The 113,704-nt window shown below is 65.4% G+C and carries 104 protein-coding genes (1 of these 104 cut by a window edge); 65 read left to right on the forward strand and 39 right to left on the reverse strand.

The genetic code is table 11. The annotated features are described in order from the left end of the window. Positions 1-122: 122 nt before the first annotated feature. Positions 123-665 carry a gamma carbonic anhydrase family protein gene (locus IE168_RS10925; RefSeq protein ID WP_189498212.1) on the reverse strand — a complete coding sequence of 181 codons (543 nt, stop codon included), beginning with the start codon at positions 663-665 and terminating at the stop codon, positions 123-125. A gap of 332 nt (positions 666-997) precedes the next feature. Between IE168_RS10925 and IE168_RS10930 the strand changes: the two genes are divergently transcribed. Beyond that, complete coding sequence (locus IE168_RS10930; RefSeq protein WP_189498214.1) at positions 998-2,188, forward strand: tyrosine-type recombinase/integrase; 1,191 nt, start codon at positions 998-1,000, stop codon at positions 2,186-2,188. A 268-nt stretch (positions 2,189-2,456) separates the two neighbouring features. On the opposite strand, the gene IE168_RS10935 is transcribed toward IE168_RS10930, so the two are convergent. The 4 genes from IE168_RS10935 to IE168_RS10950 all read right to left on the reverse strand — a co-directional run bounded on the left by IE168_RS10935 (position 2,457) and on the right by IE168_RS10950 (position 6,344). Further along, positions 2,457-3,587 (reverse strand): beta family protein, encoded by a 1,131-nt coding sequence (locus IE168_RS10935; protein WP_189498216.1) that lies wholly within the window; start codon positions 3,585-3,587, stop codon positions 2,457-2,459. Between the two features lies 1 nt (position 3,588). Beyond that, on the reverse strand, positions 3,589-4,803 hold the full coding sequence (locus IE168_RS10940; protein ID WP_189498218.1) for an ImmA/IrrE family metallo-endopeptidase: 1,215 nt from the start codon (positions 4,801-4,803) through the stop codon (positions 3,589-3,591). Then, positions 4,793-5,062, reverse strand: a complete 270-nt coding sequence (locus IE168_RS10945; RefSeq protein WP_189498220.1) for a type II toxin-antitoxin system HigB family toxin — start codon at positions 5,060-5,062, stop codon at positions 4,793-4,795. The genes IE168_RS10940 and IE168_RS10945 overlap by 11 nt, the downstream gene beginning before the upstream one ends. A gap of 439 nt (positions 5,063-5,501) precedes the next feature. Continuing rightward, entirely contained in the window at positions 5,502-6,344 is an 843-nt protein-coding gene (locus IE168_RS10950) for a hypothetical protein (RefSeq protein WP_189498222.1), read from the reverse strand. A gap of 121 nt (positions 6,345-6,465) precedes the next feature. On the opposite strand from IE168_RS10950, the gene IE168_RS10955 reads away from it, so the two are divergent. Continuing rightward, on the forward strand, positions 6,466-6,747 hold the full coding sequence (locus tag IE168_RS10955; protein WP_189498224.1) for a helix-turn-helix domain-containing protein: 282 nt from the start codon (positions 6,466-6,468) through the stop codon (positions 6,745-6,747). A gap of 80 nt (positions 6,748-6,827) precedes the next feature. Here IE168_RS10955 and IE168_RS10960 read toward each other — a convergent pair whose 3' ends face one another. The 10 genes from IE168_RS10960 to IE168_RS14850 form a co-directional block, all read right to left on the reverse strand. After that, complete coding sequence (locus IE168_RS10960; RefSeq protein ID WP_189498226.1) at positions 6,828-8,222, reverse strand: hypothetical protein; 1,395 nt, start codon at positions 8,220-8,222, stop codon at positions 6,828-6,830. 102 nt (positions 8,223-8,324) lie between these two features. After that, a complete protein-coding gene (locus IE168_RS10965) occupies positions 8,325-8,840 on the reverse strand; it encodes a hypothetical protein (RefSeq protein WP_189498228.1) in 516 nt (171 codons plus the stop codon). Between the two features lie 511 nt (positions 8,841-9,351). After that, positions 9,352-12,696: a DEAD/DEAH box helicase family protein gene (locus tag IE168_RS10970; RefSeq protein WP_189498230.1), complete on the reverse strand. Its 3,345-nt coding sequence runs from the start codon at positions 12,694-12,696 to the stop codon at positions 9,352-9,354. Between the two features lies 1 nt (position 12,697). Continuing rightward, positions 12,698-16,018 (reverse strand): site-specific DNA-methyltransferase, encoded by a 3,321-nt coding sequence (locus IE168_RS10975; RefSeq protein ID WP_189498234.1) that lies wholly within the window; start codon positions 16,016-16,018, stop codon positions 12,698-12,700. Positions 16,019-16,069: 51 nt separating this feature from the next. After that, on the reverse strand, positions 16,070-16,951 hold the full coding sequence (locus IE168_RS10980) for a hypothetical protein (protein WP_189498236.1): 882 nt from the start codon (positions 16,949-16,951) through the stop codon (positions 16,070-16,072). Then, a complete protein-coding gene (locus tag IE168_RS10985; protein WP_189498238.1) occupies positions 16,948-17,919 on the reverse strand; it encodes a hypothetical protein in 972 nt (323 codons plus the stop codon). Before IE168_RS10985 ends, IE168_RS10980 begins: the two co-directional genes overlap by 4 nt. A 93-nt stretch (positions 17,920-18,012) precedes the next feature. Then, entirely contained in the window at positions 18,013-20,889 is a 2,877-nt protein-coding gene (locus IE168_RS10990; protein WP_189498240.1) for an SNF2-related protein, read from the reverse strand. Beyond that, the gene (locus tag IE168_RS10995; protein WP_189498242.1) at positions 20,886-21,128 is read right to left on the reverse strand and encodes a helix-turn-helix domain-containing protein; all 243 of its coding nucleotides are present in this window, start codon (positions 21,126-21,128) and stop codon (positions 20,886-20,888) included. The genes IE168_RS10990 and IE168_RS10995 overlap by 4 nt, the downstream gene beginning before the upstream one ends. A gap of 460 nt (positions 21,129-21,588) precedes the next feature. After that, entirely contained in the window at positions 21,589-22,401 is an 813-nt protein-coding gene (locus IE168_RS11000) for a helix-turn-helix domain-containing protein (RefSeq protein ID WP_189498245.1), read from the reverse strand. A gap of 4 nt (positions 22,402-22,405) precedes the next feature. Then, positions 22,406-22,867: a helix-turn-helix transcriptional regulator gene (locus tag IE168_RS14850; RefSeq protein ID WP_425490154.1), complete on the reverse strand. Its 462-nt coding sequence runs from the start codon at positions 22,865-22,867 to the stop codon at positions 22,406-22,408. A 51-nt stretch (positions 22,868-22,918) separates the two neighbouring features. On the opposite strand from IE168_RS14850, the gene xth reads away from it, so the two are divergent. Then, positions 22,919-23,689, forward strand: coding sequence for an exodeoxyribonuclease III (xth, locus tag IE168_RS11010; protein WP_189498249.1), 771 nt, complete (start codon positions 22,919-22,921; stop codon positions 23,687-23,689). A 63-nt stretch (positions 23,690-23,752) separates the two neighbouring features. On the opposite strand, the gene IE168_RS11015 is transcribed toward xth, so the two are convergent. Together IE168_RS11015 and IE168_RS11020 are read right to left on the reverse strand one after the other, a co-directional pair. Further along, a complete protein-coding gene (locus IE168_RS11015) occupies positions 23,753-24,019 on the reverse strand; it encodes a GlsB/YeaQ/YmgE family stress response membrane protein (RefSeq protein ID WP_189498252.1) in 267 nt (88 codons plus the stop codon). A gap of 86 nt (positions 24,020-24,105) precedes the next feature. Further along, positions 24,106-25,485 (reverse strand): AMP-binding protein, encoded by a 1,380-nt coding sequence (locus tag IE168_RS11020; protein WP_189498255.1) that lies wholly within the window; start codon positions 25,483-25,485, stop codon positions 24,106-24,108. Between the two features lie 115 nt (positions 25,486-25,600). Between IE168_RS11020 and IE168_RS11025 the strand changes: the two genes are divergently transcribed. From IE168_RS11025 to IE168_RS11055, 7 genes are all read left to right on the forward strand, one after another. Continuing rightward, the gene (locus tag IE168_RS11025; RefSeq protein WP_189498257.1) at positions 25,601-26,194 is read left to right on the forward strand and encodes a 4'-phosphopantetheinyl transferase family protein; all 594 of its coding nucleotides are present in this window, start codon (positions 25,601-25,603) and stop codon (positions 26,192-26,194) included. A 39-nt stretch (positions 26,195-26,233) separates the two neighbouring features. Beyond that, entirely contained in the window at positions 26,234-26,875 is a 642-nt protein-coding gene (rsmG, locus tag IE168_RS11030; protein WP_189498260.1) for a 16S rRNA (guanine(527)-N(7))-methyltransferase RsmG, read from the forward strand. 68 nt (positions 26,876-26,943) lie between these two features. Next, positions 26,944-27,732 carry a ParA family protein gene (locus IE168_RS11035; RefSeq protein WP_189498262.1) on the forward strand — a complete coding sequence of 263 codons (789 nt, stop codon included), beginning with the start codon at positions 26,944-26,946 and terminating at the stop codon, positions 27,730-27,732. After that, positions 27,729-28,661, forward strand: coding sequence for a ParB/RepB/Spo0J family partition protein (locus tag IE168_RS11040; protein WP_189498264.1), 933 nt, complete (start codon positions 27,729-27,731; stop codon positions 28,659-28,661). The genes IE168_RS11035 and IE168_RS11040 overlap by 4 nt, the downstream gene beginning before the upstream one ends. A 333-nt stretch (positions 28,662-28,994) precedes the next feature. After that, positions 28,995-29,231, forward strand: coding sequence for a 50S ribosomal protein L28 (gene rpmB / locus IE168_RS11045; RefSeq protein ID WP_189498266.1), 237 nt, complete (start codon positions 28,995-28,997; stop codon positions 29,229-29,231). 10 nt (positions 29,232-29,241) lie between these two features. After that, positions 29,242-29,406 (forward strand): 50S ribosomal protein L33, encoded by a 165-nt coding sequence (gene rpmG, locus IE168_RS11050; RefSeq protein WP_133322566.1) that lies wholly within the window; start codon positions 29,242-29,244, stop codon positions 29,404-29,406. Between the two features lie 286 nt (positions 29,407-29,692). After that, positions 29,693-33,157: a PAS domain-containing hybrid sensor histidine kinase/response regulator gene (locus IE168_RS11055; RefSeq protein WP_189498268.1), complete on the forward strand. Its 3,465-nt coding sequence runs from the start codon at positions 29,693-29,695 to the stop codon at positions 33,155-33,157. 346 nt (positions 33,158-33,503) lie between these two features. Here the strand turns inward: IE168_RS11055 and IE168_RS11060 are convergent, their stop codons facing one another. Further along, positions 33,504-34,172, reverse strand: coding sequence for a response regulator transcription factor (locus IE168_RS11060; RefSeq protein ID WP_189498270.1), 669 nt, complete (start codon positions 34,170-34,172; stop codon positions 33,504-33,506). A 6-nt stretch (positions 34,173-34,178) separates the two neighbouring features. Next, positions 34,179-36,122, reverse strand: coding sequence for an acetate--CoA ligase (gene acs, locus IE168_RS11065; protein WP_189498272.1), 1,944 nt, complete (start codon positions 36,120-36,122; stop codon positions 34,179-34,181). Positions 36,123-36,291: 169 nt separating this feature from the next. Here acs and IE168_RS11070 point away from each other — a divergent pair, with 169 nt between their 5' ends. The 10 genes from IE168_RS11070 to IE168_RS11115 all read left to right on the forward strand — a co-directional run bounded on the left by IE168_RS11070 (position 36,292) and on the right by IE168_RS11115 (position 46,841). Further along, positions 36,292-37,107, forward strand: coding sequence for a HEAT repeat domain-containing protein (locus IE168_RS11070; RefSeq protein ID WP_189498274.1), 816 nt, complete (start codon positions 36,292-36,294; stop codon positions 37,105-37,107). Then, the gene (locus IE168_RS11075) at positions 37,107-38,003 is read left to right on the forward strand and encodes a hypothetical protein (RefSeq protein WP_189498276.1); all 897 of its coding nucleotides are present in this window, start codon (positions 37,107-37,109) and stop codon (positions 38,001-38,003) included. Before IE168_RS11070 ends, IE168_RS11075 begins: the two co-directional genes overlap by 1 nt. A gap of 223 nt (positions 38,004-38,226) precedes the next feature. Further along, on the forward strand, positions 38,227-39,339 hold the full coding sequence (locus IE168_RS11080; RefSeq protein WP_189498278.1) for a hypothetical protein: 1,113 nt from the start codon (positions 38,227-38,229) through the stop codon (positions 39,337-39,339). Continuing rightward, positions 39,336-40,103 carry an ATP-binding cassette domain-containing protein gene (locus tag IE168_RS11085; RefSeq protein ID WP_189498280.1) on the forward strand — a complete coding sequence of 256 codons (768 nt, stop codon included), beginning with the start codon at positions 39,336-39,338 and terminating at the stop codon, positions 40,101-40,103. The genes IE168_RS11080 and IE168_RS11085 overlap by 4 nt, the downstream gene beginning before the upstream one ends. A gap of 46 nt (positions 40,104-40,149) precedes the next feature. Then, positions 40,150-41,967 carry a putative nucleotidyltransferase substrate binding domain-containing protein gene (locus IE168_RS11090; RefSeq protein ID WP_189498282.1) on the forward strand — a complete coding sequence of 606 codons (1,818 nt, stop codon included), beginning with the start codon at positions 40,150-40,152 and terminating at the stop codon, positions 41,965-41,967. A 1-nt stretch (position 41,968) separates the two neighbouring features. Beyond that, positions 41,969-42,598, forward strand: a complete 630-nt coding sequence (locus tag IE168_RS11095) for an exonuclease domain-containing protein (protein ID WP_229823475.1) — start codon at positions 41,969-41,971, stop codon at positions 42,596-42,598. A gap of 115 nt (positions 42,599-42,713) precedes the next feature. Next, positions 42,714-44,108: a DcaP family trimeric outer membrane transporter gene (locus IE168_RS11100; RefSeq protein ID WP_189498286.1), complete on the forward strand. Its 1,395-nt coding sequence runs from the start codon at positions 42,714-42,716 to the stop codon at positions 44,106-44,108. Positions 44,109-44,138: 30 nt separating this feature from the next. Next, positions 44,139-44,396 carry a DUF4212 domain-containing protein gene (locus IE168_RS11105; RefSeq protein WP_133000214.1) on the forward strand — a complete coding sequence of 86 codons (258 nt, stop codon included), beginning with the start codon at positions 44,139-44,141 and terminating at the stop codon, positions 44,394-44,396. 10 nt (positions 44,397-44,406) lie between these two features. Further along, positions 44,407-46,182, forward strand: coding sequence for a sodium:solute symporter family protein (locus IE168_RS11110; protein ID WP_189498288.1), 1,776 nt, complete (start codon positions 44,407-44,409; stop codon positions 46,180-46,182). A 140-nt stretch (positions 46,183-46,322) separates the two neighbouring features. Next, the gene (locus tag IE168_RS11115) at positions 46,323-46,841 is read left to right on the forward strand and encodes a hypothetical protein (RefSeq protein WP_189498290.1); all 519 of its coding nucleotides are present in this window, start codon (positions 46,323-46,325) and stop codon (positions 46,839-46,841) included. A gap of 28 nt (positions 46,842-46,869) precedes the next feature. On the opposite strand, the gene IE168_RS11120 is transcribed toward IE168_RS11115, so the two are convergent. From IE168_RS11120 to IE168_RS11130, 3 genes are all read right to left on the reverse strand, one after another. Beyond that, positions 46,870-48,129, reverse strand: coding sequence for a putative Na+/H+ antiporter (locus tag IE168_RS11120; protein ID WP_189498292.1), 1,260 nt, complete (start codon positions 48,127-48,129; stop codon positions 46,870-46,872). A 97-nt stretch (positions 48,130-48,226) separates the two neighbouring features. Then, entirely contained in the window at positions 48,227-48,565 is a 339-nt protein-coding gene (locus IE168_RS11125) for an EF-hand domain-containing protein (protein WP_386659453.1), read from the reverse strand. A gap of 5 nt (positions 48,566-48,570) precedes the next feature. Then, a complete protein-coding gene (locus tag IE168_RS11130) occupies positions 48,571-49,779 on the reverse strand; it encodes a DesA family fatty acid desaturase (protein ID WP_189498294.1) in 1,209 nt (402 codons plus the stop codon). 151 nt (positions 49,780-49,930) lie between these two features. Here IE168_RS11130 and mutM point away from each other — a divergent pair, with 151 nt between their 5' ends. The 3 genes from mutM to IE168_RS11145 are packed head-to-tail and all read left to right on the forward strand — an operon-like array spanning position 49,931 to position 54,281. Beyond that, the gene (gene mutM, locus IE168_RS11135; protein WP_189498296.1) at positions 49,931-50,755 is read left to right on the forward strand and encodes a bifunctional DNA-formamidopyrimidine glycosylase/DNA-(apurinic or apyrimidinic site) lyase; all 825 of its coding nucleotides are present in this window, start codon (positions 49,931-49,933) and stop codon (positions 50,753-50,755) included. 37 nt (positions 50,756-50,792) lie between these two features. Then, the gene (locus IE168_RS11140) at positions 50,793-51,356 is read left to right on the forward strand and encodes an ECF-type sigma factor (RefSeq protein WP_189498298.1); all 564 of its coding nucleotides are present in this window, start codon (positions 50,793-50,795) and stop codon (positions 51,354-51,356) included. Positions 51,357-51,380: 24 nt separating this feature from the next. Continuing rightward, positions 51,381-54,281 carry a serine/threonine-protein kinase gene (locus IE168_RS11145; RefSeq protein ID WP_189498300.1) on the forward strand — a complete coding sequence of 967 codons (2,901 nt, stop codon included), beginning with the start codon at positions 51,381-51,383 and terminating at the stop codon, positions 54,279-54,281. Between the two features lie 66 nt (positions 54,282-54,347). Here the strand turns inward: IE168_RS11145 and IE168_RS11150 are convergent, their stop codons facing one another. After that, a complete protein-coding gene (locus tag IE168_RS11150) occupies positions 54,348-54,971 on the reverse strand; it encodes a thymidine kinase (protein ID WP_189498302.1) in 624 nt (207 codons plus the stop codon). A 139-nt stretch (positions 54,972-55,110) separates the two neighbouring features. Between IE168_RS11150 and IE168_RS11155 the strand changes: the two genes are divergently transcribed. From IE168_RS11155 to IE168_RS11215, 13 genes are all read left to right on the forward strand, one after another. Further along, positions 55,111-57,087: a UvrD-helicase domain-containing protein gene (locus tag IE168_RS11155; protein ID WP_189498304.1), complete on the forward strand. Its 1,977-nt coding sequence runs from the start codon at positions 55,111-55,113 to the stop codon at positions 57,085-57,087. Positions 57,088-57,246: 159 nt separating this feature from the next. Next, positions 57,247-58,164 carry a 5'-nucleotidase, lipoprotein e(P4) family gene (locus IE168_RS11160; protein ID WP_189498306.1) on the forward strand — a complete coding sequence of 306 codons (918 nt, stop codon included), beginning with the start codon at positions 57,247-57,249 and terminating at the stop codon, positions 58,162-58,164. Between the two features lie 306 nt (positions 58,165-58,470). Beyond that, the gene (locus IE168_RS11165; protein ID WP_003462997.1) at positions 58,471-59,670 is read left to right on the forward strand and encodes a tyrosine-type recombinase/integrase; all 1,200 of its coding nucleotides are present in this window, start codon (positions 58,471-58,473) and stop codon (positions 59,668-59,670) included. A gap of 137 nt (positions 59,671-59,807) precedes the next feature. Next, on the forward strand, positions 59,808-60,191 hold the full coding sequence (locus IE168_RS11170; RefSeq protein WP_003462995.1) for a type II toxin-antitoxin system RelE/ParE family toxin: 384 nt from the start codon (positions 59,808-59,810) through the stop codon (positions 60,189-60,191). Continuing rightward, positions 60,175-60,477, forward strand: coding sequence for a helix-turn-helix domain-containing protein (locus IE168_RS11175; protein ID WP_027016815.1), 303 nt, complete (start codon positions 60,175-60,177; stop codon positions 60,475-60,477). The genes IE168_RS11170 and IE168_RS11175 overlap by 17 nt, the downstream gene beginning before the upstream one ends. Before the next feature lie 143 nt (positions 60,478-60,620). Beyond that, the gene (locus IE168_RS11180) at positions 60,621-62,036 is read left to right on the forward strand and encodes a class I SAM-dependent DNA methyltransferase (protein WP_003462990.1); all 1,416 of its coding nucleotides are present in this window, start codon (positions 60,621-60,623) and stop codon (positions 62,034-62,036) included. A 93-nt stretch (positions 62,037-62,129) separates the two neighbouring features. Then, entirely contained in the window at positions 62,130-63,758 is a 1,629-nt protein-coding gene (locus IE168_RS11185) for a restriction endonuclease subunit S (RefSeq protein ID WP_182266205.1), read from the forward strand. 2 nt (positions 63,759-63,760) lie between these two features. Next, on the forward strand, positions 63,761-65,482 hold the full coding sequence (locus tag IE168_RS11190) for an ATP-binding protein (RefSeq protein WP_023049540.1): 1,722 nt from the start codon (positions 63,761-63,763) through the stop codon (positions 65,480-65,482). Next, positions 65,479-66,291, forward strand: a complete 813-nt coding sequence (locus tag IE168_RS11195; protein WP_124207739.1) for an HNH endonuclease — start codon at positions 65,479-65,481, stop codon at positions 66,289-66,291. The genes IE168_RS11190 and IE168_RS11195 overlap by 4 nt, the downstream gene beginning before the upstream one ends. A 1,095-nt stretch (positions 66,292-67,386) precedes the next feature. Then, positions 67,387-68,214, forward strand: a complete 828-nt coding sequence (locus IE168_RS11200) for a DUF932 domain-containing protein (RefSeq protein WP_022960621.1) — start codon at positions 67,387-67,389, stop codon at positions 68,212-68,214. Positions 68,215-68,295: 81 nt separating this feature from the next. Next, positions 68,296-70,380: a ParB/RepB/Spo0J family partition protein gene (locus IE168_RS11205; protein WP_182266204.1), complete on the forward strand. Its 2,085-nt coding sequence runs from the start codon at positions 68,296-68,298 to the stop codon at positions 70,378-70,380. 61 nt (positions 70,381-70,441) lie between these two features. Then, positions 70,442-70,651 (forward strand): hypothetical protein, encoded by a 210-nt coding sequence (locus IE168_RS11210; RefSeq protein ID WP_182266203.1) that lies wholly within the window; start codon positions 70,442-70,444, stop codon positions 70,649-70,651. A gap of 759 nt (positions 70,652-71,410) precedes the next feature. Then, complete coding sequence (locus IE168_RS11215) at positions 71,411-71,725, forward strand: DUF736 domain-containing protein (RefSeq protein ID WP_182266202.1); 315 nt, start codon at positions 71,411-71,413, stop codon at positions 71,723-71,725. Positions 71,726-71,767: 42 nt separating this feature from the next. On the opposite strand, the gene IE168_RS11220 is transcribed toward IE168_RS11215, so the two are convergent. Genes IE168_RS11220 through IE168_RS11230 form a run of 3 tightly spaced genes read right to left on the reverse strand, consistent with a single transcriptional unit; the run spans position 71,768 to position 73,258 of the window. Then, a complete protein-coding gene (locus IE168_RS11220; RefSeq protein ID WP_182266201.1) occupies positions 71,768-72,664 on the reverse strand; it encodes a TIR domain-containing protein in 897 nt (298 codons plus the stop codon). Beyond that, complete coding sequence (locus IE168_RS11225; protein WP_175223967.1) at positions 72,664-72,951, reverse strand: hypothetical protein; 288 nt, start codon at positions 72,949-72,951, stop codon at positions 72,664-72,666. The genes IE168_RS11220 and IE168_RS11225 overlap by 1 nt, the downstream gene beginning before the upstream one ends. Positions 72,952-72,964: 13 nt before the next feature. Beyond that, positions 72,965-73,258, reverse strand: coding sequence for a helix-turn-helix domain-containing protein (locus tag IE168_RS11230; RefSeq protein WP_175223965.1), 294 nt, complete (start codon positions 73,256-73,258; stop codon positions 72,965-72,967). 271 nt (positions 73,259-73,529) lie between these two features. Between IE168_RS11230 and IE168_RS11235 the strand changes: the two genes are divergently transcribed. From IE168_RS11235 to IE168_RS11275, 9 genes are all read left to right on the forward strand, one after another. Next, positions 73,530-73,877 carry a DUF2958 domain-containing protein gene (locus IE168_RS11235; protein WP_182266200.1) on the forward strand — a complete coding sequence of 116 codons (348 nt, stop codon included), beginning with the start codon at positions 73,530-73,532 and terminating at the stop codon, positions 73,875-73,877. 321 nt (positions 73,878-74,198) lie between these two features. Next, complete coding sequence (locus tag IE168_RS11240) at positions 74,199-74,969, forward strand: DUF2285 domain-containing protein (protein WP_182266199.1); 771 nt, start codon at positions 74,199-74,201, stop codon at positions 74,967-74,969. A 112-nt stretch (positions 74,970-75,081) separates the two neighbouring features. Then, the gene (locus tag IE168_RS11245) at positions 75,082-75,366 is read left to right on the forward strand and encodes a helix-turn-helix transcriptional regulator (protein WP_014859391.1); all 285 of its coding nucleotides are present in this window, start codon (positions 75,082-75,084) and stop codon (positions 75,364-75,366) included. 14 nt (positions 75,367-75,380) lie between these two features. After that, the gene (locus IE168_RS11250; protein ID WP_425490156.1) at positions 75,381-76,238 is read left to right on the forward strand and encodes a replication initiator protein A; all 858 of its coding nucleotides are present in this window, start codon (positions 75,381-75,383) and stop codon (positions 76,236-76,238) included. Positions 76,239-76,491: 253 nt separating this feature from the next. Beyond that, complete coding sequence (gene parA, locus IE168_RS11255; protein WP_189498308.1) at positions 76,492-77,103, forward strand: ParA family partition ATPase; 612 nt, start codon at positions 76,492-76,494, stop codon at positions 77,101-77,103. Next, positions 77,100-77,372: a chromosome partitioning protein ParB gene (locus IE168_RS11260; RefSeq protein WP_182266196.1), complete on the forward strand. Its 273-nt coding sequence runs from the start codon at positions 77,100-77,102 to the stop codon at positions 77,370-77,372. Before parA ends, IE168_RS11260 begins: the two co-directional genes overlap by 4 nt. Further along, the gene (locus tag IE168_RS11265) at positions 77,369-77,902 is read left to right on the forward strand and encodes a DUF2840 domain-containing protein (RefSeq protein ID WP_182266195.1); all 534 of its coding nucleotides are present in this window, start codon (positions 77,369-77,371) and stop codon (positions 77,900-77,902) included. Before IE168_RS11260 ends, IE168_RS11265 begins: the two co-directional genes overlap by 4 nt. Then, positions 77,899-78,498 carry a S26 family signal peptidase gene (locus IE168_RS11270; protein WP_182266194.1) on the forward strand — a complete coding sequence of 200 codons (600 nt, stop codon included), beginning with the start codon at positions 77,899-77,901 and terminating at the stop codon, positions 78,496-78,498. The genes IE168_RS11265 and IE168_RS11270 overlap by 4 nt, the downstream gene beginning before the upstream one ends. Before the next feature lie 460 nt (positions 78,499-78,958). After that, complete coding sequence (locus IE168_RS11275) at positions 78,959-80,953, forward strand: relaxase/mobilization nuclease domain-containing protein (protein WP_022960609.1); 1,995 nt, start codon at positions 78,959-78,961, stop codon at positions 80,951-80,953. A gap of 83 nt (positions 80,954-81,036) precedes the next feature. Here the strand turns inward: IE168_RS11275 and IE168_RS11280 are convergent, their stop codons facing one another. The 6 genes from IE168_RS11280 to IE168_RS11305 all read right to left on the reverse strand — a co-directional run bounded on the left by IE168_RS11280 (position 81,037) and on the right by IE168_RS11305 (position 86,213). Further along, positions 81,037-81,555 carry a flavin reductase family protein gene (locus IE168_RS11280; protein WP_004350836.1) on the reverse strand — a complete coding sequence of 173 codons (519 nt, stop codon included), beginning with the start codon at positions 81,553-81,555 and terminating at the stop codon, positions 81,037-81,039. 3 nt (positions 81,556-81,558) lie between these two features. Continuing rightward, a complete protein-coding gene (locus tag IE168_RS11285; protein ID WP_004350834.1) occupies positions 81,559-82,446 on the reverse strand; it encodes a sugar phosphate isomerase/epimerase family protein in 888 nt (295 codons plus the stop codon). After that, positions 82,430-83,170, reverse strand: coding sequence for an LLM class flavin-dependent oxidoreductase (locus IE168_RS11290; protein ID WP_021204041.1), 741 nt, complete (start codon positions 83,168-83,170; stop codon positions 82,430-82,432). The genes IE168_RS11285 and IE168_RS11290 overlap by 17 nt, the downstream gene beginning before the upstream one ends. A gap of 13 nt (positions 83,171-83,183) precedes the next feature. Beyond that, on the reverse strand, positions 83,184-84,497 hold the full coding sequence (locus IE168_RS11295) for an ISL3 family transposase (RefSeq protein WP_229823437.1): 1,314 nt from the start codon (positions 84,495-84,497) through the stop codon (positions 83,184-83,186). A gap of 12 nt (positions 84,498-84,509) precedes the next feature. After that, on the reverse strand, positions 84,510-85,544 hold the full coding sequence (locus tag IE168_RS11300) for a permease (RefSeq protein WP_009586987.1): 1,035 nt from the start codon (positions 85,542-85,544) through the stop codon (positions 84,510-84,512). Positions 85,545-85,607: 63 nt separating this feature from the next. Further along, on the reverse strand, positions 85,608-86,213 hold the full coding sequence (locus IE168_RS11305) for a TetR/AcrR family transcriptional regulator (protein ID WP_023047514.1): 606 nt from the start codon (positions 86,211-86,213) through the stop codon (positions 85,608-85,610). 141 nt (positions 86,214-86,354) lie between these two features. On the opposite strand from IE168_RS11305, the gene IE168_RS11310 reads away from it, so the two are divergent. The 17 genes from IE168_RS11310 to IE168_RS11390 all read left to right on the forward strand — a co-directional run bounded on the left by IE168_RS11310 (position 86,355) and on the right by IE168_RS11390 (position 105,802). Next, positions 86,355-87,557: an efflux RND transporter periplasmic adaptor subunit gene (locus IE168_RS11310; protein ID WP_008294933.1), complete on the forward strand. Its 1,203-nt coding sequence runs from the start codon at positions 86,355-86,357 to the stop codon at positions 87,555-87,557. A 19-nt stretch (positions 87,558-87,576) separates the two neighbouring features. Next, on the forward strand, positions 87,577-90,744 hold the full coding sequence (locus tag IE168_RS11315; protein ID WP_022960604.1) for an efflux RND transporter permease subunit: 3,168 nt from the start codon (positions 87,577-87,579) through the stop codon (positions 90,742-90,744). Positions 90,745-90,808: 64 nt separating this feature from the next. Beyond that, positions 90,809-92,338: an efflux transporter outer membrane subunit gene (locus tag IE168_RS11320; RefSeq protein ID WP_022960603.1), complete on the forward strand. Its 1,530-nt coding sequence runs from the start codon at positions 90,809-90,811 to the stop codon at positions 92,336-92,338. A gap of 14 nt (positions 92,339-92,352) precedes the next feature. Further along, positions 92,353-93,297 carry a LysR family transcriptional regulator gene (locus IE168_RS11325; protein ID WP_004350822.1) on the forward strand — a complete coding sequence of 315 codons (945 nt, stop codon included), beginning with the start codon at positions 92,353-92,355 and terminating at the stop codon, positions 93,295-93,297. 2 nt (positions 93,298-93,299) lie between these two features. Further along, positions 93,300-93,554, forward strand: coding sequence for an EexN family lipoprotein (locus IE168_RS11330; protein ID WP_024718240.1), 255 nt, complete (start codon positions 93,300-93,302; stop codon positions 93,552-93,554). A gap of 236 nt (positions 93,555-93,790) precedes the next feature. Then, positions 93,791-95,788, forward strand: a complete 1,998-nt coding sequence (locus IE168_RS11335; RefSeq protein WP_189498310.1) for a conjugal transfer protein TraG — start codon at positions 93,791-93,793, stop codon at positions 95,786-95,788. Beyond that, on the forward strand, positions 95,785-96,273 hold the full coding sequence (locus tag IE168_RS11340) for a ribbon-helix-helix protein, CopG family (protein WP_008294937.1): 489 nt from the start codon (positions 95,785-95,787) through the stop codon (positions 96,271-96,273). The genes IE168_RS11335 and IE168_RS11340 overlap by 4 nt, the downstream gene beginning before the upstream one ends. A 68-nt stretch (positions 96,274-96,341) precedes the next feature. Beyond that, positions 96,342-97,340 carry a P-type conjugative transfer ATPase TrbB gene (trbB, locus tag IE168_RS11345; protein ID WP_425490158.1) on the forward strand — a complete coding sequence of 333 codons (999 nt, stop codon included), beginning with the start codon at positions 96,342-96,344 and terminating at the stop codon, positions 97,338-97,340. Then, positions 97,337-97,723 carry a TrbC/VirB2 family type IV secretion system protein gene (locus tag IE168_RS11350; RefSeq protein WP_022960600.1) on the forward strand — a complete coding sequence of 129 codons (387 nt, stop codon included), beginning with the start codon at positions 97,337-97,339 and terminating at the stop codon, positions 97,721-97,723. The genes trbB and IE168_RS11350 overlap by 4 nt, the downstream gene beginning before the upstream one ends. Then, positions 97,720-97,989 carry a VirB3 family type IV secretion system protein gene (locus IE168_RS11355; RefSeq protein ID WP_003462917.1) on the forward strand — a complete coding sequence of 90 codons (270 nt, stop codon included), beginning with the start codon at positions 97,720-97,722 and terminating at the stop codon, positions 97,987-97,989. The genes IE168_RS11350 and IE168_RS11355 overlap by 4 nt, the downstream gene beginning before the upstream one ends. A gap of 12 nt (positions 97,990-98,001) precedes the next feature. Continuing rightward, a complete protein-coding gene (gene trbE / locus IE168_RS11360; protein WP_189498314.1) occupies positions 98,002-100,449 on the forward strand; it encodes a conjugal transfer protein TrbE in 2,448 nt (815 codons plus the stop codon). Then, the gene (gene trbJ, locus IE168_RS11365) at positions 100,446-101,189 is read left to right on the forward strand and encodes a P-type conjugative transfer protein TrbJ (protein ID WP_004350802.1); all 744 of its coding nucleotides are present in this window, start codon (positions 100,446-100,448) and stop codon (positions 101,187-101,189) included. The genes trbE and trbJ overlap by 4 nt, the downstream gene beginning before the upstream one ends. A gap of 12 nt (positions 101,190-101,201) precedes the next feature. Next, on the forward strand, positions 101,202-102,596 hold the full coding sequence (trbL, locus tag IE168_RS11370; protein ID WP_189498316.1) for a P-type conjugative transfer protein TrbL: 1,395 nt from the start codon (positions 101,202-101,204) through the stop codon (positions 102,594-102,596). A 17-nt stretch (positions 102,597-102,613) separates the two neighbouring features. Then, entirely contained in the window at positions 102,614-103,318 is a 705-nt protein-coding gene (trbF, locus tag IE168_RS11375; protein ID WP_022960598.1) for a conjugal transfer protein TrbF, read from the forward strand. After that, positions 103,315-104,307: a P-type conjugative transfer protein TrbG gene (trbG, locus tag IE168_RS11380; RefSeq protein WP_189498318.1), complete on the forward strand. Its 993-nt coding sequence runs from the start codon at positions 103,315-103,317 to the stop codon at positions 104,305-104,307. Before trbF ends, trbG begins: the two co-directional genes overlap by 4 nt. Before the next feature lie 2 nt (positions 104,308-104,309). Beyond that, positions 104,310-105,587 (forward strand): TraB/TrbI/VirB10 family type IV secretion system protein, encoded by a 1,278-nt coding sequence (locus tag IE168_RS11385; RefSeq protein WP_009398074.1) that lies wholly within the window; start codon positions 104,310-104,312, stop codon positions 105,585-105,587. Further along, on the forward strand, positions 105,584-105,802 hold the full coding sequence (locus tag IE168_RS11390) for a DUF2274 domain-containing protein (RefSeq protein ID WP_189498320.1): 219 nt from the start codon (positions 105,584-105,586) through the stop codon (positions 105,800-105,802). The genes IE168_RS11385 and IE168_RS11390 overlap by 4 nt, the downstream gene beginning before the upstream one ends. Before the next feature lie 35 nt (positions 105,803-105,837). Here the strand turns inward: IE168_RS11390 and IE168_RS11395 are convergent, their stop codons facing one another. Next, entirely contained in the window at positions 105,838-107,328 is a 1,491-nt protein-coding gene (locus IE168_RS11395) for a helix-turn-helix domain-containing protein (RefSeq protein WP_003462893.1), read from the reverse strand. A gap of 904 nt (positions 107,329-108,232) precedes the next feature. Between IE168_RS11395 and IE168_RS11400 the strand changes: the two genes are divergently transcribed. Next, positions 108,233-109,171 carry a hypothetical protein gene (locus IE168_RS11400; protein WP_189498322.1) on the forward strand — a complete coding sequence of 313 codons (939 nt, stop codon included), beginning with the start codon at positions 108,233-108,235 and terminating at the stop codon, positions 109,169-109,171. Positions 109,172-109,193: 22 nt separating this feature from the next. Beyond that, positions 109,194-109,829: a hypothetical protein gene (locus tag IE168_RS11405; RefSeq protein WP_189498324.1), complete on the forward strand. Its 636-nt coding sequence runs from the start codon at positions 109,194-109,196 to the stop codon at positions 109,827-109,829. A 520-nt stretch (positions 109,830-110,349) separates the two neighbouring features. Here IE168_RS11405 and IE168_RS11410 read toward each other — a convergent pair. From IE168_RS11410 to IE168_RS11425, 4 genes are all read right to left on the reverse strand, one after another. Further along, a complete protein-coding gene (locus tag IE168_RS11410; RefSeq protein WP_189498326.1) occupies positions 110,350-110,667 on the reverse strand; it encodes a hypothetical protein in 318 nt (105 codons plus the stop codon). Between the two features lie 52 nt (positions 110,668-110,719). Beyond that, positions 110,720-111,340 (reverse strand): hypothetical protein, encoded by a 621-nt coding sequence (locus IE168_RS11415; protein ID WP_189498328.1) that lies wholly within the window; start codon positions 111,338-111,340, stop codon positions 110,720-110,722. Between the two features lie 116 nt (positions 111,341-111,456). Next, positions 111,457-111,759, reverse strand: a complete 303-nt coding sequence (locus tag IE168_RS11420) for a hypothetical protein (protein ID WP_189498330.1) — start codon at positions 111,757-111,759, stop codon at positions 111,457-111,459. A gap of 3 nt (positions 111,760-111,762) precedes the next feature. Next, a complete protein-coding gene (locus IE168_RS11425) occupies positions 111,763-111,969 on the reverse strand; it encodes a hypothetical protein (RefSeq protein ID WP_189498332.1) in 207 nt (68 codons plus the stop codon). Positions 111,970-112,116: 147 nt separating this feature from the next. Here IE168_RS11425 and IE168_RS11430 point away from each other — a divergent pair, with 147 nt between their 5' ends. Then, complete coding sequence (locus IE168_RS11430) at positions 112,117-112,692, forward strand: GNAT family N-acetyltransferase (protein WP_189498335.1); 576 nt, start codon at positions 112,117-112,119, stop codon at positions 112,690-112,692. Here IE168_RS11430 and IE168_RS14550 read toward each other — a convergent pair. After that, complete coding sequence (locus IE168_RS14550) at positions 112,662-113,174, reverse strand: hypothetical protein (protein WP_229823441.1); 513 nt, start codon at positions 113,172-113,174, stop codon at positions 112,662-112,664. The genes IE168_RS11430 and IE168_RS14550 overlap by 31 nt on opposite strands. 41 nt (positions 113,175-113,215) lie before the next feature. After that, positions 113,216-113,704, reverse strand: the 3' portion of a protein-coding gene (locus IE168_RS14555; protein WP_229823443.1) for a M23 family metallopeptidase. It continues 195 nt past the right edge of the window; 489 of the gene's 684 nt are visible here — the last part of the coding sequence; the start codon falls outside the window, past its right edge; its stop codon occupies positions 113,216-113,218.

Raw genomic sequence — 113,704 nt, forward strand, 5'->3', positions numbered from 1 at the left:
ATCCGCAACCCCGCCCCCTACGATGGTGCCAAGCTCTTCGCCACCCTGCAGGCTTGACCGAGAACAGAGTGTCTACAGGGAGGCGGCGCGCGGGCGATGGCCCGGGCCCGCCGCAACCGGCGTCAGCCGGCTGCCAGGTATTCGTCCTTGAGGCGCACGTAGTGCGCGGCGCTGTACAGCAGGCCCTCGACCGCCGCATCGTCCAGCACCCGCACCATCTTCGCCGGATTGCCGAGCCACAGCTCGCGGCTGCGCACCACCTTGCCCGGCGGCACCAGCGCGCCGGCGCCGACGTAGCCATGGTCCTCCACCACCACCCCGTCCATCACCGTCGCGCCCATGCCGACCAGCGCGCCGTTGCCGATCGTGCAGGCATGCACGATCGCGCCGTGGCCGATGGTGACGTCGTCGCCGATGATCGTGGGATAGCCATCCATGCGCGAGTGCGGGCCGCGGTGGCTGACGTGCACGATGGTGCCGTCCTGCAGGTTGCAGCGCGCGCCGATGCGCACGAAGTTGACGTCGCCGCGCACCACCGTGCCGGGCCAGATCGAACTGTCGTCGCCGATCACGACGTCGCCGATGACGGTCGCGGCGGGGTCGATGTAGACGCGCGCACCGAGCGTGGGCAGCGTGCCGCGGTAGGGACGGATGTTGTGGGCCATGCATGGATTCTAGCCCGGCGACCGTCGCGCCCATGGATGACCCGACCCGGCGGGCACGCCCCGGTCCGCGCTCGCCCGCGTCCGGCCGGGCCGCGCGGTTTGCCCCGGAGGCCGCCGGACGGGATCATGGCCGGATGAAAATCGCCAGCTGGAAGGTGCAGTGAGAAATCACGGCGTTTCAGGATGTCTCATGACGACGACATTTCACATTGTATTTCAGCTAGTTAAGTGATCTCCGAGACCCAGGAGTGTTCAGGAGCACCCACCGCATCCAACTTTTGTGGGGGTATCGCTGGGGGTATTCTGGAGGCCCCCAATGCTGGCTTCCCCCCATGCTGACTGCCGTCCAGATCAACGCAGCCAAGCCCGCCGCGAAGGCCTACAAGCTGTCCGACAGTGGCGGCCTGTACCTGCTCGTACAGCCCACCGGCGCCAAGCTCTGGCGCTACAAGTTCCGCCTCGGCGGCGTGGAAGGACTCGACGCCCTTGGCAGCTACCCCGAAGTGTCGCTGGCGGAGGCACGCAGAGCGCACAGCGACTCCAGGCGGCAGGTCGCCGAAGGCATCAACCCGGTCATCGCCCGGCGAGATCGCAAGCAAGCCCTGATCCAGGCCAGCCTCTCCCGCGAGAAGGGCTCCTTCGAAGTCGTCGCCGCCGACTGGAGCGCGGCCACCGCGCACGGCCTGCGGGCCTCGACAGTCCGGCAGCGGGAGCGGGAGCTTGCCAAAGACCTGCTCCCAAAACTCAAGGCCCGACAGATCAAGGACATCACCCGGGTCGAGATCAGCAGCCTGCTGAAGGCGGTCGAGAAGCGGGCACCGGAAGTCGCACGAAACCAGCGCAACCACCTGTGGGGCATCTTCGAGTACGCCATTGACAGTGGCCTTGTGGACGCCAACCCGGTCCCGTCCATCCGAGTACTCAAGAAGCGGGATCAGGAAAATCACCCCGCGCTGACGCCAGAGGAGATCGGCGCCTTCCTGCGCGATCTGGACGACCGCACCCGCCTCAACGAGCAGACGCGGATCGCCATGCTGCTGGTCATGCTGACCGCCTGTCGCAAGAACGAGATCATCGGCGGCAGGTGGGACGAAATTGACCTCAAAACTGGGGAGTGGGAGATCCCCGCCGAGCGCATGAAGAACAAGCGACCGCATTGGGTTCCGCTCTCGGCTCAGGCGATCGCGCTATTGAAGCAGCTGCGGGAGCTTATCCCCGGCAACTCCGCCCTCCTCTTTCCGAACCGCCGTGACCCCAAGCGCCCGATGGCCAACCGAACGCTCAACGCGGTCATGGAACGACTGGGCTACAGCGGCAAGGGTACTCCGCATGGCATGCGTGCCAGCTTCAGCACCCACTTCAATGGGCTGAGTGCCCATGCCGATGTGATCGAGCTGTGCCTGGCGCATACGCCGATGGGGAAGACTCGCGCGGCCTACAACAGGCACCTGTACAAGGATGAGCGGCGAGAGCTGCTGCACGAGTGGGCAGACTGGCTGGACAACCAGCGCCATAGACACTGAGCAGCTGCACGCGCTGCAACAACGGCATCAATCGACGGGACTCCGATTTTCAGGTTTCGGGCTGCGTGACCTAGCAGCTATCGATCCAAATCGGACGTTTATCCCTTAGGCATGGCGGCCAAAGACTTCTGGATTGGACCTCTTCGAACACCGCGGCGCTACGATCGAGCTCGGCAACGCCCCGTTGCCGGGGCGTGTCTGGTAGGTAGGGCTTCAGAAGGAGGCCAGCGGGGTCCTCACTTGAGACGCTGGACGAGCGAAGCTCGCATTAGGCCGTCGTGGCACTGGCGGTGGAGACCAGTACGCGCTCGAACTCCCGCACCTCTTCGACGACGAATGCCAAGTGGTGGCTGGTGTCATAGGCGATCCACTTCGTATGACCGTTCTTCACAGGCAAGCCGTTGCTGCAATCAGCGATGATCTGGTCGCCCCAGCTGAAGCCCGGCAGGAACTCTTTTGCGTTGGCGATTTCCGTGGCGACCTTCGGCATCTGCAATGCCCAGCCGCCCGCAACCGAGTGGCCACGCGATACCAGGAATGCCTTGTCACAGGTGTACCGGATCTTCGCGTTGGCGTTAGGGTTGCGAATGGAATCATTTGAGCTGGGGCCTCGCACGCCATAGTCACCGAAAACCAGGGGGATGCCGCTGAACTCCATGCGGAGCGCTTGCCACAGCAGCATCTCCTTGCGGATCACCTTCGCAGTGCTGTCCTTCTTCTTAACCGCCAGGTCGACCGACTTAGGCATCGACGACCCTGCCGTCGCGATGTACCGGAAGCCGTACACACTGAGCAACTCCAACACGCGAGTTGCATCGCTGGTGATGTCGATCAGCGGCTTGCTCGTCAGGTCGCCGAGGTCAAGCAGGACAGCACACTCCGCCGGGCTCAACTGCATGTCCTCGAGCATCTCTTCCATGCGGGCGTGGAACACGTCCGGTTCCGCCGCGTCCTCGACCGCGCTCGCTTCGAGACGGAAACAGAGGTAGGGAGCGCCGGACAGATCAAGCCCGCGCATCGCGAGCTGGTAGAGCTGATCGTCCCAGCGGTCATATCCGACCACGGGCACCACCGTAACGCCTTGCCCCTTGAGGCTGGCATGGAGATAGGCCAGCGTGTGCTCTCCCGTTTCAACCGTGGCATCAGGGGCCCAGTTGAAGGCATCGGCAAGCACTAGGCCGCCCTTCCAACACTTCCCGATACTTTCGGCGACTTCGTCCAGGTAATCCGACACCGGCGTGAGACTGTTCTGGTATTTCTTCGCCTTCTGCCTGTTCTCGCTGATGACGGGAACATCGAAGAGCGGATGGATGACCGCTGCGTGCGCTGCGTCGATGTGCTTGGACGCCTCGAACTCGCTCGTAAGGGACTTCAGGATGGGGAGATACTTCGGAGCCATGTCACACCTCACTCGAAGACGGAAAGAACGACCGGACTTGCTGCTGCCCAACTAAATCGGCGAACGCCGTGTAATTACCGGACTCCTTTCGGAGCCTGCCGGCAACGATGGCCGGGTGTATACGAAGCTCTCTAGCTAGCTTTTCGATCGTCTCCCTGCTGGGGGAAAGATACGCCTCGCTTCGGCGCCACATGACTCTTGGAATGAAAGCTTCGCGCGCTAGCCGGTTCGCCTCCGCCTCCCGGCGGTCTTCGGACGACGCATCCAAGTCGTCCAAAAAGGCCTCGTCGCTGCCGACGTGCTTCCAGACGTGCGCGACCTCATGGACGAGCGTGAACCAGAAGTTGTCGAGCCTGTCGTATCGCAGGGTCAACCCAACGATAGGTGTGCCATCCGCATCCTTCAATGCGGCGCCGTCGAGTTGAGTCCCCTTGAGGTGGGGCTCGATCACCACGGCGATGCCGTGACGCTCCAGGAACTCGACCGCCAGAAGCGGCCCCCGCTCGGACCAGCTCAGCTGAGCAAGCTCACGCAGGAAACCCGCAGACAGCTTCTCGGGCTCAAAAGGACCCAGCCTCGGCTTCATTGCGCGCGCCTGCTGAATCACGCGAGCAAGCCACGCATATAGCGCATACCTGGTCGTCGGCGAAGCTGCCTCACCGCCGATGCTGCGGCGGAATGCTGCTGCCCCGAACTGGAGCCCGGCGTCCTCGATGAAACCCTTCACCAGCTCTTCGACACCGGTCTTCGCCTTTGCAGAAACGTCCGACAGCCACCCGCGACGCGCAATTTCCTTGAGAGGAAACTTCGACCAATCGACGTTCGTCTTGTCCGACGTGGCGTGATCTTCCGGGGCAGACAGCCCCACCAGCGTCTCAGCCGAGATGCCGAGTCCGATGGACAGCGCCCGAATCATCTGGACCGTCAGCGGACGCTTACGACCCAGTACCTCGGACACTCGGCTGCGAGTCCCGAAATATGGGACGAGATCGGCTTGTTTAAGCCCCTTTTCTTGCATGCGGAAGAGGATGGCGTCGACGGGGTCAGGTGCCTCAATCGGAAATTTGCTGTTCTCGTAGGCCTCGATCAGGACGGTAAGAAGTTCAAGCCGGTCGCCCTCCGCGGAACCCGCTGAGGGCTGGCGCGCCATGAGTTCCTGCACCTCCCGCAGGTAGGTGAGGTACTGCTCTTCGGTGCGGATAACCTTAGCGTCCATAGGAATTGTCGATGTTGTTCATTTCGAGGATCAGGGCTACGCCCTGTGCGAAAGCGACCTGGAGCCGCAGCCAGTACCCGCTGGTTCCGATCTGGAAGAGGAAGTCGCCGCCAGGGCTCGACCGCGCGTTCGGGAACTGTTCGGTTACGTCCTCTGGCCTTCTCCAGTGCGCGTGCGCCACCTCTGAGCACCAGCTGCGGAGCCAGCGATCGACGTCTTCAGTCCCCCGTTTTAGCTTGTCGCGGCCAATGAGCTTCATGTTCTGTGTTCCCGATTTGGGAACACTTTATCCGCAGAGATTGAGAAGGTCAAGTGTTCCCGTAATGGGAATCTTTGGCCGACTGCCCATCGTCTAAGGAAGGGGGAAGGCTTCCCATGACCATGCCTTCAAACCACCTGACCCAGCTCGCTTTTTTAGGCGCTGGTCAACCCCACAGCTCGCTCTGAATCAGCCAGCATGTCCCTGATCGCCCGTATCGAGGCGTTGAGCCGCGCAGGAGGTCGAGCCCGAACCGGTACACGCGGCCGGGGAAGGGGAAGGAATGGGGTCATGGCTCCGGTGCACTCCGGACATCAAATGATCGCTTCCTCCCAGACCGTCCGCTCTTGGCCAAAGTCGGCCGGCGCGGTGCCGCTAATCAGCATCGACTTGCGTGCCCACTGTCTGCAAGAGCCAGTTGGCCGGAGGAGCAGCCTGCCTAGAACTCACACCTGTACCAGTTGTCCGGGTCATCCCAGACGTTCTCTTCCGGCGGTGTAGCCCGTAGGAAGCGGCCGTTTGAGGCATCAAAATGCCGCACGATGCGCACGCGGATCCGACCGGTATCGGGGCTGACCTGCTCTGTGTAGCCGGCGAATCCGATCAGTCCGCGTTTTCTGCACACGGTCGCGCCGATCTGGCGCTTGGCCGGCGCCTCGAGCTGCAGCAGTGCTTCCTGCTCCCGCTGCCGCTCGCGGTTTTCCTCCTGAGCCAGCGCTTCGGCCAGCCGGGCGGCACGATCTGCTTCTGTCTTTCGTTCAGCTACCAACGCTGCTGGTTCCTCGCGCACCAGGAAGTCGTCCCCGGTGTAGCCACGCGCCAGCCAGAATCTTTGGTCCCAACGATCGCCGATGTCGCAATCGCTTCGGGTAAAGACCCAGGTCCTGTTCTGGAGCTCCTGCGTCTCCATATCGATCGCGGCGAAATGCTGGACCACGGAGCGACAACCGGCCTTGTCCTTCTTTTCTTCAAGGATGATCTTCTCGTCCGGCTGCCGGCGCGCCCAGGGAATCAGGGCATACCGTCTCCCATCGACACGGGCCTCGCGGCGGATCGTGTACGAGCCCGGCTCGATGTACCAGAGTCCGGAGAATGTGACCGGGACCAGAGGCGGGCTGATGTGTGCGTGGACGCCCTTCGAGGTCTCCACGGTGACCACCACCTCGGGATCCACGAAGATGGTCTGACCGTTGGCGGCAGCTTGGCCAGCAACAGCGGCGCTTCCGCTGCCAATCCCGACGACAACGATCGCGCGTGCCCATTTGCGGAGAGCGCTTCCCATGCGTGCCCCTTCCCTGTAACCGGTTTGCAAGCGCCCGGATAGCGCTCCAACCCATTCTATACGTTTTTTGTATATCCGAAAATCGGATATAGCGTCGGTGACCGCCCTGCCTGGAGCGGTCATGCCGAAGTCCATCCATCGTCCCGAGCACACCGTCCTGTGCGCGCTGTTGCGGGAAAAGCGGCTGGCGGCGGGCTTGCAGCAGACGGAAGTATCGGCACGCCTCGATCGACGCCAGCCGTTCGTCAGCGATGTTGAGCGAGGCGTCCGCCGCCTCGACCTGATCGAGCTGCAGGACCTCGCAGGTATCTACGGGGTCGACTTCATCGAGCTGATCAAGGAGTACCTGGAGCGGGTCCAATCCAGCGCACCCAAGGCGGGCAAGAAGGGGCAGCCCAGGTAGGTACCGCGGGATACTACGTCCGCTTGAAGGTTGTCGTCCCTCGGCTGTCGGCGACATTGCGACCAACCGAGCGTGGCCAATCAGCCCGGCGCGGGCAACAGCCCCATTGGCTCAGAACCACGATAGCGGCTGCGCAGTAGCTCCGCTGCCTGCCGCAGCGCTTCGTACTGCTCCCGCCTGGCCCGCCCCTTGGACGCAAGCCAGCCCGAGCCCACACCCGCCAGCAGACCCAGCCACCACGTCTGGGTCACGACCATCGCCACCTTGGCAGCTGCGCCCGCTGCGCCCACGCGTGCGCCCCTGGAGCCCAGTTGGCTGGCGCGCTCGACCCAGGTCATCTTGGGATCCAGCATTAGCGAGAGGCTGATTACAGCAAGCCCCAGTACTGACGGCACGAGGTCACCCACACCGAACTCCGCGCCACCGGCCGCAGCCTGCTCCACCGCGGTCTGGAGCGATGCCTCGGTGATGCCGCTGTTGGTCACACGCTCCGCCATTCCCATGGCAACCAGCTGCGCGTGAACCTCGCTGGTGGACACCACATCGATACCGGGATAACGCTCCAAGGCGTCCAGGACGTATTGGGCGGATTCGGTTGCCTTGGCCTGGATTGCATCCACAACCTGGCCCTGCTCGTCCAGGATGCGGATATCCCACTCCGACTGGGTGGCCGAGCCCGCAAGATCGGCGTGGAGACCGTCGGGAAGGCCGCCGTTGTTGAAGTGCTCGACGAGCTCGATCTCGAACAGCTTGCCCTTCACGCCCGAGACGAAGCCCGGCAATGCTTCCGCAGGTAGGCGGTCGACAACATCGGCAAAGCTCTCCGTAGTTGCGAGACCGGGGTACGCCAGTTCGAACGCCCGCAGGACCTCCTCGGGAACCTCGTCAGGGTGGTCGAGCACGTACGCCAGGGACACCCCGCCCACGACAAGCAGGTCCAGCAGCTCGTCGCGACGGCGCCCCTCCTGTGCCGATTGGACCCGCTGCTCCAAGCGCTCAGAGTCGCGGCGGATCCTGTCGCCGTACTCCGCAATCTCGCGACGAAGCTCGTCCAGATCATTTCGGCTCAAGGCGACACTGTCGATCGCTTCCGAGACGACCGAGGTGCCACCGAGTGCAAATCCGCCAGTCGCCGCACCCACTGCCGGCGCCGCCTTGGTGGCCAGCTCCCCACCGGCACGAATTCCGGCTCCAGTCAGCGCCACCCCTTTTCCAAGCAGGGAGCCGGCGCCAGCAGCGGCACGGCCCAAGGCGTCGTCCGACCCTGCGGCTCGTGCCTTGAGCTGCTTTTCCGCCTGCCGCCCCAGCTGATCGGCGGCCGCCCCGGCTTTGGCAACCGCCCGCCCGGTAGCCTCAATGGCGGAACGTACGCCGCCCGAAATCGAGTCCTCGTGCTTGCTGACGAAGCTCGCCGCCCCGTAGGTTGCATCGGCCAAACCCTTGATGGCGGCCTTGCCGGCCTTGATCCATTTCATCGGTTCCCCCCAAACCGCAGCCGTTCCGATACTGGGAGCCGATCTTCCCGCGGTCAAGGCCACGAAATTGCCCGCTCAGCAGGGACAAGCCGACGGCAAGCCCTACGACCAGTCATCGGACCCGAACGATGTTGCGGAGTCTTCGCTCCAGCCAGTGTCGCCCAGCGACACGTCGGTGCCGTAGTGCGAGAAATCGTCACTCGACGAGAAGCCACTCGCGTTCCCGCCGGTATCGATCCCACCCGGGCCTCCTGCAACGAGAGCCAGCCCGGTTGCCGGATTGACGTACAGCTCATCGGCGTCGGAAGAGTCCAGCTCGGCGGCGGGAGCAAACGCACTGACGTCGCTGCCCCTCCACCACCAATCGTTAGCGGGTTCTTCCAGCGGCGGGAACAGGAAATCCTGGGGCTCCTGGAAAGGATTACCGGCGTCCAGGCGGCTCAGATCATCCAGCTCGAGGAGTTGCAGTCCATCCCATGAAGGGCCTGACTCCACGTCGTCGTCCACCGGAAACACCCTTGATTCCAGCGTGGATCCGACCCGTTCGTCCGTGCGGTCAGGCGCAAGCCACCACAGCAACACGCCCAGTCCAAGAAAGAGCAGCACCAAGCCGGCCATCGCACCCTCCAGAGGAACAGTACCGAAGCGGTACATCTCCAGAAATCACGGATTTGTCGGGTCACACAAGATGGTCGAGATTCCCCCAGACCGATCCGGCCGTGATTCCCCTACGGGATCATGCACTTGCGCGACATCGCAGCAGGGGGCAGCTCTTCAATGGTCGAGATTCCGTAGACGACGGCGATACGGAAACTCTGAGGCACTTCAATCTCAACCACCGGAACGCTCGGCCCGGGAGTTCCCCTGGAGCTTCAGACAGTTACGGCGACGTGAATCTCGACCTTCACAGTGCGAAGCTTTGCAGCGACATGCGTCTGCCCTGTTGCTTCCGACCGCATCAGCACGACGAAATCCGCGAATAGATCGAGGGGTCGCTCCGAAGAGATATCAGGGTGCAAGCCCCCGTCGCTCCGCTCCGTGTGGTCCCGCCAGCGCAATCCCCTCTCTTCGGAGCGACCCGGTCACTACCTAGAGATAGTAATCGTGGGGCCAGCGGTTCAAGTCGCCATCACGCCTCCGGCGCCGACTCCCGGATCAATCGCGCCACGTAGCCGTCATCCTCGTCGAACAGGATGTTCCGCTCGGCCATCTTCTGGCGGGTCACCTTCCAGTGCATCTCCATTTCCGCGGCGGACGTGCCCGAGACGATGTAGCTGCGCAGGCTGACGTCCGGATCGGCCATGCGCGCTTCGATTTCCTGGATGGTGCGGTGGAACCGGATCTTCGGATCGTCGATGGTGTCCAGCTGGCGGATGCCCTTGGGGTCGACGAAGCTGATCCGCTGCTTGTTGCCGTCGATGCGCCAGACGATGAAGTCGGGATGGAAGTTGCCGGCCTCGAAGAAGCCGATGCCGCGGCCACGGCTCATGTTGCGCAGCAGGAACAGCGGCCGGTCCGCGAACTCTTCCGGGTGCTCGGCGCAGTAGTCCCTCAGCCGGCGCACGAAGCGCATCTCGCCGTCGTTCAGTGACACCGGCCGGACGCTGATGCTGGCGCCGCTGGCCTTGATCAGGGGCTCGTACAGGTGTCCCTTGAAGGACAGCACCTCCAGCTTCGCTTGGCCGCCGGTGAACGCCCTGTCGGCGAGGCCGGCACGCTTGCGCAGCTCGTCTCCAAGCTGCCGCAGCTGGGTGATCAGCGCCTCCTCGGACTTCTCCACCGAGACGCGGTACACGCCCTGCTCCTCTCCGAGGCCGGCACCGGCCTCGGGGAAGTTGGGGTCGCCGGCGTCCAGCTCGGCGTACTCCAGGTGCGGCTCCTCCCAACCCTTCTTGCGGAAGCTGTAGTAGCGCTCGGCGTACTTCTTCAGCAGCGTCTCGGCGATCTCCTGCCAGATCGCCACCTTGGCGAAGCTGTCCATGGCCAGCATCGCTTCGGGGATCAGCAGGTCGTACCAGTCGCTGTCCGCCAGCAGGCGGTCGACAGCCGGGCGCGGGATGTCGAAATTGTGCCAGCCTCGCTCGTTCTTGAAGCGGATCAGCTCGAACCAGGCGCGATCCAGGTCCAGCAGCGCTACATGCTTCGGCCCCAGCTTGCCGCGCTCGAGCTCGGCCACGCCATCGCCGCCAGCCAGCCCGGCCGCCTTCATCGCCTGGATCTTCGGGTACCAGTTGAGCTGCACCCGGTTACGCAACAGCCAGTGGTCCGCTTCGCCCTGCGGTGGCGCGAGCTGGGGAACCGGCGCCAGTTTCCGGAAGGCGGCGCCGAACGCGGTCTGCACGCCATTGATCTCGGGCTTGAGCCGGATGATCTTGAGCTTGTGCGTGCCCAGGTTGCGCAGCACCGGCAGCACGATCTCCTCGCTATCCTGGTCCGGCGGCAGCCCCTCGTCCTCCAGGAACTGCTTGAACTGGGCCATGTAGTCGGCGTGGACGCCGAACACGTTCAGGGTTTCCAGCAGCTCGATATGGCGTGGACGCTCCACGCCGGCCGGCAGGCGCAGCGCCTTGCTGCGCTTCAGGCTCCAGCCGTAGCCCTTCAGGCGCACGCCACGGCCGAACAGCTGGATGATCTGGGCGCCTTCGCTCTGCCCGATCTTCATCAGGCCCAGGGTGCTGACGCGCCAGCTGTTCCACCCCTCCGTGAACTTGCGTGAACCGATCAGCAGGCTGATGGCGTTGTCACGGTCATTGATCCGGCGGAACAGCGAGCCGGCGAAGTCACGCTCCTCGGCCACCAGCCCGGGCGTGGCGTCGCACAGGTCGTACAGCTTCTTCGCATCGCCGACGTTGATCACCCCGAAGGGTTCGTTGTTGCCCAGTTTCAGGGCCAGCTCGCCGTCGGCACCCTTCAGATACTCGACGTGCAAAGCGCCCCCACCGGGGGCGTTGAACAGTCGCGCACAGATGTCGGCAAACAGGTCGTTGGCAGACAGATTCAACTCGGCCAGGTAGCCGAAGCGATTGGCGAAGATGTTCTTGCCATCGGCCGCCACCAGGCCCTCACTCAACGTCTCAGTGATCGCGCGTTGCGACGCCGCCCGGTCTCCGGCGAAAGCAGCAAGGAACTTCAGGATCTCCACTACGTCAGAAGCTTCGCCCTTGTTGAAGCCCTTGGTGACGCTGCCGCCAACAAAGATCCACAGCGGCCTTTCGAGGTTGAAGTCGCGCAACAGCGCCTGCCTGTCGTCGAACAGACGCCGCTGCTGGTAGGCGGCCAGCAAGCAGGCGACCAGATACTGATGGCGATGCGCGCGCTCGGTATCTTTGTCCAGATTGAGGATCTGGTAGTCCTTGCCGTAGCCGTCGCCGTAGAAGTAGCGGTAGGAATAGTCGAAGACGATGCTGCGGGCGTAGCGCCGCGACAGCGGAACGCTGTCCTTCACTGCCTGCTTGAAGGTGGCCGAGTACTCGAAGGAAAAGCCCTTCTCGCACAGCTGGTCGCGGCGGGACAGCCACTTGCCGGCCTCGCCGCCGGACGCGCCGCGGTGGCCTTCGTCCACCAGCACCAGGTTGCCGGTCTCGAAGGCGTCCACGGCCACGGTCTTGTCGCCCATGTCGTCGGCCAGCTTGTGGATATCGATGATCTCCACCGCCTTGCCGGCGAACAGGCCGCGGGCGTTCTTGTCGAACAGCTCGGCCTCGATGCCGGCGGCCGCGAACTCCTGGAGGTGCTGGTGGCTCAACCCCTCGTTGGGGGTCAGCAGCAGGATGCGGTTGAGCTCGCCGCCGCGACCGGCCTGCGCCAGGTGATGCTGGTACTGGCGCAGGTTGAGGTGCATCAGCAGGGTCTTGCCGCTGCCGGTGGCGCACCACAGGGCCAGCTTGTTCAGGCCCAGCGCGGCGTCCCGGCCCTCGTCCAGCGCCGGGAGCTGTTGGCCTTCGGCCTTGTCGGCGTTGAACTTCGCAATGTGTGCGTTGAGCGCCTGCGCCAGCGCCTGCGGGTCGCGGAAGTAGCGATCCAGGTAGATCTCGACGAACAGCAGGGCGAGGTACTGGTAGTACTTCCAGACCACCGGCCGCTCGCGGCGCAGGGTGCGCTCGGCGTTCAGGGCCAGGGTGTGGCGGACGATGTTCTGGTCGAAAGCCAGCAGCTCGTCGCGGCTCACTCCAGGCAGCTCGCCGGTGATCTGGTTGACCATGGCATGGTGGAAGCGGTGGACGTTGTTCTCGTCCAGGCCTTCCTCGCTGTGCTCGTTGAGCTGGAAGCGCTGCTTGAACGCCTCCAGCAGCGGCACCCGGCGCCCGCCTTCAAGAGGGTAGTAGCCGTCCGTGCTGTCCAACCCGAAAAGGCCGAACAGCCACTGGTTGAGCACCAGCGACTGGGTGAACTCAGGCATCTGCGCGCGGGCACGGGGCCTGTCGGCCGCCTTCTTTGCCGCCTTCTTCGTGGCGGCCTTCTTCAGCGCCGCCATGTCAGTCGGCTCCCTCGAACATCAGGCGCTGGAAGTCTTCCTCGGTCAGGCGCACCTTCCAGCTTTCGTCCTCCAGCCGGATGTTCTCGAGCGTGTTGTCGCCGTTGACGTAGATCAGGTCGAACTCGGCGTCGCGCACGGAGAACGCCTGCTTGTCGCGGAACCAGGTTTCCAGCACCAGGTTGTCCTGCTCGGCGTCGCCGGTGAGCTTGCGCCAGATCACCAGGGTCTTGCGGCCTTCCGGCGTGGTGCCGGTGACGGTGCGGAACCACCACTGCTTTTCTCCCTCCCCTGCTGGCGGGGGAGGGTTGGGGTGGGGGTCGCTCTTGATCTGCTTCAACCGACCCTTCAGCTGCAACCGCCCTTCGCTGTCGCGCTCAAACTCGGCATTGAAGCTACGCGGCGCCGCGATGTGCTGCACGGTCAGGCCCAGCAGCCAATTGAAGGTTTCCAGCAGGTCGACATTGACCGCGCGGCTTTCGTCGCTGCCAGGCGTTTTGACCAGCAGCTTGTAGGCGGTGGGGTCGCTGAAGGCCGCGATGTTCAGCAGCGATGCGCTGCCCTGGGATTCGACGTCCAGCTGGTAGCGCAGCAGGTACTGCTCGCGAAGCCCACCAGGGCCTTGTGCAGCCGGAAACTCCAGCGCTGCCTGCTGTTCATTGGTGCGCGACACGTCGAGGTTGTTAAGAGAGTCCTCATAGGTTTCAGTGCGGACGCACTTAACAAAGCGCGGGCTTTGATTAGCCTCTTCGGCTGTCGCAAGACGTTTTGGACAACCGTCGCCCCATTCCGGGGCAAAGGCCACTTTCTTGATGCGCGGCAGAAGCACCGATTCAAAATAGCTACCCTGTTCGACGAGTACGAATTTCCGTCTTCCGCCCTTCTCTCGATTCAGGTTGATCACCGCATGTCCGGTCGTTCCTGATCCAGCGAAATAGTCGAGAACAACCGCGTTCGACCGCTGAGCGCCGCCGATGTAGATCCCGTCAGCAACCGCGTGCACAGACTTCGGATAAGAGAACACCGACTGCCCAAAAAGCGCTTTCAATACCGCAGTTCCATGTTCTGTAGCTGAATACTTCGCATCGAACCACGACGAAACCGATACTGCGCCTTCTTCATGGGGCCTACGCTTCACATAGACATAGGGCTTGCCGGTTCGATCAGGTCTCACCGCCGTCTGATCAAGGCGCGACATTACGGTTTGCCACTCCCAGCGCCACCTTTTCTCAACGCCATCCTCGTTGTTCGGCCACGCAACAGTTTCGTTTGGATTGGGTGCTTCGAGCACATCCCACTCCCGGCTCTGTTCGTTCCATTCCATTCGCGGAACACGGAGAGCTTCACCTTCCATATAGATCGGGTAGTACATAGAAGGGCGCGCCGCACGATCGGAGTCCGAACCCTCGCGCCGAAGGTTCCGCCACTCAAAAGGCCCTTGATCATCAATTTGAGAGAACCGCGCAGCTTGCGCTTCGGTTGGCGGCATTCTTCCAATCACCGAATCAGAACCATTCCCTGCAAACAGCATGTACTCGTGCGATACAGCGTAACCAGTCTGAGTAGGACGCCCAGAGGGATTGGAACGAACACAAACCGTACCCAACAGTCGCCCATCAAAGTTGGTCGACAGTAGAAAACTAAGCTCGCGCTGCTGCTCGTCATCGATAGCGGCAATGAGAACGCCGTCTTGCGCCATCAGGCTCTTCGACAGGCGTAGACGGTCGTTCAGCAGCGACATCCAACTAGATTCTTTGTAACCGTTCTTGTAATCGATAGCAGAAGCGTCTGTGTTGTACGGCGGGTCGATGTAAATACACTGCGCTCCGTTCCGATAGCGTGCCTGCATGAGCGAGAGAGCTTGGAAGTTCTCGCTGTGTACAAGTACGCCATCCGTCTTCTCATCAAGATCGTCCGATTCGTCCAACAGCCGCGCCACAAATGCCGCATCAAAGTGCCGCGTATCCACCATCAGGCTCGGATGCGCCCGCACGTACTCCGGCGTCAGCGGCTCGCTGTACGCCGGCCGCGTCACATCCGCCGGCAGCTCGTGCAGCGAATGCAGCGCCTTCCATTCCTCCAGCTGCGCGGCGTTCGCGCACACCTCCGGCAGCAGCTCGTCCGGAATCTGTGAGATCGCCACCAGCCAGTCCGAGGCAACCACGAACTTCTTCTTTAACCACAGCTTCTTCTGGAAGTTCTCCAGCTGCGCCAGGAAGTCGATGATCTTGCCGGCGATACGGCGTACCACCTTGATCTTCGACAGGTACTGCTCGACCTTGGGGGCGGTCTCGCTTTCCACATCATCGAGGTGCATCACCTCGTTCTTGATGTAGAAGTCCAGCTCGCGCCGCAGAAAGCCATCCAGGTCCTTGTGGATGAAGTAGTCGAAGGTGTTGCGAGCCGTGTAGCGGCGCAGGTGTGCCTCCAGCCGCGAGTAATCAGCCGGCTCGCCGTTGGCTTTGACATGCGTCTTGCCAAGCTCCGCCAGCCAGTTCGCGAAATCAGCGCCTGCGGCCTGGATGGATGCCACCGCAAAGGCGCTCAGATCCTTCTGCGTGGGCGGTTTCTTCTTGCCGTCGCGCTGGTCGACGGGCCAGTCTTCAAGGGTCGCCGGCCGGTACTCGAAGCGCAGCTCCAGCTCGCCGTCGACCTCGGCGATGAAGTCCTCGTCGGCCAGCACGAATACTCGATCCTTGCCCTCGGCGGCCTTGACGTTGCCGTGTTCGCCCTCGGCTGCATCCACCAGCTTGAAGCGCACGCGCATGGGATCCTCGCCCTCCTGCGCCTCCGGCTTCAGCCGGAAGGCGTAGTCGCGCAGGTACTCGCTGGTCTTGATGTAGTACTGGTCCTTGTTGGCCCAGTGCAGGGTGACCTCCTCGCCTTCGTAGGGGATGGCATACACCCCGGGCTTGTAGACGCGCTTGGCCAGGAAGTCGCCTTCGGAGTAATAGCGGCGGAAGAAGCTGTACAGGTGGTCGTAGACCTCGTCCTCCAGCGCCCCGATGTCCACGGACCCCTTCAGCTGTTCACGCAATTCCTTCACCTTGGGCGCGGATTCCGGGTCCACGCCCGCCTCGGCAAGCTGAGCGACCATCTGCTCCAGCTTCTTCTTCAGTTCCGCGCCATCGGCCGACTGGTACTGGGCAAAAGCTTCCTTCACCTGGGGCAGCAGGTCGCGCTTCAAGAAACCGCTCACCTCATCGGCCTTGGCGTGCATGATCCGGTAGATGCCGAAGTCCAGGTCGGGCTGATTGAGCTGGAACAGCTCTTCGAGCAGGGTGACCAGCTTGGTGAACTTGGCGGGGTGGGTATTGGTCATGGTGGTTCGCTTTCGTTGATGGCGCGCAGCGCCGCTGTTATAGGTGTTCGGTCAAACCTGCTCGACCAGGTCACTCAGGCTGGCGTGGGCTCGGCGGAACGCATCCAGGGTGGTGCCATGCGGTGCCAGCACGCCATTGAGTGCGATGATGTGTGCGTCGCGCAGGTAGTCAGCGACGTTGGCCAAGGCAGCAAGTGCCGCCTGCTTCATGTCGTCAAATTGATCCGGGTACAGCGCCGCCAGCGTCGCACGCCACTCCCCCAGCCATTGGTCTCCGGCCATCGGGGTCTGTTCGCGGGCCAGCCACCACAGGGCGATGGCGCGACCGACGTCCTTGGTGAAGCGCGGCGGGTTGCCGGGCAGGTTGGAGATCGGCGTACGGTCGGGATCGGCATGTTCCAGCAGGTGGGCGAGCGCCATGTTCGCCGGACGCGCGACACGCAGGTCAAACGGCGTGTCCTGCGCGTCGTGCACGGCCACGCGCAGATAGCGGAAGCTGGGCAGGCCGAAGTCGCCCTTGCCGGTGTGGACACGCCGCCAGTGCTTGCGGGCCGCTTGGCCGGGGGCTGGCTCGGCCAGGAGCTCGACGAACCAGGCGTCGCCGTCAGCCGGCGGGCTCAGGCGCAGCGCCGGCAGCTGGTCATCGGGCGTCTCCTGCGTCCCCGGCTGGATGCCGTTGGGGTAGCGCGGCTGCCAGCCTTCGTCCAGCAACAGCTGGCCCAGCGCCTGCGCCGTGGTCACGGCGTCGATGGCAGGGCGAAGGAGCACGTCGATGTCCTTGGTGGCCACGGCGTGCGTGCCCGTGACGTCGCGAAAGGCCCAGGCGGTGGCGATGCTGCCGATGACCACCACGTTCCCGCACAGGGCTGGCGGAACGCGCTCGGCGACGCGCTCCAGCAAGGCGGCGGCATCCAGCTCCAGATGGCGACTCACGGACGCACCTCCCTTGCGTACTGCAGTGCCTGGTCCCGCAGACCCATGTCGAGCAGGGACAGGAACACGTCGCAGGGGTGCGCGCATCGCGCTTGGCCGACGTCGGCCTTGCCGTCGAAGCGCGTTCCGGCGCGCACGAGTGTCAGCACGACCGGCGCGGGGGCGAGGACGTTCGGTTCCGGCTCCAGGCCATCATCGAGCAGTCGCATGACCTCGGCGTCGAAGGTCTTGTCGCTACGCGGGATGTTGGCCACCAGATCAAGGCGCGGCGTGCCGATCAGATCCAGCGCCGGCACATTGGCTTGAGCGACGGGCGCGCCCGACAGGGAGAACGGCTTCCATTGCTTGGCGCCCTGGGGGCCAAGCAGCGGAACTGCCCGCTGCACGAGCTCGGCTGGGGACTTGATCCGGGCGCCCCGCTCGAAGCGGAAGCGCAGTGTCTGGGGCAAGGCGCCGATGCGGCTGAGCTGCTCCATCGACAGCGCTTCGGGCTCGATCTCCAGCCAGCGCAGGCTGTCGATCAGGCCGGCATCGCGCAGGGTGGCCAGGGCGCTGCGGACGGGCGTGGGAGAGGCGCCCAGGGCATCGACCAGGCCAAGCTGGGTGCCTTCGATATGTGCCGCGATCCCCAGCTCCGGCTGTGGGCCGTCGTCCTCTAGGCTGGCACCCAGCAGCAGGCGCAGGACCTCGAACCGGTAGTTGGGGCGATCCACCTGCAGGCGGCCTGGCGGATTGGATCCATCGCCAGCACCCTGTTCGATGACGAGGGCCATGCGTGCACGCACGTGGGGCGCGATCGCCGGGAGCAAGCGCTCCCATTCGCCACGGATGGCAGCTTCGCTGATCACTGGATCGACCACGATCAAGCGGCCGCTGGACCCGTCTGCGGCCAGCCGGGCCGCCAGATCCATGATCTCCGCCCTGAGTTCACGCGTGTTTCGAAGCTGGCTCAGCGTCTTGTGGTTCATGACGGACCGCGCGATCTGGAGGGTCGATCCCGATCAGGAATATTGCACGTTGAATTATTCTTTGCAAGTGATATATCACTTTGCATATTACATTCAGACAATTGACCATCTGATCCTGAACAGGGGAACGCTGTGGCTGCGCTGGTTCAACCGGCGCTCCAGGGCGGCGATCAGCGCGTCGCGCTTGGCTTCGATCTCGTCCTCCACGTCAAAGATCTCCTGCCGCTGGCGGCGCTGCTGACGCTCCAGGAGCTTGATCTCCTCCTGGATGGCGGCCTGTTCTTCCACAGTCGCCGCAGCCCGTGCTCGGCGCTTGGCGTCCTTCAGGCGGGCCTTGGTGTCGTGCATGGCCTGTTCGGCGGACAGCAGCTTGTCTTCTGCCCACTGGTCGAGCCGTTCGCGCTCGGCGTGGAAATAGGCGTTGTTCTCTTCCAGCGCCCTGGCCAGGGCCGCCTCGATCTGCCGGCGGACGTTGGCATCGAAGTTGGGCGGTAAGGTGTCCATCGCGGGCGGACGGGCGTTGGCGCGGCCCGGCAGCTCCAGCAGCCGCTGGCAGGCTTCGGCATCCAGCCATTGCCCGTCGTCGGCCTGGGCGCTGAAGACCAGGTGCTCTTCGAGCTGGAAGCTCTCCAGCTCCAGCAGGTTCAGTTCCAGCCAGCCCGAACGGCTGGGCAACTGCTCCAGCGCGGCGATGCGCTGCGGCGCGCCTGCCAGCGTGAAAGTGACTTCCCCAATCGGGGTGTCGTGACGCCTGCCAGCATCGAGTACGTGCTCGCCCAGGGGGTGGCTGAGGCGGTAGACGTGGCCGTCTTCGGGCAGCGGCTGGCCCTTGCGGATCAGGTGATAACGGCCGGCTTCGGCTTCCGGCGTCGGCGAGGCGCGCAGGTCGAAGGACAGCGTCTGGTCGTCGAACGCGGCGGCACCATCCAGCTCGTGCCGGGTCAGGCGCCAGAACAGTCGACTGATGCGGTCGAGCTGGGCGATGGCCTCGTCACGATGCAGCCGCAGGCGCTCGACCACACCGGCGTCGAACCTGGCCAACAGGGCTTCCTCGGTCTCACGCATGCGCTCGGCAATCTGGTCTTCCAGACCACTGCGCAGGCGGGCGAAGGCGGCATCGATCTCGGCCGGTGTCCGGCAGGTTTCGTAGATTTCCGCGATCTGGCGCTCGATTCCCACGCTCGATTCGATGCGGCCCAGGATCTCGTCGGAGGCGCCGAATACGCCGTCGAACAGGTGGAACTTCTCCGACAGCAGCTCCAGCACGCGCAGGTCGGCGGCGTTGCGCTGGTTGGCGAAGTTCACCACCACCACGTCGTGCTTCTGGCCGTAGCGGTGGCAGCGGCCGATGCGCTGCTCGACCCGCTGCGGGTTCCAGGGCAGGTCGTAGTTCACCACCAGGGAGCAGAACTGCAGATTGATGCCCTCGGCGCCGGCCTCGGTTGCGATCAGGATGTCAGCCTGGTCCCGGAAGTGGTCGATGACGGCGGTACGGCGATCGATCGCGGGACTGCCGGTCACCCGGTCGGTGCCCTGATGGGTGGCAAGCCAACGCTGGTAGATGCCATTGAGCCCGGGATCGGTGGCCCGGCCGCTGAACTTCACTACGCGGCCGGCGTGCCCGTGGGCTTCCAGGAAGCGGGCGAGGTAGTCCTGGGTGCGGACGGATTCGGTGAAGACGACCGCCTTGCGTGCAGCGCCGATGGCGGCCATGCGGTCGAAACCGGTGTCCAGCGCCTTCAGCAGGGCGTGTGACTTCTGGTCTTCACGCACGCCGCGTGCGATCAGCAGGTATTGCTCCAGCTCGAGGATTTCCGCACGCAGCTTGGCAGGGTCGACCTGCGTTTCCGCCTCTGGGTCGGCGTCTTCGTCCGAAGCGCGCTCGTCTTCCTCCTCGTCGAGCAGGTCGGCATCGAGCTCTTCGTCTTCGACCAGGCGGGAGATCCAGTCGTCCTGCTCGGCCTGGCTGTCCTCGAGCCGACGCAGGCGGGCCAGAATGACCTCCAGTGTGGCCACGACCGCCTCTGTGGACGAGGCCAGCAGCTTGCGCAGGATCAGCCCGACCAGGTGCCGCTGGCGCGTGGGAACGCCGTAGCTGTCATCGCGGAGGAGGTAGCCGGACACAAGGTCGTAGACCCGCTGTTCGTCTTCGCCCGGCGTGAAGGGGAAGGTCAGCGGCTTGCGTTCGGTGTACTGCACGTACTCCAGTACGTCGCGGCGCAGGGTGCGCTTGGAGAAGTCTTCAAGCCGCGCGCGCAGGGCGGGAATGGCGGCATCGCCACGCATGAAGCGAGTGCGGAAGCTGACGCGATCGCCGAACAGGTGGTCGTCGATGATCGTCGACAGCCCGTACAGCTCCAGCAGGGAGTTCTGCAGCGGCGTGGCGGTCAGGAGCACCTTGCGCACGCCCGCCAGGCCGCGCTTGATGGCCTGGCCGGTGCGGTGGCTCTCGCGGTAGGCGTTGCGCAGCTTGTGGGCTTCGTCGATGACCGCCAGATCCCAGCGGATGGCGCCGATGGCACGCTCCATCCGCGCTGCGAAGCCGAAGGACACGATGCTGATCACGTCCTGGTCGAGCGGGTTGTAGATGCCGTCCCTGCGCGCCTGCGCCATCGTCCTGGTGTCGAGCACCTGGGTCGGCAAGTGGAACTTCTCGGCCAGCTCCGTGGCCCACTGCTTGCGTAGGGATGCCGGACAGATCACCAACAGGCGGCGACGCCGCTCGGCCCAGTACTGCCCGAGAACCAGTGCGGCCTCGATGGTCTTGCCCAGGCCCACTTCGTCGGCCAGCAGCACGCCCTTGGACAGCGGATTCTGCAGCGCGAAGAGCGCGGCTTCGATCTGGTGCGGGTTGAGGTCGACAGCGGCGTCGAACAGCGCCTGGCCAATGCGATCCAGGTCGCCGCCGCGACGGCGACGCGTGAGTTCCCAAGCGAAGTATTTCGCCTGGATATCCGTTGTCTCGATCATCCTTCCCCTGCTCCGAACCCCTGCTGGCCGCCGCGCTCACGCCGAAGGTCGTCCAGCGACCCCGACGGCACGGATTCGGCGAAGGCCAGCTCCATCCCCAGTACGGACAGTACCGCAAGCTCGAGCCTGGAGAGGGTTTCCTGTGCAAGACCGGCCTGACGTGCGACATCGCCTTGCTTGAGGCCAAGTTTGCGGCGGCGCGCCGAGAGGGCGTGGCCGAGGTCGAGGAGCGTCTGCATTTGATGCATCCATCAAGAATCGAAAGACTGGGCTGGGTTTGATGTATGTGTCAAACCTCGCCGAAACGCGTTGCGGCTGACCAATCTCCCGCCAACTTAGGCTCCGGCCTGGCTTGAGTGATGCTGATCGCTCCAGCCTGAAGGAGATCACCATGCGAGTCCGCCTGATCAGCCACCCGGCCGCCCAGCTCGTCCGCCTGCTGGGCTTCGTGAAGCGTGTCCGGCCTGCAAGGGTCGGACGCGACAAAGAATGGGGCGTACTGGTCGAGGGGCGGGGCTTCACCAGATTGCTCGAACGTGAGCTTCTGGAAGCGCCAGGCCTGCTCCGACCGTCAAGCTCCGCTACACCTCGACCTGTGACGTTTCGCAGCCGTGAGGCTGCGGCGAATTACGCCAGGACCGTGGGACTCCTGCCTGCCGTGCCCCGCTGGCAGCTGGCTGGAGACTCGTAGCGATCTGCTCATTTGTCACCCCGCGCGAAGATGCTCGTGATGTCAGCAATCGCAGCCTGCATAGCCGCCTGACCTTTGGCCTTCACCTCAGGATCCTGCCATCGCAGGAGTTCCAGGCGGCGCGCTCGCTGCTCGACCTCCAAGTGAGCCCTTGTCCCTCTCTCCTTCCTGACCGCCAATGCGTGGTGCGGTGTGAAGCCACCAGTGCGCGCCTTGGCTGCCACCGCTGCAAACCATCCGCCCCAAGGGCCACGGATCGCGCTTGCGCGGAGTGCTCCTGCCAGCTCGTCAACCAGGTCCTGGTGGCTGGCTTGATCTACGCCGTTGAGCAATCTGACTACTACCGACCTTTGCTCCTCATCGAGCTGTGGCAGAAAGCTCCAGTCAATCGCTGCGATTGCCGGCTCGTCGGGTAGTGGTGGATCAGGTTGGTGGGTATGGTTGGTGGTTCGGGTGACGCCCACGACAGGGGGGCGACGCTTCGGCGACACGGGCAGTGGCGTCACGCACGACACGGGTGACAATTTGACGCCCGTGTCATCTGCGGCACGCTTGCGGAGGGCCAACAGATCGACCCTGTAGTCTCTGGAGCGAGCGCCTCCAGACGCGTTACCGACTACGGAAACAAGCCCTTCGTGCTCCAGTTCTCTCAGTAAACGCTGGCATTGGCGCCTTTTGACACCTGCCCGCTTGGCGATGGTGTCCACGGAGGGGAAGGAAAACCCGTGCTCGTCAGCCAAATGACAAAGCACCAGCAGGACGATTTTCCTGCTTGATGGCATGTTTACCTTCCAAGCGAGCTTGTCGTGCTGCCAGCTCATGGCATCAGCCCTGGCGCGCTACCGGATGTCGCGATCCAGACACGTTCGTCTCGTGCGACAAGCAGCGCTCCCGTGCCTCAAGCCATCGATTGATGGCGCTCAGTCGCCAGCCTACGCAGCGGGGTCCGAGCTGCACATGCGGCGGGAAAGTTCCGGCCTTGCGATCGCGATTTATCGCGCTGATCGAGCGGCTTAGCAGATCACTGACCTCACGCAGCCTGAGAATGGGGTCTCCACGATGCATTGCGCTGTCTCCTGGACGCTGGCGGTTGTGCAGGAAAAAGCGTAGGCAACCTCGAGGTGTCACAACTGTGCGAACTGCAGAGTTATCGTGCCGACTTAGCGTTGGCAGCCAGATGCCAGCCGCCGGGCTAACATGCCCAACCACGAAGTCGCTGCGACCGACGGTCGCCACGCGACATTCCAGCGCCACCAAGTCGATATGGGGGTATCGCTGGGGGTACATAGCCCACACTATTTCATTGATGTCCAGCTAAATCAGAATGTTAGATCTCATATGAAAATCGCCAGCTGGAACGTCAACTCCCTCAACGTCCGCCTGCCGCACCTGCAGCAGTGGCTCGCCGCCTTCGCGCCGGACATTGTCGGCCTGCAGGAAACCAAGCTCGACGACGCACGTTTCCCCGACGACGCGCTGGCGGCGCTCGGTTACCGCAGCGTCTTCCTCGGCCAGAAGACCTACAACGGCGTCGCGATCCTCGCCCGCGATCGCGCGATTGCCGACGTGCATTACGGCATCCCCGGCTTCGAGGACGAGCAGAAGCGCGCGATCGCCGCCACCGTCGACGGCGTGCGCATCGTCAACCTGTACGTGGTCAACGGCCAGGACATCGGCACCGAGAAGTACGCCTACAAGCTGCGCTGGCTGGCGGCGGTGCGCGACTGGCTGGCCGACGAGCTGCAGCGGCATCCGCGGATGGTGGTCATGGGCGACTTCAACATCGCGCCCGACGACCGCGACGTGCACGATCCGGCGGTGTGGAACGAGGGCCACATCCTCACCTCCACCGCCGAACGCGCCGCGCTCACCGCCCTGCTCGACCTCGGCCTGCACGACGCCTTCCGCCTGCACAGCTTGGATGCCGGGATCTTCAGCTGGTGGGACTATCGGCAAGCGGCATTCCGCCGCGACCTCGGCCTGCGCATCGACCTGACCCTGGTCTCGGACGCGCTGCGCGCGGAGGCCGTGGCCTCGGGCATCGACCGCGAGCCGCGCACCTGGGAGCGCCCCAGCGACCACGCCCCGGCCTGGGTCCAGCTGGGCTGAGCCCAGGAACGACGAAGGCCCGGCACAGGGCCGGGCCTTCGCGTGGATCGTCCAGGCAGCGCTTCAGCGCACGCTGCCCCGCTTGAACAGGTTGATGATCGCCAGAAGGATGATCGCACCGAGCAGCGAGACGATGAAGCTCATGATGCTGATGCCGTCGTTGATCGAGCCGGCGCCGAGCAGCGGGCCGATCAGCCAGCCGCCGATGAACGCGCCGACGATGCCGACGACAATGTTCAGCAGGATGCCCTGCTGCCCGTCGCGGCGCATGACGATGCTGGCCAGCCAGCCCACGACGCCGCCGATGATCAACCAGATGATGATGTTCATGGTGTCTCCCTGTCATTCGCCCCAACGGCGCGGCGCCAGTCTGGGGACGCGGCCGTGATGGCGGCGTAGGGAGACGGAGGCCGGATTCAGCCGGCGCCGAGCAGGTCCAGCAGCGCGCGCCGCGGCAGCTTGCCCGTCTCGTTGCGCGGCAGCGCCGGAACAATGCGCAGCGGACGCGGCAGGAACACGGGATCGACGGCCTGGCGCAAGGCGTCCCGTACCGCCGCCTCGTCCATCCCGGGCGCGACCACGGCGGCCGCCAGGCGGCGCACGCCGCAGGCATCGGGCTCGAGCTGGACCAGGGCGGCGTCGAGCACGCCGGGAATCGCCAGCAGACGGTGGGTCAGGTCGCCGAGCGAGGCGCGCTTGCCGGCGATCTCGAGCAGGTCGGACTGTCGCCCGCACAGCCGGAAGCGGCCTCCGGGCAGGAGCTCCACGATGTCGGCCAGCGCGACCGCGTCGCGCAGGTGGGCGGCCCGCACCAGGGTGCCGTCGGGCTGCGGCTGCAGCTCGACGCCCGGCAGGAGGGTCCAGGCCTCCTCGCAGGCGGTGCGGCGGCGCGCCAGGATGCAGGTCTCGGTGGACCCGAACATCTCGCGCACCTCGCAGCCGAAGGCGGCCTCGGCTTCGGCCGCCAGCGCCTGCGGCAGCGGCGCGGTGGAGGCGACGATGCCCGCCAGCGGCGGCAGCGCGACGCCGGATCCAACCAGCGCGCGCAGGTGGACCGGCGTGGTCACCAGCAGCGGCGGCAGCGGCGACGAGGCCAGCGCGGCGGCGATGTCGACCGGGAAGAACGGGCGCGCTTCGTGCACGGCCACGCCGCCCAGCAGCGGCAGCAGCACCGACATCTCCATGCCGTACATGTGCTGCGGCGGTACGGTGGCGACCACGTGGGCCGTGTCGCTGGCAGCGGGCAGCAGGCCGGCCAGGGCCGCCATGTTCTGCGCGGTGCTCGCGGCGAAGCTGCCCCAGGTCTTCGGGTTGGCCTTCGGCGCGCCGGTGCTGCCCGAGGTGTAGCCGATGGCCACGACCGCGGCGTCGGCGACCCGGGGCATGTCGCCGCCCGCGCGCGGCAGCACGTCGGGCAGGCGCAGGTAGTGCGGCAGCGGCGCGATGTCCTCGCAGCCGCAGGCGTCGACATCGCCGAGGCAGTAGCTGTCGGGATGGCGGGCGCGGACCTCGTCGATCGCCGCGCGCGTGCGCGAGGGCGGCAGCAGCGTGACCTGGCCGCGCACCGCCGCGGCGGCGAAGGCGACGAGGAAGCGATGGCGGTCCTCGCACAGGTTCAGCGCGAACGGGCGGTCGGGCAGCAACGCAGTCAGCCCGCGCACTTCGTCCAGGAAGTCCTGCAGCGCGACGCCGCCGCTGCCGAACGCGACCGGACGCTCCGGGGCGCCGGCCACCAGTGCCGAAGCCGTGCCGGTGGCGGCGTGCTGACGCCCGTGGTTGTCGATGACTGCCGACATGCGCTCCATTCTCCCGGACGCGCCTGCGCCCCCCGTGACTCCCGGCGGAACGCCTGCGCGCCGGGGCGGTTACTTTACGCTGGGCGCCCGCCGTGCTCCAAAGGACCCCGCTTCGATGCCGCTCGCCGCAGGCCACCTCCAGCTCGGGCCCGTCCGCTGCGCATGGCGGCCCTACCGCCACGGCCAGGCGGCCGAGCCGCTGGTGCGGGACTGGCTGTCCGGGGAGCTCGGCGTGGCCCCCGGGGCGCTGGCGATCCGCCGCAGCCGCCACGGCCGCCCCTGCCTGGACGCGGCACATGCCGACTGGGACGCCAGCTGGAGCCACAGCGGCGAAGGCCTGCTGATGGCGCTGGCGCGGGACCTGCGCGTGGGCATCGACCTGGAAGCGAGGCGCCCGCGGCCCAAGGCCCAGGTGCTCGCCAACCGCTTCTTCGCGCCGGCCGAGGCCGCGGCACTGGCCGCGATGCCGGACGCCCTGCGCGAAGCGGCCTTCGTGCGGCTCTGGTGCGCCAAGGAGGCGGTGCTGAAGGCGCATGGCCAGGGGCTGTCCTTCGGCCTGCACCGGCTGGCGTTCGCGCCCGTCGCCGACGGCTGGCAGCTGGTGGACTGCGATCCCGCGCTCGGCGTTCCGGCGGACTGGTCGCTACGGGCCTTCCGCCCCGCGCCCGACTACCTCGCGACCGTGGCCTGGCGCGCCCGCTGGGACTGAACCGGCGCGGAGGCGCCGGGCAGGCACCTACAATGCCGCATGCCTGACGATCCCCACGCCATCCTCGACGCCGGCCTGGCCACGCTCGGCCTGGACCCCGCGCTGGCCGCGCCGCTGCGCCGCTACCTCGACCTGCTCGCGCGCTGGAACCGCACCTACAACCTCACGGCGATCCGCTATCCCGGCGAGATGGTCACCCTGCACCTGCTCGACTCGCTGTCGATGCACGCGCACGTGGACGGCGTGTCCCGGCTCGCCGACCTCGGCACCGGCGCCGGCCTGCCCGGGATCCCGCTGGCGATCGCCCGCCCCGGGCTCGAGGTCACCCTGGTCGAGTCCAACGGCAAGAAGGCGCGCTTCCTGCGCGAGGCCGTCCGCAGCCTGGGCCTGGCCAACGCGCGCGTGGCGGAGTCACGGGCCGAGGCCGTGGACCTGCCCGGCGCGTTCGACGCCATCACCGCCCGCGCCGTGGCGACCCTGGCCGACATCCTCGCCGCCGGCGGCCACCTGCTGGCGCCGGGCGGGCGGCTGCTGGCGATGAAGGGCGTGCGCCCCGACGCCGAGGTCGCCGCGCTTCCCGTCGGCTGGGAGGTCCGGGCGATCCATCCGCTGGCCGTGCCGGGACTCGGGGCGGAGCGTCATCTGGTGGTGGTGGGCCGGGGGGCGCCGGGCGGGGCATAATCATCGGCCCGGCCGGGGATTCCGGGCCGGGGATCCCCGTCGCATCCTGCATCGAGGCAGACGAGCCCATGGCCCGCATCATCGCCATCGCCAACCAGAAAGGCGGCGTCGGAAAGACGACCACGGCGGTGAACCTCGCCTCGGCCCTGGCGCAGACGCCCAAGCGCGTGCTGCTGGTCGACCTCGATGCCCAGGGCAACGCGACCATGGGCAGCGGCGTCGACAAGCGCGAGCTGACGGCCTCGACCTGCGACGTGCTGCTGGAGGAGGTGCATGCCGCCGACGCGGTGGTGCGCACGCCCGAAGGCTTCGACCTGATGCCGGGCAACACCGACCTCACCGCGGCCGAGATCGAGCTGATGGACGAGGATGGCCGCGAGCAGCGGCTCAAGCGCGCGCTCGACACGCTGCGCCCGAAGTACGACTACATCATCATCGACTGCCCGCCGGCGCTGTCGCTGCTCACGCTCAACGCGCTCACCGCCGCCGACAGCGTGCTGGTGCCGATGCAGTGCGAGTACTACGCGCTGGAAGGCCTGACGTCCCTGCTGCAGACCATCGACGCGCTGAAGCAGAAGCTCAACCCGGCGCTGGAGATCGAAGGCGTGCTGCGCACCATGTTCGACGTGCGCAACAACCTGGCCAACGCGGTCTCGGCGGAGCTGGTGGAGCATTTCGGCGACAAGGTCTTCCGCACCATCGTGCCGCGCAACGTGCGCCTGGCCGAGGCGCCGAGCCACGGCCAGAGCATCGTCGGCTACGACCGCGGCTCGCGCGGCGCCATCGCCTACCTCGGCCTGGCCGGCGAGATGCTCCGCCGCCAGCGCGAGCGCGAACAGAAGGAGAAAGCGGCATGACCGATGCCAGGAAGGCACCCGCAGCCAAGACCCCGGCGAAGAAGCGCGGCCTGGGCCGCGGGCTGGAGGCGCTGCTGGGACCCAAGGCGGCGGAAGAGGCGCCGGCGCTGGAAGCGCGCCCCGGCGACACCCTGCGCACCCTGCCGATCGACGCGCTGGCGCCGGGCAAGTACCAGCCGCGCCGGCACATGGACCCGGCCAAGCTGACCGAGCTGGCGGAATCGATCCGCGTGCAGGGCGTGATCCAGCCGATCGTGGTGCGCCAGCTGCCCGACCGCACCTTCGAGATCATCGCCGGCGAACGCCGCTGGCGCGCCTCGCGCGAGGCCGGCCTGGCCGAAGTGCCGGTGGTGGTGCGCGAGGTCGACGACCGCACGGTCGTGGCCATGGCGCTGATCGAGAACATCCAGCGCGAGGACCTGAACCCGCTGGAAGAGGCCCAGGCCCTGCAGCGCCTGATCGACGAGTTCGACCTGACCCACGCCGCGGCCGCCGAGGCCGTGGGCCGCTCGCGCGCGGCGGTGTCGAACCTGCTGCGCCTGCTGGAACTGCCGCCGGCGATCCGCGCCCTGGTCGAGGCCCGTCGGCTGGAGATGGGCCATGCCCGCGCGCTGCTGACGCTGTCGCCGGAGCTGGCTAACAAGCTCGCATCGGATGCCGCCGAGCATGGCTGGTCGGTGCGCGAGGTCGAGCACCGCGCCCAGCAGTTCGCCTCCGGCCGGGTGCCGGCCACGGCCAAGAAGAAGAGCGGCGGCAGCAAGGCCCGGCCGCCGGCCGACATCCTGGCGCTGGAGAACGAGCTGTCCGAAACCCTTGCGGCCAAGGTCAGCATCGCCCACGGCCGCGGCAACAAGGGCAGGCTGGTGATCCACTACACCGACCTCGACACCCTGGACGGCGTGCTGGAGCGCCTGCGCCGCCAGCGCTGAGCCCCCCTTGCCCGCCCCCACCCTGTAGGAGCAGCTACAGCTGCGACCCGGCGGTGCGACGAATCCGGGCGTGCGGCGAATCCCGGTCGCAGCTGTAGCTGCTCCTGCAGGGCAGGTCGTGGCTTGCCCTGGGCGGGCGCGGGCCGCATAATGCCGGGCTCGCTGTGTCCGGCCGCCCCCATCGTGGGCGTCCCCGGCGGCTCCGGAATGCGATCCGGCGCCCCGCCCGGCAGCGACCCTGACCCGCATCGCATGGCGCATTCCCCGAGGGGAGCACGCCGGGGCCGCCGTCCCCCAGGCCATGGGGAACACCAATCACCATCGAGGTGCGTTATGTCCCGAGTTTGCCAGGTCACCGGCAAGCGCGTGCAGACCGGCAACAACGTCTCGCACGCCAACAACAAGACCCGTCGCCGCTTCCTCCCGAACCTGCACGAGCGCCGGTTCTGGGTCGCCAGCGAGAACCGCTGGGTGAAGCTGCGCGTTTCCACGGCTGCCATGCGCACCATCGACAAGAACGGCATCGACTCGGTCCTGGCCGAGCTGCGTGCCCGCGGCGAGAAGATCTGAGGAGACCACCATGCCCAGCAAGCGCGACAAGATCCGTCTGATCTCCTCGGCCAACACCGGCCACTTCTACACCACCGACAAGAACAAGAAGAACACGCCCGGCAAGATGGAGATCAAGAAGTACGATCCCGTCGTCCGGAAGCACGTGATCTACAAGGAAGGCAAGATCAAGTAAGGTCCCGCCTCCGGCAGTTCCGGAAAGCCCGCCGCAAGGCGGGCTTTTTCGTGGGCGCCCCCGGCCCCGGCCCCGGCCCCCGCCCGCGCCCCGCCCTGTAGGAGCAGCTACAGCTGCGACCTGCCGCGCCCTGCGACCAGCGACCAGCGACCCGTGCCTTCGCGTTATCGTGGGCGTGGTCGCAGCTGTAGCTGCTCCTACAGGTTGTACGGGTTGGCTGTACGGGTTGTCGGGGCCTCGAGATCCGGGGCCGACGGGGTTCTCTGGAGTTGTCGGGGGAGGTTGGATGCTGCCGGGCTGGATCCTGCTGCTGGTGTCGCTGGGCTACGCCGCGCTGCTGTTCGCGGTGGCCTGGTGGGGCGACCGCCATCCGGTGCACATGCGCGCCGGAGGCAGCTGGCTGCGGCCGCTGGTCTACAGCCTGTCGCTGGCGGTGTACTGCTCGTCGTGGACCTTCTACGGCGCGGTCGGCTCCGCGGCCCGCAACGGCATCGGCTACTTCGCGATCTACCTCGGCCCGCTGCTGATGCTGGTGTTCGGCTGGCGCATCCTCGAGCGCCTGGCGCTGGTGGCCCAAGGCCAGAGCACGGTGTCGATCTCCGACTTCATCGCCGCCCGCTACGGCCGCGACCAGCGCCTGGCAGCCCTGGTCAGCCTGATCGCGCTGATCGCGGCGGTGCCCTATCTCGCGCTGCAGTACAAGGCGGTGACCCTGAGCCTGCACGTGCTGGGCGGGGACGACCGCCTGCTGGCCAGCATCGGCGATCCGGCGCTGTACGTGGCGGTGCTGATGGCGCTGTTCGCCATCCTTTACGGCACCCGCCAGGTCGATGCCACCGAGCACCGCCCGGGCATGATGCTGGCCATCTCGCTGGAGTCGATGGTCAAGCTGGTGGCGCTGGTGTCGGTGGGCGTGTTCGCGATGTTCTGGTTCAACGGCCGCGACATCGACCTGGGCGAAGCCACCACCCGCCTGATCCGCGATTCGCCGCCGGTGGGCTTCATCGGCCAGACGCTGCTGGCCTTCACCGCGATAATCTGCCTGCCGCGGCAGTTCCACGTCGCGGTGGTCGAGTGCATGGACGTCTCGGACATCCGTCGGGCGCGCTGGATGTTCAGCAGCTACCTGGCGCTGGTGTCGCTGGCGGTGTTGCCGATCACCGCCGCCGGCATGGCGATGGGCGCCGGCACGCCCGGCTATTCCGCCGACACCCTGGTGCTGGGCCTGCCGCTGTCCGAAGGCCGCGACCTGCTGGCGCTGTTCGCCTACGTCGGCGGCTTCTCCGCGGCCACCGGCATGGTCATCGTCTCGAGCGTGGCCCTGGCGACCATGGTCTCCAACGACCTGGTGATGCCGCCGCTGCTCAGGCGCGGCTGGGCCCAACGCAACGACGGCAACGTCGCCTCGACCGTGCTCTGGATCCGCCGGGTCGCCATCCTGTGCTTCGCGGCCATGGCCTACGGCTACTACCGGGTGAGCGGCAGCGACACCACGCTCGCGGCCTTCGGCCTGATGTCGTTCGCGGCGGTGGCGCAGTTCGCGCCGGCGCTGATCGGCGGCCTGTACTGGCGCGGCGCCAGCCGCCAGGGCGTGGAGGCCGGCCTGCTGCTCGGCTTCGCAATGTGGATCTACACCCTGATGCTGCCCACGCTGACCCAGGCCGGCTGGCTTGACGATGCCTGGATGCTGCACGGGCCCTTCGGCATCGAGTGGCTGCGCCCGCACGGCCTGTTCGGCCTGTCCGGCTGGGACCCGCTGACCCACGGCACGTTCTGGTCGCTGCTGGTGAACGTGGGCGCGCTGTTCCTGGTCTCGGCGCGCTGGCGCCCGAGCTTCGAAGAGCGCCTGCGCACCGCGCCCTTCCTCGACCCCTACGCCTCGGCGCAGCTGCTGCCGGGCAGCGGCGTGCCGCACGACAGCATGCCGCTGGGCGACCTGATGACGCTGGCCGGGCGCATCGTCGGCGAGTCCACCGCGCGCCGCGCCTTCGCCGACCACGCCGCCGCCAGCGACCGCGACTTCAATCCCGCCGCCCCGACCGACCGCGCCTGGGCGCAGTTCACCGAGCGCCTGCTCGCCGCCGCCATCGGCGCGGCCTCGGCGCGGCTGGTGATGACCAGTGCGCTGAAGGGCTCGGGCATGGACGTCGCGCACGTCGTGGCCGTGCTCGACGAGGCCGGCCAGGACCTGCGCTTCGACCGCGCGATCCTCTCGGCCACGCTCGACAACCTCGACCAGGGCGTCAGCGTGGTCGACCGCGACATGCGCCTGGTGTCCTGGAACCGCCGCTACCAGGAGATGTACGACTATCCCGAGGGCATGCTCTACGTCGGCCGCCCGGTGGCGGACCTGATCCGCTACAACGCGCGTCGCGGCGAGCTTGGCGGCGGCAACCCCGACATCGACGCCGAGATCGACAAGCGCATCGGGTACATGCGGGCCGGCTCGCCGCACGTGTTCGAGCGCGTGCGCTCCACTGGCCAGGTCGTGGAAATGCGCGGCCAGCCGCTGCCCGGTGGTGGCTACGTCACCAGCTACAGCGACGTCACCGACTACAAGCGCGTGGAGCGCGAGCTGCGCGAGGTCAACGAGACGCTGGAACTGCGCGTGGCCACCCGCACGCGGGAGGCCGAGGCCGCCCAGGCCTCGCGCACGCGCTTCCTGGCCGCGGTCAGCCATGACGTGCTGCAGCCGCTCAACGCCGCGCGCCTGTTCGCCTCGGCCCTGCGCGAAAGCGATACCGCCGCCGAACAGCACCACCTGGCCGAACGCGTGGACACCTCGCTGCGCGCGGCCGAGGAGCTGCTGGAAGGCCTGCTGGACGTCTCGCGCCTGGACACCGGCGCGCTGGCACCGCAGCTGTCCGACTTCGACGCCTCCGGACTCCTGGCCGACCTCGCCGCGCAGTACGCCCCGTTGGCAGCCGCGCGCGGCATCGACCTGCGCGTGCACGCGCGCACGCTCCCGGTGTGCAGCGACCGACGCCTGCTGCGTCGCGTACTGCAGAACTTCCTCGCCAATGCGCTGCGCTACACGCGCGAGGGCCGGGTCGTGCTGGCCGCGCGCCCGCGCGGCGGCGAGGTCGAACTGCAGGTCTGGGACACCGGCCCCGGCATCCCCGAGTACCACCTCAAGCAGATCTTCGACGAGTTCTTCCGCATCGACCAGCCCGGCAGCTGGGACGCCCAGGGCCTCGGCCTGGGCCTGTCGATCTGCCAGCGCATCTCCAACGTGCTCGCCCACCCGCTCAACGTGCGCTCGCGCACCGGTCGCGGCAGCATGTTCTCGATCCGCGCGCCGCGCTCCCGCCATGCCGCCCTGCCGCGCACGCTGCTGTCCGAAGCCGGCGCGGGCATCCCCGACTCGCTCGAGGGCATGCGGGTGCTGTGCGTGGACAACGACGTCGACATCCTCGCCGGCATGGTGCTGCTGCTGGGGCGCTGGAAAATCGAGGTGCTGCGCGCCACCACGGTCGACGAGGCGCTGTCGAAGATGGCGGAGTCACCGGACGTGCTGCTGGTCGACTACCACCTGCACGACCGCCTCGACGGGCTCGACACGCTGGACGCACTGCGCGAGCACGGACCGCGCGTGCCCGGCGCGCTGGTGACCGCCGACGGCAGCGACCAGGTCAAGCGCGAAGCGCGCGCGCGCGGCTACCGGGTGCTGACCAAGCCGATCAAGCCCGCCTCGCTGCGGGCGTTCCTGGCGGCGCAGCGCAGCGCCCACGCCGCGGGGCACGTCCCCTGACACTGGCCTGCGGCGCGGGGAAGGCGCGCGGCGCGGTCACATCCGCGGCGGTCGATGCATCCGGATAGAACGGATGGCAAACGGGGCGGGCATGATGTGCGCCCCCGGGGGAACGGCCGCAGCGCATCGCCTCAGCGGAACACAGGAGGCGGGATGGACGCGTTTCTCAACACACTTCCCGACGCTGGTCGCGCACGACGCCGGATCCAACACCTGGAACGTCGTGCCCGAGCGCGACTACGAACACCTCTGATCCGAACGCACAAGACCCGACTGGTGACCCACCGATGGAATTCGCCCTGTTCGCTGGCGGTGATGCAGCACGCCGCCGACAGGAAGGCTGAGCTCAGTCGGGCTCGTCGGGCTGCGGCGCCAGCGCACCCGGCTCCAGCGCGAGCTTGCCGGCGATCAGCACCGCCTGGGTGCGGTTGCTGGCCCCCAGCTTGCGCAGGATCGCGGTCATGTGGGCCTTGACCGTGGCCTCCGACACCTTCAGCTCGAAGGCGATCTGCTTGTTCAACAGGCCCTCGCCCAGCATCTGCAGGACGCGGAACTGCTGCGGCGTCAGGCCGGCCACGCGCTGCGCGGCGTCGTGCTCGTCGGCCGCCGCCGCGGGCGCGGCCAGGGCCGCCGCCGGTGCCCAGCGGTCGCCTTCGAGCACCTGGCCCAGGGCTTGGCCGAGGGTGGCCGAATCCACCGATTTGGGAATGAAGCCCATCGCGCCATGATCGAGCGCGCGGCGCATCACCGCCGCCTCCTCGCGCGCCGACACCACCACCACGGGCAGCTCCGGATGGTGCGCGCGCAGGTGCACCAGGGCGCTGAAGCCATGGGCTCCCGGCATGTTGAGGTCCAGCAGCAGCAGGTCGGCGTCGGGTTCGGATTCGACCAGCGCGTAGAGCTTCTCGACGCTGTCGGCCTCCTTCAGCGTGGCCCCCGGCAGCACGCGTGCGACCGCCCCCCGCAGCGCTTCGCGGAACAGGGGGTGGTCGTCGGCAATCAGCAGGGTGGCCACGTGCGTTCAGGCACCCCGGCGGTTGTCCAGCAGCGCGTCGACCACCGACGGGTCTGCGAGCGTGCTGGTGTCGCCGAGCTGGTCGGGCGCGTTCTCGGCGATCTTGCGCAGGATGCGGCGCATGATCTTGCCAGAGCGCGTCTTCGGCAGCGCCGGTGCCCACTGCAGGAAGTCGGGCGAGGCGATCGGGCCGATCTCCTTGCGCACGTGCGCGACCAGCTCCTTCAGCAGCTCGTCGCTCTCCACCTCGCCCGCCACCAGGGTCACGTAGGCGTAGATGCCCTGGCCCTTGATGTCGTGCGGGAAGCCGACCACCGCGGCCTCGGCCACCTTGGGATGCAGGACCAGCGCGCTCTCCACCTCGGCGGTGCCGATGCGGTGGCCGGAGACGTTGATCACGTCGTCGACGCGGCCGGTGATCCAGTAGTAGCCGTCGGCGTCGCGGCGTGCGCCGTCGCCGGTGAAGTACATGCCGGGATAGGCGGCGAAGTAGGTGTCGAAGAAGCGCTGGTCGTCACCGTAGACGGTGCGCATCTGGCCCGGCCAGGAATCCATGATCACGAGGTTGCCCTCGCACTCGCCCTCGAGGACGTTGCCGGCGGCGTCGACGATCGCCGGCTGCACGCCGAAGAAGGGCTTCGTGGCCGAACCCGGCTTGGTCGCCCAGGCGCCGGGCAGCGGCGAAATCAGGATGCCGCCGTTCTCGGTCTGCCACCAGGTGTCGACGATCGGGCAGCGGCCCTCGCCGACGACGTCGTAGTACCAGCGCCAGGCTTCGGGATTGATCGGCTCGCCGACGCTGCCGAGCAGGCGCAGCGACTTGCGCGAGGTCTTCCTCACCGGCTCGTCGCCCTCGCGCATCAGCGCGCGGATCGCGGTGGGCGCGGTGTAGAAGATGCTGACCTGGTGCTTGTCCACGACCTGCCAGAAGCGCGAGGCGTCGGGATAGCTGGGCACGCCTTCGAACATCAGCGAGGTGGCGCCGTTGGCCAGCGGGCCGTAGACGATGTAGCTGTGGCCGGTGACCCAGCCGACGTCGGCGGTGCACCAGTAGACGTCGTCGTCCTTGATGTCGAAGACCGCCCAGTGGGTGTAGGACGCGAACAGCAGGTAGCCGCCGGTCGTGTGCAGCACGCCCTTGGGCTTGCCGGTGGAGCCGGAGGTGTAAAGGATGAACAGCGGGTCCTCCGCGTTCATGCGCTCGGGCTCGCAGGTGTCGGGCTGGCTGTCGACCACGGCGTCGTACCAGCGGTCGCGCGGCATCTGCATGTCGACTGCGCCGCCGGTGTGGCGGACTACGAGCACGGTCTCGACGGTGGTGGTGCCGGGCAGCTTGAGCGCGGCGTCGACGTTGGCCTTCAGCGGCACCTTCTTGCTGCCGCGCAGGCCCTCGTCGGCGGTGATGATCAGCTTGGCGCCGCTGTCGCGTACGCGGTCGGCGATCGAGTTGGCCGAGAACCCGCCGAAGACCACGGTGTGGATCGCACCGATGCGCGCGCAGGCCAGCATCGCCACCGCGGCCTCGACGATCATCGGCAGGTAGATGGTGACGCGGTCGCCCTTGCCCACGCCGAGGTTGCGCAGCGCGTTGCCCAGGCGGCAGACGCGGGCGTGCAGGTCGCGGTAGGTGACGTGCAGCACCTCGCCGGCCGGATCATCCGGCTCGAAGATCAGCGCGGTCTTGTCGCCGCGCGTGGCCAGGTGGCGGTCGAGGCAGTTGACGCTCGCGTTGAGCTCGCCGTCGGCGAACCAGCGGATCTGGAAGTTCTGGCGGTCGTAGCTGACGTCGCGGATCCGCGTGGGCGGCGTCATCCACTCCAGGCGCTGTGCGATGCGGCCCCAGAAGCCTTCCGGGTCGCGCACGGATTCGGCGTAGTCGCGCTCGTAGTCGGCCTTCGTGACGTTGGCCTGCGCGGCGAAGCCCTCGGGGACGGGATACACATCGGACATGGCTGCTCACCTTCCAGGAACGGAAACACCCCAAGTTTGCCGCATTGCAACGAAGCCGCGTTTTTAGACCTTCGTCTACCCTTTTGCGCGCCGCAGAGGGTAACGTTCGGCGCTCGGTGGCTAGAAGCCTCCGAAGGATATTCGACGGACATGGAGGCGTCCCTTGCAGATGGACCTGTTGCAGCAATTCGCCGATCGACTCGACTCCGCGTTCGACGCCTCGGGCGTGGACGCCATCGAGGGCAGCGCCGGGGCGCTGGCAGAACTGGCGGCCTCGCCGGTGATCCCCGCGGCGGTGGCGACGGAGCTCGCCATCCTCGAGCGCGACGGCAATACGAGCGCGGCACAGTGGAACGGCGCCGAACTGGTCCTGGCGGCCCGCTCACGCTGGCTGCTCGCCGTCTCCTTCTACCGCAACCGCATCGAGAGCACGGTCACCAGCGTTCCGAACGTCGGGCTGGTCAGCCTGCTGTCCGGGGAAGCGGAAATGACGCTGTTCGACCTCCCCCGCGGATTCGACCCGGACCGCTTCGACCGCCAGGCACGGCTGGGTAGTGCAAGCAGCCACGCACTGGGGGACGCGCCGCTCCTGGTCGACGGTCGACGCCACGCGGTCAGGATGAAGGTCGCGCGGCCCAGCGTCGTGCTGCGCCTGTTCTCCAGCCACATTTCCGATTTCCAGTGGCGCTTCGACGCGGGCACCGGCAAGCCGCTGGACATGTCCGTGGCGCAGCAGTCGGACACCGAGCTGGAGTCGATGATGCAGATGGTCGCGGCCCTGGGCACTCCGAATGCCACGCAGCTGCTCGAGTCACTGTGCGGGCACCGCAACCATACGATCCGCTGGAAGGCGATCCAGCTGCTCGCCAGGCGTGACCGCGATGCCGCCATCGAGCGCCTGCACCACGCGACCGGTGACCCGCATCCGGAAATCCGCCATGCCGCCACGACCACCCTGGCGCGGCTCGAAGGAGAACCCGCCTGATGGCCGAAACCATCCACCTTGACCCCGCGGCATCGCCGGCCACCGTCGAGGAAGTCGTCGACTACGTCCACCGCAACGTCGCGCCGCGCGATTTCGACGCGCTGGTGTCGGCGGCACCCCTGCTGCAGCGCCTCGCGCTGGACACCGCCCTCGTGCACGCGCGGGTGGAGAAGGCGCTCGTGGACATGATCGACGGCCGGCGGACCTGCTTCTATACGCCCCAGTCCTTCGTGATCGCGAGCGTCGGCAGCATCCTGCTCCGCGGCAACCTGTGGTGCCCGACGGGCCCGCGCCGCGGCGTGCGTTCGCCGCGGGACGCGATCTTCTCCTACTACATGGCGCACGACCACAACTACCACTTCCTGACCGTGGGCCAGTTCGGGCCGGGCTACCTGACGGAGATCTACGAGACCGATCCGCTCGCGCACGACGGCAGGCCCGGGACGACCATCGACATCACGCTGCTGGAAGAGACGGCGCTGCCGACCGGCAAGGTCATGGCCTACCGCGCACACCGCGACATCCACGTGCAGCTGCCGCCGGACAGCCTCTCGGTGTCGCTGAACCTGATGGTGCGCGACATGCGGAGCGATACGCAGGAGCAGTACGCGTTCGATATCGGCGAGTGCCGCAGCCGGGCCGTGATCACCGGCTATCCCGACGCCTCGCCGGTCAGCGTGCAGGCCAGCCTCGTGGAGCTGGCCGGGCATCTCCCGGACGCCGGGATCCAGGGCCTGCTCCATGACCTGTGCGGGGCCGACCACATCGCGCCCCGCGTGCGGCGGCACGCCGTGGAATCCCTGCGCGCTTCCGCGTGGACCGACGAAGACGGGTTGCTGCGCCTGGCACGACGGATCCCCGACTCCAGGCAGTGGGAAGCCAGGCTGCTGGATTGATCGCGACGCCAGCCGGGTGGCGTCGCACATCCCAACGACCCGGCAAACACACAAGGAGATACAACCGATGGACATCATGGACCTGCAGACCGAAGTGATCCCCGCCGGCTGCAACGATGCGGCGATCCACCCGTGGGTCTTCGTGCCGATCTTCGTCTTCATCCCCGCGAACTGATCGCGGGTCGCCCGCCGTCCTTCCGGCGGCGGGCGCCACTGCCCGGGCATGCTGGACACGCTGTTCAACCACCGAAGGGCCAACGGCGCGGACATCGTCCGCCTGCCGGTCCGGGATGCATGGGAGGCCACGCTGGCCCTCGCGGGCGGCGCCGCGCTGGCACTCGTGCTCGCCTACGCCGCCTCGGCGGCAGGCCGCTGGCACCCACTCGCACCGGCCCTGCTGCTCGCCGTTGCGGGCACGTGGCACGGCACCCGGCTCGGCATCTCGCTGCCGCGGCGGCTGGCGGACGTCGTCTTCGCGCGCTGGATCAGGATCCTTCCCCTGGACGATGGGATCGCGCTCGCGCAGTGGCGGCGACGGTCGGCGCTTGCCGTGGCGGTCCACGCGCTGCCGTCGGTCGCGGTCGTCGGCGCCGCCGCCGCGATCGCCGGCCTGCCGCCCACGCAACTCGCCGCCGTCGCACCGCTGTCCTGGTCCACCGCCTGCGCAACGGCGCTGGTCGTCCTGGCGCTCAATCCGTGGCAACACGCAGGGCGCAGGACGCGGCCTGGAAGGCGCCGGGACCGGCTTCCCGGCCTGCAACTGCTCGAACCCGCCCGCGCACGCCATCTCGGGGCCTGGCAGGCGCGGCGGAAATGGACGCCATGGACGGGCCTCGTGTTCGCCGCCGGCGCGACGGGTCTCATGGCCGCGGCCCTGGCCGTGGCGAATGCGCGCCAACTGGCCTGGCCGGTCCTGGCGACGGCGCTGCTCGTCTCCGTCGCCTTCTTCAACACCTCGCTCGACGGCCGCGTGCTGGCATCGCCGGTCGCGAGGCTGCTGCCGCTGTCCGGGCCGCAGCGCGTGCGGGTCCTGGTGCACCCGCCCGCACTGGCGTCGCTGGGGCTCCTGCTGGTGGGCGCCTGCAGCCTTGCGTCCATCGGCCAGCTGCCGCGGACCCCGATGCCCTGGCTGGCGCTTGGGCTGGCCTGGCTGGCGCTGTGCATGGCCCGCACCGCGGCCTGCCTCGCGGGGTGCGGCCGCCTCCGGACCGATCTCGAATACATGGCGCTGGTGCTCGGCCTCGCGATGGCGGTCCAGGGCGCGGGCCCGGTCGGCCTGGGCGCGGGGGTGGCGGCCACCGCCGCGCTGCTCGTCCGCAGGGCCGCGCGCGCATGAGCGCCGACGCCGCCCTGCTTTCGGTCCACGGCCTGTCGTTCCACTACGGCGCGACGCGCGTGCTCGACGGCGTCGCGCTCGACGTCGATCCCGGCGAGTGGGTCTGCCTGTACGGACCCAATGGCGCGGGCAAGTCCACCCTGCTGCATTGCATCGTGGGCCTGGCACACCCGGACCCGGGCGCACGGGTGCTGCATGCGGGCCGTGCGCTTGAAGACGATCCGGTCGCGGTCCGCCGCGCCACGCACTTCGCCGTGGGACCGGACGACGTCCCGGGCGAGCTTTCGCCCGCGCAGTACCTGGAGCTGGTCGCGTCCGCCCACGGCGTCGTCGGCCCCGGCCGCGTCGCATCCGGACTGATCGAAGGCTTCGCCCTTGGCCCGCACATGCACAAGCGCCTGTCCCGCTGCTCGCTCGGCACCCGGCAGAAGGCCGCCATCGTCGCCGCCTTCGTCGGCCAGCCGTCGCTCGTGGTCCTGGACGAGCCGTTCAACGGCCTCGACGCGGAGAGCCTCATGGCGGCCAAGCGCATCTTCAGCGACTTCGCGCGCACCGGTGCCATCCTGATGGCCAGCCACGGCATCGAGATCGTCGCCGAGTGGTGCAGCCGGATCGACCATCTGGCCGGCGGCCGCATCCGCGATCGCATCGACCTGGTCGACTGGCGTGCGCGGGGACGGTCCGTGCGCGCGCTGGAAGAACAGCTGCTGCCGCGGCGGGAGCTTGGCGCCGACGCGCAGACGACGCTGCGCGGCACGGTTTAGACCTTGGTCTATTCGCCCCGGGGCGCGGGGCACGCACAATGCGGCCATGGACCCCGTGCCCGGCCTGGACCTCAGCCTGCCGCCGTTCGACCTGCTCGACGACGCCGGTCGCCAGCGCCTGCAGGCGGACGTCGACATCGGCTTCCATCCCGGCGGCAGCACCCTGATCGAGGCCGGGCGTGATTCGCCGCACGTGGTTGTCATCCTCAAGGGCCTGGTCCACGCGTTCCAGGTGGACGACCGCGGGCGCGCGGAGCGCTTCGCCGACTACGGGCCGGGCGACGTCATCGGCGCCTGGGCGGTCATGGCCGGGCGCGCCCGCCTGAGCTACCGCGCCGAGGGCGACTGCCTGAGCCACCTGATCCCGGCCGCCACCTTCCGCCAGCTGCTGGCCGACAACCCGCGCATGGCGGCGTACTTCAACGAGGGGCTGGCGACCAAGGGCCGGCTCTCCAGCGGCAGCGAACGCCGCGAGGCCGCCGAGCTGATGGTGATCCGGGTCGGCGAGGCCGACCTGGCGCCGGCCGAGCGCGTGGACGGCGCGACCAGCATCGCCGACGCGAGCGCCCGCCTGCGCGAACGCCGCGTGGACTGCCTGCTGGTCTATGACCGGGAGCAGGACGCGCCGGGCATCGTCACCCGTACCGACCTGCTGGAAGCGCTGACCCACAAGCGCCTGCCGCTGGACGCCCCGATCGGCCCGCTGGCCAGTCGCCCGCTGGCCACCATCGGCACCGGCGAAGTGCTGTTCCAGGCCCTGATCGAGATGACCGAGCGCCAGATCGAGCGAGTGGTGGTCACCGAGGGCAGCCGGGTGGCGGGCACCCTGGGCATGGCCGAAGTGCTGGCCCACTTCGCCAGCCACTCCCACCTGATCAGCCTGCGCCTGGCGCGCGCGCAGAGCGTCGACGAGATCGCCGAAGCCGCATCGGGCATGACCCGGCTGGTGCGCAGTCTCAACCTGCACGGCGCGCGCATCCCCTACATGATGGAGCTGGTCAGCGCGCTCAACGGCCTGATCATGCGCCGGATCTTCGAGCTGGCGGTGCCGGCGGAGCGGCGTGACGGCGTCTGCCTGCTGGTGATGGGCAGCGAGGGCCGCCGCGAACAGCTGCTCAAGACCGACCAGGACAACGCCCTGGTGCTGGCCGACGACCTCGACTGGCCCGGGCTCGCCGAGGCGATGGAGCAGTTCAGCGCGGGGCTGGCGAAGGTCGGCTATCCGCCCTGCCCCGGCCGGGTGATGGTGGACAACCCGCACTGGCGGATGCGCGGCGGCGAGTGGCGGGAGCGCATCGGCCAGTGGCGCCACGTGCACGGCGGGCAGGGCGCGCTGGACCTGTCGATCGCGCTCGATGCGCGGCCGATCGCCGGCAACGCAGCGCTGTTCATACCGGTCAAGGAGGCGCTGATGGCGCTGGGGCGCGACGAGATCCTGCTCCACCACCTGGCCGGCGCCACGCTCGAATTCGCGACCCCGCTGACCTTCTTCGGCCGGGTCAGGAGCGGTGGCGCCGGCACCGACATCAAGAAGGGCGGCATCTTCCCGGTGGTGCACGGCCTGCGCTGCCTGGCGCTGCGACACGGCATCGGTGCCACCGGCAGCCGCGAACGCTGCGCCGCGCTGGTGGAATGCGGCGAGCTCTCGCCCGGCCTCGGCCGCGACCTGCCGCAGGCGCTCAACGTGTTCCAGCACATGCGCCTGGACGCCCAGTTCGCGGCGTTGGCCGAAGGCCGCGCGCCGGACAACCACATCGACCCCGCACGGCTGCGGCGCCTGGACCGCGAGCTGATGCGCGACGCCCTGCACGTGGTCAAGGACTTCCGCGCCCACGTCCGCAGCAGCTTCCACCTGCGTGACTAGGATGCGCGCGTTCCGGCGCTGGTGGCTCAAGCGCAAGGTCCGCGACGGCGAGTGGGCGGGCCTGCTGCGGCCGGCACCGCCGGGCGAGTGGGTCAGCCTGGACCTGGAAACCACCGGGCTGGATCCGAAGCGGGACCACATCCTCAGCCTCGCCGCGGTGCCCGTGCGCGACGGCCGGGTGCTGACCTCGGAGCGCTTCGAGCGCCGCATCCGCGCCGACCGCGACTTCGGCATCGACTCCATCCGCCACCACCGCATCACGCCCGACGAGGCCGCCGCGGGCGTTTCGGTGACGACGGCGGTGCGCGAGTTCCTGCACTGGCTGCAGGGACGGACCCTGCTCGGCTACCACCTGGGCTTCGACCTGGCGATGCTGTCGCCGCACGTGCGCGGGCTGACCGGCTTCGGGCTGCCCAACCCGCGCGTGGACCTGGCCGATGCCTTTGCGGCACGGGCGCGCCGCGCGCAGCCCAATGCCCCGCCGAACCTCGACTTCCAGCACATCGCCGACAGCCTTGGCGTCACCGTGCTCGGCCGCCACAGCGCGCTCGGCGACGCGGTCACCGTCGGCCTGTGCTGGCTGGCGCTGCAGGCCCCGCGCTCGGCCGCGCCCGGGGCTGCACGGCGCTAGCACGGTCGCGTGGCACCAGTCCGGCCTATTCGACCAATGGCGAATAGGCGGGGAACGGCCCCGCAGTCAGGCTCGGGGCACCGCGCGCTGCGCGGACGTCCTGTGGGAGGGAGAAATGACGACGAAACGACGCAATTCACGGCAGTTGCTCGCAACCGCCGTGCTGGTGGCGCTGGCCGCGCCCGGCATGGCCTTCGCGCAGACCGCGAAGGAAGCAGAGCTGGAGGCCCGCGTGGCCCAGCTCGAGGCACAGATCCAGACCCTGCTGCAGGCGCAGCAGCAACAGCAGGACAGCATCAGCCAGACCCAGGCCCGGCTGGACGAGGTGCAGGTGGCACAACCGGCCGCCACGCCGCTGCAGTCCAAGCCGATCCTGGCCAATCCTGATGCGGTCTTCAGCTATGGCGGCTTCATCAAGTTCGACGCCATGGTCACCGACACCAGCGACGGCGCGATCGCCGAGGGTTCGGCGGGACGCCTGTTCTACGTGCCGTCGACGATCCCGGTGGCCGCCAACGGCGCCGAGGTCGACAGCGATCCCTACACCGACTTCCACGCCGCGTTCTCGCGCTTCTGGTTCGCCGCCGACCACACCACCGAGGGCGGCGACAAGTTCCGGGCCTTCATCGAAGCCGACATGTACGGCGGCGGCACCTCGAACCTGGGCAGCGAGGTCAACACCAACACCCACGGCCTGACCCTGCGCCACGCCTACGTGAGCTGGAACAACTGGCTGGCCGGCCAGACCTGGTCGAACTTCCAGGACGTGGCCGCGCTGCCGGAAGCGGTGGACTTCGTCGGCGTCACCGAAGGCACCACCTTCGTCCGCCAGGCGCAGATCCGCTACACCAGCGGACCGTTCTCGATCGCGCTGGAGAACCCGCAGACCACGGTCGGCAACGTGGCCACCGGCGCGCGCAACAACGCCGGCGGCAGCGATTCGCTGCCCGACGTGAGCGCCCGCTACGTGATGAAGGGCGACTGGGGCCACTTCAGCGCCGCCGGCCTGCTGCGCCAGCTCAAGTCCGGGGACGAGAGCGAGACCGGTGCCGCGGTCAGCCTGTCGGGCAAGTTCAACATCGGTGCCAACGACGACATCCGCTGGATGGCCAGCTACGGCAGCGGCATCGGGCGCTACCTCGGCTTCGGCCTGGGCACCGACACTGTGGTCGACGCCAACGGCAACCTGCACGCGCAGGACGGCGGCGGCGGATTCGTGGCGTGGCGCCACGCGTTCAACGACAAGCTGCGCAGCAACCTGATGTACGCCGTCGCGGAATTCGACAACGATCGCGACCTGTTCGGCTGGGGCAGCGTCATCGATGGCAACGGCATCGTGCAGAGCCTCGGCGTGACCGAGCGCTCGCAGTCCTTCCACGCCAACCTGATCTATTCGCCGTTCCCGAAGCTCGACATCGGTGCGGAGATCGGCTGGGCCGAGCGTGATCTCGAGGACGACCGCAAGGGCGACCTCAAGCGCATCCAGACCACCGTCAAGTACAGCTTCTGATCGACCTGCCTGAGGGGGGCAAAGACAGACATGTCCGAGAAATCATCAAGCAACTACTGGAAGGCCAATCTCCGGATCATCTTCATCTGCATGGGGATCTGGGCGCTGGTGTCGTACGGGTTCGGCATCATCCTGCGCCCGCTGCTGGCGGGCATCCGCATCGGCGGCACCGACCTGGGTTTCTGGTTCGCCCAGCAGGGGTCGATCCTGACCTTCATCGTGCTGATCTTCTACTACACCTGGTACATGAACCGGCTCGATCGCGAGTACGACGTGCACGAAGACTAAGGGACCGACCATGGACCAGTTCACTCTCAATCTAATCTTCGTCGGCGGCTCGTTCCTGCTCTACATCGTGATCGCGATCTGGGCCAAGGCGGGTTCGACCTCCGAGTTCTATGCCGCCGGGCGCAGCGTGCATCCGGTCACCAACGGCATGGCGATCGCCGCGGACTGGATGTCGGCGGCCTCGTTCATCTCGATGGCCGGCCTGATCGCCTTCGTCGGCTACGGCAATTCGGCCTACCTCATGGGCTGGACCGGCGGCTACGTGCTGCTGGCGATGCTGCTGGCGCCCTACCTGCGCAAGTTCGGCCGCTTCACCGTGCCCGACTTCATCGGTGACCGCTACTACAGCCGCACCGCGCGACTGGTGGCGGTGGCGGCGCTGCTGATGATCTCGATCACCTACGTGATCGGCCAGATGACCGGCGCCGGCGTGGCGTTCTCGCGCTTCCTGGAGGTCGATACCAACACCGGCCTGCTGATCGCCTCGGCGGTGGTGTTCGTGTACGCGGTGCTGGGCGGCATGAAGGGCATCACCTACACCCAGGTGGCGCAGTACATCGTGCTGATCATCGCCTACACCATCCCGGCGGTGTTCATCTCGCTGCAGCTGACCGGCAACCCGATCCCGCAGCTGGGCCTGTTCTCGACCCACGTCGATTCGGGCATGCCGCTGCTGGCCAGGCTGGACCAGATCCTGGTCGACCTCGGCTTCGCCGACTACACCGGGCTGCACGATTCCACCCTCAACATGACGCTGTTCACGCTGTCGCTGATGGTCGGCACCGCCGGCCTGCCGCACGTGATCATCCGCTTCTTCACCGTGCCCAAGGTGTCAGACGCCCGCAAGTCGGCGGGCTGGGCGCTGGTGTTCATCGCCCTGCTCTACACCGTGGCGCCGGCGGTGGGTGCGATGGCGCGGCTGAACATCCTGACCACGGTCTATCCGGAAGGCACGCGCGCCGAATCGCTCACCTACGACGCGCGCCCCGACTGGATGCACAACTGGGAGCAGACCGGACTGCTGGCCTTCGAGGACAAGAACGGCGACGGCATGATCCAGTCCTACAACGAGGCCAGCGCCGAGTTCGCCACGGTCGCGGCCGAGCGCGGCTGGCAGGGCAACGAGATGGTGACCTTCAACCAGGACATTCTGGTGCTGGCCAACCCGGAGATCGCGGGCCTGCCCAGCTGGGTCATCGCCCTGATCGCGGCCGGCGGACTGGCGGCGGCGCTGTCGACGGCGGCGGGCCTGCTGCTGGCGATCTCGTCGGCGGTCAGCCATGACCTGATCAAACGCACGTTCAAGCCCGACATCAGCGAGAAGGGTGAACTCACGGCGGCGCGCGTGTCGATGGCGGTCGCGATCGTGGTGGCCACCTGGCTGGGCATGAACCCGCCCGGATTCGCGGCACAGACGGTGGCCTTCGCCTTCGGACTGGCGGCGAGCTCGCTGTTCCCGGCGATCATGATGGGCATCTTCTCCACGAAGATGAACTCCACCGGCGCGATCGTGGGCATGCTGGTCGGCCTGGTCTCCACCAGCGTGTACCTGTTCACCTACAAGGGCTGGTTCTTCATCGCGGGCACCAACATGCTGGCCGACACGCCGGACAACTGGCTGTTCGGGATCTCCCCGCTGGCCTTCGGTGCGATCGGCGCGGTGCTGAACTTCATCGCGGCCTACATCACGATGAAGGTCACCACCCCGGTGCCGGAGCACATCCAGCACCTCGTGGAGAACATCCGCGTCCCGCGCGGTGCGGGCGCGGCCACCGGCCACCACTGATCCACGCAGCGTGCTGAAACAGCGGCCCGCTCCCGGCGACGGGGGCGGGCCGCTCCACTTCCGGGCCACGCGCGATGCGCGCCCCGGTCATCGACCTACAATCGACCCAATCCGTATCACCAACGCATCGGGGAGCGTCCATGCTGCTGGAGTTCATCGCCATCATCGCCGCCGGCTTCGGCCTGGCCGGCCTCGCGCTCCTGGCCAACATCGTGCTGCGCAGGCGGCTGCCGCCGTGGATCGTCCCGGCCTCGGCCGGCGCCGGAATGCTGCTGATGGCGATCTGGCTGGAGTATTCCTGGTTCGACCGCACCACGGGTACGTTCCCCGACACCGTGGAAGTCGCCTCCACCAACCAGGTGCGCTCGTGGTACCGGCCCTGGACCTATGCGGTGCCGCTCACCAATCGCTTCATCGCCGTCGACCATCGCTTCGACCGCCGGCATGCCGCCGCACCCGGACAGGTGCTCACCCGCCTGGTCCTCGCCGGCCGCTGGGAGCCGACGCGGCAATACGGCGCGGTGTTCGACTGCGTCGGGCACCGTCGCGCCGACCTGCTCGACCAGGTCGAGCTCGACGACGGCGGGCGATTGAAGAACGCGACTTGGATCCAGCTGTCCGCGGACGAGCCGGTGCTGCGCAACGCCTGCGGCCGCTGACCCGGCCTCGACCGGACGGCCGCGGGGGCTAGAGCCAGCGCAGCGCCGCCATGGCCACCAGCGTCGGTGGCAGTGCCGCGAGCAGCAGCCCGAGCGGATGCACGGTCTGCTCCCTGAAATGCCGGCGCACGATCGACATGCCGGCCGGATTGGGCGCGTTCGCGATCACCGTCAGGCCGCCACCGGCCACCGCGCCGGCCACCAGCATGTACTTGAACTCCTCGCTCAGGCCCTCGACCAGCGAACCGAGGTAGGTCAGCGCGGCGTTGTCGGTGATGGCGGTCAGCGCCGCCGCCCCGAAGAACACCGCATCGGTGCTCATGTCCATCAGCAGCGGCTGCAGCCACCAGCGCTGCTGGCCGCCCAGCACCACCAGGCCGGCGAGGAAGAACGCCACCAGCAGGCCTTCGCGCAGGATCAGCCGGTCCTGGTAGCGCCTGTAGGCCGTGGCCACGCCCATGAACAGCAGGAAGATGCCCATGAACATCGCCGGGTGGTGCGCGAACACCACGAGCCCGACGAGGAAAAGCACGTGCAGCGCCACGATCCAGGGCGGCATCGCGTCCGGACGCGTGCCGGCTTCCCCGGTCTTCAGGGTCCCGAGCTCCTTCCGGAACACGAACACCACCAGGGCCGCGTTGACCACCACCGCCAGCGCGGCCTTCCAGCCGAACTGCGTCATCATGAAGGCGAGGTCCCAGTTCCACTTCCCCGCCACCATCAGCACCGGCGGCGCGGCGAAGGGCGTCAGCACGCCGCCGATCGAGATGTTCACGAACAGCGTGCCCAGCAGCGCATAGCGCGCTCGCGTCGAGATGTCGGCCACATAGACGCGGCGGGACAGCAGCATTGCCGCCAGCGTCATCGCCGCCGGCTCCGTGATGAACGATCCCAGCAGCGGCACAAGCGCCAGCACGCTGAAGCAGAACTCCAGGCCGTTGCGCCACGGCAGCAGGCGCGCCAGGCCATCCACCAGGTGGGTGGCGAGCCAGAGGACCGGCCGCGTTCCCGCGATCACCATGATCGCGAACACGAACATCGGCTCGGTGAAGTTGCGCGATTCCACGTAGGCGGTGGCCTGCGAGAGCCCGGCCATCGCCATCATCACGACGATGAAGAGCATGGCCCAGGCGCCGAACACCACCTCGACCTCGGCCAGCAGGTGCCAGATCCCGGAATGCGCGGGCTGGCGATCGGCCAGGCGCTGGAAGTACTTCGTGCTGAAGGTGTGGGCCACCGCGAGTGCGAACAGCACGGTGGCCACGAGTTCGATTGGAGTCGCGTTCACGGTCCCTCAGTTCCCCTGGGCATGGGAACATCCTAGGCCGGTTCGCCACCACGTGTCCCGACGAGCCAACGCGGCTGCGCCCACGCGCGGCGGGGCGCTAGCGCGGCGGCGCGGCGAGTTCGCCGGCGTCGAGCCAGCCGTCGCCGTTGGCATCCTGCCTGCCGAAGCGCTCGGCCAGCCGCGCGAGGTGGACCGCGCGCGCCAGCGGCGGCCCCTTGCCGCCGGGCTGCTCATGCGTCGCCAGGACGCCATCGCCGTCACGGTCCATGCCGTCGAAGGCGTAGCTCATCCAGGCCTGGTACTCGGACAGCGACACGCGTCCATCGCCGTTGCCATCCATGCGCGCAAGGTAGTCCGCGGTCGCCATCACCTGCGCATCCGAAGGCACGGGCAGGACGGCGAGCGCGATCCAGACGCCGAGCACCAGTGCGCGCACGCGGCTCAGCCGCGCGCCGGCTGCAGCGAATAGCCCTTCAGCCGCGCGGCGTAGTCCTGCAGCGCGCGGATGCCGCTGGCTTCGGCCTCGCGGCACCAGGCCTGCAGGCTGGCCAGCGATTCGGCGGCGTTGTGGCTGCGCGACTCCAGCAGCGTGGACAGGCGCGCGCGATATTCCACCAGCGTGCGGATGCGCGGACGCTGCTCGACCCAGTCGCGCAGCTCTTCGCGCGCCTCCGGCTTGAGCCAGCGGCCGTCGTCGACCAGGCCGCGACGCAGCCTGCGCGGCAGCAGCGCGCGCAGCCGCGCACCGGCAGCCGCCGCTTCCTCGCGCAGCGCCGGCTTGAGCACGCGCTTCTGGTAGTCGGTCATGGCCTGGAACCGCAGCGCCAGCAGTGCCTTGAGCGTATCGCCGTCGGGCACGTTGATGTTCGGGCGCACGTCCAGCGTCGGCGCGACGCGCAGCACCTTCGCCAGCCGCAGCGCCTGCAGGCCCTTGATCGCGGCCCAGCCGATGTCGAACTCCCAGCGGCGCAGCGCGAACTTGGCCGAGCTCGGGAAGGCGTGGTGGTTGTTGTGCAGCTCCTCGCCGCCGATCCACACGCCCCAGGGGCTGAGGTTGGTGGCGGTGTCGGTGGTCTCGAAGTTGCGGTAGCCCCACCAGTGGCCGAGGCCGTTGACCACGCCCGCGGCCCAGAACGGGATCCACAGCATCTGGATCGCCCAGATCGCGACGCCGGCGGCGCCGAACAGGGTGGCGTTGATGGCCAGCATCAGCACCGGGCCGAGGTTGGCGTGCGGCGTGTACAGGTGGCGCTCGATCCAGTCGTCGGGCGTGCCGCGGCCGTACTGCTCCATGTCGGCGCGGTGCGTGCGCGCCTCGCGGTAGAGCTCGGCGCCCTTCCAGAACACCTCGCGGATGCCCTTGTGCATCGGGCTGTGCGGATCCTCTTCGGTCTCGCAGCGCGCGTGGTGCTTGCGATGGATCGCCACCCACTCCTTCACGATCATCGACGTGGTGAGCCAGCACCAGAAGCGGAAGAAGTGCGCCAGCACCGGATGGAAGTCGACGCCGCGATGCGTCTGGCTGCGGTGCAGGTACAGCGTCACGGTGAAGATGGTGAGCTGCGTGACCACCAGCAGGTAGGCCAACAGGCCCCAGAAGCCGGACTGGACGAGGCCGCCGGCGATGACGTCGAGCAGGGAAGCGGGCATGGCGTAGACAGTTGTGCGGGAATTCGTCCGCCATCATGGAATGCGCCCGCGTCGATTGCCACCCCGCCACGGCAATCCGCGCGTCCTCGTTCACGATGACGGCCCCGCGACGCCGCTTGCCAGCGCCCGGACCCGCCCCCACGCTGGGGCCATGCCCGAGCTGCCCGAAGTCGAAACCACCCGCCGCGGCCTGGCCCCGCACCTGGAGGGCGCGCGCGTGGAGCGCGTGCTGCTGCGCCGTCCCGACCTGCGCTGGCCGATCCCGCCCGAAGTCGGCGAGCACCTGCCCGGCCAGCGCATCGACGCCGTGCGCCGGCGCGCCAAGTACCTGCTGCTGGATACCGGCGCCGGCAGCGCCGTGCTCCACCTCGGCATGTCGGGCAGCCTGCGCGTGCTGCCGGCGGACACGCCGGCCAGGCTGCACGACCACGTCGACATCGCGCTGGCCGGCGAGGGCGGCGCCGGGCGCGTGCTGCGCCTCACCGACCCGCGCCGCTTCGGCTGCCTGCTGTGGCAGCCGCCGGGCGAGGTGCATCCGCTGCTGGCCGGGCTCGGGCCGGAGCCCCTGGGCGATGATTTCGACGGGGACTACCTGTTCAGGCTCAGCCGCGGCCGGAAGGCCCCGGTCAAGGCCTTCCTGATGGACCAGCGCGTGGTGGTCGGCGTGGGCAACATCTACGTGGCCGAGGCGCTGTTCGCCGCCGGGGTCTCGCCGCTGCGGGCCGCCGGCCAGATATCGCGGGATCGCTACGGCCGCGTCGCCGACGAGATCCGCACCGTGCTCGCGCGCGCGATCACCCGCGGCGGCACCACCCTGCGCGACTTCCTCGCGCCGGACGGCGCACCCGGCTACTTCGAGCAGGAACTCTCGGCCTATGGCCGCGGCGGCGAACCCTGCCCCCGCTGCGGCCGGCCGATGCGCCAGGCCACCATCGCGCAGCGCGCGACCGTCTGGTGCGGCACCTGCCAGCGCTGAGCACAGGCGCTATGATCGCCCCTCGAGGGGAGAATCCATGGCCGGAACCGCCGAGATCACCCTGTTGCTGGATGCCGCCCGCGGCGGGGACCGCGTGGCGCTCGACAGCGTGCTCGCCACGCTCTACCAGGAGCTGCACAGCATGGCGCGGCGCCAGCTGGCGGGGCAGTACGGGCAGACGCTGGACGCCACCGCGCTGGTGCACGAGGCCTATCTCAAGCTGATCGGCCGCCGCGAGGCCCAGTTCGACGACCGCGCGCACTTCTTCGCCTACGCCGCATCGGCGATGCGCAGCGTGGTGGTCGACTACGCCCGCCAGCGCATGGCGCAGAAGCGCGGCGGCGACCTGCACCGGGTCACCGACCTGCCCGAGGACATCGAGGGCGGCCTGCGCCTGGACGAGGACATGCTGGCGCTCGACGTCGCGCTGACGCGCCTGGCCGGCGTCGACCCGCGGCTGGCCCAGGTGGTGGAGCTGCGCTATTTCGCCGGCCTGTCCGAGGTCGAGATCGCGGAGCTGCTGAAGCGCTCGGAGCGCAGCATCCGCCGCGACTGGCAGAAGGCCAGGCTGTACCTGCTGGCCTCGCTGAAGTCGGACTGACGGGGCGCCGGCCGGCGCGCGACGATGGATCCCGACCGCTGGCAACGCCTGTCCCCCCTGCTCGACGCGCTGCTCGAGCTGGAGCCGGGGCCGCGGGCGCAGAGCCTGGCCGCGCTGCGCGAGGACGACCCCGCGCTGGCCGATGACCTGGAAGAACTGCTCGGCCTCGAGGAGGGCCAGGAGGATTTCCTATCCGAGCCGGTGGTCTCGCAGCTGCCGCTGGCGCGCGCGAACGCAGTGATCGGCCCCTACAGGCTGGAGCGCATGATCGGCGAGGGCGGCATGGGCCAGGTCTGGCTGGCCAGCCGCGCCGACGGCCTGTACGAGCGCCGCGTGGCGCTGAAGCTGCTCCGCCCCGGCCTGGCCGATCCGAACCTGCGGCTTCGCTTCACCCGCGAGCGCCAGATCCTGGCGCGGCTCGAACACGCCCACATCGCCCGCCTGCTTGACGCCGGCATCAGCAGCGACCAGCAGCCCTACCTGGCCCTGGACTACGTCGACGGCGAACCCATTACCGACTGGTGCCGGCTGCGCGAGCCGTCGGTCGAGGCCCGGCTGCGCCTGTTCCTGCAGGTCTGCGAGGCGGTGAGCCATGCGCACGCCAACCTGATCGTGCACCGTGACCTCAAGCCCTCGAACATCCTGGTGACGCCGCTCGACGAGGTACGCCTGCTCGACTTCGGCATCGCCAAGCTGCTCGACACGCCCGACGTCGGCGTCGACGGCACGCGCACCGACGTGCGCGCGTTCACCCTGCACTACGCGGCACCCGAGCAGGTCCGCGGCGAGCCGGTCACCACCATGACCGACATCTATTCGCTGGGCGTGGTGCTGTACGAGATGCTGGCCGGCTGCAAGCCGTACCGGCCGCGGCGCCTGAGCGACGCGGAGTGGGAGGAGGCGATCCTCAGCGCCGACCCGATGCGGCCCTCGATGGCGCTGCAGCGTGGCGGCGACGCGGTCACGGGTAACGAGGGCGCCCACACCGCCACGATCCGCCCGCAGGCGCAGCTGCGGCGCGACGCCCGCCGGATCGCCGGCGACCTCGACAACATCGTGCTCAAGGCGATGTCGAAGGCCCCCGAACAGCGCTATTCCTCGGTCGAGGCCCTGGCCCAGGACATCAGCCGCCACCTCGACGGCCGGCCGGTGCGCGCGCGGCCGCAGGCCCTGGCCTACCGCGTCCGCAAGTACGTCGCCCGCCACCGCTGGGCGCTCGGCACCGGCACGGCGATCGCGGCGGTGCTGGTGGCCGCGCTGGCGGTGGTGCTGTGGCAGGCGGAGCAGGCGGTGCAGCAGGCCGAGCGAGCGCGCGCGCTGCAGACCTTCATGGTCGGCCTGTTCGAGAACGCGGGCAGCACGCCCGGCGGCGCGCCGCTGGACATCCGCCGCCTGCTCGACGACGGCGTGCGCCGCGGCGAACTCGAGCTCGCGCAGCAGCCGGTGGCACTGGCCGAGCTGCTGGGCGTGATCGCGCGCCTGCGCGCGAGCCTGGGCGACTATGCCCAGGCGCTGGCCCTGCAGCAGCGGCAGGACCGCCTCATCGCCGGGATCGCGTCGCCGCCGCCGGGGCTGCGCCTGCAGGCGGCGACCGACATGGGCCGCACGCGCCGCCTGCTCGGGCAGGCCCAGGCCTGTACAGCGGCGATGCAGCCGCTGCAGCCGCTGGCGCTGCGCGAACAGGAGCGGCTGCCCTCGCTCGCCGCCGACTTCCACAGCCAGCTCGCGCGCTGCCGGCGCGACACCGGCGACATCGAGGCCGCGCGCGCGGGTTTCCAGCGCGCGCTCGCGCTGCGCCGCTCGGTGCCGCAGCACGAGGCCGGAGTGGTCGAGAGCCTGTCCGACCTGGCCGGGCTGCGCGCGGCCACCGGCGACAGCGCGCTCGCGCTGCGCGAACAGCACGCCGCGCTGGACCTGCTGCGCCGGAGCGTCGGCGCGCGGCATCCGCAGGCGATCGACATCCTGCGCTCCACCTGCGCCCTGCACCGCGACCTCGGCGACCTGCGCGCGGCCGAAGCGGACTGCCGCGAGGCGCTGGAGCTGGCGCTCGAGATCCGCGGCGCCCAGCACCACGCCACCGTGGACGTGCGCCGGCAGCTGGGTGCGCTGCTGGTCGACGACGGCCGCCTGGGCGAGGCCGAGGTGATCTTCCGCGACGCCCACGCCTGGCTGCTCGCGCGCCTGGGCAACCGGCACAGCGACGTCGCGCGCAACGCGAACAGCCTCGCGATCGTCGCGTGGGAGCGCGGCGACTTCGCCGCGGCCCTGGCCGGCCTGCGCCAGGCCACCGCGATCTGGCGCGAGACCGGCCACGACGCCCTGCTGGCGACCGCGCTGTTCAACCAGGCCCGGGTCCTGCACGAGACCGGCGACCAGGGCCGGGCCGCGGAACTGCTGCAGGAGTCGCTGCGCCTGCGCAGCGAGCGCTTCGGCGCCGACCACGGCCTGGTCGGCGCGACCTTGCGCCTGGTGGGCGAGGTGGAGGCCGCGCGCGGCCGCCATGCCGAAGCGCTGGCGGCCCTGCGGCGGGCGGTGGCGCTGACCAGCGCTTCCTACGGCCCCGCGCATCCGGTGACCCGGCGGGCCGAGCTGGCGCTGGCGCAGCTGGAGGCCCGCCAGGGCACCGAAGGCGCGATGGCCCGCCTCGACCATCTCGCCAACCTGCCTGAAACCGACGCCGGGCTGCGCACGATCGCCTGGCTCGCACGCGCGAGCACCGCGGCGATGCGCTGCCATGGGCCGAGGCGTGCGGAATCGCTGGCGGTGTTCACCGCCCTCGGCCACCGGGTGGCGATGGCACGGCCCGAAGGCGGGACCGTGGTGCGCGAGGTGGACGCGTGGCGGCGACGCTGCGACGAGGGCGCGCCCGCGGCCGCGGCGGCCATCGCGCAGGACGCCACGCAGCCCCGGCGGCCGCAGCCCTGAGGCGGGTGCGCCGCGCCCATGCGGCGGCGCGGCGCGACTCTGCAGGACCGGCCCGCCACCCGGCGCTCAGCCCAGCGGCAGCTGCTGCTGCGCGGGTTCGATCCGGCCTTCGCCGCGCACGATGCGCTTGAACTCGGCGCGGCTGACCGAGACGTAGCGCTCGTTGCCGCCGATCTCCACCTGCGGGCCGTCCTGCACCGCGTGGCCCTGCTCATCCACGCGCACGGTCATCGTGGCCTTGCTGCCGCTGTGGCAGATCGTCTTGATCTCCTGGATCTCGTCGGCCCAGGCCAGCAGCTGGCCGCTGCCCTCGAACAGCTCGCCGCGGAAGTCGGTGCGCAGGCCGTAGCACAGCACCGGCACGCCGAAGGCGTCCACCACCTCGGACAGCTGCCAGACCTGGGCGCGCGACAGGAACTGCGCCTCGTCGACCAGCACGCAGTGCAGCCGGCCATGCCCGTCCATGTCGGCCCGCACCAGGTCCTGCAGGTCGTCCGTCGGACCGAAGGCGGTGGCCTCGGCCTGCAGCCCGATCCGCGACGCCACCGTACCGCTGCCGGCGCGGTCGTCCAGCGCCGGCGCCAGGATCAGCACGCGCATGCCGCGCTCGCGGTAGTTGTGCGCCGACTGCAGCAGGGTGGTGGTCTTTCCCGCATTCATCGCGGAGTAGTAGAAGTAGAGCTTGGCCATGGGCGAAGTTTACGGCGCGGCCGGTGGCCGCAGCAGGGCTGCACAGCGCGGCCGCGCAGGGCCGGCCGGCGGAGCCGGCCCGCGGCACCGTGCCGCAGCCAGCCGATAGAATGGCCGGCCAGCGACCCTCCCCGGCACGATGTCCCTCAATCCCCAGCAACAGGCCGCGGTTTCCCACTGCGAAGGCCCGCTCCTCGTCCTCGCCGGCGCCGGCAGCGGCAAGACCCGCGTGATCGTGGAGAAGATCGCCCACCTGGTCGGCTCTGGCCGCTACCCCGCGAAGCGGATCGCCGCGATCACCTTCACCAACAAGTCGGCCAAGGAGATGCGCGAGCGCGTCGCCAAGCGCATCCGCGGCGACGCCGCCGAGGGGCTGACCGTCTCCACCTTCCACGCGCTGGGCCTGCGCATGCTGCAGATCGAGCACGAGCGCGCCGGCCTGCGCCGCGGCTTCTCGATCTTCGACTCCGACGATTCCACCGCGCAGTTCCGCGACCTGATGCCCGGCGCCAAGCCCGACGCCATCCAGGCCATGCAGGGCCTGGTGTCGCGGGCGAAGAACGCCGGCCTGTCGCCCGAGCAGGCGCGGGCGCTGGCGCGCTCCACGCCCGAGCACGAAGCGGCGATGATCTACGAGCTCTACCAGGCCCGTCTGGCCGCCTTCAACGCGGTGGACTTCGACGACCTGATCCGGCTGCCGGTACAGCTGCTGGAAACCGATGCCGAGTGCGCGCTGGCCTGGCGCGAACGCATCGGCTACCTGCTGGTGGACGAGTGCCAGGACAGCAACGATGCCCAGTACCGGCTGCTGAAGGCGCTGGCCGGCGAGAAGGGCAACTTCACCGCCGTGGGCGACGACGACCAGTCGATCTACGCCTGGCGCGGGGCGAATCCCGAGAACCTGTCGCAGATGGCGCGCGACTACCCGGCGCTCAAGGTGGTGAAGCTGGAGCAGAACTACCGCTGCTCCAACCGCGTGCTGCGCGCGGCCAACGCGCTGATCGCCAACAACCCGCACGAACACCTGAAGACGCTGTGGAGCGCCAACGCCGACGGCGAGCGCATCCGCGTCTGGGAGTGCCGCGACGCCGCCCACGAGGCCGAGCGGGTGGCCGCCGAGATCCAGTTCGTGAACGCCGCGCGCAAGGTGGAGTGGAGCGAGTTCTGCATCCTGTTCCGCAGCAACCACCAGTCGCGCGCGCTGGAGAAGGCGCTGCAGATGCTGCGCGTGCCGTACCACCTCTCCGGCGGCACCGCTTTCCTGGACCGCGGCGAGGTCAAGGACGCGCTGGCCTGGCTGCGCATGCTCGCCAACCCCGACGACGACGCCGCCTTCCTGCGCGCGGTGCAGGCGCCGGGCCGCGGCGTCGGCCAGACCACGCTGGCGAAGCTGGCCGAGCTGTCGCGCAACGCCGGCATGCCGATGTCGCGCGCGATCGAGTCGGTCGGCCTGCTCAAGCAGCTGGCACCGCGCGCGGCCTCGTCGCTGTCGGGCTTCGCCGACCTGGTACGCGGGCTGCGCGCCGAGGCCGTGCGGCTGCCGCCGGCCGAGCTGGTGCGCGTGCTCAACGAGCGCTCGGGCCTGCTCGCAGCCTTGCGCGCGCAGTGCAAGACCGAGGAGATGTTCCGCATCCGCCGCGGCAACCTCGACGAGCTGGCCGACTGGTTCGACGGCGCCCGCGGCGGCGCCGGTCCGGGCGAACTCGCCGCCTCGCTGGCGCTGCTCAGCCACGCCGACAAGGGCGAGCCCGGCAACCAGGTGCGGCTGATGAGCCTGCACGCGGCCAAGGGCCTGGAGTTTCGCTACGTCTTCATCATCGGCGTCGACGACGACACCCTGCCGCACGAGGCCAGCGTCGAGGAGGGCCGCATCGACGAGGAGCGGCGCCTGCTGTACGTCGGCATCACCCGCGCCAAGGAGCAGCTGTGGCTGTCGTACCCGCGCGAGTCGCAGCGCTGGGGCGAGCGCCTGAAGCTGGTGCCGAGCCGCTTCCTTGCCGAGTTGCCGGCCGCCGAGCTGCAGCGTGACGGCGCCGATCCGGTGGCGGACGCCGCGCGCAAAAAGGAGCGCGCCGACGTCGGCTTCGCCGCGATCCGGGCGATGCTGGAAAGCTGACGCCCCCGAAGCCCATGTGCAGGAGCGGCTACAGCCGCGACCCGCACTGCGAAACTCCTGCACGATCACCGCAGAAGCCGCCCCGTCGCGAATGCCACGAAGATGCGAATTCCCGTCGCTCGGCTACACTCGCGGGCCTTCCCGCTACCGGTGTTTCCGATGCGCCTGCAGCCGCGTTCGAACCTGACCCGCACCGCCACCCTGCTCGCAGCCGCGCTGGCGCTCGCAGGCTGCCGCAGCCTTCCGGCCGATGGCGCGCCCGCGGCGCCGGGCGCTCCGCAGGCCGCGTCGGTCCCGGCAGACGACAACCTCAACGCCGTGCTCTGGATGCAGCGCTCGATCGAGTACCGCGCGCTGTCGGAAACCGTGTTCCGCGCCGCGACCGAACGCCTCGACACGGCGCTCGCCGACACGTCCTGGGACGCGCTGGTCGCTGCCGAGCGCGCCGCCGCCGGCGACGCCTCGTCCCTGCCGCCAGCGGTGATCCTCGACATCGACGAGACCGTGCTCGACAACTCGGCCTACCAGGCGCGCCTGGTGGTCGACGGCCAGGAATTCACGGATCCCGCCTGGGACGCGTGGGTAGAGGAGCGCAAGGCCATCCCGGTGCCGGGCGCAGTGGCGTTCACGCAGGCGGCCGCCGCCAAGGGCATCACCGTGTTCTATGTCTCCAACCGCAGCGCCGCGCTCACCGATGCCACGCTCGACAACCTGCGCAGCCAGGGCCTGCCGGTGCAGCACGACGGGGTTTTCCTCGGCCTGGGCCTGCAGGTGCCGGGCTGCGAGCAGGCAGGCTCCGGCAAGACCTGCCGCCGCCAGCTGGTGGGACGCACGCACCGCGTGCTGATGCAGTTCGGCGACCAGCTCGGGGATTTCGTCCAGCCGGCGGCGAACACGCCGGCCCTGCACGAGGAACTGCACGGGCAATACCGCGACTGGTTCGGCGCGCGCTGGTGGGTGCTGCCGAACCCGAGCTACGGCGCCTGGGAGCCGGCCCAGTTCGACAATGCCTGGAGCCTTCCGCGACCCGAGCGGCGGGCGCGGAAGCGCGATGCATTGCGCACGGATATGCAATAAATTCAAACAGTTATGCCGTAATTCTTCAGGTATTGCATAAAGATCGGCGCACCGGTAGGCTGTGTCCGCCACAACACAGTCCTCCGGCTCCGGCCGGTTTCACGGGAGGCCCCACGGCCTCCCGTTTTTTGTTTCACGATGACTCCAGCACCGCATTTCGCTGGACTACGCCAAGGCTCGATACAGCAGGTTTATCAATCACTTAGGCGAGTTCAACATATGCCGGTGCTTTCCGAAACTTGACCCGGCTTCCCCTCGCGTGGCTCCCATGCGGCTCTTGGAAACCGGGCTTTCCGAGGAGTCATCATGGCGAAGATCAAGCTCACCAAGTCCGCAGTCGATGCGGCGCAACCTCAAGACAAGGCCATCGAACTGCGGGATACCGTGGTGCCTGGCTTTCTGTGCAAGATCACCCCGGCGGGCCGCAAGGTGTTCATGCTCCAGTACCGCACGAATGCCGGCGAGCGACGCAAGCCCGCCTTGGGCCAGTACGGGGAACTGACGGTCGATCAGGCACGCACGATGGCGCAGGAGTGGCTGGCCGAGGTGCGCAGGGGGGGCGACCCCGGCGCGGCCAAGAACGCCGCCCGCAAGGCACCGACCATGAAGGAGTTTTGCCACACCTTCATGGAGGACTATTCCAAACAGCGCAACAAGCCCAGCACGCAGCGCGGCTATCAGGGCGTGATTGACCGCTGCATCATTCCGATCATGGGCCGGATGAAGGTGCAGGATGTGAAGCGCCCGGACGTGGCGGCGCTGATGAAGAAGCTGGCCTACAAGCAAGCCGAGGCGAACCGCACTTTCGGCGTGCTGCGCAAGATGTTCAACCTGGCCGAAGTGTGGGGGCTGCGCCCTGACGGCACGAATCCGTGCCGTCACGTCCCGATGTACCCGCCCGGCAAGGAAACTCGGCTCATCGTGGATGACGAGCTGGTGCGGATCTTCCGTCACCTGAAGTATCTGGAATCTGAGGGACTGGAGAACTACGTCATCCCGCTGGCGATCCGCCTGCAGTTCGAGTTCGCCGCCCGCCGCTCCGAAATCTGCCCGCTGGAGTGGGATTGGATTGATCTGGAGAAGCGCCGCGTCGTCTGGCCTGACAGCAAGACCGGCGGCATCTCCAAGCCCATGAGCGAGGAAGCCTATCGGCTGCTGTCCACAGCGCCGCGCCGGGAAGGCTGCCCCTACGTCCTACCTTCGCCCAACGATCCGACTCGGCACATGACCCACGGTGAACACTACGGCGGCTGGACTCGCGTGCTCAAGGCCGCTGGTGTGCCGCACGTTGGCACGCACGGCATTCGCCACCGGGCGACCACTGATATTGCCAACTCGGGCGTGCCAACCAAGGTGGGCATGAAGCTCACAGGTCACAAGACCGTGGCGATGTTTATGCACTATGTTCATACCGAGGACAAGCCTGTACGGGATGCCGCCGAACTGGTAGCGAGTCGGCGGCTGGCGATTACGGGCGCATCGTGCCCTGCGGAAGCTACGGTATGAGCGGCGGCCGGTACCCCAGCCTTGCCTGTCCCGATTGTCGTGTCGCTGTCACAACAATCGAGCGTACCGTTCCTCTCGTGGTGGTACGGCAAGGGATTGAAAGATATGCCCGTTACGGGTATAGTTTGGAGGTTGATGTGAAGAGCATCCTCAAGCGCAAGGACTTTGCACGGTGGCAGGCGGGAGAGAAGCTGCCCGATGCTGCATTGTGCAAGGCAGTTCAGGAGATGGAAAGCGGTCTGATTGATGCGGACTTGGGCGGCTTCCTCTACAAGAAGCGGGTGGCCCGTCCCGGTGGTGGGAAGAGCGGCGGCTACCGCACGCTGCTGTCGGCCAGGATTGGCAGCCGCTATGTGTTCCTACATGGGTTCCCCAAGAGCGACAAGGCGAACGTCACGCAGGATGAGAAGAAGGCGCTGCAATTCGCCGGCAAGGTGTTTCTGGAACTGACTGCAGAAGCCCTGTCGAAAGCATTGCAGGTTGGCGTGTTAATGGAGGTGCATTGTGAGCAAGATCATTGAATCGCTGCGCGGCGACCTGGCGGCGCTCCACGAGGCAGGAGCCATCGGCAAGGTGACGATGCGCGAGTTTGACGCGATTTGCCCGCCGCCGGTGCGGGAGTTCGACGCGGCCGACATTAAGCGCCTGCGCGAAGGCTTGAAGTTCAGTCAGCCGGTGTTCGCGCTGCACCTGCATACCACGGCATCGACCGTGCGCAAGTGGGAGCAAGGCGAGACTCGCCCGGCCGGCCCGGCGCTCAAGCTGCTCAACTTAATTGCAGACAAGGGCTTGCAGGCCATCATCTGATGGCTAGTCAATTTTGAGGTGGGTTGGCTACAAGTTAACTTGATCGAGCAGCAATGGCGTCGGCAGGGGAAGCAAGACGGCCAAGAGCAAATTTTCAAATATATTCAGGCTGTCTTAAGCCATAAAGTTACCAGGTCGGATTTATGAATTCTGAAAGTATCGTACAAAAAATATGGGACCTTTGTCATGTCCTTCGAGGTGATGGTGTTAGCTACCACGAATACATTTCGGAACTGACTTATCTTCTTTTTCTTAAAATTGCAGAGGAAAATAAGACGGAGAATCTCATTCCAGATGGGAGACGATGGAGCGATCTTGTCGCTTATAAGGGTGATAATCTTCTAGATTTTTATCGGGAAATGCTTACGTACCTAGGCGCGCATGCTTCAAGCGAAGCAGTGCGCAAAATTTATGCCTTCCCGACAACCGTATTCTCGCATTCAGAAAACCTCAAGGCGGTTATTGATGGAATCGCGAAGCTTGACTGGCATTCAATAACATTTGATGGCATGGGGGGTATTTACGAAGGGCTGCTTGCGAAGAACTCTCAGGATGCACGATCCGGTGCGGGTCAGTATTTTACGCCGCGCCCCCTGGTGGATTGTATGATTAAGCTACTTCAGCCACGATTGGGGGAAGTGATACAGGATCCGGCCACCGGCACCGGAGGTTTCTTGATCTCAGCAGATCACTATGTGCGTTCTCAAGTGAGTGAAAAGAAGTACAAGAGTAATCCTCCACGATATGAGGGTGTGGAAATTGAGAAAGGGACGTATCGCATCTGCCTCATGAATGCGTTCCTCCATCGACTTGAGTCTCATCTGATTCTTGGTGATGCACTAACAAAAGATGCAGAAGATCTTTCCCCCGCAGACGTCATTCTTGCAAATCCGCCTTTTGGATCAAAGGCTGGGAGCGCTAGAAAGCAACGAGATGATATCGCTTACGCCACGACCAACAAGCAGCTCGCTTTTCTCCAGCATATATATTTAGGGCTTAAGCCAGGTGGTCGCGCAGCAGTTGTACTCCCTGATAACGCTTTATTCGAAGACGGAGTGGGAAGAAAAATTCGACAAGATCTGATGAATCGTTGCGATCTTCATACGATTTTGAGATTGCCATCCGGGATATTCTATAGTCCAGGCGTGAAGACGAATGTTCTTTTCTTTACCCGTGGCCGAAAGAATACTGGGAATACTCGGGCCGTATGGATTTACGATATGCGCCATGACGCCCCAAGATATGGAAAGAAAAGACCCCTGCAGGCTGCGGACTTCTCCTCATTCGAGGCCGTATATGGCGTTGATCTTGAGGCAATGAAATTACGTAAAGATCAAGGTAAAGGGGGGCGCTGGCGCTGCTTTAGTCGAGAAGAAATTGCCGAGAAATTCGATAATTTGAATATCTCATGGCTTTCTGAAACGGAGGCAGATCCTGAAGATGGACTTACAGAACCAGATGACATTTCTGCGGCAATTCTACTTCATCTACGCGCCGCGCTGAGCGAGATAGAGGCGGTTGCCGACGAGTTGGCTGAGAGCTCGGAGACTGACAAATGATCGCCGCGAACTTGGTTTCGGCAGTGACTCAGGGAATTGCCTATTTAGACGGCCGCGGGCTGGAGGTGAATGCAGTTTTCGAGGAGGCCACATATGAGTAAGCTTCCTCAGGGATGGGTGAGCGTTAATATTGCAGATGTGGCGGAAGTTAACCCACGCAAATCAGTCGATCTTTCGCCAGATGAGTTCGTAACATTTGTTCCTATGGCGGCTGTTAGCGAAATAACTGGGACGATCGCCACTCCGATGAGGCGCCCCCTTAGACAAGTTAATAAGGGGTTCACTCAGTTTGCCGAAAATGATGTGATCTTCGCGAAGATTACGCCTTCCATGGAGAATGGAAAGGCTGCCGTTGCTGCCAATCTTACTAATGGGATAGGTTTCGGCTCTACGGAATTTCACGTCTTTCGAAGCAAAGGGGCGGTTCTTCCGAAATTTCTTTGGTATTTCATCCGCCAACAGAGCTTTCGGGATAACGCGCGAAAAGTAATGTCTGGCGCAGTTGGTCAGCAAAGAGTTCCGGCAGATTATTTAAGGAGCCACCCCTTATTGCTGCCCCCTCTCCAAGAACAAGAGCGTATCGTCGCCAAGATAGATAATTTGATTTCCCGTAGTGCGCGTGCTCGTAGCGAATTAAAGAAGATTCCTTCTCTACTAGCGGCATATAAGTCCGCAGTGCTTGAATTAGCTTTCTCGGGAAAATTGACAGCCGATCTTCGCGGCAGTAATTCTGATACTACTTCTGGTCTTCCCGAAGGGTGGACGATACAAAGATTGGGCGATATCAGTGAAATTCAAAGCGGAATCCAAGTTGGGAAACGTAGAAGCGGACAGGAAGAACTAGTTGAGGTGTCGTATCTTCGTGTGGCCAATGTTCAAAGGGGATGGTTGAATCTTGACGAGATCAAGACGATTTTCGTCACCCCGGAAGAGAAAGCCCGTCTTTTATTAGCACAGGGTGACGTGCTCATGAACGAAGGGGGCGATCGTGATAAGTTGGGGCGGGGGTGGGTCTGGAATGGTGAAGTTGACGAATGTATTCACCAAAATCACGTTTTCCGTATCCGTATGAAACCGGCGACCTTGCCGCCAGAATTTGTCTCTCATTTTTCTAACGAGCGTGGTCAACAATATTTTTTTGATGAAGGTACTCAGACGACAAATTTAGCTTCGATCAGTAAAAGAAAGGTAGCGGCTCTGCCACTGCCGGTTCCTCCTTTTGAGGAAGCGGTAGAGATTGTTCGTCGGATAGAACGCACTTTTATGTGGTTAGATCGGGTCGCTGCCAGTCACGGTGGTGCTTCTCAGTTGCTGGAAAAGCTCGACACTGCACTCCTCTCCAAAGCTTTTGAAGGACAACTGATTCCTCAAAACGCAGGTGACGAACCAGCGTCGGCTTTGCTAGAGCGTGTCAAAGCAGAATTTGTGGCACAACCCAGAAAAATTCAAAGTCGAAAGCAGATCTACCAGGGGCAGACACGGGAGAAACTCATGGAGATAGAAAGAACACTTGAGCAGGTTTTAACAGAGGCGAAGAATTGGCTTCCTGCGCAAGACGTATTTCAGCGCTGTGGAATCGGCGACGGAGCGTCTACCGAAGAGATTGAGCGATTGTATTCGGAATTGCGAGATTTGGATTTGGCCGGAAAGCTGGAGACGGAGGCCGTCAATGACGATCAGGGACGTAAAATTTACGACCGCATCCGTTTGAAGGCGGTGTAAGTATGCGCCTAGATAGGATCACCATAGGTAGCCCGAAAAGCAGCCCTACGCATCAATTCAAAAATCTAAAAAATGTCTCAATCGACTTTGATCAGCAGCATTGGATTACGGTCGTAATTGGATGGAATGGCACGGGAAAGTCAAATGTACTTGAGGCGCTTGCTACCATCTTCCGGGACTTCATTCAAGGGGCGCGAAAACCTGCATTTGCATTCAATCTTGAATACAGGATTTCTTCTGGTTCAACTGCGTTGCACGTCAATATTGATGCTGACCCGGATCGGCCGCGTGATTCACTTATTATTCATGTCGCAACAGACGCAGAGGCTAAAAGCGATGAGTTATTCGACGCCTCTTTCGAGATAAGTTCGAAAACCTCCGCCCTACGAGGAAAAAGAATTCCGCTGAAGAGTTTCTTCGATCCTAAATTCGGGTATTTGCCGCGATATGTATTTGCCTATTATTCAGGTGAAAGTGACCGGCTCTATCAAGTATTCCGTCCATACTTGGAGGATTTTGATAAAAAATTAAGGCGGGGGGAGGATCCTGGATTAAAAAGACTGTTTTATGCCATGCCAGTACATAGCCAGTTTGTCCTGCTGGCATTCCTTATTCAGCAGTCCGATGATGTAAGGAATTTTTTGGCCGAACACTTGGGTATTGATCCAGATGAGGGGATCGAGTCGGTTTTATTTGTACTGCGAGAGCCCCCTTGGACATCTAAAGAAGGAGACCCTCGCTTTTGGCGTGCTAAGGGAGTCGTCGCCTCTTTTCTGGACCGCCTCTACAATATTGCATTGGCCCCAGTCGAGCTCAGCCGTCGTGAGCGCGTTTCCCTTTGGAGCGACAAGGTACTTCAATTCAAATATTTATACGTTAAAGACATCGCCTCGCTCCGCAAACTGGTGGGTGAGCAGCGTCCGGCTGAATTTTTTCGTGACATGGAAAGCACCCACGTTTCCCAGCTAATTGATGAAGTGCGCATTCGGGTGCGCCTCCAAAAGAATGACGGGACAGTTACCTTTCGTGAACTTAGCGAAGGCGAACAACAGCTATTGACGGTTTTAGGCCTGCTTAGATTTACGGCTGAAAGTGAAAGTCTTTTCTTGCTGGATGAGCCCGATACGCACTTAAATCCACGTTGGGCCGTCGACTATTTCAACTATCTACGAACCTTTGCTGGTCAAAGTAATGATGATCGGGAAAATAGCCATATACTGTTAACCACTCATAATCCGCTGGCAATTGCAGAGCTTGTGCGGGAGCAGGTTCAAATTCTGCAGTTATCAAAGGATGCAGAATCGACGCGCATTGTCGCCGTGCACCCGGAACTTGACCCGCGCGGCCTGGGCTACGCTGCAATTGTAACAAGCGATATGTTTGGTATCGCCTCAACGCTTGATCAGCCGACGCATTTGCTCCTAGAGCGGCAAAGGGCATACGCAGGTAAAGAGCACTTGACACCTGAAGAGCTCGCAGCCCTATCTGAAATTAACTCTAAATTGGAACGACTTGGGTTTCGATTTTTCCATCCCGATGAAGAGTATTCCCGCTACCTACGCTTGAGAAGCGCTGCACTGCGCGCTAAGTTTGAGTCGGACGATCCGGAGCAGTTAGCTAACCGGTCAATAGCAATGGAGTCCGAAGAGCGGGAGGAGTTGGGGCAGCGACTCATTCGGGAACTACTTGCCGAGCAGCGCGATAAGCAGGAGCCCGATCAGTGAGGTACATTGACTCGACGCGATTGCGTTTGCCTGATGGTTGGCTGGAGCGTGCGGCTGCGGCAAAAATTGCAGTCGAGAATGGTGCGAATCCAGATGATTATGCCCGGATCTGGAGAGAACTGAAAGACGGATTGGCGAATCTTTTTAATGACAAGTGTTGGTATTGCGAAGTTTCAGTTCCTCGCTCGGATAACGCCGTTGATCATTTTCGACCGAAAGGCCGCGTAAGAGACGCAGAGAATGAGCATAGAGGTTATCGCTGGCTCGCTTTTGAACAGTCGAATTTTCGGTATGCCTGCACGTTCTGCAATTCTCGCCGGAAAGATATCGAGGGTGACACTGCCGGTGGAAAGGCTGATAGGTTCCCACTGTTAGACGAGGCGCGCCGAGTTTATGAGCCAGGGGCTGTCACTGGCGAGCGACCAATTCTGGTCGATCCTTGCGAAGTCGGGGATTGGCGGCTTTTAGGATGCAGAAAAGAGAATGGGAAGCCTTGTGCCACGAGTGATATTCCCGAGCAACGCCAGCGTGCAGATATTTCGATAGAAATATACCATTTGCATCACGAGCCAACTTGCAAACTGCGGCATTCAGAAGCTGTAAAGCTTTTAGGGGATATTGAGGAGGCAAAGGCACTGTTCATTGCGACACAATCTGATGCTTTACAAGAGCCAGCGTTCAAAAGGGTGGCTGCGCGAATATTGAAATCTATTCATGTCGACAGTGCTTTCAGCGGCGAAATGCGGTTTCTGTTGAGCGGAGAGAGGGATATGGCTCACTCTTGGATCCAGACCTTGTTGGAAACTTGATGAAAGACTGGTTCCTGTGCCGGCTTGAGATCGCTATGGACGGAAAATAGCATGTGCCGCTTGAACAATACGTTTGTCTTCCCTGCAGCACTTAGACACTGGTGCCGTTCTGCTGGATTGTTTCCTGCGCATGGGCATGCAGCGATGACCGATTGAGGCTCGTGTCTGGATCTTCAGAATCTCTCCGACGATGGCTTTCTCGCGCCGGTCTCCGACAAGCGGCGTCTTTGCTCGCAGACAAGCGGCTGCAGATCCCAAACAGGCGTACCGCACACGCCGCTTAACGCACCTGGAACGAGATATGTTTGCCGTCGCCGATCGAAGACAGGCAGCCATGTGTGATCTTTCAACGCGGCGTGTTTTAGCCGTTGCAGGCGATGACAGCGCAGTGACCGTGCGGCGACCATTCAGCGCTTTTTCCTTCGGGCCGACGCGCTTTTTTCTGCAGCGCTCGGTGCCGATGCCTTGCCCCCAACTGGGGCGCTGTGCTTGGCACTGCTCGATACCGTTGCCCGGCTGGGCAGACGCAGAAACCCTTGCGAACCAGTAGCATTTCATCCAGGGCATCTAGTCTATACGTCCATCGCTGATTGAATGGGCGTCCCCGGCCAGGAAACATGGCCGGTCGCGCTGTCGTGCTTCGCATCGAGCCGCCTGCGGCGTCTCGCCCCTTCGGGCTTCCATCGTTCCCTCGCTCCGCTCGGCTGACGCCTACGGCCCGGCTTCCAGCTTCGGGCCTGCGCGCTTCGCTTGCGTGCGGTCTGCACATCGCGGCGGCCGTTGCCATGTCCAGCCGTCTCTCCTGACTCCATCACCTTGCTCGCGACTGTAGCCCGTGGCCGCGTGCCATCAAGGCGCGCCAGGCCGTGTCCTCGGCTACGCCTGCGGGCCGCACCTACCTGACGCTTTTCTCCTTGACGGCCCACGTCCGTGGGCTCCTGACCGTCGCGGGCGATGAACTCAGGAAAGACGGTGGCAACAGGGCCAACCGGGTTCCTCGTGCCAACCGCACCGAACAGCCGAAAGGCTGGGCTCCGAATCTAGGAATCCGGTGTGCGGTTTGAACAGCAAACCATTTTCGTCAGGAGAAAGACCATGCTTGCATCCCGTTTTGCTTCCCGCTCTCCGGTACTGCGCAGCGATTCCCCGCTGTCCGATGACCAGATTCACCGTGTGGCCCCGTCCATCTTTGCGGAAGCGCCCCACGAAAGCCGTTCCCAGCGTTACGCCTATATCCCTACAGCCACGGTGCTGACCGAACTGCGCAAGGAAGGGTTTCAGCCCTTCATGGTGACGCAGACCCGCACCCGCCACGAAGATCGGCGCGACTACACCAAGCACATGATCCGGCTGCGCCACGCCAGCCAGATCAACGCCCGAGGCGAAGCCAACGAAATCATCCTGCTGAACTCGCACGATGGCACCAGCAGTTACCAGATGCTGGCCGGAATGTTCCGTTTCGTGTGCAGCAATGGCCTTGTTTGCGGCGACACCGTGGCCGATGTGCGCGTGCCGCATAAGGGGGACGTGGCCGGGCAAGTGATCGAAGGTGCCTATCAGGTGTTGCACGGTTTTGACCGTGCGCTGGAATCCCGCGAATCCATGCAGGCCATCACGCTGGACGAAGGCGAGGCCGAAGTGTTCGCCCGCGCCGCGCTGTCGCTCAAGTACGACGACCCGGACAAGCCCGCGCCCATCACCGAATCGCAAATCCTGATGCCGCGCCGCTTCGACGACCGACGCCCGGACTTGTGGAGCGTGTTCAACCGCACCCAAGAGAACCTGACCAAAGGCGGATTGCATGGCCGCAGCGCCAACGGACGCCGCCAGCAGACCCGCCCCGTGCAGGGCATTGATTCCGATATTCGCCTCAATCGCGCCCTGTGGCTGCTGGCCGACGGCCTGCGCCAATTGAAAGCCTGATTCCCCTGCGCGGCAGGGGCAGGCAGCAACCCTTGCCGCGTCATTCGCTGCTGCATTCCATCATCGCAAGGAGTTTTCACCATGAACGCCATCAACCACACCGAAGCCCAAGCCATCCACGCCACGGCCAGCGCCGCGCCTGCCGTGCTGCTGGAAGCCGCCGACCCGAGCAAGAATCTGATTCTTGTGCCGCTGTCGCGGCTGGTATCGCGCCCTACGGGCCGCAACGTGCGCAAGACCCCGCGCATGTCGATTCCCGAACTCGCCGCCAGCATCCAGCGTGTCGGCCTGCTGCAAAACCTGATCGTGACCGCGACCGCTGACGGCGAGCGTTACGAAGTCGTGGCCGGAGGCCGTCGCCTTGCCGCCCTCAAGCTGCTGGCGAAAAAGCACCGCATCAGCAAGGAATGGGAGGTGCCTTGCCTGCTGGTAGCCGATGGCACCGCCCGCACCGCCAGCCTGACCGAGAACGTGCAGCGCGAAGCCATGCACCCCGCCGACCAGTTCGAGGCATTTGTCGCGCTGGTGGCCGAAGGTCGCCCCATCGAGGACATTGCCGCAGATTTCAGCGTCACGCCGCTGGTGGTGCAGCGCCGCCTGAAACTTGCCAACGTGTCGCCGCGCCTGCTGGCCGACTACCGGGCCGAGGCCGTGAGCCTTGACCAGTTGATGGCCCTTGCCATCACCGACGACCACGCCGCGCAGGAAGCCGCGTTCTACGATGCGCCCACATGGCAGCGCAGCCCGCATAACCTGCGCGACCGCCTGACCGAGCGCGAAATCGACGCCTACCGGCATCCGCTGGTGCGGTTCGTCGGGCTGGACGCCTACGAGGCCGCAGGCGGTGGCACCCGCCGCGATCTGTTCGCGGAAGCCGATAGCGGCATATATCTGACCGATGCCACGCTGCTGGAACGACTGGCGCAGGACAAGCTGGCCAGCCTTGCCGCCGAGGTGAAGGCCGAAGGCTGGGCGTGGGTGGATGCCACCCCCGGCACGACCCATGCTGACCTGCAAGCCTTCCAACGCGCCCCGAGGCAGCGCCGCAGCCCGAACAAGCGCGAAGCCCAACGCATCGAGAAGCTGCAAACCAAGATGCAGGCGCTGGCCGAGGCCGTGGATGCCGCCCTAGACGCCGACGATGAAGAAAAGGCCGACGCCTTGCAGGAGGAAGGCGAACACCTGGGCGAACAGTTGCAGGCGCTGGAAGATGGCTTGCAGGACTACGGGGAAGCCGTCAAAGCTGCCGCCGGTGCCATCGTCACCATCGACCGCAACGGCGAGGCCGTGATTCATCGTGGCCTGCTGCGCAAAGCCGAGGCCGAGGCACTGCGCACGCTTGAACGGCTGCGGCAAGGTTTCGGCAGCGAGGGCGAAGCCGGGAACGACGACACCGGCGAGGAAGCCGACGACGCCCCCAAGCCCGCCGCCATGTCCGACCGACTGGCGCAACGCTTGAGCGCCCACCGTACCGCCGCGCTGCAAATCGAAATGGCCCGGCATCCGCAGGTGGCGCTGGCCGCACTGGTGCATGGCATGGTGCAGACTGTCTTGCAAGGCAGCCACTACGGCCACGATCTGCCGCTGGGCGTGAAGCTGACCCAGCAGGATCGGCTGGAAGGCATGGCCCCGGACTGGCCGGAATCGCCCGCCGCCGTGGCACTGCGCGAACTGCAACAGGTGGCAGGCGAAGCCTTGCCGCAGGACAGCGCCGAACTTTTCACCACATTGCTGGCGAAGTCGCAGGATGAACTGGTGCGCCTGTTGGCCGTGTGCGTGGCGTCCACGGTGGACGTGGTGACGCCCCGCGCCACACAACACCAGCCCGGTGCCGAACTGGTGCAGGCCGTGGGGTTGAACATGGCCGCGTGGTGGCAGCCGACCGCAGATGGCTACTTCCAGCATGTGCCGAAGGCCGCGATTCTGGACGCCGTGGGCGAGTTCGCGCCGGAGCACGTCACCCGGCTGGCGAAGTTGAAGAAGGGCGAAATTGCCAGCGAAGCCGAGCGGCTGGCCGATAGCACCGGCTGGATGCCTGCCATCTTCGCCGCCGAAGCCACGCAGCAGGCCGCGCAGGAGGTGGTGACGGACGAGGCAGCCGAAGCACCGGAGGAAGTCGCCGCCGTGACTGATGAGCAGACGCAGGCCGAGGCATTGGCCGCTTGACCCCGCACCACAGATAGCGCCCCGGTTCCAGCCGGGGCGCTTTCATGCCGAGGATTCCCCCATGAGCCACAACACCACGAGCCGCCCACGCATGGCCGCGACCTACGCCCCCGGCACGGTACGCGCTCGCCGTCGGCATGGCGATGGCGACGTGCGCGGCTACCGCCCGCCTCGCGGCTGGACAGCCCGCGCCGACCTGACCGACCGGCACCTCGTCACGGGCCGCGCCTTGCCGCGTGCCGTGTGGTGGATCATCGAAACCAAAGAATAGGAAGCCACCGCGCCCAAGCCGTTCCGTCTTGGGGCGGGAAATGCCAAAACTCCGCGCGCGGCAGTGGCCGCACCCGGTTTCAAGGCTCAAAGCCAAAACGCCCCTTTGCCGCCTTCGGTTAGGCGGCAAAGGGGCCGCGCACAAGTCGCCTTGTGCGCAAAAGCCATTGAAGCCATGCAAGTGCAGCGGCGCACGCGCCGCCGACATTCCGACAGCACATCGCCGCAATGGGCGGCGCTTGTGGGGCTACGCCCCGGCTTGTTGCGGCAGGTTGCACGAAAGCGTGCCGTGCTCGACGCTGGCGGTTCGTTGCCTGTACGTCACGAAGGATGGTTCACCGACACGCCACCCGGCCTTGCACTGGAGCTTCCACGCCACGCCTCAAGCAGGAGGCCGCCTGGCTACGTCAGAGACGCTTTCACCTTGTCGCTGGGTGTTGTCCTTGCCCGTGTCAGGGCGCAAGCCGGTGAAGCCGTCACGCGGGAAGCCGAGTCGGCCATGTTCCTTTCTGAGCGGGTCGGCCCAAGGCGTCCTGTCTGTTTGTGAATCCGGGCGGTGGCCGGGCTTCTATGGCTGCAACCTTCCAGCGAAAACAATTTCCCCTGCGCTGCGCGCATTCCTCGCGGGACAAATTCTTTTCGCTTCCAGGCGCTCCACTGCGTTACGCCCGCAAGCGGTGCCGCCAGCCCGTCCCCCGCCGGTCGGATCACAACAGGACGCGATGGGCGCGAACCCTGTTCAACCGAAAGGAAATTCATCATGGCAAACATCGGCACCTTCACCGCAGAGAAAGACGGCTTCACCGGCACGCTTCGCACCCTGACCCTCAACGTCAAGGTCAAGCTGGTTGCCAATGACAAGGGCGAGAACGAAAGCGCCCCCGACTTCCGCCTTCAGGCGGCCGGCTACGACATCGGCGCGGCGTGGAAGAAGACCAGCGAAGCCGGGCGGGCTTACATCTCCGTGACCCTCGACGATCCTTCGTTCCCGGCAACGGTCTATGCCCGCCTCATCGAAGGCGAGGACGGCACGCATGACCTGATCTGGTCGCGCAGCAAGCCCAAGGCGGCCTGACGGCCGCCCACCGCGCCCCGCCCATTGCGGCGGGGCACAACTCTATGCACGCATGACCTTATTCCAGTCGATGCTATGACCGGCAGCTTCAAGCTCACGCGCAAGTGCCTGTTTCCAACCTCCGCCGCTATCCATCGTCTCCCAAACGACACCGGCGAAATCGCTTGGGATTTCCACCGCCCCGCGTTTGAGAGCACATACCTTGTCTCTGCCCAGTCGGCCAATGAAGTATCCCAACTCCAAAAGCACATTCTGACGGGCTCTTGGCTCAGGCGTTCCTCCTTTTACGCAGCCCTCATCGTCTGGCGTAAGCAGAACTACTGCGAAACCAACGTCACTGTGAGCAACGACTTTTTCGATAATCGTTCGCCCTTGATTAGCCTGTTCGTGCAAGATAATAGCTTCAAGCCCTATTCGCTCAAGGAATCGCGCTACTGTTTCGCGAGCGCCATCATCGTGACCATGAACAATAAAGACCTTGCGCGAAAATTGGGCTTTTAACATGGTTTCCGTGCTTCCCTTGGCTTGGATATAACTCTTGTAATCTCGCACAAAGGGAATGATTAGCTGGCCAGTAAGTGCGTGAATTCCAGCAATGACCTTTTTTCCGGAATAGAAAAAATGGTGTCCGAAATTGGTAGCGTAGCCGGGATTTGCCGCCAGCTTCTCGATTAAAAGCAACGTCAACCCCAGCGCCTGTTTGGGGTCATCTGGCCAAGCAAGCTGGGCGCTTCCAACCATGCTGCCCCCAGTCTTTTCACTTTCAGCGATGAACGCCTCAACGTCGAGACCTTCCGTGAGCTCGGCGTTGTATGGCTCAAGGTCGGGATGTCGTAGCAGTTGAGCCAATTTTTTGAGAGGTCTTTCGTAAGTTTGAAGCTGTGAGGACTGCAAGTCTAAAACTGCATTGTTTATTTCCGAGAATAAGTCTTTAGCCATCAATTATCCCCGTCCGACTTCAATCTAGCTTCCGCCGCTTTTTCAAGAATACTCTCCCGATACTTTTCCTTCATTTGTTCTGCGAGAGGGCCAACGATAGGGTTCGAAGAATATTCTCCTAAGCGGTCGTCGATCATTCGATTGACCGATTGAATTGCGCCCTCAATGCTGGCGGGATCATTTGGATCAAAGTTTACGACCCCCAGTTCGCCGTCTAACTCACTCAAGGCGCGCTGCGCATCTTTTAGGTTTTTCTGAAGCTTATCCAGTCCGGTAATTTTGAACACGACTCACCTCCTTTTATTTATTCGGATGCTTGGAAAATGATGAAACTTCCCGAGCAATGTGATCCATCAGTTCATGGGCGTTTTTTGGATCACTACCCGCATACGCAAGGACCAGCAGCGTGAGTGGGTGAACATCCAGCACGGCACAAACATCTTCAATTTTATTCAATGTTGGGCTTTTCAGCCCTCGCTCCAGAGAGCTGAGATAAGTTCGGCTGGACACATCCGAGAACGCCTCCTGGCTCAGGCCACGCGCCTTTCTGATCCGCCGCAGTGCATCGGGCAAGGATGGCTTGAACGCTGTCATTCTGAACTTTCCCCAAAATCCAGAATGACAACCTGTTGCATCCTATAGGGCTACAATCTATAGTGTTCATTTCGCACTTTTGTGATTTTGCTGAAATCCGCACTGGCGGCTTTCTTCAAAAGCGGAGAGCCTGATCCGTGTCTTTCCTGACTTCCGTGCATGTGCCTTCGTGCCTTTACGCTTCTACGGGTGCGTCGGCTTGCTCATCTGTGCTTTCGTGGGAAGGCTTGAAAGCGCCTCTGCTGCTCTGCAAGTCCGTGGACGTACAGCCATGACTCCGCTCATCACCGCCGACGAGCGCATGCGCCTGCTGTCCAACGGCCAGGCTCGCGCTGACGGGCAGGACACCGACCCGCTGCCCGTGGTGCGCCTGTTCACGCCAGATGCGCATGCCACTTGGCTACTGGCTTCGCTCGACCCCGCCGATGGCGATACCGCCCACGGCCTGATCGACTTGGGGATTGGCATGCCTGCGCTGGGAACGGTGAGGCTGTCCGACCTGGCCGCCATCGTCGGGCCGCGCCAGCAGCCCGTGATGCGGGATCGCTACTTCCAGCCGGTGCGACGTTTGTCGGAATACCTTCGGTTGGCCGAAGACAACGGCTCGATCACCGATTGAGCGCCAGCGCGAAGCGGAGCGCACTGTGTCTATTTCGGTCTGGTCTGTGACCCGTTCGGTCTGAATCGGCAGTGTTGCACCGAAGCGGTGCGTGCCAGATCGAGACGGTCATGATGCCTGGCGCGGGCTGCGGCAAGCTGACCGACGCGGCATGCCATTGGAGTGCGTTGCCGCCGTCGCACTCGGACGATTTCAGCAACGCATCGGAGTTCATCGGTCTTGACACTGCCAGTTTACGCTTCACCCATGACGTTTTGACGATGGTCTCGTAGCACGCCGTTTCGCCGTGGCGACGCATCCCCAGCACAGGGAGGTTGCCGCATGGCTGATCGCAGTGCCGAGCCGTGGTATGCCACGGCGGCCTATCTCTACGTTCTGCATCTGGATGGCCCGGCGCTGGCCTGGGAGTACCTGCGCCGTCATCCAGACTATCGGCACGACTGGCTCCGCCGTCGTCGCCAACCGGATGCTGGCGGGCATTGGGGGCTTCGCCTGCTGGAAGATCCCGCCCTGGATGCGCGAGACGCGCACCCGGCCTGGTTCCCCGATCACGATGCCGTGGTGCAGCTCTACCCGGATGCCGATCCACCGCCCGATGCCCTGTGCTTTGAGTTCTGGAAGCTGCCGGGCCACAAATACCTGATCCATGACGGCAAGCGCCTGGTGCTGATGGCACGCTGGCCCGGCTGCTGCCTGCGCTTCGTGCTCGCGCCCGGCCTGGCCGACGGCATGGCTTACGCCTATGCCATCCGGGCCTGCGCCGTACCGTGTGCTCGATACCACGCACTTGCCGTCGAGTTAGACAGGCTGGCCGCTGCGGCGGATGCCGCTCCTGTCGCCACTGCGCGGCCCCGGCCTTCGCTAAGCCAGCTTCAGGAAGTGCATACCCTGCAGGCGCTCGACGCGACCCTGGCGGGCGCATCCTTGCGCGAAGTTGCCGAAGGGCTGTTCGGTGCAGATGCCGTCGCGGCCGACTGGCACAAAGACAGCGCCTTACGTGCCCGCGTGCGGCGGCTGGTGCAGCGCGGCGAGGCGTTGATGTGCGGGGGCTATCGCACTCTGGCGCAGCTTCCGCCGGTTGCATCGCATTGAGGGGGGACGTTTTGCGCCCCCTGCAATTCGTCCCTTAGCAAGAAGCCCGAATTTCTTGAAAGTGCCTCTATCCGGCCGCGTGGTGTGGCCGGGCTTGATGGAGGACCATCCCATGCGACCCGCTCCCTTACGGCCTGCCGCCGCTGCTGTCGCTGCGCCCGCGCAGCCCCAACGCTACCTGACAAACGACGAAGCCGCCGACTACCTGCGGCTGTCGCCGCGCACGCTGGAGAAACAGCGCGTGATCGGCGGCGGCCCGAAGTTCCGCAAGTTCGGCCGCCGCGTCATGTATGCCGTGAGCGACCTCGACGCCTGGGCCGATGCGCGCAGTTTTGATGCGACTTCCGACCCGGAGTACGCCGAGCGCCATGCGGGCGACTACCGTGATGGCCGCTGACCGTCGGCGCGTGGGTGGCCTTCGCCATGTCCAGCCCGCCAGGGCAAGCCTTGCAGCAGCGCGAACAACTCGACCTGTTCCGTGCGCTGCCGGGCGACATGGCGCCACGCGACAGCCAGGACTTGATGGCCTTTCCATTCTTCTCGCTGGCGAAGTCGCGGCGCACGGCGCCGATCGACTTCCGGGCAGGCGGCATCACCATCCGCGTGGAAGGTACGCAGGAACACGGCATCGCCACGATATGGGATGCCGACATCCTGATCTGGGCCGCCAGCCAGATCGTGGAAGCCCGCGATGCGGGCATCCCGACCTCGCGGCTGATGCAGGTGCGCCCCTACGAGATCCTGCGCTTCATCGGGCGCGGTACGTCGCTGCGCGACTACCAGCGCCTCAAGGCCGCGCTCGACCGACTGCAATCGACCACGGTGGCCACGTCCATCCGCGAAACCACGGGAAGGCGATTGCATCGCTTCTCGTGGATCAACGAGTGGAAGGAACTGGCCGACGCCAGCGGCACGCCGCTGGGCATCGAGCTGATCCTGCCGGACTGGTTCTATGCGGGCGTGGTGGATGCGGCCCTGGTGCTGACCATCGACCCGACGTACTTCCGGCTGACCGGCGGCATCGAGCGGTGGCTGTACCGATTGGTGCGCAAGCACGGCGGGCGGCAGGAGCACGGCTGGCAATTCGATTTCCAGCACCTGTACCGCAAGTCGGGCAGCGTGGCGCGCTACTACGACTTCGCCGCCGACCTGCGTGCGCTGGTGGCGCAGCAATCGTTGCCCGGCTACGTCCTGGGCATCGAGCGGATGCCCGGCGAGAAAACCGAACTGCTGACCTTCCGGCCCGTGCCGCCCACGGCACGGGGATAACTGCGGGAAAACCTGTTAATTCACTCGTGCTATCAGGCAACAGGAGGCTCGTGCTATCAGGCAACAAATCCTCGTGCTATCAGGCACAAAAATCGGCTGCAAACCCGCGCCGTTGCTGGGTTTGCGCGCCCCTTAACTTCCCTAACAGTAAATACATAACTTTTAGTAGAAGCACGCCGTTTCGGTGGACAACCGCCAAACGGCACGAAATGCAGGAGCGAAAGACCGGCTTTCCAGCACGGAGGGCCGCGCCATGATCGTTGCCTTGCTCACGCTCGCCACGCACATTGCAGGGGAACTGGCCTTGCGCGGCCAGCACGTCGTCCTGCTAGATGCCGACCCGCAGGGTTCGTCACTGGACTGGACGCAGCGCAGAAGTCAGCAGGGCTTGCCCCGGCTGTTCAGCGCCGTGGGCCTGGCCCGCGAAACACTGCACCAGGAAGCCCCAGAACTCGCCAGGCGAGCCGATCACGTCATCATCGACGGGCCACCCAGGATCGCCGCCTTGGCGCGTTCTGCGCTGCTGGCGGCCGAACGCGTTCTGATTCCTGTTCAGCCCAGCCCCTACGACGTGTGGGCCAGCGCCGAGATGGTTTCGCTGATCCGCGAAGCGCAGGTATTCCGGCCTGGGCTGCGCGCGGCCTTCGTCATCAACCGGCGCGTCAGCACCACCATCATCGGCAGGGAAGCACGGCAATCGCTGGCCGAACAGCCGCTGCCCGCGCTGCGCTCGGAGATCCACCAGCGCATCGTCTTCGCCGATAGCGTGGCCGCTGGCCGGCTCGCCCGCGAAACCGCGCCCGACAGCGCCGCCGCACGCGAGATTGCCGCGCTCACCGACGAACTGCTGCGGTGGCCGACATGACTGCGAAGCCATCACCACGCAGCAAGCGCGTCGGCATCGGTGCGCGTCCGCCCGCGAATCCGCACGCCGAGGCGTGGATTCGCCAAGGCGATGCCGATGCGCTCAACAAGGGCGATCTCTATACCGCGCGCCTGACCCTCGACATCACGCCCGCCATGCGGGCGCGCATCAAGGTGTCGGCCTTCACGCAAGGCGTGACCGTGGCCGAACTCCTGCGCGCGTTACTGGAGCGGGAGTTTCCAGAACACCGCAAGGAGAACACCCCATGATCGCATCCGCTTCGCCTGCCGCTGGCGCGGCCACGGCTGCGCTCGTAGCGCCTTCCGGCCAGCCCGCCAGCACGCCGCTGACGCGCGTGGCGCTGGCTTACATCGAACCGCGCTTCAAGCTCTACCTGCGCTTCGGCGAACCTGCGCGCACGCACCAGCTCGACCGCTGGCGCCGTTGCGCGGTGTTCCTGCCGGGCGCCATGTTGTGCCGTATCCGCTGGCAGGCCAACGACTACGGCACTGTGCGTTGGCAGCTCATGGTGATGCAGGCTTGCACGCCGCTGGATGCAGCGCAGCGCATCCCCGGCGTGCAGCCGGGGGCGCGCTTGCTGCTCCACGCCGAAGGGGAGAACCAGGTGCGCGCGGTGCTGGAGTGCATCGACGCCATCGAGGCGCTGGGCATCGCGCCCGCCGCTGTCTCGCCCGCGTACTGGCGCACGCTCGCCAACCGGCTCGCTGCACGCCTGCCGCTGCCCGAATACACCGCCGAGCGGCACGCTGCCTGGCTAACCGGGAGGGCGCTGCCATGACGCTTCCATCCGCCGTTGCCAGCGCAACCGGCATCCCGCCGCATCCTCGCTCGCGCCTGCGCGCTCGCCTCGTGTTGGCGGGCCTGTCCGCTTGCGGCCTCGCTGCGCTCGCCTGGGCGTCCTTCGTGCATCCGCTGCCGCGCCTGATCTACAACCCGTCCGATAGCGTGGCGGTCGGCTGGTATCGCATCGAACCGTTCGACCTGCGCGCCGCCTCGCTGCCACGTCCGTTGCCCGTGGACAGCATCGTGCTGGTGCCGCTGCCCGACAGGGCCGCCACGCTGGCTGCGCAGCGCGGCTACCTGCCGACGCGCGTGCCGCTGCTCAAACGTGTGGGCGCCGTCGCGCCACAACACGTTTGCATCGTCGCCGGGCAGGTACGCATCGACGGCGTGCCTTCGGCCGCCGTGCTGCCTGCCGACCGGCTGGGCCGCCCGCTGCCATCCTTGCAGCTTTGCCGCCGCCTCGAACCGGGCGAGCTGTTCCTGTTGAGCGTGACCAATCCAGCGTCGTTCGACAGCCGCTATTTCGGGCCAGTCAGCGCATCCGCCGTGATCGGCGTCGCGTATCCGGTCTGGCTGGAGACACGCCCATGATGGCCGCCGATTCGCTGCACGTTGCCGTGCATCTCATCGTGCCATCGGGCATGTCGTTCCGGTGGCTGCCGCCGTGTCGTCGCGCGTGCAGCGCGGGCGCATCCGCGCCGCGCCTCGCGCAACATCCGGCGCAGCCTTCCAACGTGCAGGCGTCTTGCTTCGAACGCGCCCGGCCTGCTGTCTTCATGGCGTCAGTCCGCGCGTTCGCCGGCGCGCTGGCTGCTCCCGCAGCAGCGCCGCCGGGCCGACGATGCCCGGAGCGACAGCGAAGGGCAAAGGCGGAAGGCAAGACAAAAGGACGCGGCACCAGGCCGCGTAGAAAGCCTGTCTGCACATGGGGGTGGCGCGGCACGGAGCGGCTTCGCCACCGTGCCGCTTGGGGCGCGAGGCCCGCGCCAATGCAGGCATGTCCCCGTGCTTCGCACGACAGGACACGCCAGAGCTTGCAGGGAGCGCAGCCATGACCGCCCGCCGCGACGACGATTTCCGGGTGCGTCCGAGCGCCCCGAAGAACCGGGGCAAAGGCCAGGGCCAGAGCTTCGTTTCCAAGGTACTCAAGCAGGCGGGCAAGGCCAGCGGCGGCAAGTCCTCGATGCGCCATTCCGCAGCCGGCGGCAGCGGCGCACGCGCCGGCCAGCGGCCCGGCTCGCGCCTGGGGCGCGGCCATACGGCGGCGCGCTTCGCCGGGGCGAAGCTGACGTCCATGTCGCGGCGCGTGACCATCAAGACCCTACTGGTCAATCAACGCAACGCCAGCCCGCAGTCGCTCGCCAAGCACCTGCGCTACATCGAGCGCGACGGCGCCGGCCGCGATGGCGAACCGGGCCGGGCCTACGGGCCGCAGATTGACGATGCCGACCTCGATGCCTTCAAGGAGCGGGCCAACGACGACCGGCACCATTTCCGCTTCATCGTCTCGCCCGAGGACGGGGCCGAGCTGGACGACCTGCGCACCTACACCCGGCATCTTGTGAACCGCATGGAAGCCGATCTGGGGACGCGGCTGGATTGGGTGGCAGTCGATCACTGGAACACCGACAACCCGCACACCCACCTGATCGTGCGCGGGCGCGACGACACCGGCAAAGACCTCATCATCGCGGGCGACTACATCGCCCACGGCTTCCGCCATCGCGCCGCCGAACTGGCGACGGAATGGCTGGGGCCGCGCACCGAACTGGAGATCCAGCAGACCTTGCAGCGCGAGGTGGAACAGGAGCGGTGGACGAGCCTTGACCGCACGTTGCAGCGTGAGGCCGGCGAGGATGGCCGGGTGCAGATCGAGCGCTTCAATGAGCCCCGCCTGCAACGCCAGCGGCTGCTGCTGATCGGCCGACTCCAACGCTTGCAGCGCCTGGGCCTGGCTGACGAGACGCAGCCCGGCACCTGGGCCGTGCATGCCGACGCGGAGAAGACCTTGCGCGCCTTGGGCGAGCGTGGTGACATCATCCGCACCATGCAGCGCGCCATGAGCGGCCAGCCGCGCGAGCAGGCGGTGTTTGAGCCCGGCGACGACGGCCGCACCATCGTCGGCCGCGTGGCCGGCAAGGGGCTGGCCGACGAGCTGCACGACCGCGGCTATCTGGTCATCGACGGCGTGGACGGCAAGGCCCACTACGTCGCTTTGAACGCCCGCGACGAGCTGGCGAACTATCCCACCGGAGCCGTGGTGGAGGTACGCGGTTCCAACGAGGTGCGGGCGGCCGACAAGAACATCGCCGCGCTGGCGAGCGATGGCCTGTACCGCGCCGATCATCACCTGGCGATCGAGCAAGGCCGAGCCAAGCCCGGCCGCGACCCGCAGGAGGTCGTCGCGGCCCATGTCCGCCGACTGGAAGCCCTGCGCCGGGCCGGCATCGTGGAACGTGTGGCTGATGGACTATGGAAGGTGCCGGACGACCTGGCCGAACGTGGCCGCCAGAACGACGCACAGCGCCTGGGCGGCGTGGCGGTGGAGCTGAAATCGCACTTGCCCATCGAGCGGCAGGCCCGCGTGATCGGCGCGACCTGGCTGGACCAGCAGTTGATCGGTGGCGGCAAGGGGCTGGGCGATCTGGGCTTTGGCGGCGAGACGAAGGAAGCCTTGCAGCAGCGCGCCGACTTCCTTGAAGAACAGGGGCTGGCCCAGCGGCGTGGGCAGCGGGTGATCCTCGCCCGGAACTTGCTGGGGACGCTGCGGAATCGGGAACTGGCAAAGGCCGCCAAGGATATTGCCGCCGAAATCGGCCTAGCGCATCGGCCCGTCACCGACGGGCAGCGCGTGGCTGGCATCTACCGGCGCAGCCTCATGCTCGCCAGCGGGCGCTACGCGATGCTAGACGACGGCATGGGGTTCAGTCTGGTGCCGTGGAAGCCGGTGATTGAACAGCGACTGGGGCAGCAACTTGCCGCGACGGTGAGCGGTGGCGGCGTGGCGTGGGAAATCGGACGGCAGCGGGGAATGGGCATTGGCTAATGCTCGAAGAGTCTCAGCCACATAACCCGGCAGGCTGTCTAGAGATATGCCGAGGCAGTTGTGAAATTCTTCGCTGCATATCTTCAACGGGTTGGATCTATGGCCCGGAAGCGGCCATCCAGATAGACGAGTGGATCGGCATATGCAGATGTGAGCACACGCTCGACACTGGCCAGCATTACCGAGTGGGTGCCGACTGCATGGTGTTCAATCAGCTCACAGAACAGCGAAGCCTGCGCCCCTTGCAGATAGGGCAACCCATTGACTTCATCAAATCGCCAGGCTTCATGATCGAAACGGTCGGTCCCCGTGGCGCTACGGCAGTGCACCGCAAGTACCTCCTGTTCTGCGCGGAGTACATTGATGCAGAATCGTCGAGCAGCCAGCAGCGGCCCATGGATACGGGTTTGCTGACCAATGCACACTAGAACCGTGGGCGGCTCCAGTGAGACTGATGTGAATGAACTGGCGATCATTACGTGTCCGTGGCCATCGGGAGCGATCGACGTGATTAGCGTCACCGTGGAGGCCACGCCGCGCATCGCCTGCCTCAATTGGGCAGCAATCAAAGGGTGTTGGGACATGTAGGTGTGCTCAATCATAGGTTACGGGTGCGTTTCACGCTTGGCCCAACCAGGGTGCTTTGTCAGCAAACCCAACATCTCGTCCATCGCGTCATAGGAGCGTTTGAGCGTGCTGTATGGATTCCCCCCGACCAATGTGCCGTCATAGCCGACGGGGCCGGTATAACCGAACGACTTGGCAAGTCCAAGAAGTGCGAAGTTGTCGAGTTCTCCTGCATCGAGCGCCTCGAAAGTGGCAATACGACTCCAGCCAAGTGGGCTGCGGGTTGCGCCGCTGAGAGTCAATTCCCGCATGAAGGGTGTTGACGCCATTAACGCTGGCGTCGGGTCTACTGCCTGATAGCCCTCCGTCGGGCTGCCTGCATTGGTTTCGTAGCCATACCAGTGATAGCTTGGAAACACGATGCCGAGATTCGGATGGTTCACGACCGAGCAGATCTGTGCCGCAATGGAGTAATGATCCATCCAGAAGCCCAGATGAAAATACAGCAGGATGTCAATTCCGCGCCGTGCGCAAATCTCAAGTGCCCGACCAAGGAAGTCCTGCAATACCTTGTCGTCCGGTGCCTTTCGATGATTTGAACCGTGGCCTGCCGTCCTGATTCCAAGATTGACAGCCTTCACGCCTTCCATCTCCTCAAGCATCCGCAAGAGTCCTGCGTTGATGGGATGCTGTGGGCCCTGATCCAGGTCGATCACCACATACACGCTAAAGACCTCCAAACCGAAACGATCTTTCACGGTGGATAGACGCTTTGCGGTTTCCCATCGGCTCCCTGACCAGACGGCATAGGTCAGGCCGTCATAACCGATGTCAGCCAGCATTTCGCATTGGACATCGAAGGCATAGGTACCAGCCGAAGAAGTAAAAGCGAGATCCCAGGCAAAAATTTTATGACCGTGCAGCATCCTGCGCCTCCTCCAAATGGGCAGTAGCGTGCGCCGGAAAGTGCGGTACGACATGCTCGCCAAGTTCCTGAACAATCTCATGCGCCGGACGTGTCGCGTATTTCAGGTTGAGGCCAATATGATTAACCCCAATATCGCGCAAGCGGCTGAAGTAGTCAGTAAAGAATCGGTGACCAGCCCGAAACCCGAGGAAGATGGGCGACGGGGGTTCATCGGGATTCTCCGACAGGTCAATATAGAAGGATTGCGTGAAGGGTTTGAATCTTGGTGTCAGCGACCGCCAATTCTTGATTGTCATGGCTTGCTGCGCGATATTTTGGGGATAGTAAAGCCAGCCATCCCCATGCTCGGCAATCCATTCGACCGACTGGCGTGAATGACCAGTCACCATCACGGGAATGTCTCTCAACGCCGGTTTCGGCAGCGTATCTGCACCCGACAAGTTCACTCGGGGCGTGGAGATTTCCGGGAAGTCCTCACGCCAGGCTTGACGCAACACAGTCAATGCTTCTTGGAACAACGTGGCTCGCGCATCCATTGTCTGACCGAAGGCCGGGAACTCTGTTGGCCGATCACCCGTGGCGATACCTAGCACCAGGCGCTGATTTGACAAGCGGTCGATCGAGGCTGCTGCTTTGGCCACAAGCAAGGGATGACGCAGAGTGGTGATGACGCTGCCAGTTGCGAGCGCGATGCGCGACGTCTGTGCCGTGACGTAGCCCATGAATGGCCACAGGTCATGGATGTGACCCACGTCGCCAAAAAACGGGACATTGAGAAATACGGGTATACGGATTTAATGGTTGTTCCTCTGCGAAGTCCGGCAGTCCGTAACCGATGGTTTTCTTGTAGAAAGGAGAGACCTTCGCAGTCGGTGCCTTCTTCTTGTGCTTCGTGGTGTAGAGCATTCGTGCCCGCATCACCTCGAAGGAGTAACCGCGCCCTTCACGGTTCTTGTCCTTGGCCAGTCGGTTGATGGACTCCGTGTAAGCGTTGGTGACGGGCATGTCCGTCTCGAAGTAGGTCATGGTCTCTTCGCGCCAGTTTCCCACTGCCCTGACCAGATCGCTCCAGACTTCCTTTTGGCCCTTCGGGATGGTGGCTATCCACTCGTCCAGGGCGGCTTCTGCCTGGAGCCGTGTGGTGGCGTCCCAGATGCCGTAGAAGCGCTCCTTGTGCTCGTAGGCGGCCAGCAGTTGCGGGAACGCGCCTGTCCAGGTCTCCATGATGAGGCGCTCCCGGTCTGAGACTTCGTGAGCGCGTTTCAGCAGGATTTTCCGGTCTCCCTTGAGAGTCCGGCTCTGGGACGGTTTCGGCTCCTTTCTGAGGCCCTTGCGCACTCTCTCTAGGGCATCGTTGGCCATGCGCACCACATGGAACTTATCGACCACGATACGGGCCTGGGGCAGCACAGCCTTGACCGCTGCCCGGTAGGGGTTCCACATGTCCATGCTGACGATCTCGACCTTCTGCCGGTCTTTCAGCTTCATCAGGTAGTTGGTCACCACGTCCTGGCGGCGGGTGGCCAGCAGGTCGAGCAGGGTTCGCTCCTCAATGTTGGTCAGAATGCAGCGGTAGCGCTTGTTCAGGTATAGCTCGTCAATGCCCAGGATGCGGGGCGTCTCGAAGCGGTGCCAGCGCCCCAGGAACTCGGCGCGGGCGTTGAAGATGTCGCGCACCGTCTTCTCGTCCAGGCCGGTCTGTGCCGCCACAAAGGTGTAGGGGTGGTTGAAGGATTCCTTCTCCACGTACTCATGCAGCCGCAGTGTCATACGGAATCCGTCCACCATCTCCGGTAGCTGGGGCCTGAATGTTGTCTTGCAGGCCCGGCAGGTGTATCGGCGGCGGACCACCCAGAGAGTGACCCGCTTGCCGTGGATGGGCAGATCACGATAGGGAACGTCACGCTTGCCGAACCGCACGAACTCACCCTGCACGCCGCACCCCTCGCAGGCTACTGGTGTAGGTGCTTCAAGCCGAAAATGTATGTCTTCATTCTGCTCATCAGAATCCACCAACTGGTACCCAGGAAGGCTTAACGAATTAATCATCTCCCGCCTTGATCAGAAAAACAGGTAGGTGGCGTAACCGGCAATCATCGCCATAGCAAAAATGACTGCTAAAAACGCCGCTAAAAGCTTCAGCGTGAACAAAGAGCGCAACAGAATGAGCTCAGTCAGGCTGGCTCCGGCACTGCCGATGATAAACGCTAGCACCGTCCCGGCACCCACGCCTTTGGCCATCAGAGCCGCTGCCAGAGGTATGACGGCTTCAGCGCGAATATACAACGGCACGCCGATGACAGCGGCAACTGGAATGGCAAAGGGATTATCTGGGCCTGCATACTGCTCCAATAAGTCAGTGGGCATGAAACCATAGATCACGCTGCCAATCGCAATACCGATGAGCAGGTAAGGCAACACATCGATAAAGTCCGACCAAGCTTCCCGCCACACACCACTGTACTTCCCTTCTTTCTTAACCGTGACAGTGGGTTGACTGTCACAGCATTCGCTAGACGTAGAGACTGTTGTCTTCCTATCAGCCCCGCAAGAAGCCGTCTTCGGAGTGGTGTCGCAGCTGTTGGTGCCGCAACTCGATGCGGTCGATGTAGCACTGCACGGGCTTGCTGATGAACTACATCCACTGCTCTCTTGTGTCGCCGTCCGGCGCACATAACGCTCGAAGCCAAGCGTGTGAAGCAGCCATCCGGCACCTACCGCGACCACCAAAGCGGCGAGCACATAGATAGCAGTAAGTGTCCATCCAAACGTGGCAACCAGCAGGCCGACGACGATAGGATTCAGCAACGGAGATGAGAAAAGAAACACCATCATCGGCCCAAAACCGGCCCGTGCCCGAATCAACCCTTTCAACATGGGGATAGTCGAGCAACTACAGAAGGGCGTTATAGCTCCTAAACCAGCAGCAAGAAAATAGCCTCGCTTCCCACTGGAAGTCAGTAACGCTTCCACCTTGGATGGTGGGATGTGACGTTGAAGAACTCCGACCAGCAAGCTAATGCCAATGAATAAAACCGATAGCTCGATAGCGAGAAAGGCGAACATGCCTAGAGCGTCTTGGAGTTGAGATGACATTCAATATTACTCCTATATTTCTGGGTCAAAGAGTCCGGCCTGCCGGTCGGCACCTTTGGGTTGTTACGGCTGCGCGGGAGAGGTGTCCCGCCGCAAGCCCGCCACCAGTACAAGAAATCCCTGCACGGCTTTTTCGGAAGCGGCGCGTGGGTCGTCTGCGCTGGCGATCCACAGCGATGCGCCCAGCAGCGCCCCGTTTATCAGGCGGGCCGTCGCCAGGGGATCGACGGGGCGTATGACTGCCTCCTCGATCAACTTCTGGAGGCTGCGGCGCGTGTTCACGATGCACACGTTCTGGCAGAGCCACTGGGAGGGATCGCCCAGAACCGCTGGCCCGTCCAGCAGGACGATCCGCTGGACTTCGGGCTCGACGGCCATCTTGATGTAGCCAATGCACTCCTGAACGAAGCCGTCCCAGGTGGACTCCGCCTCCTCGACGATGACGGCCAGTCGGCCAGATATCTCTGCATCAATCTGGGCGATGACCGCCTCCAGCAGCCCTTTCTTTCCACCGAAGTGGTGATAGAGCGCTCCGCGCGTCAGTCCGGCTTGGGCCGTCAGCTCATCCATTGAACTGTCCGCATATCCCACGGTTGCGAACGCAGCGCGGGCGGCACTGATGAGCTTGGCCCGCGTTTCCTCAATCATCTCTGCACGCTTTTGTGCCATTAGGTCGTCCTCCGATTTTTCACATAAGAAGTGTATGTAAATGATTGACATACGTTGCGTATGAGTGGATGATAAATGGCATACGTCACGTATGTCAAATTTTATCAACCGGGTTTCGCCATCCCTTCGAGACTGAAAACAATGAGCACATTGCCTTACCTTGCGGTCCTGCCTTCCTGGCGCCGCGCCTTGCCGTTAGCTGCGGCGAGCTTGCTGGCGCTGTCCCTAGCTGGCTGCAATAGCGACGCCGCCGACGCGGTCGCCGCCCCTCCACCCACGGTCAGCGTGGCACCTGTGTCGGTGCGCAAGATCGTCCTATGGGATGAGTTCAATGGCCGCGTCGAGGCGGTGGAAAGCGTTGCGCTGCGGCCACGTGTGAGTGGCTACATCGACAGGGTCAATTACGAAGAGGGCCAGATCGTCAAACGTGGCGACGTGCTGTTCGAGATTGACGCTCGCAGTTACCGTGCTGCTCTGGCTCGCGCGGAAGCAGACTTGGCCCGCGCCCGCACGCAGGCCGCACTGGCACGTAGCGAAGCGGCCCGTGCTCAAAAGCTGGCTTCGTTGCAAGCAGCCTCCACCGAGGAGTTGGAGCAGCGCCACGCCGCCGCCGATCAGGCCCAAGCCAACGTGCAGTTCGCCCAAGCCGCAGTCGAGACCGCCAAGTTGGATCTGTCGTTCACCCAGGTACGTTCGCCCATCACAGGCCGCGCCGGACGTGCACTGGTCACGGCAGGCAACTTGGTGAGTGCTGACGGCCAGGCCAGCATCCTGACCACCGTAGTCTCGCTGAACCCGGTGCACGTGCATTTTGATAGCGACGAGCGTACCTATCTGCGCTACGCCCACATGGCTCGCAACGGAGAGCGCCCCGACCAGCGCAGCGAAAGTATCCCGGTGCAGGTGGGCCTGGTCGGCGAGAACGGCTATCCACACGCCGGAAACGTGGACTTCGTGGACAACCGTGTCGATGCGGCCACCGGCACCATCCGCGCACGCGCCACCCTGGTCAATCCCGACGGCCTGCTTACGCCGGGCCTCTATGCCCGAGTGCGCCTGCCGGGTAGCGGCAGTTTCGAGGCCATGCTGATCGACGACAAGGCCATCCTGACCGACCAGAGCCGCAAGTACGTGTATGTGATCGATGAGAACAACACCGCCCAGCGCCGCGACATCACGCTGGGACGCAAGGCCGAAGGCCTGCGCATCGTCGAGGAAGGTCTAAATCCCGGCGACCGCGTGATCGTCAACGGCATCCAGAAGGTTTCTGTCGGCATGCCAGTGACGGCCCAGGACATTGAAATGGCGCCTGCAGGCCGACAAATCGCCCAGGCGAGCGAATGAGCGCGGAGAGCCAGCCATCATGAACTTTGCCCGCTTTTTCGTGGACAGGCCGATTTTTGCGGCCGTGCTGTCCATCATCATTTTCGTGGTTGGGTTGATCGCGATCCCGCTCTTGCCCGTCAGCGAGTACCCGGAAGTCGTGCCACCCAGCGTACAGGTTCGCGCCACGTATCCTGGCGCAAATCCGCGCGAAATCGCCGACACGGTAGCCGCACCACTGGAGGCATCCATCACCGGCGTGGAAAACATGCTCTACATGAAGTCCGTGGCCGGTAGTGATGGCGTGTTGGTGCTGACCGTCACCTTCCGTCCTGGCACCGATCCCGACGACGCCCAGGTCAAGGTACAGAACCGTGTCGCCCAGGCAGAGCCGCGTCTTCCCGAAGCGGTGCGCCAGCAAGGTGTGGTGACCGTCAAACAGTCCCACAACGAAACGCTGGTCGTGCAGTTGCGCTCGCCGGGCGATCGCTATGACGCGCTGTACCTGCGCAACTATGCCGTGCTCCATGTACGCGACGAGTTGGCACGCATCCAGGGGGTGGGCGATGCCAAGATCTACGGCTCTGGCGACTACGCCATGCGCTTATGGCTGGACCCCGACAAAATTGCGGCGCTGGGTATGACCGCCGGCGATGTGGTCGAAGCCGTGCGCGAACAGAACGTCCAGGTCTCGGCCGGTCAACTAGGTGCGCCGCCCAACCCCTCGGGAAGCGACTTCCTCCTGTCCATCAATGCGCAGGGCCGGCTGGTGACGGAAGAAGAGTTCGGCGACGTCATCGTCAAGACCGGATCGCAGGGTCAGGTCACCCGGCTGCGAGATGTGGCGCGCGTGGAAATGGACGCATCCAGCTACTCGCTGATGTCGTTGCTCAACAACAAGCCTGCTGTCGCGATCTCTGTCCTTGAAGCCCCGGGCGCCAATGCCATCGAAATCTCGGATCAAGTCCGCGCGAAGATGGACGAGTTGGCCAAGCGCTTTCCCGAGGGAGTGGAATGGTCGGTGGAGTATGACTCAACTGTCTTCGTGCGTCAGTCGATCAAGGCGGTCGTCAACACTCTGCTGGAAGCCATCGGACTGGTGGTGCTGGTGGTGATCTTGTTCCTTCAGACTTGGCGTGCCTCCATCATCCCACTGCTAGCCGTGCCGGTGTCGGTGGTAGGCACCTTCGCCGTGCTGCTGATGCTGGGCTTTTCCATCAATACGCTCACGCTTTTTGGACTCGTGCTTGCCATCGGGATCGTGGTGGACGACGCGATCGTGGTGGTGGAAAACGTCGAGCGCAACATCGCCGAAGGGCTGGCGCCGCTGGCTGCGGCCCATCAGGCCATGCGCGAAGTCAGTGGCCCCATCGTCGCCATCTCGCTGGTGCTGTGCTCGGTATTCGTGCCTATGGCATTCCTGTCCGGCGTGACAGGGCAGTTCTACAAACAGTTCGCCGTCACCATTGCGATCTCCACGGTAATTTCGGCCATCAACTCGCTGACGCTGTCGCCTGCGCTGGCCGCGCGCCTGCTTCGCCCGCATGGTGCCGCGCCAGACCTGCCCACGCGGGTGCTGGATCGCAGTCTGGGCTGGATATTCCGGCCGTTCAACCGTTTCTTCCTGCGCAGCGCGGATGGCTATGGAAACAGCGTGTCGCGCATCCTCGGGCGGCGTGGTGCGGTGTTTCTCGTCTACATCGCGCTACTGGTGGCGACGGGAGCTGTGTTCAAGGCCGTCCCTGGCGGATTCATCCCCATGCAGGACAAGCTGTATCTCATCGGTGTCATCCAGCTACCCGAGGGTGCATCCCTGGAGCGCACGGAAGCGCTGGTCCGCCGTGTGAGCGACATCGCGCTCAAGACCGATGGCGTCTACAACGCCGTGCAGTTCCCGGGCATGAACGGCTTGCAGTCGACCAACACGTCCAATAGCGGCCTAGTGTATTTCGTACTCAAGCCCATCAATGAGCGCAAGCACACTGCAACCGAGATTGCGGAACAGTTGAACGAGCGCTTCGCTCAGGAGCAGGACGGTCTGGCCTTTGCCATCATGCCGCCCCCTGTCATGGGGCTGGGCGCGGGTTCCGGGTTCTCTCTTTACGTGCAGGATCGCAACCGTGAGGGCTATGCCGCATTGCAGACGGCGACCACCGAGCTGGCGACGGCCATCTCGCAAGAACCGGGATTCCAATATCCGATCAGTTCCTATCAGGCCAATGTGCCGCAGCTTGACGCCGTAGTGGACCGCACCAAGGCGAAGGCACAGGGCGTGGCCGTGACCGATCTTTTCGATACGCTGCAAGTGTACCTGGGTTCGGCGTATGTCAACGACTTCACGCGCTTTGGCCGCACCTTCCGGGTGATGGCTCAGGCGGACGCACCGTTCCGCAGTTCTGTCGAGGACGTGGTCAAACTGCGCACCCGCAACGCCAATGGCGACATGGTGCCCATCGGCAGCATGGTGGACGTGCGCAAGACATTCGGCCCCGATCCCGTCATCCGCTTCAACGGCTATCCATCTGCCGACCTGATTGGTGAGTCAGATCCGCGTCTGGTGTCGTCATCGCAGGCATTGCAGCAAGTGCAATCCATTGCAGACAAGGTGCTGCCGCCAGGCATGCAACTGGAGTGGACCGACCTCAGCTACCAGCAGGTCACGCAAAGCAATACCGCGCTGGTGGTGTTCCCGCTGGCGGTACTGTTGGTCTTCCTGGTGCTGGCGGCACTGTACGAAAGCTGGACGTTGCCGCTGGCCGTCATCCTGATCGTGCCCATGAGCCTGTTGTCGGCCATGACGGGCGTGTGGCTCGCGGGTGGTGACAGCAACATTTTCGTGCAGATTGGCTTGATAGTGCTGATTGGTCTGGCCTCCAAGAATGCCATTCTGATCGTGGAGTTCGCCCGTGAACTTGAGCGCAAGGGGCACAGCATCCTCGATGCCGCGCTGGAGGCATCACGCCTTCGTCTGCGCCCGATCATCATGACTTCCATCGCCTTCATCGCTGGCGTGGTGCCGCTGATGGTCGGTTCCGGCGCAGGCGCGGAGATTCGCCAGGTTATGGGAGTGACTGTGTTCGCCGGCATGCTCGGCGTGACCTTGTTCGGTTTATTCCTGACTCCTGTTTTCTACGTCGCGTTACGCAGGCTCGCGACGCGCAAGCCACGTCGCCAGGCAAATGTCGCCATGGAGGCCACCCATGTCTGACTCCACAAGGACTGATTCCGTCATGCTTCAAACGCCATCCCGCATCCGACCATGCCTACGTCGGATGCCACATCTGGTACTGCTCCCTTTGGTGGCGTTGACGCTGGCAGCTTGCGCAGTAGGGCCGAATTACAAGGCACCTGCCGCGCCCCAGGCAGTGACGTATGCCCGCCAAGACCCCGTTGCCGTGTCCCAGCTTGTACCGGAGGCCGATGCGCAATTCTGGCGGGAACTGGATGACCCGGTGCTGCACTCTTTGGTGGAGAATGCTCTTCACGCCAATCACGACATCCGCATAGCACTGTCGCGCTACGAGCAAGCCAGCGCACTGTCGCGCGAACGTCGCCAAGACTACTATCCGACGCTGGGCGCGTCCGGTGAAATCAGTACCCAGCGCGCCAGTGCTGCACAAGCACCGGATGCGTCCCGCTCCGACCGGGATAACGATCTGCATTCGGCTGGCCTATCCGTGATCTGGGAATTGGACTTCTTTGGCCGAGTGCGGCGCAGCGTGGAATCGCAGCGCGCCGAGACCGAGGCCAGCGCAGCCGACCTGGCGGGCGTACAAGTGGCTATGGTGGCCGAGTTGACCGACGCCTATTTCCGCTTGCGCGGCTTGCAAGTGCAATTACAGGTCGCGCGGGACAACGAAATCAACCAAGCCGATACGCTGCGGCTGATCGAGGTCTTGTTCGAGAACGGCCGGGGCACGTCGTTCGATGCCGACCGCGCCCGCACGCAATTGGCGCTGACACGCTCGCGCATTCCGCCGCTTGAAGCTGAGGCTGCTGTGGCCGCCCACCGCATTGCCGTGCTCACTGGCCGCACGCCTGCGGCGATGGCCGAAGTGCTGGATCACCCCGCAGCCTTGCCTGAGCTGCCCGCCCAGATCAACGCCGGTGCACCGGGCGATCTACTGCGTCGCCGTCCCGATGTGGCTGCGGCAGAACGTAGGCTGGCTGCGGCCACTGCGCGTATCGGCGTAGCCATGGCAGACCTGTTCCCTCGCTTTACGTTGGGAGGGCTGATCGGCACGCAGGCGTTGGGCTTTGGTTCGTTGTTCGAGCGTGATAGTGAAACGCGAATGATCTCGCTCGGTGTGGGTGGTTCCTTCCTAGACGTGGGCCGGGTGCGGTCGCGCATCGCGGCGGCCAATTCAGCCACTGCCGAAAACTTGGCGGTATACGAGCGCACGGTGCTGCGCGCCATGGAAGAAACCGAGAACGCGCTGGTACGCCTATCGCGCGCGCAGACCGAGTACGCCATGCTGGTACAGGCGACCGAGGCCAGCCGCCGGGCAGCCAAGACGGCTCGCCTGCAATTTGAGGGCGGCGCCATCCATGTTTTGGATGTGCTGGAGGCCGAACGTTCACGCTTGGAGTCCGAAGACTTGCTGGCACAAAGCGCCACCCGCAGGGCGACGGCGTTGGTGGCGGTCTACAAGACGCTGGCCGGCGGCTGGTCACACGCCTTGCCCGGACCGCAGGGCGAGGCAGTCGCGCAGCGCCACAAAAGCGGCGACAGGCCTGAACTGGATGAACTCGGTGAGATGAGCGGCTACAACGCTGCGACTCTCAAACGGCCTTTGTACTGACAACAGGAGGCGAAATGGAGATTCGACACTTACGCTGCTTTCTCGCTGTCGCCGAAGAACTACATTTCGCCCGCGCGGCGGAGAGGCTGCACATCGAGCAGTCACCGCTGTCGCGCACTATCAAGGAGCTGGAGGAGAGCCTGGGCGAACAGTTGTTCATTCGTACCAGCCGCAGCACGCGGCTGACACGGGCGGGCAAGCTGTTTCTGGAGCATGTGCCGCGCATCTTCACCGCCTTGCAGCAGGCGCGCGATAGCGTGAATGCAGCCACCAACGGCTTCCACGGTCAGTTGCGTATCGCACTGTCCGACGGCATCACGCCCTCGCGCCTGCCGTCCTTGCTGGCGCTGTGTCGGCAGGAAGAACCCGAAGTCGAGATTCGCCTGTTCGAGGTACCCTTGTCGCAGCAGATCAAGGGACTGCATGACGACCTTTACGACGTGGGCTTTGCCCAGTCCGATGAAGTTGGAGAAGGCATCACTGCCGAAGCCGTTTGGAGCGATGCGCTGATGGTGGCGGTTCCTGCACGTCATCCGCTTTTGAAGCACAAGCGCATCCCGCTGGAAGAAGTGCTGCGCTATCCGCTGGTGTTGTGCGATCCGCACGTATGCGAAGGCCATGCTCGCCAAGTCGAGCGCGTACTGCGCCGGATAGATATGGAGCCGCTGATTGCCGAACGTGTGGCTTCGTGCGATTTGATGATGGCGTTAGTGTCGGCGGGCTTTGCGCTGGGCCTAGCCGGAGCGCCGCATATCGCAGGCAGCCGTGAGCCTGGGATTGTGGCTCGGCCGCTGGCGGGTCGCTCACCCATGCTGACCACTTATGTGCTGCACCGGGAAGGTGGATCCTCGGACGTGCTGTCACGCTTTATCGAGCGTGTGCAGGCCATCGAATCGCCGGACGGCATCAGAGCCACGCCCCCCCTTGAACCCGATTCCCAAGAGGAAGTCGAGTCATGACCATGAAGCAGATCGCCCCATTCCTGTTGGTCGCCGCGCTGTCCGCTTGCGGCCAGTCCGAAACACCGAAACAGGCAACCAATGTACCGACCGTGGAAGAGCTGGTCGCAGATCCTGCGCGCCTGAGGGAGCTGCGCCGCCAGTGCAAGACCGAACGCCCGACGATGGGAGACGTGCTGTGCAACCGGGTGGCCGAGGCGACGAACAAGCGCTTCTTTGGCTATGGAAACACGCCCTACACGCCGCCGAAGTTCTGATTGTTGGCTTTCTGCCGCGAATCTTGATTTTTCTTTCTCGACACGCCGCCGCGCGCTCACGCCTGCGGCGTTTTTACTGGTTTCGCCTCTGCATGACACCATGCTTTTTGCATCACCTTGCTGCCGATAACGGTCTTTGACCGGCACTGAACCGGCACCGATCCTGACGCCTGCGGCACGCCTTTGTGCCGCGTTTTCCACGGGGAATCAGCGCAGGAGAAATCGGAGGCCAGGGTATGCAAGCTCAGGGCGTGTTGTTCGGGCAGATCGCCGCCGTCTTCGGCATCGTGATCGCCGGTGTGTGGGGTGCCACGCAATGGACCGCCGCCGCCTTGGGCTACCAGCTACGCCTGGGCCCGCCCTGGTTCGACTTCCACGGCACGCCGGTCTATTACCCGTGGAAGCTGTTCGAGTGGTGGTTCTTCTTCGACGCCTACGCGCCGCAGGTGTTCGACACCGGCGGCATGATCGCGGCGAGCAGCGGCCTGCTGGCCGTGGTGGTCGCCATCGCCATGTCGGTGTGGCGCTCGCGCCAGGCGCGCAAAGTGACGACCTATGGCTCGGCCCGCTGGGCCGATGTCGCCGACATTCGCAAGGCCGGGCTGACGCAGCCCGCCGGCGTCTTTCTCGGCCAGCATGACGGCCACTACCTGCGGCACGAAGGGCCGGAACACGTCCTGACCTTTGCGCCCACGCGCTCGGGCAAGGGTGTGGGCCTGGTGGTGCCGACGCTGCTGTCCTGGCCGGCATCCGCCGTCATCCACGACATCAAGGGCGAGAACTGGCAGATCACCGCTGGCTGGCGCAGTCGATTTAGCCACTGCCTGCTGTTCAACCCGACCGATGCCAGTTCGGCGGCCTACAACCCGTTGCTGGAAGTGAGGCGCGGCGCGCACGAGGTGCGCGACGTGCAGAACATCGCCGATATCCTGGTCGATCCCGAAGGGGCGCTGGAGAAGCGCAACCACTGGGAGAAGACCAGTCATGCGCTGCTGGTCGGCGCGATCCTGCATGTGCTCTACGCGGGAGAGGACAAGACGCTGCGCGGCGTGGCGAACTTCCTCAGTGACCCGGCTTGCCCGTTCGAGCTGACGCTGCATCGGATGATGACCACGCGGCATCTTGGAGATGTACCGCATCCCGTTGTCGCGTCCGCCGCCCGCGAAGTGCTCAACAAGTCGGACAACGAGCGTTCCGGCGTGTTGAGCACCGCCATGTCGTTCCTCGGCCTGTACCGTGATCCGACCGTGGCCGCAGTCACGTCGCGCTGCGACTGGCGCATCGCCGATCTGATCGCGTCTGCATCCCCTGTGTCGTTGTATCTGGTGGTGCCGCCTTCGGACATCAGCCGCACCAAGCCGCTGATCCGGTTGATCCTCAACCAGATCGGGCGCCGGCTCACCGAATCGCTGGATGGCAGTGACGGCATCCAACGCCGCCACAAACTGTTGTTGATGCTCGATGAGTTCCCGGCGCTGGGACGTCTGGACTTCTTCGAGACGGCCTTGGCCTTCATGGCGGGCTATGGCATCCGCAGCTTCCTGATCGCCCAGTCGCTCAACCAGATCGACAAAGCCTACGGCCAGAACCATTCGATTCTGGACAACTGCCATGTGCGCGTGACCTTCGCCACGAATGACGAACGCACGGCGAAACGGATCTCCGAAACGCTGGGCACGGCTACCGAACTGCGTGCGCAGCGGAACTACGCAGGCCATCGACTTGCGCCGTGGCTCGGCCACCTGATGGTGTCCCGCCAAGAGACGGCGCGGCCGCTACTGACGCCCGGCGAAGTCATGCAGCTTGCGCCAGACGAATCAGTGGTGATGGTGTCCAGCGTCGCGCCGATCAAGGCCAAGAAGTTGCGCTACTACGCTGATGCCAATTTCAAGCAGCGGGTACTGCCGCCGCCTGCGCTAACGGCAGGCCGCTATGCCGATGTGCCGCCTGCACGTCCCGATGACTGGAGCGGTTTGGCGATCCCGGCCGTGCCTGCGGCACAGGCCACGGCATCTGCCGATGACCTGGGTGGCTCCGACGACGGCGGCCCCCGCCGTCAGCCCGAGCTGTCCGAAACCGTCGCCTACGACCCCGAACCCGATTACACGCCCAGCGACTTGGCGCTGCTCGATGACGACGACATGCCCCCGCTGCTTCCCGACCAGTTCGACCCCGCCCTGCAACGCACGGCGCGGCTGGCATCTCTCGACCCCAACGACGGAATCGACATATGAGCCAATACCGATTGAACCTGTTCATCCAGCACGAGCACGCCAAGCGTCTGGACGAGCTGGCCGCGAAGAAAGGCGTGTCAAAGTCCAGCATCGTCGCCGCTGCCTTGGCGTCCTGGCTGTCACCCGATGCCGGCGACCAGCGTGAGGCCGCCATCGCCAAACGACTGGATCGCCTGTCGCGGCAGGCCGAGCGCCTGGAGCGTGACCAGAACATCCAGATCGAGACGCTGGCGCTATTCGTCCGCTACTACCTGACCGTCAGCACGCCGGTGCCCGAAGCCCATCAGGATGCGGCTCGCGCGCAGGGCAAGGCGCGCTTCGAGCAGTTCGTCGAACAGTTAGGCCGCCACCTGCTGCGTGGCCGCAGCCTGGTACGGGACGTGGTGGAAGAACTGCATCCCCAGGATCGTGAGTTCGAGATGCGCATGGATGACGCGGCCGCGATGGCCGCCGCCCATGAACGCACTGCGGAGCGTGCGTCATGAGTGCCGTTCCTCAAATCCCGCCCGAACCGCGCTCATCCGCTGCAGCATCCCAGGATCGCCGCATCCAGATGCTGCGCACGGCGATGGGGCCGGTGATCGCCGCTGCGCTGGAAGACCCGGACGTGGTGGAAGTGATGCTCAACCCCGACCGGACATTGTGGGTGGATCGGCTGTCCTCTGGCCGTATGCCGCTTGGCGTCGAACTGCCCGAAGCCGATGGCGAACGCATCATCCGGCTGGTGGCTGCCCACGTCGGCGCGGAGGTGCATCGCGGCCAACCGCTGCTGACCGCTGAACTGCCGGAGACCGGCGAACGCTTCGAGGGCATCCTGCCGCCCGCCGCACCCGGCCCGGCCTTTGCGCTACGCAAGCGTGCCGTGAGCATCATCGGTCTGGATCGCTATGTGGCCGATGGCATCCTGACCACTGGGCAGGCCGAGTTTCTGCGTCATGCCGTGCGCGAGCGGCACAACATCCTGATCGCCGGAGGCACCAGCACCGGCAAGACCACGCTGGCCAATGCCTTGCTGGCCGAGATCGCCGCCACCGGCGACCGCGTGCTGGTGCTCGAAGACACCATCGAACTGCAATGCGCGGCCCGCGACCATGTGCCGCTGCGCACCCGCGCCGGCGTCGTGTCCATGACCGAGCTGGTGCGGGCCACGATGCGGCTGCGGCCCGACCGCGTGATCGTCGGCGAAGTGCGCGGCGGCGAAGCGCTGGATCTGGTGAAGGTCTGGGGCACCGGCCACCCCGGCGGCATCGCCACCATTCATGCCGGCTCCGCGTTGGGCGCGCTGCTGCGCCTGGAGCAACTGATCCTCGAAGTGGCGGTGAATCCGCCCCGCGCCCTGATCGCCGAGGCGGTCAATGTCGTGATCCACATCGCAGGCCGCGGCCGCAAGCGCCACGTCGAAACCATTTCCCGCGTCGTCGGTTTCGACGGCGCGGGCTACCGCCTGGCGGATGCGCTGGAAGCACCGTTTCCCGAGCTGCCGCCGGTTCCTCTTACAGCCGCTGCCGCTACGCCTTCCTCGATCCCTGAACAACCTGGAGAACTGCCATGACGCACGTTGATGCTTTCCGTCTTTCTGTAAACCCGCTTTCCCCGCTGCCCATGCTGGCGCGTTTGCATCGCCTGGCCCGACCCGCAGGACAAGGGTTGCTGCTCGCGGTGTTGATGCTGTTGCTGGCGGGCACGGCGCAGGCCGCCGGTTCCTCAATGCCGTGGGAAGGCCCGCTGCAATCCATTCTCGAATCCATCCAGGGGCCGGTAGCCCGCATCGTCGCGGTGATCATCATCATCGCCACCGGCCTGGCGTTGGCCTTCGGCGATACCAGTGGCGGCTTTCGCAAGCTGATCCAGATCGTCTTCGGCCTGTCCATCGCCTTCGCGGCTTCGAGCTTCTTCCTGTCGTTCTTCAGCTTCTCCGGCGGGGCCGTCGTATGAGCACGGCCACCGATCTTCCGGGCTTTGAAGTGCCGCTGCATCGCTCGCTGACCGAGCCGATCCTGCTGGGCGGTGCGCCGCGCACCGTGGCGATTGCCAACGGCACGCTGGCCGCCGCCGTCGGGCTGGGCCTGCAACTGTGGATTCCCGGCGTGGTGCTCTGGATCGCCGGCCATTCGCTGGCGGTCTGGGGCGCGCGCGTCGATCCGCAGTTCATGCAGGTCTTCGCCCGGCACATCAAGCACAAGCCGCTGCTGGACGCATAGGGGAGTGCCGACATGCTGAACCTTGCCGAATACCGCCAGCGGCCCGCACTGCTGGCCGACTGGCTGCCCTGGGCCGGGCTGATCGGGCCGGGCGTCGTCTTGAACAAGGATGGCTCGTTCCAGCGCACGGCACATTTTCGCGGGCCGGATCTGAACAGCGCCACGCAAGGCGAGCTGATCGCCACGTCGGCACGCTTGAACAACGCACTGCGCCGCCTGGGGTCGGGCTGGGCCTTGTTCATCGAAGCCGAGCGCTGCGCAGCGGCGGGCTATCCACGTTCCGATTTCCCCGAGCCGTTGTCCTGGCTGGTGGAGGAAGAACGCCGTGCAGCCTTCGAGGAATCCGGCCACCACTACGAGAGCGCCTATCACCTGACGCTGGCCTACCTGCCACCAGAAGAATCCCGCGCCCGTGCCGCCAAGATGCTCTATGAGAATGCGCCGGGCGATGGCGTGGACTGGCAGGGTCGGCTGGAAGCCTTCGTGGCGGAAACGGATCGCGTGTTCGACCTGCTCGACGGCGTGATGCCGGAGATTGCCTGGCTCGATGACAGCCAGACACTGACTTACCTGCACGCCACGGTGTCCACGCGGCGCTACCGCGTCGGCGTACCCGAGGTGCCATTCCACATCGACGCATTGCTGGCCGACTCCGCGCTGGTCGGTGGTCTGGCACCCATGCTGGGCGATCAGCACCTGCGCGTGGTGTCGGTGCGAGGCTTTCCGACCTCGACTTGGCCGGGGATTTTGGACGACCTCAACCGCTTGGGCTTCGGCTATCGTTGGGCAACCCGGTTCCTTTGCCTCGACAAAGCCGAAGCGGAAAAAGAGCTTGGACGCCTGCGTCGCCAGTGGTTCGCCAAGCGCAAGAATGTCGTCGCGCTGTTGCGTGAAACGATCTTCCAGCAGGAAAGCCCGCTGGTCGATACCGACGCCAACAACAAGGCCGCCGATGCAGACGCCGCCTTGCAAGAACTGGGCAGCGATCAGGTGGCCTTCGGCTACCTGACGGCTACCGTGACAGTGCTCGACACCGACCCTGCCGTGGCCGACGAGAAGCTGCGCATGGTAGAGCGCGTCATTCAGGGGCGCGGCTTCGTCACCATCCCCGAAACCTTGAACGCGGTGGATGCCTGGCTGTCGTCCATTCCCGGTAACGCCTACGCGAATGTGCGCCAGCCCATCGTCTCGACGCTGAACCTGACGCACATGATGCCGCTGTCCGCCGTGTGGGCCGGGCCGGAGAAGAACGCGCATCTGGATGGCCCGCCGCTGATCGTCACCCGCACCGATGGCGCGACGCCGTTCCGGCTGGTGACGCACATCGGCGATGTGGGCCACACGCTGGTCGCCGGGCCAACCGGCATGGGCAAGTCGGTGCTGCTCGCCACGCTGGCAATGCAGTTTCGCCGCTATCCCGGCTCGCGCATCTTCGCCTTCGACATGGGCCGCTCGATGCACGCCACCATCCTCGGGCTGGGCGGCGAGCATTACGACCTCGGCAATGACGGGGCGATTGCTTTTCAGCCATTGGCCCGCATCGACCAGGAGGGCTACCGCACCTGGGCCGCCGAATGGGTGGAAGGCCGCCTGTTGCATGAAGGTGTCGTCATTGGCCCGGACGAGAAGGCTGCGATCTGGTCGGCACTAGGCAGCTTGGCCGGTGCGCCAGCGGAGCAACGCACGCTGACGGGCCTGTCGGTACTGCTGCAATCGAACGCACTGCGCCAGGCGCTTGCGCCCTATGTGCTGGGCGGTGCCCACGGCAAGCTGCTGGATGCCGATGCCGACCGCCTGGGTTCCGGCGGCGTGCAGTGCTTCGAGATGGAAGAACTGATGCACAGCAAGGCGGCGGTGCTGGCCGTGCTGGGCTACCTGTTCGCCCGCTTCGATGAACGCTTCGACGGCGCGCCCACGCTGCTGATCCTCGATGAAGCCTGGCTGTTCCTCGATGACCCTGTGTTCGCCGCCCGCATTCGCCAGTGGCTCAAGACGCTGCGCAAGAAGAATGTCAGCGTCATGTTCGCCACGCAGTCGCTGGCCGACATCAAGGATTCGAGCATTGCACCGGCGGTGATTGAAAGCTGCGCGAGCCGGATTTTTCTGCCCAACCCGCAGGCCACCGAGCCGCAGATTCGCACGATCTACGAAGGCTTTGGGCTGAACTCTCGCCAGATCGAGATTGTGGCGACCGCGCAGCCCAAGCGGGACTACTACTACCAATCGCGTCTGGGCAATCGCCTGTTCGACCTCGACCTGGGGCCAACCACGCTGGCCTTCGCCGGGGCATCCACCCCACAAGACCAACGCGACATGGATCGCATGCTGCTGGACGCAGGCACACCTGGCTTTGCCGGTGCCTGGCTACGTCATCGCGGCCTCGATTGGGCGGCCGACCTGTTGCCGTCCGCACCGGCGGCCACTTCCTTTCTTTCCCAACCACAGGAGAACTTGCCATGAAGACCAAGCCCCGTCTGCTGTCTGTCTCGCTTGCCGCCGTGCTGTCGGTGTCGCTGCTAATCGTTCAGCCCGCATCCGCGCTGACGGTGTTCGACCCGTCCAACTTCGTGCAGAACACGCTGACCGCCGTGCGCACGTTGGAGCAGATCAACAACCAGATCAACCAACTCCAGAACGAAGCACAGATGCTGATGAACCAGGCGCGCAATCTGGCGAATCTGGACTTCAACATCGTCAATCGCCTGCGCTCGACGCTCGCCACGACCGAACGCCTGATCGCGGAGGCACGCGGCCTGGCCTACGACGTGCAGAGCATGGATGCGACCTTCGCCCGGCTGTACCCGGAGCAGTACGCCGCGACTGTCAGCGGCGACCAGATGGTGCGCGACGCGCAGGAGCGCTGGAAGAACACCTTGAATGGCCTGCATACCGCGATGCGGATGCAGGCGCAGGTGTCGCAGAACCTGGCAAAAGACGAAAGCGCACTGTCCGATCTGGTCAGCCAAAGTCAGTCCGCCACCGGCGCGCTGCAAGCCATGCAGGCGACCAACCAGCTTCTGGCCTTGCAGGCCAAGCAGTCCATCCAGGCGCAGCAACTCCAGATCACGCAGGAACGCGCCGCCGCGCTGGAACTGGCACGCCAAGCAGCGGCTGTCGAGCGTGGCCGTGAAGTGACGCGCCGCTTCCTGGGTGATGGCACGCCGTACACGCCGCAGCGCGTGGATTTCTACGGCAACTGACGGATTGCCGCCATGAATGACGTGACGGTCATTGACCGCTTCCTCGCTACCTTCTCGCGCTACATCGACTCGGGCTTTGGGCTGCTGCAGGGCGAAGTCGCGTTCCTCACGGCCACGCTGATCGTCATCGACATGACGATTGCCGGGCTGTACTGGGCGATGAGCCACGCCACCGGCCAGGGCGAGGACGTGATCGCCAAGCTGCTGCGCAAGGTGCTGTACGTCGGCGCCTTCGCCTACATCATCAACAACTTCAACTGGCTGGCCAGCATTGTCTTCCGCTCGTTCGCGGGCCTGGGCCTGACGGCCAGCGGCTCGACGATGAGCATGGGCGAATTCCTGCAACCGGGACGCCTGGCCAAGACCGGCATCGACGCGGCAGCGCCGATCCTTGAGCAGATCAGCGACATGGCGGGCTTCCCCGAAGTGTTCGTGAACATGACGCCCATCGTGGTCATGTTCCTGGCTTGGGCGGTGGTGATCCTGTGTTTCTTCGTGCTGGCGATCCAGCTTTTCATCACGCTGATCGAGTTCAAACTGACCACGCTCGCGGGCTTCGTGCTGGTGCCGTTCGCGCTGTGGAACAAGACCAGCTTCCTCGCCGAGAAGGTGCTGGGCAACGTGGTGTCCTCGGGCATCAAGGTGCTGGTGCTGGCCGTCATCGTCGGCATCGGCTCGGGCCTGTTTGCCGAGTTCCAGGTGCATCCGGCCGAGCCGTCCATCGACCATGCAGTGGTCATCATGCTGGCCTCGCTCACGCTGCTGGCGTTGGGGATCTTCGGGCCGGGCATTGCCACCGGGCTGGTATCCGGTGCACCGCAGCTTGGCGCAGGCGCGATGGCCGGTGCTGCGATTGGTGCCGCAGGCGCGGCGGTTGCCGTAGGTGCCGCCGCCACCGGCGTGGGCGGTGCCGTGATGGCCGGAGCGCGCATGGCACCGGCTGCCGCCAAGCTCGCCGGGGCTGGCGCGCGGGCCGCGACTTCGGCGGCTGGCAGCGCGAAGTCGGCTTTCCAGGCCGGTTCTGCCGCTGCGGGCGGCGGAGCCAAAGGCGCGATGGCTGGACTGGGCAGTGTCGCCAAGGGCGGCGCACAGGCCGCTGGCCAGCGCGCCGGTGCAGGCATCAAAGCGGCGGCAGCCAAGGCGGCCGCGCCATTCAAAGCAGGCTGGCAAGGCTCCGGCACCGATGGTGGCTCAGGCGGTGGCGCTGCCAGCTCCGGGCAGGCCACCACAGGCGATGCCGCTGGCGACACGGCCAACACGCAGAAGCAGGAACAACCCAGCTGGGCCAAGCGCCTGCAACGCCGCCAACGACTCACCCAGGCCACCACCACGGCCGCGCACACGCTGCGCGGTGGCGACGGCGGCGGTTCGGGCCAAGGCCCGAGCCTGCGCGATTCCGATAGCTGACTTTCAAGGAGAACCCCATGCGATTCAAACGACCGCAGGTGCGCTATGCCGATACGCCGCAGCCTGCCACCCCGTATCAAGCCGCTGCCCAGGTGTGGGACGAGCGCATCGGCTCGGCCCGCGTGCAGGCCAAGAACTGGCGATTGATGGCCTTCGGCTGCCTGGTGCTCGCGCTGCTGATGGCCGGTGGCCTGGTGTGGCGCTCGGCCCAATCCATCGTCACGCCCTATGTCATCGAAGTCGATCAGTCCGGCCAGGTGCGCACCGTGGGCGAAGCGGCCACGCCGTACCGGCCCACCGATGCGCAGACGGCACACCATATCGCGCGGTTCGTGACGCTGGTGCGCTCACTGTCCATCGACCCCATCGTCGTGCGCCAGAACTGGCTCGATGCCTACGACTACACCACCGACCGAGGCGCGGCGGTGCTTAACGACTATGCGCGGGTGAATGACCCGTTCGCCCGCATCGGCAAAGAGTCGGTAACGGTACAGATCACCAGCGTGGTTCGCGCCAGCGATGCGTCGTTCAACGTGCGCTGGATGGAACGCCGCTACGTCAATGGCGCGGCGGCCGGGCTGGAGCGATGGACGGCGGTGGTGTCCATCGTGCAGCAGACCCCGCGCACCGAAGAACGCCTGCGCCGCAACCCGCTGGGCATCTACGTCAATGGCCTGTCGTGGAGCCGTGAACTGGATTCGTCTGAAGGAGTGAAGCCATGAATGTGCCTTTCCGTTTTTACGCTTTGCCGCTTGTCGTGCTGGCCTTGGCCGGCTGCGCCACGCAGGGCAAACCCCCGCCAGTGATTTCCTTGGATGAGCCGGTACAGGCGGAGCCTTTGCCGGAAATGCCTGTGCCGATCGAGGTGGTCACTATTGCAGAGCCACTGCCATTGCCTGAGCAGTTGAAGCCAGTGCCGGAGGAAAAGGATGCGAAGCCTGCGCCTGAACCGGCTGATGAGACGGTACGTGTCTCGAAAGCCAATGCCGAGGCACGGGTGGCTCCGACGCGCGAAGGCTATGTCAATGCGATCCAGGTCTGGCCGTATAGCGATGGCGCGCTGTACCAGGTCTATGCGTCAGTAGGTCGCGTGACGGTGATCGCGCTCCAGCCTGGCGAGGAACTGGTGACGGTCGCTGCGGGCGATACCGTGCGCTGGATCGTCGGTGACACCTCCAGCGGCAGCGGGGCCGATCTGCGCGTCAATGTGCTGGTCAAGCCTATCCGTTCCAGCTTGAAGACCAATCTGGTCATTACCACCAGCCGCAGGACGTACCTGCTGGAACTGACTTCGACCGACAAGGCATGGATGGCGTCGGTGTCCTGGGACTACCCGAAAGACCGAATGCTGGCCTTGCGGCGCCAAGCCCAAGCCGCCAACGCTGCCGCGCCGGTCGATGCAGGCTTGTCGCTGGATAACATCCGCTTTCGCTATGCAATCAGCGGCAGCAATCCATCGTGGAAACCGCTGCGCGCTTTTGATGATGGCGAGAAGGTCTATATCCAGTTCCCGGCAGGCATCGCCCAGGGCGAGCTGCCGCCGCTGTTCGTCATCGGCGCACAGGGCGACGGGCAACTGGTGAACTATCGCTTCCGCTCGCCGTACTACATCGTGGATCGCCTGTTCGGTGCGGCCGAACTGCGCCTGGGCGCTGACAAGGGCGATGTAGTGCGCATCGAGCGCACCGATGGCATTGCCGGGAGGAACTGAGCATGAGCCAGGACGACACTCCCGACCTTGCCACGCCGCAGGCGGACAAGATGGCACCCGAGGCGGTGGCGCTGCGCGCCCAACCGCGCCCGGTCACGCGTCTGAACCGACGCACGCTGGCCATCCTCGCTGGCGGCCTGTCGGTTGGCGTGATGGGCGCGCTGATCTGGTCACTGCAACCGCAGCAACGCGGCGCGGGCGAATCCACCGAACTGTACAACGTGGATCGTGTATCGCGCTCGGAAGGCCTCGACCAACTTCCTGCCGACTATTCCAAGTTGCCAGCGCTGCCGCCCGACGTGCCGGAGCTGGGGCCACCGCTACCGGGTGATCTGGGGCCGGCCATCGTCAATTCGCAGCAGCCGGTCGCCGCCACCTATGCCGCGCCCGGCTACGACCCCAACGATGCGCTGCACAAGGAAGCAGAAGCGGCGGCAGCTTCAACGGTGTTCTTCCGCACCGGCTCCCCGCAGGCCGCGCCCGTGGCGCAGTCGCAAGTCGCTGCCGCGCCGGGCTTCGCCGCCAATGCCGCTTTCGATCCACTGGCCGCTGGCCCGGCCTCGACGGCGGCCCAGCCTGCTGATCCGACTGCCGTGCAGAACCGGCAAGACCAGAAAGAGGCGTTCCTGACAGGCGGTTCTACGGAAACCCGTAACTCCGGCAACCTGCAAATGCCCACCTCGCCGTATCAGGTGATGGCCGGAACGGTCATTGCCGGGGCACTGGTCACGGGCATCAAGTCCGACTTGCCGGGCGACGTGATCGCCACGGTGACGGAACCGATCTACGACACGGCCACTGGCAAGTTCCTGCTGATCCCGCAGGGATCTCGCATACTGGGCAAGTACAACAGCCAGGTCAGCTACGGCCAGAGCCGCGTGCAGGTGGTGTGGAATCGCATCATCCTGCCCGACACGTCATCACTCACGCTCGACAACCTGATCGGCACCGACCCGGCAGGCTATGCCGGTCTGGAGGACAACGTGGACTGGCATTGGGATCGGATCTTTGCAGGTGCCGTGCTGACCACGCTGCTGGGTGTCGGTGCCGAACTGGCTGCACCTGAGAACCGCCAGGACGGCGATCGCGTCATCATCGCCGGGCGCGACAGCCTGCAGGACACCGTGAACCAGGTCGGCCAGGAAGTGACCCGGCGCAATCTCAACATCCAACCCACGCTGACCAGCCGCCCCGGCTTGCCGGTGCGCATCATCGTCAACCGCGATCTGGTGCTACGGCCTTATCAGCCGCTGTTCTTCAACAAGGGGACTTCTCGATGAGCACGACCAAGAAACTGCGGCTGGGGCCGCTACCCAAGACCGAAAGCGTCAAGCTGACCTTCGCTTGCCCGGCCAGCTTGAAAGCCGATCTCGACCGCTACGCCGCGCTGCATGCGCAGGCGTATGGCGAGGCGGTCGATGCCACGACGCTGATCCCGCACATGCTGGAGGCGTTCATGGCGGGGGATCGAAACTTCAAGCGGCTCTCAAAGTGAGGGAATGACACGAGAGCAGCTTAGGCAATCAGCGATCAGGATGGTTGCCCATCAATAGGCGCGTTGCTCGGTTGCAGTCTAATACTTTGGAGCACCTGGATTTCCTGGTTTCCGCTGTAGTCCTGTTGACTCCACGAGGGCACCGATGCGTAGTGCCGAAAAGTTTGCTTGAATTCCTCTTCCTCGAAGAATCCCAAAAGGTTTCCATCATCTCTCTCGGAGAAAGGCAGGGCATAGACGTACATGTAGCACCCCAGTCGGAATTCACACAAGACATGGGGCATCTTCGAATGAGGCTCCTTGCGGATGTACAAAGTGATCTGGGCCGATGGGTCGGGAGGGAGCATTACCACTGCAGCGGCTATCTTCGGCAAAGGAGCTTCGGAAGATTCGCCATAGCGTACCCAACGGATCGTTTTCGCCAGTGCAGGAAGTTCTTGTTCTGGAATAACAGATAGGGCGATCTTGCTCAGAGCGCGGTAGAAACTCTGTGGAACTATGGGTTTTCCCGTTCCTAGTTGCGCAGTCAGTACACCGGAAGCATCCTCAGAGATTTTCTCGGATACAACGACCATCATCTTGTCGTTGTTGCCATCACGGAACAGCCTGCCCCCTGGGAATTTAACAGTAGGCAATGACCCGCGAGCTTCAATGCCGAGAAACACCCGCTGGATATTGAGAAGCTCGACAAGGGTGGGCTCGATCTTGTCTCCGAAATACTGATTGCAATCGTCACATTCGTCAGCGAGCTTGAGGTACTTGTTGCCCAGTGCGGCTGGAATGGCATGGGCCTCCTTATTGAATTGTGCTCCAGTCTTCCTTGAGTTGCCACAAAATCGACAAGTTCTGTCTGCCTTCTTGGCATTGCCGATGTTGAAATGTTTGTCGGTTCGAGGCATGCACAAGTCATATTTCTCAAGCAAGCGCCCGAAGACCTGCAAGTGTTCATCTAGAGGTTGCTCTTGCGGATGATTGAGCTGGTGCAGTACCTGCTCATAGCGAAATTGCTCAGCCGTTGAGGACGGCGGCGTTGGCAGGAGCAGGAAGAACTCCCCGTCAGGCATGTCGTCGAGCATCTTGCGCAAGCGGAACAGATGTGGCGTTTTAGCCGCATGCCGATCGACGTAATCGTGGACCTTGTTCCTGAGTTCTGGCGTTGCGCACTGGATTGTGTCGATCGAAACCTTTGGAGGCTCGACTTTGCCAAAGATTGACGCAAAGTCGATCACTGGCCCGGCCGCTTCGGGGGTAAAAGTGACGATCAAGCCACTCGTCCCGCGCTCAGTCATGAACGTCCAATGAAAGCCATGACTAACGCCTGTCTCGGTAAATAGCACACCCGCCGCTTCCAACGCTTGACGGATGGCAAGCGCGTTGTTTGGTATAGGACTGCGCTGCCCGCGTTCGAAGTCAGCGATCGTGGAGATTGCAACCCCTGCCTTGGCGGCGAGATCTTGCTGCGACCAGCCGAGCAAGCTGCGCGCGGCACGAACTTGCTCCGGTCTTGGAATGGTTTCTGATGCCATAAAACACGATGTCAGTTAAAAAATATGACATCAATTATTCTATGAAAGAGTTTGGGAGTCAAGCCATGGGTCAAGCTGGGATGTGAAGAACTGGGCTATGCTGACAACCTGCTGTTCGCAATGTCCATCGGTTTTCGATACCGATGCAACGCGACATGGCTTGCCACTGCGACGCTCCTATGTGGCTCCTAGACCACGAAGTCGCACCTCTGCAAAGCAGCCTAAGAACGAGCTAACCTGCTGTCTCATATACAGTTTCAAGTTTTGCGTGAGCCGCATAAAAGACTTGACACCGGCCCTTTTTTGTGTCCTGCAGCAGGCCTGCAGCGCGGGGACCTCGGGTTGACCCGAGGGTGCGGATTCGCCCCCCGCGGCCTACCTTGGTCGTGGAACCGAGGGGGGTTGCCGCCCACGCAGCTGCGAGGCACCGATGTCCATCATCGACAAGGTCACCAGCCATGTTTCCGGCGTTCTCGGCAAGGGCCCCCCCGGCTTGCCGAGTCCCCACAACATGTCGTGGGGCACGGCGCACGCGAGCGTCCATGGGGGAGTCGGCCAGGCCGCCTTCCCGGGCCAGGGGGCGCCGGGCAAGGGGGGCCGGGGGCCGGATGGCCTGGGTCCGCCCGGCCTCTCGCGACCAAGCGGGCTATTCCCCGCCCCACCTCCGGGCGTCGGCCGGCCCGTCAGCCCGGGCTTGGCGCCAGTCCCGGACCGGCCCGCCGGTCCCGGCATCCCCTCTCCCGGAGCCGACCGTCCCAACGGCAACGGCTGGGGCCCCGCGCCGGACAGGCCGGCGCCCGCGACCGTGGTGCCGGGGCAGGGAGCCGAACGTCCCTCATCCCTGGTGCCGGGGCAGGGAGCCGAACGCCCCTCGTCCCTGGTGCCAGGGCAGGTCGTACGCGACGTGCTGGCGGTGCCGCGGCAGGTGCAGGGGGTGTTCCCGCCGGGCCACATGGTGAACACAGGGCAGGCGGGCGCCGCATCCGCCATGCCGGGGGCACCGCAATCCGGCCTGCCACTGACGGGCCAGGCCCAGATGGCGCAGTCCGCGCCGATGCCGCTGCCGACCGCCGCCGCACCACGCGCGGATGCTGGCGCCGCACTGCGGACGGACGTTCCGGCACAGGGCGCGCAGATCGCCCAGGGTGTACGCGCGGAGCCGGCCCATCCCGCGCCCCGGACCGCCGACGCGGCCCTGGTGGCGCGCCAGCAGGACCCGGCCCTGGCCACCCAGCAGCAGCGCAGCCCCGCATTCGCACCCTCGACGGCCGCGAACGCCGCCGCGACAACGGCCCCCGCCACGGCCCCCGCAGCCCAGGCGGCCACGGCAACGCTGGCCGCGGCAACCACCGCGACCGTCGTCGGCAGCACCATGGCCAATGCACCACCGGTAGCCGCCCCGGTGGCGGAGGCTCGCAACGCGGGCAATCCCCTGGCCGTCAACGACCGCGGCGCGCCCGCGCGGCCGGACGCCGCCGGCTACACCGGCACCGGCGAAGGCCCGCAGCGGCGCAGCCTGGACCGCCGCACGCGCGTGGCCGGTGGCGGATTGTCCGCCCTGCTCGCCGCGATGGGCGCCCAAGGCCACACCGGCGCCTCGGGCCGGGATCCCGGCGCACTCGAGCGCGAGCTGCGCGAAACGACGATGCAGTGGCTGTTCTGGCTGCTCGCGCTCATCGCCTATGGCTGCCTGGGGTTCGCGATCATCGCCCTGCTGCCTGTGGGCGGGCAGGTGCTCGGTGACTCGGCGCGGACCTGGACCGGCGGATCGGCACTGCTGGGCCTGCTGACCGCTGCTGTCGCCTGGCTGGTGGCGAAGAGGCTCGGCACGCGACGGACCTGAACGACGACACGCCATGCCTCCGATGAAGTCCCGACTGCTCCCCTTCGCCGTCGCGCTGGTCCTCGGCGCTTGCCAGGGGAGCGATGCGAGTCCGCGCTACCCGTCGACCGCCTACGAAGGCCGCGTCGACGTCGTGATCGACCCGCCCGGCGGCCGCGCCCATGACGAACGCGGCCGCGGGACCGCGCGCTTCACGCCCGCCAGCGGCGGGGCCATGAAGCTCAGCGTGATCGGCGCGATTTCCAACCCCGACGGCGATGCGGGACTTCTCCTCGACGGCCGCATGACGCGCGACGGCGGCTGGAGCGGCCGCATGGGCGATGTCCGCGTGGACATCGACGGCCAAGGCCGCGTCAGCGGCGGCGGCGTCGTGCACCCGCAGGCGTACACCGTGACCGGGCAGGTGTCCCCGGCCTCCTTCGACATGGTCGTGGTGGTTGAACTGCTCGAGCCGAACGCCGGCGGCCTGCCGCGCGGGACAAAGCTGCGCTTCACCTACGACCTCGAGCAGCCCGGCCAGGCACCGTCCACCGCGCGCCGCCGCGGCCGCCGCGCGGACATGGAAAACTGCAGGAACGTGGCCTACGAAGTCCGCCCCGTCCCCGATCCCGCAGGCGGCACGCTGGTGATGCGACGCATGCCGGTCTGCAGGGACTGAACAGAAAAGTTTCTTCTCTCAACTGAGGGGAAGAACGCGGGCGGGACATCGCGGCGCTTCGACGCATGGCCTGCTGCGGCTCATGTCCCCCGATGCCGGCCCGCCGGGCCGACATCTCCTCCTTGACTTCCCGTCAGCAGGCCACGCTCCGAAGCCGTGCAGGGTTCCGGCGGCCCGTTGCGAAAGGAGCGGCGCCCCGTAGGCCCTGCGCGACCTCCAACGTGCGACAACGTTCCGCCACCTTTTTCCAGTGGTTCCAGGTGGACCGCTTCCACCCTCCCTCCAGCGGCCGACACCCTTCCGGACTGCGGTGCAATGCCTGCTGACGGGAAGTCAAGGAGGAGGCTGTGGCCGCAGGCCGAAGCCGGGGGACATGAGCGGCAGCAGGCATCGCGCCGCAGCACGACCAACCTCACGCCGGCCTGCGCCAGGGATCAGCGCAGCGCGCGACCCCTCACGTGGGAGAAGAACCAAAAAAAACGCCCTGCCGAAGCAGGGCGTTCTTTTCGCCGCGGGCCGCTTACTGCTTGCGGGCGACCGAGGCGTTGCCTTCACCGATGGTCTTGATCACGGTGCTCACGGTTTCCATGAACATCTTGAAGACCTGGCTCATCGCGGTCAGCTCGGCGTTGAGCTCGTTGATGTTGTCGGCTTCGGGGCCGGCGGTATCGATCTCCTTGGCCTTGGCGACGATCTCCTCGCCCATCTTGTCGGCGATCTTGCCGAGGACCTGGGCGAGCGCGATCAGCCAGCCGCCGCCGCGGGCGGACGCCAGCTGGGCCTCGGCCTCGCGCATGGTGGTGGCGTTTGCAACGAAGGAAGTGATGTCGACAGCCATGATGATTCTCCGATTCGATTCGATCTGATTGGGTTGGGGTCCTGCGGGTGGATCAGTTCCAGCCCTGGCCCGGGGGCCCACGCAGCCGCCTCGATCTCGAGTTCACCGTATCGGCACGCAGGGGCGATGCCGTCGTCCGCTCCGGTGCCGCTGCGCCGGGGACGCGCGCCGCCGCCGATTCCTGGCCCGCCCTGCTGGCCTGGCGGAACCATTCCAAGGCCTTCTCCTGGCCATCGGTCTCGACGCGGCGGCTGAACTCCATCGCAAGCCGCGACTCACGCCGCTGCAAGGGAGCCAGTGCCTCGTTGAGGGAGCGGATCAGGTGGTCGGCTTCGCCCTGTTCGACGAACCCGCCCTGCAGCAGCATCTCGACCGTTTCGCGCCAGGTGGAAGCGTCGAACGCATCGGACGCCTCCGGCGGCGGCGAGGAGGCCGCGTCCTGCAGCGCCTGCTCGAAGACCCGGGCGAGCTCGTCGCGATCGTCATGCCCCAGGCTGCCTTCCTGCTGCAGCAGCTCCTGGAACTGGCCGAGCAGTGCCTTCCCCGCCGAGTCGGCCGACGCACCAGCCGTGGCCTGCACCCGCTCGTCGCCAGCCTGCTGGCTCCTGGCCAGCAGCTCGCCCGGCGTGAGCGCTCGGCGGTTCGGCTTCGTCGGGGGCGGTTGGCCTTGCATGTCGTGGTCGGATCCTGCGTGGGTCGGGGCGTTGGATCGTGTGGATCCCAGCTTCGCGTGGCGTGGCGTGGCGGACAACTGGGGCCGACCCTAGGACGGCGTCCAGTCGTTCCGGATCAGCCGGTCACCACGCGCAGCTGGTCGGTGATCGCGCGGGTGGCTTCGCCATGGCTACGACCGAGTTCGGACGCGGCGTCGCGCAGCCAGTCGTTGGCCTTGTCGAGACCATCGTCGCGCACGCGGCGCTTGTACTCCGGCTCCAGCGTGGCCTTCTGCTCGTTGACGTCACGCAGCATGGCGTCGAACTGGGCCAGCAGGCGCTCTTCCTCGTTCGCATCGAGGACGCCCTGCTGGCGCAGGTCGGCAAGGCGCTCGACAAGCTCCTCGCGGGTCTTCGGCGGCGCGGCTTCGATGGACATCCGTCAGCCGCCGCCGAAACCGAAGTCGAAGCCGCTCGAGTAGGCGCCGCCGAAGATGGTGTCGAAGTTGAAGCCCACGGCGTCGGTCATGCCCTCGCCGACGATGCCGCCGAGCCAGGAACCGATCTGCTGGCCGATGGCCTGGCCGAGGGGACCCCCGAAGTAGGTGCCGACGAGGCTGCCGACCACTGAACCGATTTGACTGCCCATATCCATGTCCTCGAAGTGGATGAAGGCCCGGCGGACTCCGGGCGCACCACGCAGTTTCCGCAGCCGCGCAGGCGTTCCAAGCTGGTGCGTACCCGACCTCGGGTGATCCCGGGGGCTCCCGCGGCGCATGCGCGGCATACTCGCGCGATGGCGACCGGTCCCGACGTCGACGCGTTCCTGCAGACCCGGCGCATGACGCTGCGCCGCCTGCGCCCTTCGGATGTCTTCGACCTGCAGTACCTCGGACGCAACGCTCGCGTTTCGGAGGCGCTGCTGGACGCGCCTGTGGACGACATCGCCTCCGCCGCGGCGCTGGTCGAGGCCTCGGCCCGCGTGCATCGCGAGCGCCCCGGCCTCGGCGTGTGGCGTGCCGATGACGCCCGGGGCTTCCTGGGATTCTTCTCGCTGATGGCGGAGTTCGACCCGCGCGAGGTCGAGATCGGCACGCGCCTGCTGCCGCGCGCGTGGGGCCGCGGCTACGCGCTCGAGGGTGGCGCGGCGCTGTGCGGGCACGCGTTCGGGACCCTGGGCCTGCCGGCGCTGGTGGGCCTGTGCGATCCGGCCAACCGCTCGGTGCCCCCGCTGCTGGCGCGCCTCGGTTTCCGCCCCGACGGCACCACCGAGCAGTTCGGCAGGCCCGCGCTGCGCATGTGCCTGCCGCGGGAGGAGTGGCGCGGGGTGCGGCGCCGCGGTCAGTCCGTGGCCGGGACGTCGCGCGAGTAGGTCCGGCCGTCGTAGCGCAGCCACACGTCGTGCCCGGCCGTCTCGAGCCGCAGGACGCTGAAGCCGCCATGCGCCGCCTGCCGCACCTCGACCACGCGTGCGCGCCCGGCCGCCGACAGCAGGCGCGCGCCCGCGGCGTCGCCCGCGTATACCCACCAGTCGGCGCCGTCGGCGCCGGACAGGCAGCGGTGGCGGCCTTCGACCAGCCAGTCGTCGCGCCCGTCGCCATCGAGGTCGAGCAGATGCGCGACGACCCAGTCGGCCTGGAAGGCGGAGCGTCCGTCGACCACGCCGCCGCTGCAGTCCAGCACGCGCGCGTCGGTCGACAGGCCGCGGAGGATGTCGTCGGGAAGCGTGGCCCCGGGTGCCGGCGCGCCAGCCACGACCTGCAGTCCGGCATTGCCGGGCATGGGTGCGGCGGGCGCGTCCGACGCCTGCGGGCCGGCGACCGCAGGCCCGCGGTCGCAGCCGGCCAGCACCATGCCGGCTGCGCAGAGCGCAGCCAGCCTGGCCGACCGCCGCGCTACTGGCGGCGACCGTCGAAGCGGCCGTCGAGGAGGTCGTGGACCCATCGGTCGATGGTGGCGGTCGGGGCCTCGATATGCACGTGCGGGCCGGTGGAATGGCCGGTGGATCCCTGGTTGCCGAGATCCTGGCCGTAGCCCACGCGCTGGCCCGGGCGTACGTCGATGCTGGACATGTGGAAGATGTAGATCAGCTCGCCCTGGTCGCCGCGCAGGATGACCGCGTTGCCGGCGTTGCCCATCGGGCCGGCGGACACGACCGTGCCCGCGACCGGAGAGGGAATGGCCTGGGCGGTCTGCGACTGCCCCTGACGGTGCAGCACGATGTCCCGGACTTCCAGCGTCTGGCCCTCGCGGACCTTGGTCTGGTAGTCGTGGTGGGGCTGCATCTGGTCGGGATGCGACACCGAGATCGCGGGCTGGTGGCCGGTGCTGTACACCGTGTAGGGCGCATAGGTCGGCGCGTCCCCCGACGGCGGCGGCGCGGG

It is taken from the genome of Luteimonas padinae, assembly GCF_014652935.1.
In the GTDB taxonomy this organism is placed as follows: domain Bacteria; phylum Pseudomonadota; class Gammaproteobacteria; order Xanthomonadales; family Xanthomonadaceae; genus Luteimonas; species Luteimonas padinae.

Bases quoted from the DNA above. Each gene is read 5' to 3' on its own strand.
- IE168_RS11070 (WP_189498274.1), top strand. From the start codon at position 36,292: ATGGACCTGTTGCAGCAATTCGCCGATCGACTCGACTCCGCGTTCGAC.
- IE168_RS11190 (WP_023049540.1), top strand. From the start codon at position 63,761: ATGCGCCTAGATAGGATCACCATAGGTAGCCCGAAAAGCAGCCCTACG.
- xth (WP_189498249.1), top strand. From the start codon at position 22,919: ATGAAAATCGCCAGCTGGAACGTCAACTCCCTCAACGTCCGCCTGCCG.
- IE168_RS11385 (WP_009398074.1), top strand. From the start codon at position 104,310: ATGAGCCAGGACGACACTCCCGACCTTGCCACGCCGCAGGCGGACAAG.
- IE168_RS11335 (WP_189498310.1), top strand. From the start codon at position 93,791: ATGCAAGCTCAGGGCGTGTTGTTCGGGCAGATCGCCGCCGTCTTCGGC.
- IE168_RS11320 (WP_022960603.1), top strand. From the start codon at position 90,809: ATGCCACATCTGGTACTGCTCCCTTTGGTGGCGTTGACGCTGGCAGCT.
- IE168_RS11090 (WP_189498282.1), top strand. From the start codon at position 40,150: ATGGACCCCGTGCCCGGCCTGGACCTCAGCCTGCCGCCGTTCGACCTG.
- IE168_RS11350 (WP_022960600.1), top strand. From the start codon at position 97,337: ATGACGCACGTTGATGCTTTCCGTCTTTCTGTAAACCCGCTTTCCCCG.
- IE168_RS11130 (WP_189498294.1), bottom strand. From the start codon at position 49,779: ATGCCCGCTTCCCTGCTCGACGTCATCGCCGGCGGCCTCGTCCAGTCC.
- IE168_RS11210 (WP_182266203.1), top strand. From the start codon at position 70,442: ATGAGCCACAACACCACGAGCCGCCCACGCATGGCCGCGACCTACGCC.
- IE168_RS11000 (WP_189498245.1), bottom strand. From the start codon at position 22,401: ATGAGCTGGCAGCACGACAAGCTCGCTTGGAAGGTAAACATGCCATCA.
- IE168_RS11220 (WP_182266201.1), bottom strand. From the start codon at position 72,664: ATGGCTAAAGACTTATTCTCGGAAATAAACAATGCAGTTTTAGACTTG.
- IE168_RS11265 (WP_182266195.1), top strand. From the start codon at position 77,369: ATGATCGCATCCGCTTCGCCTGCCGCTGGCGCGGCCACGGCTGCGCTC.
- IE168_RS10995 (WP_189498242.1), bottom strand. From the start codon at position 21,128: ATGCAGACGCTCCTCGACCTCGGCCACGCCCTCTCGGCGCGCCGCCGC.
- IE168_RS10950 (WP_189498222.1), bottom strand. From the start codon at position 6,344: ATGGGAAGCGCTCTCCGCAAATGGGCACGCGCGATCGTTGTCGTCGGG.
- IE168_RS11295 (WP_229823437.1), bottom strand. From the start codon at position 84,497: ATGATTAATTCGTTAAGCCTTCCTGGGTACCAGTTGGTGGATTCTGAT.
- IE168_RS11095 (WP_229823475.1), top strand. From the start codon at position 41,969: ATGCGCGCGTTCCGGCGCTGGTGGCTCAAGCGCAAGGTCCGCGACGGC.
- IE168_RS11310 (WP_008294933.1), top strand. From the start codon at position 86,355: ATGAGCACATTGCCTTACCTTGCGGTCCTGCCTTCCTGGCGCCGCGCC.
- IE168_RS11230 (WP_175223965.1), bottom strand. From the start codon at position 73,258: ATGACAGCGTTCAAGCCATCCTTGCCCGATGCACTGCGGCGGATCAGA.
- parA (WP_189498308.1), top strand. From the start codon at position 76,492: ATGATCGTTGCCTTGCTCACGCTCGCCACGCACATTGCAGGGGAACTG.
- IE168_RS11395 (WP_003462893.1), bottom strand. From the start codon at position 107,328: ATGGCATCAGAAACCATTCCAAGACCGGAGCAAGTTCGTGCCGCGCGC.
- rsmG (WP_189498260.1), top strand. From the start codon at position 26,234: ATGCCTGACGATCCCCACGCCATCCTCGACGCCGGCCTGGCCACGCTC.
- IE168_RS10945 (WP_189498220.1), bottom strand. From the start codon at position 5,062: ATGAAGCTCATTGGCCGCGACAAGCTAAAACGGGGGACTGAAGACGTC.
- IE168_RS11145 (WP_189498300.1), top strand. From the start codon at position 51,381: ATGGATCCCGACCGCTGGCAACGCCTGTCCCCCCTGCTCGACGCGCTG.
- IE168_RS11405 (WP_189498324.1), top strand. From the start codon at position 109,194: ATGAAGTCCCGACTGCTCCCCTTCGCCGTCGCGCTGGTCCTCGGCGCT.
- IE168_RS10970 (WP_189498230.1), bottom strand. From the start codon at position 12,696: ATGGCGGCGCTGAAGAAGGCCGCCACGAAGAAGGCGGCAAAGAAGGCG.
- IE168_RS10935 (WP_189498216.1), bottom strand. From the start codon at position 3,587: ATGGCTCCGAAGTATCTCCCCATCCTGAAGTCCCTTACGAGCGAGTTC.
- IE168_RS11085 (WP_189498280.1), top strand. From the start codon at position 39,336: ATGAGCGCCGACGCCGCCCTGCTTTCGGTCCACGGCCTGTCGTTCCAC.
- acs (WP_189498272.1), bottom strand. From the start codon at position 36,122: ATGTCCGATGTGTATCCCGTCCCCGAGGGCTTCGCCGCGCAGGCCAAC.
- IE168_RS11100 (WP_189498286.1), top strand. From the start codon at position 42,714: ATGACGACGAAACGACGCAATTCACGGCAGTTGCTCGCAACCGCCGTG.
- trbG (WP_189498318.1), top strand. From the start codon at position 103,315: ATGAATGTGCCTTTCCGTTTTTACGCTTTGCCGCTTGTCGTGCTGGCC.
- IE168_RS11040 (WP_189498264.1), top strand. From the start codon at position 27,729: ATGACCGATGCCAGGAAGGCACCCGCAGCCAAGACCCCGGCGAAGAAG.
- IE168_RS11355 (WP_003462917.1), top strand. From the start codon at position 97,720: ATGAGCACGGCCACCGATCTTCCGGGCTTTGAAGTGCCGCTGCATCGC.
- IE168_RS10930 (WP_189498214.1), top strand. From the start codon at position 998: ATGCTGACTGCCGTCCAGATCAACGCAGCCAAGCCCGCCGCGAAGGCC.
- IE168_RS11270 (WP_182266194.1), top strand. From the start codon at position 77,899: ATGACGCTTCCATCCGCCGTTGCCAGCGCAACCGGCATCCCGCCGCAT.
- IE168_RS11025 (WP_189498257.1), top strand. From the start codon at position 25,601: ATGCCGCTCGCCGCAGGCCACCTCCAGCTCGGGCCCGTCCGCTGCGCA.
- IE168_RS11140 (WP_189498298.1), top strand. From the start codon at position 50,793: ATGGCCGGAACCGCCGAGATCACCCTGTTGCTGGATGCCGCCCGCGGC.
- IE168_RS11420 (WP_189498330.1), bottom strand. From the start codon at position 111,759: ATGTCCATCGAAGCCGCGCCGCCGAAGACCCGCGAGGAGCTTGTCGAG.
- rpmG (WP_133322566.1), top strand. From the start codon at position 29,242: ATGCCCAGCAAGCGCGACAAGATCCGTCTGATCTCCTCGGCCAACACC.
- IE168_RS10955 (WP_189498224.1), top strand. From the start codon at position 6,466: ATGCCGAAGTCCATCCATCGTCCCGAGCACACCGTCCTGTGCGCGCTG.
- IE168_RS11165 (WP_003462997.1), top strand. From the start codon at position 58,471: ATGGCGAAGATCAAGCTCACCAAGTCCGCAGTCGATGCGGCGCAACCT.
- IE168_RS10925 (WP_189498212.1), bottom strand. From the start codon at position 665: ATGGCCCACAACATCCGTCCCTACCGCGGCACGCTGCCCACGCTCGGT.
- IE168_RS11285 (WP_004350834.1), bottom strand. From the start codon at position 82,446: ATGCTGCACGGTCATAAAATTTTTGCCTGGGATCTCGCTTTTACTTCT.
- IE168_RS11155 (WP_189498304.1), top strand. From the start codon at position 55,111: ATGTCCCTCAATCCCCAGCAACAGGCCGCGGTTTCCCACTGCGAAGGC.
- IE168_RS11115 (WP_189498290.1), top strand. From the start codon at position 46,323: ATGCTGCTGGAGTTCATCGCCATCATCGCCGCCGGCTTCGGCCTGGCC.
- IE168_RS11035 (WP_189498262.1), top strand. From the start codon at position 26,944: ATGGCCCGCATCATCGCCATCGCCAACCAGAAAGGCGGCGTCGGAAAG.
- trbL (WP_189498316.1), top strand. From the start codon at position 101,202: ATGAATGACGTGACGGTCATTGACCGCTTCCTCGCTACCTTCTCGCGC.
- IE168_RS10940 (WP_189498218.1), bottom strand. From the start codon at position 4,803: ATGGACGCTAAGGTTATCCGCACCGAAGAGCAGTACCTCACCTACCTG.
- IE168_RS11330 (WP_024718240.1), top strand. From the start codon at position 93,300: ATGAAGCAGATCGCCCCATTCCTGTTGGTCGCCGCGCTGTCCGCTTGC.
- IE168_RS11290 (WP_021204041.1), bottom strand. From the start codon at position 83,170: ATGGGCTACGTCACGGCACAGACGTCGCGCATCGCGCTCGCAACTGGC.
- trbB (WP_425490158.1), top strand. From the start codon at position 96,342: ATGCTGCGCACGGCGATGGGGCCGGTGATCGCCGCTGCGCTGGAAGAC.
- trbE (WP_189498314.1), top strand. From the start codon at position 98,002: ATGCTGAACCTTGCCGAATACCGCCAGCGGCCCGCACTGCTGGCCGAC.
- IE168_RS11390 (WP_189498320.1), top strand. From the start codon at position 105,584: ATGAGCACGACCAAGAAACTGCGGCTGGGGCCGCTACCCAAGACCGAA.
- IE168_RS14550 (WP_229823441.1), bottom strand. From the start codon at position 113,174: ATGGTGCTGGCCGGCTGCGACCGCGGGCCTGCGGTCGCCGGCCCGCAG.
- IE168_RS11075 (WP_189498276.1), top strand. From the start codon at position 37,107: ATGGCCGAAACCATCCACCTTGACCCCGCGGCATCGCCGGCCACCGTC.
- IE168_RS11235 (WP_182266200.1), top strand. From the start codon at position 73,530: ATGACTCCGCTCATCACCGCCGACGAGCGCATGCGCCTGCTGTCCAAC.
- IE168_RS11055 (WP_189498268.1), top strand. From the start codon at position 29,693: ATGCTGCCGGGCTGGATCCTGCTGCTGGTGTCGCTGGGCTACGCCGCG.
- IE168_RS11325 (WP_004350822.1), top strand. From the start codon at position 92,353: ATGGAGATTCGACACTTACGCTGCTTTCTCGCTGTCGCCGAAGAACTA.
- IE168_RS11015 (WP_189498252.1), bottom strand. From the start codon at position 24,019: ATGAACATCATCATCTGGTTGATCATCGGCGGCGTCGTGGGCTGGCTG.
- IE168_RS11160 (WP_189498306.1), top strand. From the start codon at position 57,247: ATGCGCCTGCAGCCGCGTTCGAACCTGACCCGCACCGCCACCCTGCTC.
- IE168_RS10985 (WP_189498238.1), bottom strand. From the start codon at position 17,919: ATGAACCACAAGACGCTGAGCCAGCTTCGAAACACGCGTGAACTCAGG.
- IE168_RS11020 (WP_189498255.1), bottom strand. From the start codon at position 25,485: ATGTCGGCAGTCATCGACAACCACGGGCGTCAGCACGCCGCCACCGGC.
- IE168_RS11080 (WP_189498278.1), top strand. From the start codon at position 38,227: ATGCTGGACACGCTGTTCAACCACCGAAGGGCCAACGGCGCGGACATC.
- IE168_RS11280 (WP_004350836.1), bottom strand. From the start codon at position 81,555: ATGATTGAGCACACCTACATGTCCCAACACCCTTTGATTGCTGCCCAA.
- trbF (WP_022960598.1), top strand. From the start codon at position 102,614: ATGCGATTCAAACGACCGCAGGTGCGCTATGCCGATACGCCGCAGCCT.
- IE168_RS14850 (WP_425490154.1), bottom strand. From the start codon at position 22,867: ATGTACCCCCAGCGATACCCCCATATCGACTTGGTGGCGCTGGAATGT.
- IE168_RS11180 (WP_003462990.1), top strand. From the start codon at position 60,621: ATGAATTCTGAAAGTATCGTACAAAAAATATGGGACCTTTGTCATGTC.
- IE168_RS11275 (WP_022960609.1), top strand. From the start codon at position 78,959: ATGACCGCCCGCCGCGACGACGATTTCCGGGTGCGTCCGAGCGCCCCG.
- IE168_RS11300 (WP_009586987.1), bottom strand. From the start codon at position 85,544: ATGTCATCTCAACTCCAAGACGCTCTAGGCATGTTCGCCTTTCTCGCT.
- IE168_RS11340 (WP_008294937.1), top strand. From the start codon at position 95,785: ATGAGCCAATACCGATTGAACCTGTTCATCCAGCACGAGCACGCCAAG.
- IE168_RS11260 (WP_182266196.1), top strand. From the start codon at position 77,100: ATGACTGCGAAGCCATCACCACGCAGCAAGCGCGTCGGCATCGGTGCG.
- IE168_RS11305 (WP_023047514.1), bottom strand. From the start codon at position 86,213: ATGGCACAAAAGCGTGCAGAGATGATTGAGGAAACGCGGGCCAAGCTC.
- IE168_RS10960 (WP_189498226.1), bottom strand. From the start codon at position 8,222: ATGAAATGGATCAAGGCCGGCAAGGCCGCCATCAAGGGTTTGGCCGAT.
- IE168_RS11415 (WP_189498328.1), bottom strand. From the start codon at position 111,340: ATGCAAGGCCAACCGCCCCCGACGAAGCCGAACCGCCGAGCGCTCACG.
- IE168_RS11410 (WP_189498326.1), bottom strand. From the start codon at position 110,667: ATGGCTGTCGACATCACTTCCTTCGTTGCAAACGCCACCACCATGCGC.
- IE168_RS11315 (WP_022960604.1), top strand. From the start codon at position 87,577: ATGAACTTTGCCCGCTTTTTCGTGGACAGGCCGATTTTTGCGGCCGTG.
- rpmB (WP_189498266.1), top strand. From the start codon at position 28,995: ATGTCCCGAGTTTGCCAGGTCACCGGCAAGCGCGTGCAGACCGGCAAC.
- trbJ (WP_004350802.1), top strand. From the start codon at position 100,446: ATGAAGACCAAGCCCCGTCTGCTGTCTGTCTCGCTTGCCGCCGTGCTG.
- IE168_RS11105 (WP_133000214.1), top strand. From the start codon at position 44,139: ATGTCCGAGAAATCATCAAGCAACTACTGGAAGGCCAATCTCCGGATC.
- IE168_RS11110 (WP_189498288.1), top strand. From the start codon at position 44,407: ATGGACCAGTTCACTCTCAATCTAATCTTCGTCGGCGGCTCGTTCCTG.
- IE168_RS11205 (WP_182266204.1), top strand. From the start codon at position 68,296: ATGAACGCCATCAACCACACCGAAGCCCAAGCCATCCACGCCACGGCC.
- IE168_RS10975 (WP_189498234.1), bottom strand. From the start codon at position 16,018: ATGACCAATACCCACCCCGCCAAGTTCACCAAGCTGGTCACCCTGCTC.
- IE168_RS11430 (WP_189498335.1), top strand. From the start codon at position 112,117: ATGGCGACCGGTCCCGACGTCGACGCGTTCCTGCAGACCCGGCGCATG.
- IE168_RS11240 (WP_182266199.1), top strand. From the start codon at position 74,199: ATGGCTGATCGCAGTGCCGAGCCGTGGTATGCCACGGCGGCCTATCTC.
- mutM (WP_189498296.1), top strand. From the start codon at position 49,931: ATGCCCGAGCTGCCCGAAGTCGAAACCACCCGCCGCGGCCTGGCCCCG.
- IE168_RS11215 (WP_182266202.1), top strand. From the start codon at position 71,411: ATGGCAAACATCGGCACCTTCACCGCAGAGAAAGACGGCTTCACCGGC.
- IE168_RS11150 (WP_189498302.1), bottom strand. From the start codon at position 54,971: ATGGCCAAGCTCTACTTCTACTACTCCGCGATGAATGCGGGAAAGACC.
- IE168_RS11200 (WP_022960621.1), top strand. From the start codon at position 67,387: ATGCTTGCATCCCGTTTTGCTTCCCGCTCTCCGGTACTGCGCAGCGAT.
- IE168_RS11245 (WP_014859391.1), top strand. From the start codon at position 75,082: ATGCGACCCGCTCCCTTACGGCCTGCCGCCGCTGCTGTCGCTGCGCCC.
- IE168_RS11425 (WP_189498332.1), bottom strand. From the start codon at position 111,969: ATGGGCAGTCAAATCGGTTCAGTGGTCGGCAGCCTCGTCGGCACCTAC.
- IE168_RS11185 (WP_182266205.1), top strand. From the start codon at position 62,130: ATGAGTAAGCTTCCTCAGGGATGGGTGAGCGTTAATATTGCAGATGTG.
- IE168_RS10965 (WP_189498228.1), bottom strand. From the start codon at position 8,840: ATGGCCGGCTTGGTGCTGCTCTTTCTTGGACTGGGCGTGTTGCTGTGG.
- IE168_RS10990 (WP_189498240.1), bottom strand. From the start codon at position 20,889: ATGATCGAGACAACGGATATCCAGGCGAAATACTTCGCTTGGGAACTC.